At 65.7% G+C, this 109946-nt stretch carries 118 protein-coding genes, 2 tRNA genes and 1 pseudogene (1 of these 121 running past the window's edge); 66 read left to right on the forward strand and 55 right to left on the reverse strand.

Features of this window, described 5'->3' with window-relative positions; genetic code table 11:
• Positions 1 to 59 precede the first annotated feature (59 nt).
• Positions 60 to 1649, reverse strand: coding sequence for a GGDEF domain-containing protein (locus ACSSVZ_RS14360; RefSeq protein ID WP_453971078.1), 1590 nt, complete (start codon positions 1647 to 1649; stop codon positions 60 to 62).
• Positions 1650 to 2224: 575 nt separating this feature from the next.
• Here ACSSVZ_RS14360 and ACSSVZ_RS14365 point away from each other — a divergent pair.
• Complete coding sequence (locus ACSSVZ_RS14365) at positions 2225 to 2539, forward strand: hypothetical protein (RefSeq protein WP_453971080.1); 315 nt, start codon at positions 2225 to 2227, stop codon at positions 2537 to 2539.
• Here ACSSVZ_RS14365 and ACSSVZ_RS14370 read toward each other — a convergent pair.
• The 14 genes from ACSSVZ_RS14370 to ACSSVZ_RS14435 all read right to left on the reverse strand — a co-directional run bounded on the left by ACSSVZ_RS14370 (position 2536) and on the right by ACSSVZ_RS14435 (position 10848).
• On the reverse strand, positions 2536 to 4191 hold the full coding sequence (locus ACSSVZ_RS14370) for a hypothetical protein (protein WP_453971081.1): 1656 nt from the start codon (positions 4189 to 4191) through the stop codon (positions 2536 to 2538). The two genes, ACSSVZ_RS14365 and ACSSVZ_RS14370, sit on opposite strands and share 4 nt — an antisense overlap.
• Before the next feature lie 253 nt (positions 4192 to 4444).
• On the reverse strand, positions 4445 to 4831 hold the full coding sequence (locus ACSSVZ_RS14375) for a hypothetical protein (protein ID WP_453971083.1): 387 nt from the start codon (positions 4829 to 4831) through the stop codon (positions 4445 to 4447).
• The gene (locus ACSSVZ_RS14380; RefSeq protein WP_453971085.1) at positions 4828 to 4971 is read right to left on the reverse strand and encodes a hypothetical protein; all 144 of its coding nucleotides are present in this window, start codon (positions 4969 to 4971) and stop codon (positions 4828 to 4830) included. The genes ACSSVZ_RS14375 and ACSSVZ_RS14380 overlap by 4 nt, the downstream gene beginning before the upstream one ends.
• A 19-nt stretch (positions 4972 to 4990) precedes the next feature.
• Positions 4991 to 5440: a hypothetical protein gene (locus ACSSVZ_RS14385; RefSeq protein ID WP_453971087.1), complete on the reverse strand. Its 450-nt coding sequence runs from the start codon at positions 5438 to 5440 to the stop codon at positions 4991 to 4993.
• Positions 5437 to 5685, reverse strand: a complete 249-nt coding sequence (locus tag ACSSVZ_RS14390) for a hypothetical protein (RefSeq protein ID WP_453971088.1) — start codon at positions 5683 to 5685, stop codon at positions 5437 to 5439. Before ACSSVZ_RS14390 ends, ACSSVZ_RS14385 begins: the two co-directional genes overlap by 4 nt.
• A 4-nt stretch (positions 5686 to 5689) precedes the next feature.
• Positions 5690 to 6403, reverse strand: a complete 714-nt coding sequence (locus ACSSVZ_RS14395; RefSeq protein ID WP_453971090.1) for an NlpC/P60 family protein — start codon at positions 6401 to 6403, stop codon at positions 5690 to 5692.
• Between the two features lie 68 nt (positions 6404 to 6471).
• Positions 6472 to 7527 (reverse strand): phage late control D family protein, encoded by a 1056-nt coding sequence (locus ACSSVZ_RS14400; RefSeq protein WP_453971092.1) that lies wholly within the window; start codon positions 7525 to 7527, stop codon positions 6472 to 6474.
• Positions 7524 to 7730, reverse strand: coding sequence for a tail protein X (locus ACSSVZ_RS14405; RefSeq protein ID WP_453971094.1), 207 nt, complete (start codon positions 7728 to 7730; stop codon positions 7524 to 7526). Before ACSSVZ_RS14405 ends, ACSSVZ_RS14400 begins: the two co-directional genes overlap by 4 nt.
• Positions 7730 to 8098: a phage tail protein gene (locus ACSSVZ_RS14410; protein WP_453971096.1), complete on the reverse strand. Its 369-nt coding sequence runs from the start codon at positions 8096 to 8098 to the stop codon at positions 7730 to 7732. The genes ACSSVZ_RS14405 and ACSSVZ_RS14410 overlap by 1 nt, the downstream gene beginning before the upstream one ends.
• A gap of 17 nt (positions 8099 to 8115) precedes the next feature.
• Entirely contained in the window at positions 8116 to 9057 is a 942-nt protein-coding gene (locus ACSSVZ_RS14415; protein ID WP_453971097.1) for a hypothetical protein, read from the reverse strand.
• A complete protein-coding gene (locus ACSSVZ_RS14420; RefSeq protein WP_453971098.1) occupies positions 8996 to 9424 on the reverse strand; it encodes a phage terminase large subunit family protein in 429 nt (142 codons plus the stop codon). Before ACSSVZ_RS14420 ends, ACSSVZ_RS14415 begins: the two co-directional genes overlap by 62 nt.
• Positions 9425 to 9508: 84 nt before the next feature.
• On the reverse strand, positions 9509 to 10057 hold the full coding sequence (locus ACSSVZ_RS14425; RefSeq protein WP_453971099.1) for a terminase small subunit: 549 nt from the start codon (positions 10055 to 10057) through the stop codon (positions 9509 to 9511).
• 3 nt (positions 10058 to 10060) lie between these two features.
• The gene (locus ACSSVZ_RS14430; RefSeq protein ID WP_453971101.1) at positions 10061 to 10264 is read right to left on the reverse strand and encodes a hypothetical protein; all 204 of its coding nucleotides are present in this window, start codon (positions 10262 to 10264) and stop codon (positions 10061 to 10063) included.
• Entirely contained in the window at positions 10261 to 10848 is a 588-nt protein-coding gene (locus ACSSVZ_RS14435) for a deoxynucleotide monophosphate kinase (protein ID WP_453971103.1), read from the reverse strand. The genes ACSSVZ_RS14430 and ACSSVZ_RS14435 overlap by 4 nt, the downstream gene beginning before the upstream one ends.
• 1146 nt (positions 10849 to 11994) lie before the next feature.
• Between ACSSVZ_RS14435 and ACSSVZ_RS14440 the strand changes: the two genes are divergently transcribed.
• The 5 genes from ACSSVZ_RS14440 to ACSSVZ_RS14460 all read left to right on the forward strand — a co-directional run bounded on the left by ACSSVZ_RS14440 (position 11995) and on the right by ACSSVZ_RS14460 (position 15734).
• Positions 11995 to 12795 (forward strand): hypothetical protein, encoded by an 801-nt coding sequence (locus ACSSVZ_RS14440; RefSeq protein WP_453971105.1) that lies wholly within the window; start codon positions 11995 to 11997, stop codon positions 12793 to 12795.
• Between the two features lie 14 nt (positions 12796 to 12809).
• Positions 12810 to 13079, forward strand: coding sequence for a hypothetical protein (locus ACSSVZ_RS14445; protein WP_453971107.1), 270 nt, complete (start codon positions 12810 to 12812; stop codon positions 13077 to 13079).
• A 9-nt stretch (positions 13080 to 13088) separates the two neighbouring features.
• A complete protein-coding gene (locus ACSSVZ_RS14450) occupies positions 13089 to 13337 on the forward strand; it encodes a hypothetical protein (protein WP_453971109.1) in 249 nt (82 codons plus the stop codon).
• A 206-nt stretch (positions 13338 to 13543) separates the two neighbouring features.
• Positions 13544 to 14998 carry a hypothetical protein gene (locus ACSSVZ_RS14455; RefSeq protein WP_453971110.1) on the forward strand — a complete coding sequence of 485 codons (1455 nt, stop codon included), beginning with the start codon at positions 13544 to 13546 and terminating at the stop codon, positions 14996 to 14998.
• Positions 14999 to 15095: 97 nt separating this feature from the next.
• Positions 15096 to 15734 carry a hypothetical protein gene (locus ACSSVZ_RS14460; RefSeq protein ID WP_453971112.1) on the forward strand — a complete coding sequence of 213 codons (639 nt, stop codon included), beginning with the start codon at positions 15096 to 15098 and terminating at the stop codon, positions 15732 to 15734.
• Between the two features lie 1211 nt (positions 15735 to 16945).
• Here the strand turns inward: ACSSVZ_RS14460 and ACSSVZ_RS14465 are convergent.
• A complete protein-coding gene (locus ACSSVZ_RS14465; protein ID WP_453971114.1) occupies positions 16946 to 17557 on the reverse strand; it encodes a hypothetical protein in 612 nt (203 codons plus the stop codon).
• 13 nt (positions 17558 to 17570) lie between these two features.
• Positions 17571 to 17945, reverse strand: a complete 375-nt coding sequence (locus ACSSVZ_RS14470; RefSeq protein WP_453971116.1) for a hypothetical protein — start codon at positions 17943 to 17945, stop codon at positions 17571 to 17573.
• Between the two features lie 887 nt (positions 17946 to 18832).
• Between ACSSVZ_RS14470 and ACSSVZ_RS14475 the strand changes: the two genes are divergently transcribed.
• Entirely contained in the window at positions 18833 to 20101 is a 1269-nt protein-coding gene (locus ACSSVZ_RS14475; protein ID WP_453971117.1) for a reverse transcriptase domain-containing protein, read from the forward strand.
• A gap of 206 nt (positions 20102 to 20307) precedes the next feature.
• Here ACSSVZ_RS14475 and ACSSVZ_RS14480 read toward each other — a convergent pair whose 3' ends face one another.
• Together ACSSVZ_RS14480 and ACSSVZ_RS14485 are read right to left on the reverse strand one after the other, a co-directional pair.
• Complete coding sequence (locus ACSSVZ_RS14480) at positions 20308 to 20559, reverse strand: ATPase (protein WP_453971119.1); 252 nt, start codon at positions 20557 to 20559, stop codon at positions 20308 to 20310.
• 4 nt (positions 20560 to 20563) lie between these two features.
• On the reverse strand, positions 20564 to 21316 hold the full coding sequence (locus ACSSVZ_RS14485; RefSeq protein WP_453971121.1) for a hypothetical protein: 753 nt from the start codon (positions 21314 to 21316) through the stop codon (positions 20564 to 20566).
• Between the two features lie 425 nt (positions 21317 to 21741).
• On the opposite strand from ACSSVZ_RS14485, the gene ACSSVZ_RS14490 reads away from it, so the two are divergent.
• The 14 genes from ACSSVZ_RS14490 to ACSSVZ_RS14555 all read left to right on the forward strand — a co-directional run bounded on the left by ACSSVZ_RS14490 (position 21742) and on the right by ACSSVZ_RS14555 (position 27877).
• On the forward strand, positions 21742 to 22389 hold the full coding sequence (locus ACSSVZ_RS14490) for a hypothetical protein (RefSeq protein WP_453971123.1): 648 nt from the start codon (positions 21742 to 21744) through the stop codon (positions 22387 to 22389).
• Between the two features lie 11 nt (positions 22390 to 22400).
• Complete coding sequence (locus tag ACSSVZ_RS14495; RefSeq protein WP_453971125.1) at positions 22401 to 22706, forward strand: hypothetical protein; 306 nt, start codon at positions 22401 to 22403, stop codon at positions 22704 to 22706.
• A 98-nt stretch (positions 22707 to 22804) separates the two neighbouring features.
• Positions 22805 to 23146 carry a hypothetical protein gene (locus tag ACSSVZ_RS14500; RefSeq protein WP_453971127.1) on the forward strand — a complete coding sequence of 114 codons (342 nt, stop codon included), beginning with the start codon at positions 22805 to 22807 and terminating at the stop codon, positions 23144 to 23146.
• Positions 23143 to 23604: a hypothetical protein gene (locus ACSSVZ_RS14505; protein WP_453971129.1), complete on the forward strand. Its 462-nt coding sequence runs from the start codon at positions 23143 to 23145 to the stop codon at positions 23602 to 23604. The genes ACSSVZ_RS14500 and ACSSVZ_RS14505 overlap by 4 nt, the downstream gene beginning before the upstream one ends.
• A complete protein-coding gene (locus tag ACSSVZ_RS14510) occupies positions 23585 to 23860 on the forward strand; it encodes a hypothetical protein (protein WP_453971131.1) in 276 nt (91 codons plus the stop codon). The genes ACSSVZ_RS14505 and ACSSVZ_RS14510 overlap by 20 nt, the downstream gene beginning before the upstream one ends.
• The gene (locus tag ACSSVZ_RS14515) at positions 23853 to 24227 is read left to right on the forward strand and encodes a beta-sandwich lipoprotein (protein WP_453971133.1); all 375 of its coding nucleotides are present in this window, start codon (positions 23853 to 23855) and stop codon (positions 24225 to 24227) included. Before ACSSVZ_RS14510 ends, ACSSVZ_RS14515 begins: the two co-directional genes overlap by 8 nt.
• A gap of 25 nt (positions 24228 to 24252) precedes the next feature.
• Positions 24253 to 24329: transfer RNA gene (locus ACSSVZ_RS14520), tRNA-Pro, on the forward strand.
• A gap of 21 nt (positions 24330 to 24350) precedes the next feature.
• Entirely contained in the window at positions 24351 to 25514 is a 1164-nt protein-coding gene (locus tag ACSSVZ_RS14525) for an RtcB family protein (protein ID WP_453971134.1), read from the forward strand.
• 88 nt (positions 25515 to 25602) lie between these two features.
• Entirely contained in the window at positions 25603 to 26004 is a 402-nt protein-coding gene (locus tag ACSSVZ_RS14530; protein WP_453971136.1) for a hypothetical protein, read from the forward strand.
• Positions 26005 to 26338: 334 nt separating this feature from the next.
• Positions 26339 to 26494, forward strand: a complete 156-nt coding sequence (locus ACSSVZ_RS14535) for a hypothetical protein (RefSeq protein ID WP_453971138.1) — start codon at positions 26339 to 26341, stop codon at positions 26492 to 26494.
• Entirely contained in the window at positions 26491 to 26961 is a 471-nt protein-coding gene (locus ACSSVZ_RS14540) for an RNA methyltransferase (protein WP_453971140.1), read from the forward strand. Before ACSSVZ_RS14535 ends, ACSSVZ_RS14540 begins: the two co-directional genes overlap by 4 nt.
• A 179-nt stretch (positions 26962 to 27140) precedes the next feature.
• On the forward strand, positions 27141 to 27392 hold the full coding sequence (locus ACSSVZ_RS14545) for an HNH endonuclease signature motif containing protein (protein WP_453971403.1): 252 nt from the start codon (positions 27141 to 27143) through the stop codon (positions 27390 to 27392).
• Positions 27298 to 27489, forward strand: a complete 192-nt coding sequence (locus ACSSVZ_RS14550; protein ID WP_453971421.1) for a hypothetical protein — start codon at positions 27298 to 27300, stop codon at positions 27487 to 27489. Before ACSSVZ_RS14545 ends, ACSSVZ_RS14550 begins: the two co-directional genes overlap by 95 nt.
• A 199-nt stretch (positions 27490 to 27688) precedes the next feature.
• Positions 27689 to 27877 (forward strand): hypothetical protein, encoded by a 189-nt coding sequence (locus ACSSVZ_RS14555; protein ID WP_453971142.1) that lies wholly within the window; start codon positions 27689 to 27691, stop codon positions 27875 to 27877.
• Between the two features lie 45 nt (positions 27878 to 27922).
• On the opposite strand, the gene ACSSVZ_RS14560 is transcribed toward ACSSVZ_RS14555, so the two are convergent.
• The 4 genes from ACSSVZ_RS14560 to ACSSVZ_RS14575 all read right to left on the reverse strand — a co-directional run bounded on the left by ACSSVZ_RS14560 (position 27923) and on the right by ACSSVZ_RS14575 (position 30276).
• Positions 27923 to 28369, reverse strand: coding sequence for a hypothetical protein (locus tag ACSSVZ_RS14560; protein ID WP_453971144.1), 447 nt, complete (start codon positions 28367 to 28369; stop codon positions 27923 to 27925).
• Between the two features lie 75 nt (positions 28370 to 28444).
• Positions 28445 to 29038, reverse strand: a complete 594-nt coding sequence (locus tag ACSSVZ_RS14565) for a DUF669 domain-containing protein (RefSeq protein ID WP_453971145.1) — start codon at positions 29036 to 29038, stop codon at positions 28445 to 28447.
• A 58-nt stretch (positions 29039 to 29096) separates the two neighbouring features.
• Positions 29097 to 29873 (reverse strand): ATP-binding protein, encoded by a 777-nt coding sequence (locus ACSSVZ_RS14570; RefSeq protein WP_453971146.1) that lies wholly within the window; start codon positions 29871 to 29873, stop codon positions 29097 to 29099.
• Between the two features lie 4 nt (positions 29874 to 29877).
• Positions 29878 to 30276: a winged helix-turn-helix domain-containing protein gene (locus tag ACSSVZ_RS14575; protein WP_453971148.1), complete on the reverse strand. Its 399-nt coding sequence runs from the start codon at positions 30274 to 30276 to the stop codon at positions 29878 to 29880.
• Between the two features lie 287 nt (positions 30277 to 30563).
• On the opposite strand from ACSSVZ_RS14575, the pseudogene ACSSVZ_RS14580 reads away from it, so the two are divergent.
• From ACSSVZ_RS14580 to ACSSVZ_RS14615, 8 genes and pseudogenes are all read left to right on the forward strand, one after another.
• A pseudogene (locus ACSSVZ_RS14580) lies at positions 30564 to 30761 on the forward strand (helix-turn-helix domain-containing protein); the annotation flags it as partial.
• Between the two features lie 102 nt (positions 30762 to 30863).
• Positions 30864 to 31244: a hypothetical protein gene (locus ACSSVZ_RS14585; protein WP_453971423.1), complete on the forward strand. Its 381-nt coding sequence runs from the start codon at positions 30864 to 30866 to the stop codon at positions 31242 to 31244.
• A gap of 81 nt (positions 31245 to 31325) precedes the next feature.
• Entirely contained in the window at positions 31326 to 31805 is a 480-nt protein-coding gene (locus ACSSVZ_RS14590) for a nucleoside 2-deoxyribosyltransferase (protein ID WP_453971149.1), read from the forward strand.
• The gene (locus ACSSVZ_RS14595; RefSeq protein WP_453971150.1) at positions 31802 to 32050 is read left to right on the forward strand and encodes a hypothetical protein; all 249 of its coding nucleotides are present in this window, start codon (positions 31802 to 31804) and stop codon (positions 32048 to 32050) included. The genes ACSSVZ_RS14590 and ACSSVZ_RS14595 overlap by 4 nt, the downstream gene beginning before the upstream one ends.
• Positions 31981 to 33198 carry a DNA polymerase III subunit beta gene (locus tag ACSSVZ_RS14600; RefSeq protein ID WP_453971152.1) on the forward strand — a complete coding sequence of 406 codons (1218 nt, stop codon included), beginning with the start codon at positions 31981 to 31983 and terminating at the stop codon, positions 33196 to 33198. The genes ACSSVZ_RS14595 and ACSSVZ_RS14600 overlap by 70 nt, the downstream gene beginning before the upstream one ends.
• Positions 33195 to 33698, forward strand: coding sequence for a hypothetical protein (locus tag ACSSVZ_RS14605; RefSeq protein ID WP_453971154.1), 504 nt, complete (start codon positions 33195 to 33197; stop codon positions 33696 to 33698). The genes ACSSVZ_RS14600 and ACSSVZ_RS14605 overlap by 4 nt, the downstream gene beginning before the upstream one ends.
• A 194-nt stretch (positions 33699 to 33892) precedes the next feature.
• Positions 33893 to 35011: a tyrosine-type recombinase/integrase gene (locus ACSSVZ_RS14610; protein WP_453971155.1), complete on the forward strand. Its 1119-nt coding sequence runs from the start codon at positions 33893 to 33895 to the stop codon at positions 35009 to 35011.
• A 92-nt stretch (positions 35012 to 35103) separates the two neighbouring features.
• The gene (locus ACSSVZ_RS14615) at positions 35104 to 35586 is read left to right on the forward strand and encodes a DUF2493 domain-containing protein (protein WP_453971157.1); all 483 of its coding nucleotides are present in this window, start codon (positions 35104 to 35106) and stop codon (positions 35584 to 35586) included.
• A gap of 73 nt (positions 35587 to 35659) precedes the next feature.
• Here the strand turns inward: ACSSVZ_RS14615 and ACSSVZ_RS14620 are convergent.
• Positions 35660 to 35735: transfer RNA gene (locus tag ACSSVZ_RS14620), tRNA-Lys, on the reverse strand.
• Between the two features lie 215 nt (positions 35736 to 35950).
• Here ACSSVZ_RS14620 and ACSSVZ_RS14625 point away from each other — a divergent pair.
• Positions 35951 to 37054 carry an imelysin family protein gene (locus ACSSVZ_RS14625; RefSeq protein ID WP_453971158.1) on the forward strand — a complete coding sequence of 368 codons (1104 nt, stop codon included), beginning with the start codon at positions 35951 to 35953 and terminating at the stop codon, positions 37052 to 37054.
• A gap of 43 nt (positions 37055 to 37097) precedes the next feature.
• On the opposite strand, the gene ACSSVZ_RS14630 is transcribed toward ACSSVZ_RS14625, so the two are convergent.
• Genes ACSSVZ_RS14630 through ACSSVZ_RS14645 form a run of 4 tightly spaced genes read right to left on the reverse strand, consistent with a single transcriptional unit; the run spans position 37098 to position 41657 of the window.
• Positions 37098 to 37730: an ABC-type transport auxiliary lipoprotein family protein gene (locus ACSSVZ_RS14630; protein ID WP_453971159.1), complete on the reverse strand. Its 633-nt coding sequence runs from the start codon at positions 37728 to 37730 to the stop codon at positions 37098 to 37100.
• An 11-nt stretch (positions 37731 to 37741) separates the two neighbouring features.
• Entirely contained in the window at positions 37742 to 39670 is a 1929-nt protein-coding gene (locus ACSSVZ_RS14635; RefSeq protein ID WP_453971160.1) for an MlaD family protein, read from the reverse strand.
• 5 nt (positions 39671 to 39675) lie between these two features.
• Positions 39676 to 40506 carry an ABC transporter ATP-binding protein gene (locus ACSSVZ_RS14640; protein WP_453971161.1) on the reverse strand — a complete coding sequence of 277 codons (831 nt, stop codon included), beginning with the start codon at positions 40504 to 40506 and terminating at the stop codon, positions 39676 to 39678.
• Between the two features lie 2 nt (positions 40507 to 40508).
• Complete coding sequence (locus ACSSVZ_RS14645) at positions 40509 to 41657, reverse strand: MlaE family lipid ABC transporter permease subunit (RefSeq protein ID WP_453971162.1); 1149 nt, start codon at positions 41655 to 41657, stop codon at positions 40509 to 40511.
• A gap of 148 nt (positions 41658 to 41805) precedes the next feature.
• On the opposite strand from ACSSVZ_RS14645, the gene dgcN reads away from it, so the two are divergent.
• Positions 41806 to 42819, forward strand: a complete 1014-nt coding sequence (gene dgcN, locus ACSSVZ_RS14650; protein WP_453971163.1) for an N-acetyltransferase DgcN — start codon at positions 41806 to 41808, stop codon at positions 42817 to 42819.
• Positions 42816 to 43799 (forward strand): N-acetyl-D-Glu racemase DgcA, encoded by a 984-nt coding sequence (gene dgcA / locus ACSSVZ_RS14655; protein WP_453971164.1) that lies wholly within the window; start codon positions 42816 to 42818, stop codon positions 43797 to 43799. The genes dgcN and dgcA overlap by 4 nt, the downstream gene beginning before the upstream one ends.
• 112 nt (positions 43800 to 43911) lie before the next feature.
• Here the strand turns inward: dgcA and ACSSVZ_RS14660 are convergent, their stop codons facing one another.
• On the reverse strand, positions 43912 to 44922 hold the full coding sequence (locus ACSSVZ_RS14660) for a threonine ammonia-lyase (protein WP_453971165.1): 1011 nt from the start codon (positions 44920 to 44922) through the stop codon (positions 43912 to 43914).
• Entirely contained in the window at positions 44907 to 45737 is an 831-nt protein-coding gene (locus ACSSVZ_RS14665; protein ID WP_453971166.1) for a phosphodiesterase, read from the reverse strand. Before ACSSVZ_RS14665 ends, ACSSVZ_RS14660 begins: the two co-directional genes overlap by 16 nt.
• Positions 45738 to 45919: 182 nt before the next feature.
• Here ACSSVZ_RS14665 and ACSSVZ_RS14670 point away from each other — a divergent pair, with 182 nt between their 5' ends.
• The 3 genes from ACSSVZ_RS14670 (at position 45920) to ACSSVZ_RS14680 (ending at position 48805) form a co-directional block, all read left to right on the forward strand.
• Positions 45920 to 47581 (forward strand): ArnT family glycosyltransferase, encoded by a 1662-nt coding sequence (locus ACSSVZ_RS14670; protein WP_453971167.1) that lies wholly within the window; start codon positions 45920 to 45922, stop codon positions 47579 to 47581.
• 125 nt (positions 47582 to 47706) lie between these two features.
• Positions 47707 to 48477, forward strand: a complete 771-nt coding sequence (locus ACSSVZ_RS14675; protein WP_453971405.1) for a glycosyltransferase family 2 protein — start codon at positions 47707 to 47709, stop codon at positions 48475 to 48477.
• Positions 48467 to 48805, forward strand: a complete 339-nt coding sequence (locus ACSSVZ_RS14680) for a lipid-A-disaccharide synthase N-terminal domain-containing protein (RefSeq protein ID WP_453971168.1) — start codon at positions 48467 to 48469, stop codon at positions 48803 to 48805. Before ACSSVZ_RS14675 ends, ACSSVZ_RS14680 begins: the two co-directional genes overlap by 11 nt.
• Before the next feature lie 133 nt (positions 48806 to 48938).
• Here ACSSVZ_RS14680 and metC read toward each other — a convergent pair whose 3' ends face one another.
• Positions 48939 to 50117 (reverse strand): cystathionine beta-lyase, encoded by a 1179-nt coding sequence (gene metC / locus ACSSVZ_RS14685; protein ID WP_453971170.1) that lies wholly within the window; start codon positions 50115 to 50117, stop codon positions 48939 to 48941.
• A 240-nt stretch (positions 50118 to 50357) separates the two neighbouring features.
• Between metC and ACSSVZ_RS14690 the strand changes: the two genes are divergently transcribed.
• From ACSSVZ_RS14690 to ACSSVZ_RS14710, 5 genes are all read left to right on the forward strand, one after another.
• Positions 50358 to 51377, forward strand: coding sequence for an amino acid ABC transporter substrate-binding protein (locus ACSSVZ_RS14690; protein ID WP_453971171.1), 1020 nt, complete (start codon positions 50358 to 50360; stop codon positions 51375 to 51377).
• A 91-nt stretch (positions 51378 to 51468) separates the two neighbouring features.
• Entirely contained in the window at positions 51469 to 52671 is a 1203-nt protein-coding gene (locus tag ACSSVZ_RS14695; protein ID WP_453971172.1) for an amino acid ABC transporter permease, read from the forward strand.
• A gap of 10 nt (positions 52672 to 52681) precedes the next feature.
• Positions 52682 to 53980 (forward strand): amino acid ABC transporter permease, encoded by a 1299-nt coding sequence (locus tag ACSSVZ_RS14700; protein ID WP_453971173.1) that lies wholly within the window; start codon positions 52682 to 52684, stop codon positions 53978 to 53980.
• A 158-nt stretch (positions 53981 to 54138) separates the two neighbouring features.
• Entirely contained in the window at positions 54139 to 54888 is a 750-nt protein-coding gene (locus ACSSVZ_RS14705; protein WP_453971407.1) for an amino acid ABC transporter ATP-binding protein, read from the forward strand.
• Positions 54889 to 54968: 80 nt separating this feature from the next.
• Entirely contained in the window at positions 54969 to 55874 is a 906-nt protein-coding gene (locus tag ACSSVZ_RS14710) for an alpha/beta fold hydrolase (RefSeq protein WP_453971409.1), read from the forward strand.
• Positions 55875 to 55881: 7 nt separating this feature from the next.
• Here the strand turns inward: ACSSVZ_RS14710 and ACSSVZ_RS14715 are convergent, their stop codons facing one another.
• The 4 genes from ACSSVZ_RS14715 to ACSSVZ_RS14730 form a co-directional block, all read right to left on the reverse strand.
• Positions 55882 to 56514 carry an FMN-binding negative transcriptional regulator gene (locus tag ACSSVZ_RS14715; RefSeq protein ID WP_453971174.1) on the reverse strand — a complete coding sequence of 211 codons (633 nt, stop codon included), beginning with the start codon at positions 56512 to 56514 and terminating at the stop codon, positions 55882 to 55884.
• A gap of 11 nt (positions 56515 to 56525) precedes the next feature.
• On the reverse strand, positions 56526 to 57389 hold the full coding sequence (gene sseA / locus ACSSVZ_RS14720; protein WP_453971175.1) for a 3-mercaptopyruvate sulfurtransferase: 864 nt from the start codon (positions 57387 to 57389) through the stop codon (positions 56526 to 56528).
• Positions 57390 to 57836: 447 nt separating this feature from the next.
• Entirely contained in the window at positions 57837 to 58565 is a 729-nt protein-coding gene (locus ACSSVZ_RS14725; RefSeq protein WP_453971177.1) for an alanyl-tRNA editing protein, read from the reverse strand.
• 14 nt (positions 58566 to 58579) lie between these two features.
• Positions 58580 to 59620: a cysteine synthase A gene (locus tag ACSSVZ_RS14730; RefSeq protein WP_453971179.1), complete on the reverse strand. Its 1041-nt coding sequence runs from the start codon at positions 59618 to 59620 to the stop codon at positions 58580 to 58582.
• Between the two features lie 210 nt (positions 59621 to 59830).
• On the opposite strand from ACSSVZ_RS14730, the gene ACSSVZ_RS14735 reads away from it, so the two are divergent.
• Together ACSSVZ_RS14735 and ACSSVZ_RS14740 are read left to right on the forward strand one after the other, a co-directional pair.
• Entirely contained in the window at positions 59831 to 60505 is a 675-nt protein-coding gene (locus ACSSVZ_RS14735) for a ChrR family anti-sigma-E factor (RefSeq protein ID WP_453971181.1), read from the forward strand.
• Between the two features lie 71 nt (positions 60506 to 60576).
• Positions 60577 to 61383 (forward strand): SDR family NAD(P)-dependent oxidoreductase, encoded by an 807-nt coding sequence (locus ACSSVZ_RS14740; protein WP_453971183.1) that lies wholly within the window; start codon positions 60577 to 60579, stop codon positions 61381 to 61383.
• Here the strand turns inward: ACSSVZ_RS14740 and ACSSVZ_RS14745 are convergent.
• The 8 genes from ACSSVZ_RS14745 to ACSSVZ_RS14780 form a co-directional block, all read right to left on the reverse strand.
• Positions 61380 to 62735, reverse strand: a complete 1356-nt coding sequence (locus tag ACSSVZ_RS14745; RefSeq protein ID WP_453971185.1) for an MFS transporter — start codon at positions 62733 to 62735, stop codon at positions 61380 to 61382. The genes ACSSVZ_RS14740 and ACSSVZ_RS14745 overlap by 4 nt on opposite strands.
• A complete protein-coding gene (locus tag ACSSVZ_RS14750; RefSeq protein ID WP_453971187.1) occupies positions 62732 to 63970 on the reverse strand; it encodes a class I SAM-dependent methyltransferase in 1239 nt (412 codons plus the stop codon). Before ACSSVZ_RS14750 ends, ACSSVZ_RS14745 begins: the two co-directional genes overlap by 4 nt.
• 94 nt (positions 63971 to 64064) lie before the next feature.
• Positions 64065 to 64961 carry a DUF1365 domain-containing protein gene (locus ACSSVZ_RS14755; RefSeq protein WP_453971189.1) on the reverse strand — a complete coding sequence of 299 codons (897 nt, stop codon included), beginning with the start codon at positions 64959 to 64961 and terminating at the stop codon, positions 64065 to 64067.
• Entirely contained in the window at positions 64958 to 66292 is a 1335-nt protein-coding gene (locus tag ACSSVZ_RS14760; RefSeq protein WP_453971190.1) for an NAD(P)/FAD-dependent oxidoreductase, read from the reverse strand. The genes ACSSVZ_RS14755 and ACSSVZ_RS14760 overlap by 4 nt, the downstream gene beginning before the upstream one ends.
• Positions 66289 to 67755: a cryptochrome/photolyase family protein gene (locus ACSSVZ_RS14765; RefSeq protein WP_453971191.1), complete on the reverse strand. Its 1467-nt coding sequence runs from the start codon at positions 67753 to 67755 to the stop codon at positions 66289 to 66291. The genes ACSSVZ_RS14760 and ACSSVZ_RS14765 overlap by 4 nt, the downstream gene beginning before the upstream one ends.
• Positions 67756 to 68005: 250 nt before the next feature.
• Positions 68006 to 68530 carry a hypothetical protein gene (locus ACSSVZ_RS14770; protein WP_453971192.1) on the reverse strand — a complete coding sequence of 175 codons (525 nt, stop codon included), beginning with the start codon at positions 68528 to 68530 and terminating at the stop codon, positions 68006 to 68008.
• 282 nt (positions 68531 to 68812) lie between these two features.
• Complete coding sequence (locus ACSSVZ_RS14775) at positions 68813 to 69271, reverse strand: hypothetical protein (RefSeq protein WP_453971194.1); 459 nt, start codon at positions 69269 to 69271, stop codon at positions 68813 to 68815.
• 74 nt (positions 69272 to 69345) lie between these two features.
• Positions 69346 to 69873: a DUF6790 family protein gene (locus ACSSVZ_RS14780; protein WP_453971196.1), complete on the reverse strand. Its 528-nt coding sequence runs from the start codon at positions 69871 to 69873 to the stop codon at positions 69346 to 69348.
• Positions 69874 to 70150: 277 nt separating this feature from the next.
• Between ACSSVZ_RS14780 and ACSSVZ_RS14785 the strand changes: the two genes are divergently transcribed.
• A complete protein-coding gene (locus ACSSVZ_RS14785; RefSeq protein ID WP_453971197.1) occupies positions 70151 to 71635 on the forward strand; it encodes a SulP family inorganic anion transporter in 1485 nt (494 codons plus the stop codon).
• A 134-nt stretch (positions 71636 to 71769) separates the two neighbouring features.
• Complete coding sequence (locus ACSSVZ_RS14790; protein ID WP_453971199.1) at positions 71770 to 72618, forward strand: universal stress protein; 849 nt, start codon at positions 71770 to 71772, stop codon at positions 72616 to 72618.
• Positions 72619 to 72697: 79 nt separating this feature from the next.
• On the opposite strand, the gene ACSSVZ_RS14795 is transcribed toward ACSSVZ_RS14790, so the two are convergent.
• Both ACSSVZ_RS14795 and ACSSVZ_RS14800 read right to left on the reverse strand, forming a co-directional pair.
• Positions 72698 to 73603, reverse strand: a complete 906-nt coding sequence (locus ACSSVZ_RS14795) for a dienelactone hydrolase family protein (RefSeq protein ID WP_453971201.1) — start codon at positions 73601 to 73603, stop codon at positions 72698 to 72700.
• A gap of 19 nt (positions 73604 to 73622) precedes the next feature.
• The gene (locus ACSSVZ_RS14800) at positions 73623 to 75287 is read right to left on the reverse strand and encodes an alpha/beta hydrolase (protein WP_453971202.1); all 1665 of its coding nucleotides are present in this window, start codon (positions 75285 to 75287) and stop codon (positions 73623 to 73625) included.
• Positions 75288 to 75412: 125 nt separating this feature from the next.
• Between ACSSVZ_RS14800 and ACSSVZ_RS14805 the strand changes: the two genes are divergently transcribed.
• A complete protein-coding gene (locus ACSSVZ_RS14805) occupies positions 75413 to 76516 on the forward strand; it encodes an alpha/beta hydrolase (RefSeq protein ID WP_453971204.1) in 1104 nt (367 codons plus the stop codon).
• A gap of 96 nt (positions 76517 to 76612) precedes the next feature.
• On the opposite strand, the gene ACSSVZ_RS14810 is transcribed toward ACSSVZ_RS14805, so the two are convergent.
• Positions 76613 to 77296, reverse strand: a complete 684-nt coding sequence (locus ACSSVZ_RS14810) for a FadR/GntR family transcriptional regulator (protein ID WP_453971205.1) — start codon at positions 77294 to 77296, stop codon at positions 76613 to 76615.
• 209 nt (positions 77297 to 77505) lie between these two features.
• On the opposite strand from ACSSVZ_RS14810, the gene ACSSVZ_RS14815 reads away from it, so the two are divergent.
• The 11 genes from ACSSVZ_RS14815 to ACSSVZ_RS14865 all read left to right on the forward strand — a co-directional run bounded on the left by ACSSVZ_RS14815 (position 77506) and on the right by ACSSVZ_RS14865 (position 89638).
• Complete coding sequence (locus ACSSVZ_RS14815) at positions 77506 to 79134, forward strand: GMC family oxidoreductase (RefSeq protein ID WP_453971207.1); 1629 nt, start codon at positions 77506 to 77508, stop codon at positions 79132 to 79134.
• A 281-nt stretch (positions 79135 to 79415) separates the two neighbouring features.
• On the forward strand, positions 79416 to 80567 hold the full coding sequence (locus ACSSVZ_RS14820; protein WP_453971209.1) for a cupin domain-containing protein: 1152 nt from the start codon (positions 79416 to 79418) through the stop codon (positions 80565 to 80567).
• A gap of 96 nt (positions 80568 to 80663) precedes the next feature.
• Entirely contained in the window at positions 80664 to 81791 is a 1128-nt protein-coding gene (locus tag ACSSVZ_RS14825; RefSeq protein ID WP_453971210.1) for an LVIVD repeat-containing protein, read from the forward strand.
• A 9-nt stretch (positions 81792 to 81800) separates the two neighbouring features.
• Positions 81801 to 82208, forward strand: a complete 408-nt coding sequence (locus ACSSVZ_RS14830; RefSeq protein ID WP_453971212.1) for a RidA family protein — start codon at positions 81801 to 81803, stop codon at positions 82206 to 82208.
• A gap of 67 nt (positions 82209 to 82275) precedes the next feature.
• Complete coding sequence (locus ACSSVZ_RS14835; RefSeq protein WP_453971214.1) at positions 82276 to 83235, forward strand: TAXI family TRAP transporter solute-binding subunit; 960 nt, start codon at positions 82276 to 82278, stop codon at positions 83233 to 83235.
• Between the two features lie 36 nt (positions 83236 to 83271).
• Positions 83272 to 85194: a TRAP transporter permease gene (locus tag ACSSVZ_RS14840; protein WP_453971216.1), complete on the forward strand. Its 1923-nt coding sequence runs from the start codon at positions 83272 to 83274 to the stop codon at positions 85192 to 85194.
• A 4-nt stretch (positions 85195 to 85198) separates the two neighbouring features.
• The gene (locus ACSSVZ_RS14845) at positions 85199 to 85834 is read left to right on the forward strand and encodes a glutathione S-transferase family protein (protein WP_453971218.1); all 636 of its coding nucleotides are present in this window, start codon (positions 85199 to 85201) and stop codon (positions 85832 to 85834) included.
• A gap of 1 nt (position 85835) precedes the next feature.
• Positions 85836 to 86762, forward strand: coding sequence for a 5-formyl-3-hydroxy-2-methylpyridine 4-carboxylate 5-dehydrogenase (gene fhmpcd1, locus ACSSVZ_RS14850; RefSeq protein ID WP_453971220.1), 927 nt, complete (start codon positions 85836 to 85838; stop codon positions 86760 to 86762).
• Positions 86763 to 86766: 4 nt separating this feature from the next.
• Positions 86767 to 87327: a TRAP transporter small permease gene (locus ACSSVZ_RS14855; RefSeq protein WP_453971221.1), complete on the forward strand. Its 561-nt coding sequence runs from the start codon at positions 86767 to 86769 to the stop codon at positions 87325 to 87327.
• The gene (locus ACSSVZ_RS14860) at positions 87324 to 88592 is read left to right on the forward strand and encodes a TRAP transporter large permease (RefSeq protein WP_453971223.1); all 1269 of its coding nucleotides are present in this window, start codon (positions 87324 to 87326) and stop codon (positions 88590 to 88592) included. The genes ACSSVZ_RS14855 and ACSSVZ_RS14860 overlap by 4 nt, the downstream gene beginning before the upstream one ends.
• Before the next feature lie 26 nt (positions 88593 to 88618).
• Entirely contained in the window at positions 88619 to 89638 is a 1020-nt protein-coding gene (locus tag ACSSVZ_RS14865; RefSeq protein ID WP_453971225.1) for a TRAP transporter substrate-binding protein, read from the forward strand.
• A gap of 17 nt (positions 89639 to 89655) precedes the next feature.
• On the opposite strand, the gene ACSSVZ_RS14870 is transcribed toward ACSSVZ_RS14865, so the two are convergent.
• A complete protein-coding gene (locus ACSSVZ_RS14870) occupies positions 89656 to 89997 on the reverse strand; it encodes a hypothetical protein (RefSeq protein ID WP_453971227.1) in 342 nt (113 codons plus the stop codon).
• Positions 89998 to 90175: 178 nt separating this feature from the next.
• Between ACSSVZ_RS14870 and ACSSVZ_RS14875 the strand changes: the two genes are divergently transcribed.
• The 7 genes from ACSSVZ_RS14875 to pldH all read left to right on the forward strand — a co-directional run bounded on the left by ACSSVZ_RS14875 (position 90176) and on the right by pldH (position 97788).
• Positions 90176 to 91189 (forward strand): putative B6 ABC transporter substrate-binding protein, encoded by a 1014-nt coding sequence (locus ACSSVZ_RS14875; protein ID WP_453971229.1) that lies wholly within the window; start codon positions 90176 to 90178, stop codon positions 91187 to 91189.
• 73 nt (positions 91190 to 91262) lie between these two features.
• Entirely contained in the window at positions 91263 to 92843 is a 1581-nt protein-coding gene (locus ACSSVZ_RS14880) for a putative B6 ABC transporter ATP-binding protein (protein ID WP_453971231.1), read from the forward strand.
• Positions 92844 to 92845: 2 nt separating this feature from the next.
• Positions 92846 to 93934, forward strand: coding sequence for a putative B6 ABC transporter permease subunit 2 (locus ACSSVZ_RS14885; RefSeq protein ID WP_453971411.1), 1089 nt, complete (start codon positions 92846 to 92848; stop codon positions 93932 to 93934).
• 3 nt (positions 93935 to 93937) lie between these two features.
• On the forward strand, positions 93938 to 94873 hold the full coding sequence (locus ACSSVZ_RS14890; RefSeq protein WP_453971232.1) for a putative B6 ABC transporter permease subunit 1: 936 nt from the start codon (positions 93938 to 93940) through the stop codon (positions 94871 to 94873).
• Between the two features lie 58 nt (positions 94874 to 94931).
• The gene (pldA, locus tag ACSSVZ_RS14895; protein WP_453971233.1) at positions 94932 to 95738 is read left to right on the forward strand and encodes a 4-pyridoxolactonase; all 807 of its coding nucleotides are present in this window, start codon (positions 94932 to 94934) and stop codon (positions 95736 to 95738) included.
• Between the two features lie 99 nt (positions 95739 to 95837).
• Positions 95838 to 97016, forward strand: a complete 1179-nt coding sequence (gene ppaT / locus ACSSVZ_RS14900; RefSeq protein ID WP_453971234.1) for a pyridoxamine--pyruvate transaminase — start codon at positions 95838 to 95840, stop codon at positions 97014 to 97016.
• A gap of 25 nt (positions 97017 to 97041) precedes the next feature.
• Positions 97042 to 97788, forward strand: coding sequence for a pyridoxal 4-dehydrogenase, SDR-type (gene pldH, locus ACSSVZ_RS14905; RefSeq protein WP_453971236.1), 747 nt, complete (start codon positions 97042 to 97044; stop codon positions 97786 to 97788).
• Positions 97789 to 97850: 62 nt separating this feature from the next.
• Here the strand turns inward: pldH and ACSSVZ_RS14910 are convergent, their stop codons facing one another.
• The 8 genes from ACSSVZ_RS14910 to ACSSVZ_RS14945 all read right to left on the reverse strand — a co-directional run bounded on the left by ACSSVZ_RS14910 (position 97851) and on the right by ACSSVZ_RS14945 (position 105681).
• Positions 97851 to 98621, reverse strand: coding sequence for an ABC transporter ATP-binding protein (locus tag ACSSVZ_RS14910; RefSeq protein WP_453971237.1), 771 nt, complete (start codon positions 98619 to 98621; stop codon positions 97851 to 97853).
• On the reverse strand, positions 98618 to 99412 hold the full coding sequence (locus tag ACSSVZ_RS14915; RefSeq protein ID WP_453971239.1) for an ABC transporter ATP-binding protein: 795 nt from the start codon (positions 99410 to 99412) through the stop codon (positions 98618 to 98620). Before ACSSVZ_RS14915 ends, ACSSVZ_RS14910 begins: the two co-directional genes overlap by 4 nt.
• Positions 99409 to 100242: an ABC transporter permease gene (locus tag ACSSVZ_RS14920; RefSeq protein ID WP_453971241.1), complete on the reverse strand. Its 834-nt coding sequence runs from the start codon at positions 100240 to 100242 to the stop codon at positions 99409 to 99411. The genes ACSSVZ_RS14915 and ACSSVZ_RS14920 overlap by 4 nt, the downstream gene beginning before the upstream one ends.
• On the reverse strand, positions 100239 to 101228 hold the full coding sequence (locus tag ACSSVZ_RS14925) for an ABC transporter permease (protein WP_453971244.1): 990 nt from the start codon (positions 101226 to 101228) through the stop codon (positions 100239 to 100241). Before ACSSVZ_RS14925 ends, ACSSVZ_RS14920 begins: the two co-directional genes overlap by 4 nt.
• Positions 101229 to 101265: 37 nt before the next feature.
• The gene (locus ACSSVZ_RS14930) at positions 101266 to 102873 is read right to left on the reverse strand and encodes an ABC transporter substrate-binding protein (RefSeq protein ID WP_453971245.1); all 1608 of its coding nucleotides are present in this window, start codon (positions 102871 to 102873) and stop codon (positions 101266 to 101268) included.
• 468 nt (positions 102874 to 103341) lie between these two features.
• Positions 103342 to 103668, reverse strand: coding sequence for a hypothetical protein (locus ACSSVZ_RS14935; RefSeq protein WP_453971247.1), 327 nt, complete (start codon positions 103666 to 103668; stop codon positions 103342 to 103344).
• Between the two features lie 191 nt (positions 103669 to 103859).
• A complete protein-coding gene (locus tag ACSSVZ_RS14940; protein ID WP_453971248.1) occupies positions 103860 to 104123 on the reverse strand; it encodes a hypothetical protein in 264 nt (87 codons plus the stop codon).
• 340 nt (positions 104124 to 104463) lie between these two features.
• Positions 104464 to 105681 (reverse strand): alpha/beta hydrolase family protein, encoded by a 1218-nt coding sequence (locus tag ACSSVZ_RS14945; protein ID WP_453971250.1) that lies wholly within the window; start codon positions 105679 to 105681, stop codon positions 104464 to 104466.
• A 548-nt stretch (positions 105682 to 106229) separates the two neighbouring features.
• On the opposite strand from ACSSVZ_RS14945, the gene ACSSVZ_RS14950 reads away from it, so the two are divergent.
• The 3 genes from ACSSVZ_RS14950 to ACSSVZ_RS14960 all read left to right on the forward strand — a co-directional run.
• Positions 106230 to 107174, forward strand: coding sequence for a TAXI family TRAP transporter solute-binding subunit (locus tag ACSSVZ_RS14950; RefSeq protein ID WP_453971252.1), 945 nt, complete (start codon positions 106230 to 106232; stop codon positions 107172 to 107174).
• A 76-nt stretch (positions 107175 to 107250) separates the two neighbouring features.
• Entirely contained in the window at positions 107251 to 109200 is a 1950-nt protein-coding gene (locus ACSSVZ_RS14955) for a TRAP transporter permease (protein WP_453971254.1), read from the forward strand.
• Positions 109197 to 109946: the 5' portion of a ketopantoate reductase family protein gene (locus tag ACSSVZ_RS14960; RefSeq protein ID WP_453971256.1), read on the forward strand. The gene runs 267 nt beyond the window's last position; only the first 750 of its 1017 coding nucleotides appear in the window; the start codon lies at positions 109197 to 109199; its stop codon lies off the right edge, out of view. Before ACSSVZ_RS14955 ends, ACSSVZ_RS14960 begins: the two co-directional genes overlap by 4 nt.

A 109946-nucleotide genomic window follows, 5' to 3' on the forward strand; every position in this document is an offset into this window, starting at 1 on the left:
TTCAGGGGAATAGCGCTTCTTCGGCATTCTCAGCTCCAATGTTGGAGCCGAAATCTAACTCACAACAGTGGCCACTTGCCGGGGAGCAGGCCACTGGCGGCGATGCGGCGGAGGATCGCAGCGGCCGGCTCCGGGCCTGCGGAGTCGGGAAACATGATGACGAACTCGTCGCCGCCGATGCGCGCCGAGAGCGGTGCGCCGGTGCCGGGCTCGCCGGCGCGAAACCGGCCGACGACATCGTAGCTGCGCACGTTGGCATCGATGACGTCCGCGATGTCGACAAGCGCCTGGTCGCCGATGGCGTGGCCGAGCTCGTCGTTGATGGCCTTGAACCCGTCGACGTCCAGAAATGCGATCGTGACCTGCCGATCCTTGCGCTGGGCCAGGTCGATCTCCTGCGCCAGCCGCTCTTCAAGAGCGCGGCGGTTTGCCAGGCCGGTCAGGGAATCCTCGGCGGCGAGCCGCTCTAGCGTACGGCGGTAGTTGCGGCTTTCGGCGATGGCGACCGCGCCGGCGGCTGAACCGGCGAGGCACAGCGCGATGATGACGGCGATGTAGATGTGCGAGGCGCCCGTCGGCTCGTCGATTTCCTCTTCGAGGCTCGCGGCAGGCACGAACGTTCCCACATACCAGATCTGGCCGCCCTCGGAGGCAGGGGGCGCCGCGGGTGATGGGCGAAGACTCTCGATGCCGGATGCCGGGGCGGTCACGTTCTGCACCGGATCGATGACGCGGTAGGTGAACAGGCCCTCGGGGGTCTGTACCTGTCCAGAATTCGCGGTTCTTGCTGCCGCCCAGGTAGCCGGATAGCGGCTCTCCATGCGGTTGTCCTTGCCGTCGGGGAACATGAAGCCCCACGTCCGAAGCGGGTCAGCGGAAACGAGCCAGTATCCGTCTGCATTGAGAAGAACGGGCTCGCCGGTCGACAGGTTGGCGGCCTCCTCGACTGACGAGAGCATCGGGGCGGCATGATAGTTCAAGACGATGGACCCCGCCGAGGTGTTGGTTGACGTGCGGGCGGGCGTGGCAAAATGGATCGTCGGTCGATGGGGAGCGGCGATGACCCCGTCGTTGGCGGACAGGCCGAGGGGAGAGACGTAGATCTCGCCGTAATCCAGCTGTTGCGCACCGCCGACATAGGGCTGGCTGGACTGGTCCTGAAGCAATGCCTGGTCGACGACGGTTGGTGATCCGTCGTTGTGGCTGATCCGCACGGCCTCGCGGCCGGACGTTCCGATGATGCGGATCTCATCGTAGGTGTCCCTTGTCCGCAGAAAATTCATGGATCGCCCGGCGATGTCGGCAGCGGCAAGGGGGGCGTCGCCGTTGCGGGATTCCAGCGCCAGTTCATACTCATCGCGAAGAAAGAGGGCGTCCGCGCGAATGAGCGCGAGATGGTCGCGAACCTCGTTGAGCTGGGCGACGACGATTCCCTGCTCGCCGGCCTTCAGCTCGGACAGGCGGAGCGATCGTTCCCGGTCGTGAACCAGCATGATCCCTGCGCCGAGGACGAGCAGCGAGCCGGCGAGCAAGGCCGTGAACCAGACAAGGGCCGATTTGCGGAACACCGCATCGGACCGAAGGCGGCTGAGAACACCGCCTGCGGCGCGGGCCCGCACATCCTGAAAATGGCTGGGTGACGGACTCATTCAGCTGGCCAATCCACAAACCGACGCCTCGATGCGGTCAGATCTCGTGCACAATCGCACGCCCACGTCGTGGCTGCGATATCCGAACCTTGAAAGAGCCGAAATCGCCGCTGCCCCGATCTGTCGCCTATCTGGAGGCGATATGGATCAGCTGACTTGTCCAGAGCTTGCGGCACCCGAAGAATATCGGGGCGAACGCGCGCACCGCGAAGCCGGGTGCCCACCAACGGAAGCTGTTGAAAGGAGGGAGCTGACAGGTGACGACCGAAACGCACGGGCACGCCTCGATCGCCGTTGAGGCGAGAGGCGTGCCGGTGCGGTGGGACTTTTTGACGGAGGAAACCCCCATCGATCCAATGACCAGAGAACATGCACGAATGCACCTCTAAGCCATTGATTTCCCGGAATTTGGTGGGCGCACACGGACTCGAACCGTGGACCCGCTGATTAAGAGTCAGATGTCCAATCGTTAATCGCCAATGGGTTAGCAACAAAATGCTGACATTCTGGCGCTAGTTGGATCAGGCACTTACATTCGGATTGCAAAACGTCGAGATCCATTCCGGGAGGGTCAAATGCTCCGCGCCGCCATCATCGCAGCCTCAGCCTTCGTAGCCATGCCGGCGGCGGCCGTAGACCCCGTGGTCCAATTCTCTGAGCCGACCGTTGGTTGTCGCGACATCTCGACCCTCTATGACAGCATCCGCGACATCGCGGCCCAGGGCGACGCCTTTCAGGCCGAGGGGTGTCAGGGGATCACTCGAGCGGGTCGCTACGTCATTGAGATGGCGACGGCCGACAAGGTCGCGGTGTGCGTCAGGGCGCTCAACAAGGACGGCGACTGCGTCTGGGCGCGCCGGCAGCTCGTGCGCGACTGGGCGGGCCTCTAAGCCCGCCACTTCCCGTTCTGGAGCGTGACCAGGGTGCGCTTGCCGTCTGGATACTGGACGATGTGCGCGACGGCCCAGCCGGAAGGCCCCTTATTGTAGCCGTGCTGGAGCTCCATCGAGCCGGCGACGTAGACGCCGTCGAGGATCTCGGGGGAGTGCTTGTCGGCGATCGACATCTTCGCGCCGAGCCGGGCGAAGCCGGTCACCGTACCCTTCGCGCCGTTGGCGCCGCGGAACCCGTGGTGTCCGCACTCGACGCCGTCGACCGTGAAGCTCTGGCCGTCGTGGATCCAGCGGACATGGGCAACCTTCCGGCCGCGCGCTTCGCGAATGGCGTGCTCGAGGAGACTGAAAGTCGGCGGGGAGGCGAAGGTATCCAGAGCGGCGGCCACGCGCTCACGGAACTCGAGATAGGCCTTCTCGAGCACAAGCCCCGCCTTGATGTTGCGCCCGTCCATCCGGTAGCGCCCCTCGCGGACGTACCGCTCCAGGCCGAGGTCGTGGTTGGATTCGACAACGTGCTGGCGCGTGAACGGGCGCTGAGTGTCGACGAGGAAGTCGGCCGCCTGCCCGATCTCGTCCAGGACGCTGTCGCGGCCGCGGATCGCCTGCTCGTATGAGTGGGCGTTGTCGTTGGCGTGGTGGTGGCTGCGCGTCTCGTTGTCGAAGAGGTCGTGCGCGAAGGTGTCCTCGGGGTTCAGGTCGTCGAGCATGTTGCCGCCGGCGACGGTCGCGCCGGTGCGGAGGTCCAGCCCGAAGGTGGCGAGCGCGTTGGCTGGGCCGAGCTTGGCACGGTGGATATCCGCGAAGACGATCGACCGGACCCGGTGCCCAGTCGTGACCTGTCCGTCGGAAACGTGCCGGTCGAGGTCGTAGAACGATCCGTCGGATCCGGCGGTGATCTGCCGGCAGAAGACGTCGCCATCCTCATCGAACTCGACGAGCGTGGCACCGATCACGTGGTGGAAGATCGACGCGACGCCGGCCTTGCGCGCGATCACCTTCGGGTGGGTGCAGGCGCCGGTCGTCATGACCTGGTGCGGCTGGATCCGCGGGTTGGTGGAGGGCACGCTCTTGAGCTGCCGCTTGGCATGCGGGAACACCGCCCACTTGCCGCGGCTGTACGTCAGGAGGTTGGAAATCGGGTTCGCCGCCGTCGGCAGCGTGTTCATCTCGCCGCAGAACACGAACCGATCGCCGATGGCCATCTGACCGAAGCAGAGATGTCCGCCGAGCAGCTCATCATAGGAGCGCGAGGTCGGGTTGTTCTCGCTCCACCACTGCGTCTCGTAGGTCCACGGCCCGACCACAATCTGGGCACCGAGGTGGTCGGCGAACGCCTGGAGGTTGCGCCAGAACGGCTCATGCACCGGCGTGTCGTTCTGCGCGCCGGTGAAGAGGAACTTGCGGCTGCGGGAGTCCTTGACCGGCGCCACGCGCAGGGTGTCGGTGACCCAGGTCCGGGGAGTGCTCTCGCAGGTGACGTAGCCACCGGCATCCCGGCTGTAGCGACGGGTGAGGTGGGACTCCACCCGGATCGCTTCCGGATTGACCAAGGGGAAGCGGGAGCCGGTCACAAGCCGGGTGATGTCGGTGGAGAGCGCCACGGCCCGGGCGTGGGCGTGCTCAGCCGGCGTGGGCTTCTCGACCATCACCTCGTCCCCCGCGGCGGTCGACAGTGACCAATCCGGCTGAAACGACTCACGGCCGGCGGCGGCCTCACGCTCTTCGATCTTCGCCCAAGACGTAAGGGTGTTCGGGGACTCCTGGAGGACACGCGCCGCCTCGCGAACCGCTGAGCCGCGGCCGCCGCGCTGGCCCAAGGGGGCGAAGCCGGCACGCAAAGCCTCGTTCACGGCCGCCTGACGGCGGGCGCGGTTGTCATTGCTCACCATGGATCGTCCCCTAGCTACTGACGCGCTTGAGCTTCTGGCGCACCTCGACCTCTTGCCGGTCGAGGGTCTTCAAGGTGTCCTGGATCTCGCCGAGACGAAGAAGCAGGACGGCCTTCGCGGAGTCGTCGATGAGGTCGAGGCTCCGCCGGATCGTGGTCTCCTCGTTCCTCAGGAAGTTGCGCTGCGCGACGATGTCGCGAAGCTGGCCCTCGAGGACCGTCTGCCTCAGGTCGAAGAGCGATGTGGAGATGGCGCCGATGCTGTGATCGACGTACTCGACCGTCGCCGGTAGCGGGAGGCCGATGGCGACGTAGCTGGCGCCGATGACGCCGACGTAGCCGATCGCCTTCACGACGCCGCCGATCACGGTCAATGCGCTGTCGAGAGAGAGGCTCACTTCAGCTTCCGATAGTAGCCGATGACGTTATTCGCCTCGTCCATCCAGCGGCCGACTGCCACATTTGCGGCGACTAGCTCACGAGCCTCCTCCGGGGTGACGCAGGCCATCGTGCGGTTCTCGCAGGCGCGCCAGGTCACGTTGGGGAGCTCGACCGGGTCAGGGAGCGGAGGGTGAATCACCGAGAGCCCGGCCGTCGGAGTCGGGACCGCGGGAGGAGCGCTCAAGCATCCGGTTAACGCCGTCGTACAGGCGATTGAGATCAAAAAAGAAAGCGTCCGGGTCATTGGAGGCCTCGAGCGAGTTGATTTCGGACGTCACGGCCTTCCACCGTGCGCGAACGGCCTTGTTCTCCGCCTCGAGCTCCTCGAGGCGCTTGACGTTGGCCGCGTGCTGCTCGCGGAGTAGGGCAACCGTCCCCTCCGCGGCCTTGAGCGAGATCTCGGCCGAGTAGAGCTTGGCCTGGGACTCAGCGAGCTCGGTCTTCAGCCCTTCGACGAACCGGTATCCGGCGAACACCGACCCACCGACGAGGGTCAGAACCAGCGCCACGCCGATCCACTTCCACGGGATGGCCTTCTTGGCGAACCAGGCGAGAACAGCGGTCACAGTCCGGCGGCCCGCTTGCGCTTGTCCACGTCGTCCCAGACTGCGCCGAAGACGTAGGATCCGAGGGTTGCGAAGATGCCGCCGATTAGGGCGACGAGCGCCTGCTGATGCAGGGCGCTGTCTGGGTCGCCGAAGACGACCAGGTATTCGACGTTGGCTGCCATCCAGATCATGACGAGCGCCATCCACCGACGTCGCTTGGGCCAGTTGTCGAGGTAGAGGCCGCTCCGGATATCGTTATCCACTGTGCTAAGCCTCGTTGTGCGAAATGACGGCGCCCGTGCTGTCCACGAGCGGGAGAGGAAGGAGCGGCTTGCCGTAGGTCGATGGGGCGCGCGCCTCGAGCAGGCGGCCTTCGTCCAGCCAGGCGTCGCAGACCTTGTTGCTCTGGTTGCCGCCGCGGACTCGGAAGCGGCGCAGGTCGCGGTCGTACCCGATGAGGAACCCGACATGCCCGTCGGTCGACTTGGTGCGGTGCGTGCGCCAGAACACCCCGACCGTGGCGTACAGGGGCCGGGACGCCACGCCGAACTCGGTCCAGTTTCGAGCGAGGTACGGATTCAGGCCCACGCGACCGAGCAGCGGCTCGGAGGGGAGGGCGAGGCGGACGGCGGTCTCAACCGCGTCGCCGCACCAGGGGCTCTTGGATGGATCGCCCAAGGTCCGCCCATCGGACTTCAGCCATCGCATGAGGGCAAGGCGGTCCCGCACCTCATGGTAGTTCAGGTACTTCGTGATCTCGTTAAGCCATGGCTCGTCTCCGACCGAGGAAAGCTGACCTTCCGTGAAGAGCAGGCCCAAGGTGATCGGTCCGATGTACGGGCGGGCACGCAGACCGCGGTCGCGCTTGAACGCCACGATCGCTGCCTCGGTGTCCGGGCCGATCACGCCATCGACTCCCCAGCGGCCGATGTCGTATCCGAAATCGACGAGGCGCTGCTGGATCTGTCGGTTGGTGAACATGGATGCTCCTTGATGTGCATCCATTCTCGTCGTCGACGACTGTGGGGACGGGGCCGTTCCGGTGGCCTTTACTCGTCCGACACGCTCTCGAGACTGATCGACTGCTTGAAGCCGCCGGCGTCGAGGGTGCGCGACACGCTCTTGATGACGTGCAGGCCGTCAATATCGGGATCGAAGGCGACGAGATCGGCCCGCGCGCCGGCGAAGTAGGTCACCTCGCCGAGCATGCTAATGGTCGTCAGAATCTTGCCGCGCTGGAGGGCCGAGAGCTGGCCGGTGGCTGCCTGGCGGGCCTCCTCCTCGGTCTTGTAGACCTTACGGTCACGATAGACCGTGTCACCGCTGCCGACCTTCACCCACTCTCGCTCGCCGGTCTCGACGTTCTGGAACGATGCTGTCGCCCCGCCATAGTTCCCGCGCTCCGAGCCGGTCGAACGCCAGTCGGTCTGCCCTGTCTCAGTGATGGTGAAGACCGGCACATCGCCTCCGCCCGGCAGGCTGGGCGAGATCTCGTTGAGGATCAGGGTGTCATTGGCGACCTTGAAGTTGGCGCCGATCCTCTTCGCGAGGCGCGAGAGGAAGCTGATGTCGCTCTCACTGCTCTGGTCGATGTGACCGATCCGGATCGATGCGATGCTCGGGTGGACCTTCGCGTCGAGGCCGCGCCGGCCTGCGATCTTGCCGACGATGTCTCCCACGGTCATCTCGTGATAGGACGTCGACCGTGGCTCCTTCGCGCCGCTGGTTGGATCCACGGCGTGCGCCGAGACCTCCATGAGCTTCGGGCGGCCGCTCTTCGTCCACTGGCCCGTATAGTAGGCGCCCATGTAGGCGAGGCCGCCGGCACCGCCATCAGACCCGGCGTAACCGAGCCAGACCTGCATCCGGGTGCCTTCCTGCGGTGCCCCGTAACCGGACCGGTTGTCGACCGACAGGCTCGCACTGTCCTGCTTCAGGCCCTCGTTGTCTTCTGTCCGGATCGAGAGCAGAGGGCAGTCCCGACTCCCGAGTGCGCCGGCAGTGATCGCGACCCCTCCGCCGAGAAGCGGAATGCCGAACGGCTTGGGGAGGAGGTTGGCGGTGATGTCGATTCCGCCGAGCACGATGCGAGCCGCCGGTGTCACGACCAGAGCCTCCGGACGTCGAGCGGGGTCTCGGGCGGGTTATCCGGGATGTTGATCTCGAGCCCCTCGGGGAGGATAGGCCCCATGTCGGCCAGGCCCGGGTTGGCATCGAGGATCGCCTCGGTGAGGTCCCGCGTGCGCTTTCGCAGCGTCCAGGCGATCAGGTCGACGGTGTCGCCCTGCTGTGTGCGGTAGGTCTGCATTAGGCGTACCGGGCGAGATCGAGGTCGAACTCAATCTTCCTGGGCGCGCCATTGCCGAAGAAGACGCCACGCTCCTCTCCGACGCGCTCGATGACATACCGCCCCCAGAAGACACCGGTGCCGTCCACGAGGATCATGGGGACGCCAAGCCCGGCCTGGGCTCGCATCTGGGCCACCTGTCCGACGCCGCCGCGGTACTGGGGAAAGATCGTGACGTCGATGGAGATCTCCTCCTCTCCCGGCCCGACGAACTGGCGCGCAGGCGCCATGCCGATCCGATCCTGCGACGGCCAGCGCCACCGGGTGCGGCGCCTGATCTTCTGGAGGCCGCCGGCCTCGACAGAGAACCGGTAGTCGCCGAGGGCCATTAGGGTGTGTCCGATCATCAGTCGCTCAGGAGGTTTCGCTGGTCGGACTCAAGCCGGCCGAGGATGCTGTAGATCGTGCGCTCGACCTCCGCGGCCGTCGCCTTCGGATCCTGCGACCCATCAATGCTGAGGTGGAACTCGTTGTGGTCGCCGCCGCGTGCCGCACGCGCCTCGCTCGCGACCCCAGCCTGTGTGAAGCGCCGATAGAGCGCGTTGGTCTCGATGTTGCCACTCTCCGACGGGACGAAAATTTCCGGGCCACGCTCGCCAACGAGGTAGGGAAGTCCCATTCGGACCGGGCCGCCCGAGGCGCGCTTGCCGGCGAGCCCGATGGCGCCGCCCACGGCTGCGCCCGCCTTCGCGGCGCCGTCAGGGTTCGAGATCGATAGAGCGCCACCAGTCCCGCCGGTCAGCGCATCCCCGATCGCTCGACCCATCGAGAGAATGCCGTCCACAATGCCGCGAACCACGCTTCTTCCGAGCTCAGCCCAGTTGATGTTCTTGAACGCGTCCCATCCACGCTGCGCAAGCGCGGCCATTTCGGTGGCAAACTCAGTTGCAGCCGAGGCCACGTTGCCCGGGATTTCGAGGATGTAGCTGATCAGCCTTCCGACTGCTTCGATCGCGTCGGCGATTGCGTTGCCAATCGCGACGCCCCAGCCGCGCCATTCCTCCTCGGTGGCGTCGATCGGGCCGACAAGGTCAGTGACCCAGTCCCACACGTCCTGGAGGGCGTCTGTCACACCGCTGACAGCCTCCGCCGCCATCGGGAACCGTTCCGCGAGCGTGTCGGCGATCCCACCGAACATCTCGAGGATTCCCTCCCAGTTGTTGTAGATCCAGGCGCCGGCCGCGATGAGGAGGCCGGCAACAACCAGGATGCCGGTGGCTACGGCGCTACCGGCGATGAAGCCGAATGCGGCCACCACCAGCCGAAGTGGGCTCAGGACGAAGCGCATCGCCCATCTGCAACGTGGGTTGCAGGATTAGCATCGGGCCGGGGTCCAGGTGGACGTGGTAGCCCGTGACGTTGTTGATGACCTCGGTCTTCACCGTCTGGGCGGCCACCATGCAGGTGACGATCTCGATGCCCGGCTCGCTGAAGGCGTCCATGATGCCGCGGGACGGCTCGACGCGCGCGGTGGACCATTTGCCCGGTTCGGATGAGGCCTCTGCCGATAGGACGCGGTAGTCGTCCGCCCAAGCGGAGACGGTCAGCTTCGGCGGTGGCCGGAAGCTCTGGGCGACTAGCTCTGCGAGCTCACTCCGGAGGGCCTCGACATGGAGCTCGTCGAAATCGTCGAGGATCTTGACGTGGCTGCTCACGCGATGAGCAGGGCCAGGAGCAGCATCCAGCCCCATCCGGGGCTATCGGTCAGCGCCAGAAGGAAGGCGAACAGGAGGCACAGCTCAACCATCGGGGGCCTCTTCTTCTCCCGCGACGCCGGTCGGCATGGCTTCATGCGACCGGATCTCGAGCATCGCCTCGCGCACCAGCTCCTCGGTCTTGGCGACAAGGTGCGAGACCTGCACGGAGTCGCTGATCGCCATCTGGAAGTGGGGCCGTAGGCGGTTCGGGATCGAGAGGAGGCGCTGACGCGCGTTGGCGATCTCGTCGGAGATGACCTTCGCGATCATCGCGACCGGCTTAACCAGGTCCATGTCCTTGGCTAGGTTGAGCTCGGCCTGTCGCGCCTGCGCAAGCTCCTTCCGGAGCTTGGCGCGATCGATGTTGATGGGCTCGCCGTCTTCGCCGTTGGCGGCCGCCGCATCGCGCTTGCGAAGGTTGCGCTCGCGCTCGAGCAGCCAGGCGACAACCTCCTCGGTGTTGAACTCGTAGGCCTTGCCGCGCCCGCCGTGCGTGACGACGGGGACGCCGGCCTCGATCCAAGCCGAGATGGTGGGGAGCGAGTACCCCAGGATGTCGGCAAGCTCCTGCCGATTGACGACGCGGCCCATCGATCACCGGCGCTTCCAGGCGTCCCGAACCGCGGGCGCGACCTCTTGGTAGAAGTCGGCCATCTCGGCGCCGGTTTCGCCGAACCCGCCGGCGATCCGGATAGCCAGATCGGCGAGCGTGCACAGCACCAGCGCGACCAACACTAGCGGGAGTGCGAGAATGATGAGCAGCCGTCGAGCCAGGAGGTTGTCGACCTGCTTGATCATCGGTTGCGCCCCCGGAGCCGACTGACGAGGTCATCGACAGCCAGGAACAGCGAGCGCTTGTCGGCTTCATTCTGGATCACGACATCGGCGCTCACCTCGAGGCGCTCAGACTCGTGCCCGGCCTCGATGGCGTCGGCGGCGGCTCGTGCGATGCGGACCAGGATGCCGTCGCTGGATGCCCGGATCGCTTCCACCTCGTTTGCGAAACGGACATCGTCAAAGACGAACATGGGGGGAGACAAGGTTAGTCGGGCGCTGCTGAACTGGCGCTCGAGCGCACCCATCTCGCTGTCCACCCAGAAATCCTTGTCGATGCGGTCGCGGCCCCACTCGGTGCCGAGGGTCTGCATCGCATAGCGGGGCGTCTTTCCGGCCAGGTAGGGGGAGGGGATCTCTTTGAGATCGCCTTCGATCATCCGCTCGATGGTGTGCGGATCTGCGCCGCGGTATGCGAGCAGCGCCCGCATCATGCCCTTCAGCGCCGTCGCGAACTTAGCGCGCTGGAAGTGGAGCCGCTCCACGAGGTAGTCGGCCACCGTGGTCTTGCCGGAACCTGCTCGCCCAACCAGCCCAATGACGATCATCAAATCCCGCTCCCATGCTCTGATGGGAGAGACGATGCTGCGACCGAGCCGGATCCGCGGGGTCGGTCCGATGCCCCCGTCGCTTGGATGGGCGCGGCCGCTCAGACATTGATCACTTTGTCAATCAGCGAAGCGATTATCCCCAATGGTGGGGAATACCGGGAATACTCCGGAGCAAAAGCCCCTTTACGCCCCGAAATGTTTGCCAAATCCGAAGCGGCGGGCAATCCTCTGCTTGCACTCGCGATGGAGGGGTGTGCAGGCGACCTGGCCGGGTGCTGCACACCCCGTCTTACAGACCCGAGGGCTGGCTCCCTGAGAGAGGGCCTGGAGCGTCCATCGGCTCCAGGTACCTTGGCCTGCGGAAGCGAGTTTGGCTTCGGCGCAGCGTGCGCGCAAGTGGAAATTCCGGCTCACAGGGCGCTAGATTCGCCGCGCAGCGCGCAATTCTGGGCGCGCGTTCTCAGACAAAGACCCTCTCGGAGGCTGGCTTGAGAAACAAAAACCTAACTTTTGAAGCCTGCGTCTAGAAAACCTCGGCGCTCGCGCGTTACCCGCAGCCGGTGCCGCCCTGGAAGGACCCATTGAATTTGTAATACGATATTACGGTCATATTGACCGATCGTATGCGCGTATTACGCCAAATGCGCACACAATTCGCTTTTGCGCATGCGTTGCCCATGCTCGGCACTGCCGACCGCGCATTGCATCATTGCATCGCTAGTCTTTGGGGATTGGTCGCCTTGCGCTGTCGCGTTGTCTCGCGCTGTCGCGTTGTCTCGCACTTTTGCAGCGCGCTTAGAGCAATCGAGCACATCGCCAGCGATCAAAGGCGCATCGCTATAGATCGCCGCGCATAGGCGCGCAGCGGCGCTTTCGCAGACTGCAGTCTGTCTGTCTATGCCGTGGCGAGGCGCCGACCCGGTCGCATGGGATTCGGCGCGAGCCGGCAAGGCGCCGAGCCTGTTTGCTCGATAAGGGCCGACTCTGTTTGCTCAAAATTTCCTAGCGGCGCCGCGCCATTTTTCAGGGCGCCGACGGACGGACGCGGTAAATCCGCGATTCATCCGTTGACGTTTCCGCAAGCTTTCCGTATCTATCCGTCAGACGGCACGGAAATATCCGGCCGGTCAATGGGGATAGATCATGAAAACGATTGAGGAAATTTATCGGGCGCCTTCCTACGCTGGCGGCAATCCAACGGAGCGCGAGCGTTTCGTTTGGAGCTATCGCAGCCTTCGGAAGCCGCACTATCGCGGCCACGCGCGCGCGCCGAACCAATTCAGCGCCACGGAAGCCGCCGCGCTCGCGCTGGATTGGGCGGCAAGCGGACGCATCCGCTATGCCGACTCGGCCGGCGGCTGGAATCTACCTTTCAAAGCATACGGGAGCGATGCAATGCGTTGGATTGAGGCGCCGGCCGGTTGCGGCTTGCGGTTCGTTGGTGCCGCCCATGATGTGGCGCGCATCGAGCACACGGGATGGTTTCTCGATGATACCCAGGGCGAAACCGTCGCGGGCGCGGTCTATCAGATGCCGGCACGCAATGGCGTGCCAATCTTTGTGGCCGGCTATCTCGACCCTTGGAACGATGGCCCCGCGTGCCTTGATTTCGGCGGCACGTTTGACGATGAAAAAGAGGCCGCCCATGCGGCGGACGGCATCGCCGAGCGCATGGCCGAAGAGTCGCGCGAGTATGCGGCGGCAAGCCGTGGGCGTCTCGAACATGACGAATTGGCGGACGAAATCGCCACGAGTCGCACTGAAGCGCTCGCGCTGATTCGTGAGATCAAAGCCACGCGGCAGGCAATTTGCGGCTCGCCTTCCATCATTGCCGCCTTGCGGAGACGGCTGGAGTCCTTCCTTTTCGAAATCCGGGAAGCGCGCGAGCGGCGCGCGACCCTCGCCCATGATTTCGACCATTGCGCCGGCTGGCGCGACGCATAGGGGAGGGCGAGCGCATGAAAAAGGCATTTGTTACCGCTCTAGCGCTCGCGCTCGCGAGCGTGCCAGCGTTGCCGCAATCGGAGACGATCGCGGACCGACTGACGGCGCTTTATGCCGTCGGATGCGTGACGGACGGGGAATGCGTCGCCTCAACGGTGCGGCTTGGCCTAGTGGTGGATCTTGTCGAGGCGCCAACGCATGTATTGCGCGATTGGTGCCTAGATGAGGGCGACCGGCTCGCATGCGAGTATGTGGCCGCTAGGTTTGAGCTCGGCAGGGAATAGGGGAGTCCAATGGCGCTCACGTTTGACTCGCTATCCTATGCGCGGCGCCTTGAAGGTGCCGGCATTTCCCGCGACCATGCCGAAGCACACGCCGAAGCGGCGCGGGATTTCATCATGGCTGAACTTGTCACAAGGCAGGATTTGCGCGACGCGCTCGACCGTCAGTCATTGCTTTTGACGGTGCGGCTAGGCGCAATCATGGTGACGGGAATCGGTGCGCTGGCCGCGCTTGTGGCGCTCATGACGCTAGGCGCCTAGCGCCGCGCCGACGGATTGGGCGCGATTACCGCGCGCCCAAAAATACAATAATCCCCATGACTTAGCGGCTGCATTCGTGCGGCCGCTCTTTTTTTGTCCAATCCATCCGTTGAATCCGTTGACTCCATCCGTTTAGAAATCTAAATAGAAACCAACGGACGGCAACGGAAATGCCGCCGGATCACGCAAGGCAATGGGGATTGCTGATGTACGGATACGGCCACCATACGGCTCACTATCAGAACGAAGCGCACAACGCGGACGGCGGGCGCGTTCGCTCGACGTTTGAAAACGCCATGGTTGCGCACGTCTGGGCGCAACAGTCGCAAGATTTCGGCAAGTCGGGTAACGGGAACTTTTATTTCCGCGGTCAGACTATCTTTTCATATGGGGAGCATTTCCCAATCGCGAAATTCACTGGCCGCGTTGTCGATGGTCGCGAGGTGGTGCTTTTCACTTGCAACAGCTATTCGCCATCGACTAACCGGCATATTCAACTGACACAAAACGCGCTTCACGGGCTTTCCGGTGTAGTGGTCGCCTATGTTCCGGACCTGTCGCGCTGGCATGACGACGCGCGGACTCATGCGTCCGTTATCGAGGCCTTTGCGCGCCGGATCGGCGAGGGGCGCGGAAACATCGCAAGCGCTGAAGTCTATCGGCGCGCCTTCAAGGTTCGAAAGCGGCTCCCGGCCGATTGCGCCGCGTTCGTCGCGGACGAAAAGGCAAAGGCAAAGCGCGAGCGCGAGTCGGAAGCTCTTGCCGACGCGCGGCGGTTCGCCAAGCGGATCAACGCGCGGCGTCCGCTGGAATCGCTCGGCATCATGCCGGTGCCGACGCGGGACGCTGGCGACAATCCGGTGGAGCGGCGAGTCGAGACAAACGAACAAATCGCGCGGATCGCGGGCGCGCAATCGTGCGCCGGGAAGGCGCGTCATTGGTTCGGCCGGCTAGGCGGCTCCAAACGCGACAGGGCGGCAGTTTCAGCGGCTTTGAAGGCACTCAAGCCCGCGAAAGAGTCGTGGCTGGAGTATGGGCGCAAGGTTCGGGCATTCGAGCACCGCGCCGATATCGCGCGCCGCGTCGATGCGCTCGCGTGTCGGATCGCAGCCGGTTCCGAAGATACTCGGAATCACTGGAATCCGGAAATTCTGATTTCCGAAATGCAGGCACTCGGCATCATCAACGCGCCGGTTATGGCGTTCCTTTGTCGCGCCGCGTCGATCAATCACGCGCTTTCGGAAATCCCGGCAAACTGTGGCCGTCCGTCGTGGTGGTATGATCGACTGTCTCAACGCTCGCGCATCACGGCGGATGAATGGCTAGCCGGTAAGCCGGGCGCCTTCTATCAGGACGCGCCGACTCTTGTACGCCGCAAGGGCGACAGGCTGGAAACGTCACGCGGCGCGGATGCGCCATTTGAGCAAGCGGCCGCAATCTACCTGAAAGCCACCGCGTGCCGCGCGTCCGGCCGAACGTGGCGCCGCAACGGGGAGCGGATGCGCGCCGGCGCTTTCGAACTCGACTCCATCGATGCCAGCGGCGGAATCCGGATCGGATGCCACCGGATCGGGTTCGAAGAAATGGAACGGCTCGCGGTGGCCGAAATCCCGGAACGCGTCAAGGCGCGGTTCCCGGTCCCGGCTGTCGTCGCGAGCTAGTCGCCAGTGCGCCGCTTAGCGCACGGGATGGAGTCAATCCGTCCCGTGCGCCTTGCCGTGCGCTGGCGATGGTGCCGCGCCGACGCTGGAGTCGACGATGGAAAACCAATACATGCGGCGAAACCGCTGGAATGAATCGGAACTAGACGTTTCCGCGTTCGTCCGCGATTTGGCGGGGGCTATGGGCGGTAGCGTCGAGCCGGACAAATCGGACATTCCGGACGATATGCGGCACTCGGCAGCGTTCACGCTCGACGGCAACAGTCTGTCATTCTCGCGCGTCTACAATAAGCCGGACCGAGTCGAGATCCATATTTCCGCGGACGATGTGCAGGCACGCGACCGCGACCACTACACCAAAGCGCACAAGGCGGCATCCGCGACCCTGTCGACGTCGCGGCCGCTCGACAAGATCGCCGCTGATGTGTGGCGCCGCGTTATCGAGCCATCACAGGACGCGCTTGCCGGTCAACGCGAGCGGCGCGACGTGCTGGCGACAAGGCGCGCTGAAATCGTCGAGACCGTCGAGCGGTTGCGCGCCGCATTGCCGGAGTCACATGTCGACATTGAGTCGGATGGATTGTCCGCCTCTTTCCGCGCCGGTGGTCATTGCGGCTATCTCTATGCGCGAGTCGATCGCGATTGCGTCACGATCGACCGCATGCAATCGGTCCCGGTTTCCACGTTCTTGGAAATCGTCGCCTTGCTCGAGCGCGACAAGGCGCGGGGCAAATGACGGCACGCGCGAGCGGTCCACCCTGTTTCATCCCACCAATTCCAAAAGGCGACAGGCCCGACGCGCGCGAGCGCGGCGGGCCTTGGCATATTGGGCTTATGGTGACGCAAAGGCGCGCCGCGCACGTCGCCGCGATCCTCTTTCCGGACGATATGGCGGACGGCACGGATTGCCGCGCCGAAACCGGGCGCGAGGGCGAGCCGTGCCGCCATTGCCAGCAACGAAACGCCACATGGTCGGAGCGTGTCCGCGAGACACGCGCGGCCATGATCGCCGCGTTTGACAGGGGAGGCTAGGCCATGATGCCGTCATTACTGGACGCGATGCGGAACGCGCGCGGTCCGCCTTTCCCGCGCTTGGACGCCAAACCGCCATAGAGCCGCGCCAGGAGGCGCGAGCGCTCGCATGCGGCAAATCCATCGCCGGACCGCTCCGACGCGCGCCCATGGGCTTCCCTGTCGCTCGATTCGGCGATTATGGCGCCAACGCATGGCGATTGCGTCCGAGCGCGCCCATACTGGCGACGGTCGCGCTCGGTTGCATTCGTGGGCGCGCCGCAACCCATCGGCGGTATTACGATATTACCGTAATGCGGTGATACGGGATGATGCAGATTGTCCGACGATATTATCGTGCGGTGCTAGGCGGACTCGAGCCATCGCGCCGGTCTACGAATCGCAAAATCGACACACGACTCCGGGGCGCGCGCGTACATACGTGCAGGATCGGCACGAAGATGTCGATCAACCGGTCTACGAATCGCCGATCCTTGCCGTGACTCCGGGGCGCGCGCGGACGCGTAAATGCTCCTCCTCGCGGTTGATCGTGCGAGCGAGGTCGAGCATGGCCAGAGCGGCCCGAGCCGCGTACCGCTCGTTGACCTCGCACGCTATGGTCAAGCCAGGTCTGAGGAGGGGCTGACCCACCGCTATATGGATCGCCGCGCGGCCCACGGTCGGATGCTCGTCAATGCGGTCTCTCCTGCGTCTTTCGGGGTGGGCGGCTGGCCATGAGGCACCGGCGGCCGTGGCAACCAGCTCCGGGCCTTCGATGATCAGGAATGTGCGGATCACGGAAGGGGACCGACCCTCTCGGCCGACCCTCCCGGCCGACTTTCCCGGCTCAAAATTTCCGGTGAAACCGTTCGGGCACCAGCCGCCGACGAAAGGGGCCGACCCTCCTGGCCGACCTCTTCGGCTCAAAATTCCCGGTCAAGAGGTCCGGCTTGCGCGCTCCAGGGCGCGTCGGAGATGGCCGGGGAAGCGGCTGCGGACGACGCGGCGCACGGTGCCGACGAAATTCCAGATCCGGTCCATGTTCGCATGGCGGATCAGCATGGCGTGGATCTTCAACGGATAGCGCTTCTTGCCTACCCTCGAGACGATCAGCACCTTGCCACCGTCCACGATGTGGAACGGCTTTCGCTTGTTCGACTCCAGCCGGCGGATCTGACGGCGCACCACGGTGTGCTTCGGAACCGAGCCGATCGATCCGTAGCCCTTCAGGAGTAGCCCTCCGGATGCTTGGCGGCCGCGGCTGTCTCGGCTGCCGCGGACGGAGAGAGGCGAGTCGGGAGACTTGTCCTGTCCCTTGACGTGGCGCGCCATGTACTTGTCGATCGTACCGACCTGGGCTTCGAGCGTGGCGGCCTTGGCCGGCCGGATGCGGATGCCCTTCTGGATCCACGAGTTGCGCAGAACAAAGATCTGGCCCGCCTGCGCGACGAGGGCCGCCTGCGCGTCCTGCGCTGTGAAGGTTAGGGCCTTCGCGGCCTCGGTCCGTGAGCGCCCGGCGAACTTGCCCAGGCGATGGATGCCGACCATGTCGACGCGGAGTTTAAGCTCCACTGGGAAGCCTTTCGCGAACCGCGGCCTCGATGGCGTCGGCTATCGCCGAAGGGGTGGGGGCGGCAATCGTTACGACCTCGAAGCCGAGGGAGGTGAGAAGCTCATGCCTCGCCTTCTGGTTCTTCGATCGCCGCCCGTCGGGTGTCTTCAGCTCGAACGAGAGGAGCAGGCCGCCGATGATGTAGACCCGGATGTCCGGCTCCCCAGCCGTGAGGCCGGTCACCTTCGCCTGTCCTCGCTCGCTCCTGCTGCGCCTGCCGGCATTCATGTCCCCGGCGCATGTGAATGGGAGCCCGCTGGCTTCCAACTTGTGGAGCCTGGCGATGGCCTCTGCCTGATACCGCCACTCCGGGACCCGGTTCACGACGCGCGTCTTCATGCCCGGAGAGTAGAAGCGGAGTGCAGACCTAGACGGTCTGGTTGAATCCTCCTGCCGTGCGCCATCATACCGAGGGTCATTGGCGGCTTCTCGAAGCGGTCGTACCTTGGGCTCCGAACTATCCGCGTGGTAGAGACCTTCAGCGTTTTTGCCCAACATTGGTACAGACGGCGGCGGCCCCCTGCGGTCAAACGCTAGGTAGCGTTTCCGAGCTGAATTAGCTTCTCTGCGGATTAAGATCCATGTTTCGAAAAGAACACTTGGCGAACATCTGCAGCTTGTGAGATAATTTACGCCTGAGCATTCGCCTTCATGTCGGCGGCTGGATTATCCAGGGCGTTCGAGGTGGAGTGCGGCGGCGAGGCGGTGGCGAAGGTCACGGTCTCATCCGCGCAGAATGGGCGGCAACGTACCTCTGCAGTGGTCAGGCCCGACCGTTCCGATGAGATGAAGCTAGCCGTAACCCTCTCTGTTTCAGGTTCCTGTTTGGCGGCTGGACCCATTTATTTCACGGGCCGGGCGGTCCCGCCGCGCGAGCGAGCGGCGCCCTTGCCTCGAGGCCCAAAAAGGCTAAGGTCAGGTAGGAGGTGCAACTTATGCGCGCTGCAAGCAAAAACGTGCCAAGTCAGCACGGGCCGGGAGCCGTCCGCGTCGTGTGACGCGCTGGTTCATCGGGTTGGCATTCGCCTTCATGTCGGCGGCTGGATTATCCAGGGCGTTCGAGGTGGAGTGCGGCGGCGAGGCGGTGGCGAAGGTCACGGTCTCATCCGCGCAGAATGGGCGGCAACGTACCTCTGCAGTGGTCAGCGCCAGTCGGACGGGTGGGCTCACAAACAGGACCCTAAGGACTTTTGAAATCGCCATCACGCCTCATGAAATTCGTGCAAAGCAAGGCGACGCTGCACAAAGCATGGCGCGTTATTCAAGAGAATGCCCAGATGTCCACGTCGCTCGACGTGCGTGCTGAGGTTGATGAGTTCGCGGCCGACCCGCAGAAGAACATTAACGTACTGAGCGGTCAGTTGTCTGCCGGCAGCTTCCGATTTCCGGAAGCCAAGGGCATTCCGGTAGCCAAGAAGAACGCGGACGGGAGTAAAAGCGCCAAAATCCGCCCGCTCGTACTGGCCCCGCTACGTTCGCGTATCGTCCAGCGCGCGGTACTTGAGGCGCTGGGAACGGTTCCCGGACTCAAGCCGTACTTTCACAATCCCAACAGCTTCGGCGGCATCAAGAAGCAGACGAATGGGCTTGCAGCGGTCCCCGCCGCGGTTCAGGCTGTGCTCACAGCGATCGGCAATGGTGCCACCCACGTGGCATTTGCCGACATACGCGCCTTCTTCACCAAAATACCCAAACCCCACGTGACAAACATCATTGCGAAAGTCGCGGAAGATCCAACGTTCGTGGCGCTTTTTGAGGATGCCATTAGGCTCGAGTTATCGAATATGGCCGAGTTGAAGGAGAAGGCGCAGGCCTTTCCAATCGAGGCTATCGGGGTCGCTCAGGGCAATTCCTTGTCACCTCTGCTGGGCAACATTCTGCTTCACGACTTTGATCGTCGCATGAACGAAGGCGACTGCGTGTGCGTCCGGTATATCGACGACTTTATCATTCTCGCGCCTTCAGCAGCGGCCGCCAAAGCCCGCATGCGGCTGGCCATCAACATCCTCGCCGAATTCGGGATGACCCTGTCCGAGGAAAAGTCTTCGACGGCGCCCCTGAGAGTTTCCGACAAGTTCGACTGGCTTGGGATCGAATTCAACAACGGATTCATCCGCCCATCATCGAAGGCGATCTCGAAGCTGGAGTTGAACGTACAGAAGCGCTTCAACGAAAGCGCTAAGGGTATGCGGGAGACAAAGATAGGTGGGACCATTCCGCGGAAACATTCCCTCGTAGCAACCCTAAATCGGGCCGACAGCATTATTCGCGGGTGGGGTAAGCATTACCGTTTCTGCAACGATGATGCACTGTTTGGCCGAATCGATGCGAAAATGGCTGACTTGGTGGGGGCCTTCCTTGGCGAGTACCGGGACATCAAGAGGCGACGCGACCCTAAGGATGCGGCGTCCCTACTGGGGATCGAGGAACTTGCCCGACAAGAGCGCAAGCCGCTGGTCTGGCGATCCAAGAATGGATAGTCCGAGATCTCCATATGAGCGTGCTTGGGGGATAGTGTTCGCGCGAATGAACGAGATGAAGGCGCGCACTGCGGTCGAACTGCAGCGGCTACCTGAACGGCTGCTTCCCTAACCGCGTGGCTCAGAAGCAGTCAGTCCATTCCCCACTCCAATGCCGCCGTTCGGGATGCGGTCTCACGCGGGTATAAAGCGTGTGATTTTGGACCCTAGGGAGTCCTTGCCCTCCGTTTCAGGTGCCCTTCGTAGGCTTCCTCGACGGCGCGTTTCGCATCCTCTTTCGTTTCAGCAAAGCCGCTGGCGATCTGAAGGGTCCCGGCGACCGTCCAATACCATGCAAGCTGGTTATGCGCGTACCGCTGCTTGTAGACGCGGCCGAAAGCGTAGGGGTGATCCGGATCCTTAGCTAAGCCGTCGTTAGGCTCATCCGGCCAGGTTTGGCGCCAGCGCAATCGTCCCATCAGATCACCTCGCGATCATCCCATCGGTAGACACGAACGGCACGACAACGTCGGCCGACCAGTATCGGTCGCCCTGCCGTGCGCGCCTGGATACTCGGCACCGGCGATGCTGGATCCGGCCCATCGAGACCAGCGCGTCTAGCGTAGCGCGAACATCGGCGCTGGGCGACTTGGGCGTGGCGCGCGACAGCTCGCTGGCTGTCATTCCGACGTCGCCGGCGCGCTCGAGAAGACCGGCCAGGCGGTCCGATAGAGGCAGGCCGTTGGGGAGGCGAGGCCGCCGGGCCTGTGCGGGCAAGTCGGCCGCCTCCGACTCGATCGAGAGCACGGGCTCGACATCTGCCAGCCTCGGCATCGCGGAGGGGAAGGCGAGCCAGAGTGCGCGGCGCAGATTTGGGAGCGTCGTCCCCGCCGACCGGCGTCGACAGGCGTCTACCACCTCGGCCGCGACGATCCGTCGTTCGTCGGCGCGAGCAACGCGGGAAATGGACCTGTCCGTCTCCGCGACCTGAAGCCGCACCATCTCCTCGACCACATCCCGGAGGAGAGCCAGGCAGGCCTTGTCGACCGGGCTCCCCAGGCCGGTGGATCCCACGTTGGGGCGGCCTCTTCTGGGGGACCGATCGGGCGCAAACACGCGGGATCGACGGCCGCGGCGCCTCACCGAGATCGCACACTCATCGACAAGCCGGTCGATGATGGCGCCGAAGGTCCAGATGTCGAAATCCCAAAGGACCGACTCGCGAAACTCCACCAAAGGGATGCCATCCAAATTGGATGCTAATTCCAGTTGCTCAACCCTATCGCGAATGATAGCCCACCGATCGTCCGGAATCGCCGTCCCATAGTTCCGCTTTGTCCGCATAATTTCCATCCTATGGAATTAGGTTTTGTGGGTTTTTATCCATCGTTTATAGAACGGACACTATAAGTCATTTATTTTCGGATTAATAGAGATATATATGCTGTGAAGCTACACACACAGCTAAACCCTAAAAACCCCCTTCGAGGGGTGGAGGTTTTCGAGGTTTTATGGGGTTTTCTGGGGTTTCTGGGTTTCGTTTTTCTGGCCTGAGAAACCCCTCAAAACCTCCCAAATCTCCGTCGGATTTCCGACCCCTGCCTGGGATCTCTCAGGAGAATTTTAGTCGGTATCCGTAAATATCCGTTGCAATATCCATAATGATCCGCTACGAATCATCCCCGACAGCAAGGGCCGCCACCGGCCGGCGTTCACGAAGGGGAGAAGTCATGACCGCCCTGAAACTGAACAAGGATCGTCGCAAGATCCTTCGGGATTTCGCGGACAAGAGCGTGACCTACCCCGAGCAGGAATCCGTTATCGAGGGCACCTATCGGAGGGCGCTCGGCCTGGTTCGCTCGGAGATGGCCAAGCGTTATCCCGAGGCGGATATGGAGGTGCTGCGCCACTACAAATGCGCCGAGCACGTTCAGGCCGTCTTCATCGCCGACGTGGGGCGCGATCGCCACGTCACCTTCACGCTTCGCCAGGCTGACCGGCAGTCCATCACCAGGCCGCGGGTCAATTACGGGGCCGCCGAGGTGATGAGCGCCGAGACATACGAGGCGGTGGTCACTCACAACGCCGCCATCGGCGCACACCGGCGGGCTCTCGACGAGAAGCTGACGAACTACCGCCGGCTGATCCACGGCGCCCGCACGCTCGAGGAGGTCCTCGACGTCTGGCCGGCCGCGGCTGCGGTGGCGGACGAGGTCCGCGCCGCCAGTGGCGCGCTCATGCCTCTGTCGCAGGACGTCCGCGACTTCATCGCATCCGACAACGCCGGCGCACCGGTGCAGGCGGCCTAGGGGAGGGGACCTTGGAACAGGTTGACGGATACCTCTTCAGCAACGCGCTTCAGACCGAGCGCCGGGCCGGCACCTTCACCCCCAACGCCTCCCCCATCACGCTGGGGTGGGTCAATGTCGAGCTGCGACCCGGGTCGTGGCCGAAGACCTCGGGCTTGATCTGGCCGGATGCACGACAGGCTGAGCGCCGGGCGACGCCGGAGAGCAAGACGCTCCGCGTGGTCTACGACCCGATGCGCGACGCGGTCACCGCCCATCCCGATCGGCCCTCGCTCCGCCGCCTGATCGGGCGTCTCCGCCGGTGGTGGTCGTTGTGAGGCCGATCCTCCTCGATGCCCTGACCCACTTCCCGGCGTTCGTCGTGGTCGTCCTGCTGGCCGCCAGTGCTGCCGTCATTCTCCCGTGAGGTGCTGAGATGTTCTACTTTCGACGGCCCACGCCGCAGAGCGTGAAGGATGGACGCGCAGAGCTCGCGCGCTGGAGCCGATTCAAGCTCGCGCAGGATCCCCGTGCGATCCACGATTTCATCCAGGAGCCCACGCCGGCGCAGATGGATATCTGCATCGATGCGGCGAAGCGAGCTCTCGGTTTCCTGCGCCTCTCGAACGAGACGCGGATGCGGATCCTCGAGCTCTACCGCTCGGCACTCTGGGAGTACCTCGACGGCGGCCCGGTCCCGCCGCGGCTCAACGAGATCGTCGAGCGCGACAGCGAAACCTCGCAGATCGCTCAGTCCGCGATGGCGCTCGCATGGTGAACAGAGAAACCGAACGGCTTGCGAGCCTGGGCCGCCTGACGCAGTGCGCGCCCGGGCCGAGCGTCAACATCTCGATGGGCGAGTTCAAGTTTCTGCTCTCGCTCGCTGAGCGTCGGGCGATCCCGGAGGTGACCCAGGCGGCGATCGAGGCATCGGCCAGGTTCTTCCGGGAGGCAATGCCGAAGATGAATGTCGGCGCCAGCGCGCTCGACGCGAACGCAATCGACGCCTGGAACAAGGCCGAATGTGCGATCGGTCGTGCGGTCGAGGTCCGCGACGCCCCTCCAGAAGGGGACGGTCGCCCGTTCTCCGCTGACGAGGCGATCGTGAAGGCGCTCGAGATCGACGACCACTTCGGCCGGCTCGCCTTCCTTACCGCGTGGCGCGAAGGGGCCTGGCGCGAATGCCTTGAGATGGTCGAGGAGGGGGGTGACCGACATGACCGTGAAGCTCACTGATCGCGACCGCGAGGTCCTCGACGATCTCGCCCACGCTTGCCGGACTCATGAAGAAGTCAGCGGATCACCCTGGGTGAAGCCCATGGATTGCGGCGGGCACAACGGGAGCGACCATTCCTACCGCCTGTCAAAGCTTGTTCGGGCAGGGCTCGCAGAGCGAAGGCCGGGCGGCGGATACAGCAAGACCGCCTGGAAGTACCGCATCACAGACGCAGGGCTCGACGAGCTCAAGAACGGAGACGACACCAATGCGTAAGTTCCTGCTGCCTCTGGCGCTTCTCCCGCTCATCGCCGCCTGCAATGACGCGGATGTCGCTTCGCGCAATATTTCCAAGGCTGCGGATCAGTTCGAAGTCAATCGTCGGATCGTCTTCTACAACGGCATCACCGGCGAATACATGCTGACCATCGAAGGCCTCTGCTCTCTCGGCAACAATGACGGGCCGGTGAAGCTGACCGTGACGTGCAAGACGGGTGAGCGGGAGTTCAAGAAGCACTTCCTGGGCCTCTCCGACAACGTCACCTACTTCGCTGAGCAGATCGGCAGCGTCGGCGCGAGCGTCAGCCACTACCGGGTCGTGTTCAAGCCGTCGGTGATCGTCCCCGACGTCGAGCTGCGCTGAACTGAGCTCACATTCCTGAATCCCCCTGGGCGTAGCGCAGCCTGGTAGCGCGCCGGACTCGGACTCCGGAGGTCGCAGGTTCGAACCCTGCCGCCCAGACCATTTACGCGCTGGAGAAGACCAATGATCGTCTACGGACAGCATGATGAGCGGACGCTCGGCCAGATGAAGCGCTGCCTCGAGGCCGGGTCGGCCGCCGCCGGCGTTCTCTGTGCGGACGGCCACCTCGGTTATGGCCATCCGATCGGCGGAGTCGTCGGATACACCGACCACATTTCGGTGAGCGGAGTCGGATTCGACATCGCGTGCGGAAACATGGCGGTCCGTCTCGACACCCCGTACGCCGAAATCGCGGACCGGATCGACGCCATCGTCAATGACATCGCCCGGTCGGTTAGCTTCGGCGTCGGCCGCAAGAACGAAGAGCGCGTCGACCACGGGCTCTTTGATGACGAATCCGCGTGGAAAGACGCCGACGCCCTGCACCTCCGTGAGTTGGCGCAGGCGCAGCTCGGGACCGTCGGATCCGGCAACCACTACGTCGACGTCTTCGAAGATCAGGACGGCAAGGTCTGGATCGGTGTGCACTTCGGCTCTCGCGGCCTGGGTCACAAGATCACCACTGCGGCGTTGAAGCGCGCTGGCGCGTCCGACTCCATGGATGCGGATCCCGCTCTACTGCCGATCGGAAATCTGGAGACGGACGTCTATCTCGCCGGCATCGATCTGGCTGGCCGATACGCATACGCAGGGCGTCAGTGGGTCGTCGAGAAGGTCCGGTCCATCATCGGCGGCGAGGTAAGCGACCAGGTTCACAACCACCACAATTACGTCTGGTCCGAGACTCACCTCGGTCAGGCCATGTGGGTCGTGCGCAAGGGGGCCACCCCGGCCTTCCCGGGTCAGCGTGGATTCGTCGGCGGCTCGATGGGCGATATCGCCGTTGTTCTCCGCGGCGTCAACTCCGAAGAGTCCGCGGCCGCGCTCTTCTCGACCGTCCACGGTGCAGGCCGTGTCATGTCGCGCACCGATGCGCGCGGGAAGCGGGACAAGCGCACTGGCGAGTGGAAGCGCGAGCCGCGTGTCGACCGAGAGGAGTGGCGGTCCTGGCTGCGCAACGCTGGCGTCACCCTGGCGGGCGGCGACCTTGATGAGGCCCCGCAGGCCTACCGTCGGCTCCCGGACGTCCTGGAGCTGCACAAGAACACGGTCGAGATCGAGCACACTCTGCGCCCGCGCGGCGTTGTGATGGCCGGCGCAGGCGAGGTTGACCCCTACAAGGACTAGGCCTCCGCCGGCCTAGCCGGCCGCCCAAGCACCCCAGAAACCAGACCTGAAGCAACCCGCGTACGCGCGGGAACGGGAGACCTTTGCCATGCTGAACGCCGCCGAGCAGCTCATCCAGTCGTTCTACGACGGACGGCAGATGCGCGACTACAAGGCGCCGCATGCCCACCGTGGCACGCCGCCGCGCCTGAGCCCCACCGAGGAGGGGCTCCGTGGTCGCCTTAAGCGCGCCGCCCGGCGGCGGGCGGCCGATGCCTACATCGAGACCCGCGACAACCCGGACGCGGTCAATCCCCGCTACTGCAATTCCAGCCCCGAGCGACGGGCCGCGGCGCCCTGGCCGACGAAGCCTCAGCCCCAGAAGCGGCCTCGGCGCAAGCCGGTGCGCGCGGCCGAGACCTACCGCGCCGCCAAGCGCAATGCGTCGCGGGCACGGCAGGCCGCGGCTCGCGCCGCCCGGGCCGCAATCACCGCGGTCGCCGCCGAGTAGCCCAGCAACAGAGTGAAGGAGACGAGAATGAGACTCCACCTTGAGGACATGACCGGCGAAGAGGGGACGGCCTACCAGGGCCTCCAGGCAGCGCAGCGCCTCGCCCACAAGACCGCCACCGCCGCCGGGTGGTACACCGACCCGTCGACCGGGAAGCCGATTAAGCGCAATTTTGGCGAGGTGGTCGCGCTGATGCACTCGGAGCTTTCCGAAGCGCTCGAGGCCGATCGCAAGGGCCTGAAGGACGACAAGCTCCCCTGCCGCGACGGTCGCGAGGTCGAGTTTGCCGACGCCTTGAGGCGCCCCAGTGACCCGCACCCTCGTGAAAATGCGTGTGAGTCCCGAGACTTTCGACGAGATCTCGGCTCACTTTCTCGACGTCGGCTACCAGCACGTCTTCATGGCCGACGGCTCCCTGAACATGGACGAGATCGCCCTGGAGCGCGATCCGCGGCTGACACGCCGCGCGACCGAGGAGTCGAAGCGATGAGAGGCTTCACCGCGATCGGATTGGTGCGCCCGAAGAACGCAATCAACGTCGGGTCCGTCCTCCGTGCGGCGCAGTGCTATGGCGCTTCGATGGTGGCCATCCAGGGCGACCGGACCCCGGTCCGCGCCGTCACCGACACAATGAAGGCATGGAGGCATATCCCTGTCCTGCGCGGTGACGACCTGCACAACTTGATCCCCTTCGACGCGGTCCCGGTGGCTGTTGACCTGGTGGACGACGCCGTCGACCTCCCGGCCTACCAGCACCCGCAACGCGCCTTCTACGTCTTCGGGCCGGAAGACGGGACACTCGGCCGGTCGACGCTCGACTGGTGCGCCCATCGCGTCAAGGTGCCTACCCGGGCCTGCATGAATCTCGCCGCCACGGTGAACGTCGTTCTCTACGACCGCATGGCCAAAGCAGAGCGGGCGGCGAGGGGCGTTTCCTATCGCTCGCTGGCATCCTGATGTGTGCGCCAACCACCGGCCGCCGGCGCCGGGTCTGGGACAAGATCCTGGCCCGCGTCGAGGTCGATCCGGAGACCGGGTGCTGGATCTGGACCGGCCCGACCTCAGGCTCGACCGGCCGTGGCAAGGACTACCCTCGCATGTGTCTCGACGGCGGAACGGTCGCCGTTCACATCGCGATGTTCGTCCTGGTCAACGGCCCGTTGCCGCCCCGCAAGCAGGTCGATCACCGCTGCAACCGGCGCCTCTGCGTCAACCCCGATCACCTCGAGATGGTGACCCACCTCGAAAACCAACGCCGTCGGGATCGCCGACGCGCGAGCCAAGAGTCTGACCATGGAAACGATTCACAAGACGATCGCAGAGGCGGCGGCGGCTGCGCACGAGGAGGCCTCCTCGAGCTTCGCATTGCAGCTTCACCGGCCGAATGATCCTCAGTCCGACTGGCCGCGGGCCGTCGCCTGGGTGCGCTTCCCGCGGCTCGGCATTTCCATGACGATCGCGGCCCCCGCTGCGGAGCGTGTGTGATGGGGCCAAAACTTCTGACCCCGGATCAAACTCACGTGCTCTACGGAATTAACGCTTTTGCCAGACGACCCGGGCTCAGGAGCCCTCTACAACCTACAAGCGATGCCGCGCCGCCTGAGGACGGCCGAACTTTGTTCTTGTTACGTTCACCCTCTCGTGTAGGATAAGAATCCTATCGATCACACCCTGTGAGTAGAAAATGAGCTATGCCAAGGAATTAGCCGACCAAATCGAAAACAACGAAGACATCACGCTTGGCGTTACGGACAGTACCCTCGTGGTGCGAGCTCTCCGGGCGTACATCGCGATCATGATCTCGGCGAAGATCGGAGGTGCGCTAGTTGCCTTGGGGGCGCTGGCGGCTCTAGCGTTCTACGCTGCTGCGTAGTCTTCAAGACTGAGCAGATCGATACTTGAAGGCAGAGGCCGGCTTTTAGCCGGCCTCTTCTTTATCTGCCACGAACCAACGGAACGAGGGCCGGCCACCCTTCGGCCCCGTGCTCGTTACCCCGTAGACCCGGCCCGCATCCTGGAGCTGAGTAAGGATGTCCGCGATTCGGCGGTTGTCGAACTCGCCCTTGATGACGCGCTTGAGGTTGGTGTTGGTGATGCCGTCGGTCGACTCCTTGATGATGCGCAGCACCTTCAGATACTCGGCCTGGCGCTCGTTGTTCGCCAGTCGGTCGTGGATCTGGTCGATCGTGCTACGGGCGGAGTGGATCGCGACGCGGGCGGCCCAGTCCATGTAGCTCTCATGGATCACGACGTCCTCGGGGTCCATGCCGATGGCGACGATGTGCGCGAGCTTCTTCGAGAAGGTCCCGAGGATCCCATTGAGCTGATCGGCCGGCGATGTGGTCTTGGAAAAGAGGTTGAGCATTGCCTTCTCCTGCTGCTCCCGTGGTGAAGGTGAAGTGAGGGGCGTCGGCGGTTAGCCGACGCCGAGAGGTTGGCCCTACCGCTTCCAGGGCACGTTCCGGCCGCCGGCGGCAGCCGGCTTCGACGGCGGGGAGCTCGGGCGGGCCGGCGGCTTGCGCGCCGCGGATGCCTGCGCCGCGGCCGCAGCCTGGGCGGCCGCATTCGCCGGCGGGCTCGCTTCCTGCTTCTCCTCGGGCGGCGCGGCGTTTTCCTCCTCGAAGAGGAAGCGCTTGATGACGCTCTTTTCGCGATCGTTGCCGTCCCGGTCCTTGTACTTTTCGACCACCGTCTCGGCCCAGAACGGCTCGTAGTGGAGCTCCTCGGAGTCCTCGATCTCGAGCTTTCCGGTGGCGTGGCAAAGGGCAGAGAGCTCGCCCTGCCCGATCTTCTGGGCGACCGGGTTGGTGTGCGTGACGTTGATGCTTCCGGTGAGGCTCGAGCCCTGGTAATCGCCGTCGAGGAACTCGGCCCGATACTTCATGATCGTGCCGGTACTCTTCGCGTTCGCCTTCACCTCGCTTTCGACGAGCTGGAAAAGGTAAGCGCCGTCCGGGACGACGATGCCGCCACCACCGCTCCCGTCATCGGGGGCGACTTCGTTCGAGTTAAAGGTAAACCCAAGATGTCCCACGCGAGGTCTCCTTGTCGCAGGCCGGTCGTTCTGTTGTTCGGAAGGTCGACGCCAGCCGTCAGGCGGCGTCGGGGTAGATGTACTGAGCGAGCGCCTCGTAGGCCTTGCCGCGCTCGATGTTGATTTCGGGCGGCATCCCGTACCGGTTCTTGGCCATGAAGCCCGGGCGCTCCTCAAGGTAGAGCACACGCTTGCCGCCGCCTTCGGCGTGGGTGACCTTCTTGTTGAACCCGACGTCGGCCTGCTTGAGCGTCGCCCGGGTGTTCAGGAACGCGATGATGTCCGCGTAGTCCTCGAGGTACGGCAGCACATTCTTGTGCAGTGCGACCTTGTACCGGGAGTAGGGATCGGTGACGGGGCTGTCGAAGCGGACGATCTCGCAATGGGCGATGATGACGATCGTCATGCCCCGCTCATTGCGGAGCGCAGCCAGGCCGTCGAGAAGCTCGAGCCAGACCGCCTCCATGGCGACGTAGCCCTTGCCGTAGCCCGGCTCTTCGAGATCCTTCCAGCCGTTGCGGGTGCAGGTCTCTTCCTTGACGATCGTCTCGAGCGGCGTTGCGCTGTCGATGACGAGCGTCCTGAACGCGTGCTCCTCGTTCAGGAGGATGCCGATTGCCTGGACGATGTCGCCGTAGCCCTCGATGTCGTCGCAACCCCAGCCGTCCGGAGGCGGCAGGTCACTCGGCATGCTCTCGCCGGCGAGCTGAAGCCAGATCGTGTCCGGGAACTCGGCGGCGACGGTGGTCTTGCCCTTGCCTGGAGGCGCGTAGAGCACGCAGATCGGATCGGCTGCCTTCTTGATCTTCTTGACGGTGGAAAGTGAGATTGCCATCGGCTCAGGTCACCCCTTCGTGCTTGCTGGTCTCGAGCCTGGCGCGCCACTTGCTGCGGTCCACCAGCCGATACCCGAATCCGTAGTCGGTGCGGATATCCACCCCGACGTCCTTCGTCTTCTTCCGCAGCCGACTGAGGAAGACGTCCAGAATCTTCGGTTCCGGACGACTCTCCTGACTGCTATAGAGAGCAGTCATGATTCCGTCGCGGGACACCGCCTCGCTCTGGAGAAGGGACAGGAAAATCGTCCGCTCAGATCGGGTCAGCCCCCACTCGGACGGGACCGTCACGTCGGACGCAACGAGGCACTTCCGAAGGGAGCGAACTTCAGACCGAAGCTGCTCGATCTCACTGTCCGGTGGACCGGCGACCGAGCTGCAATCCATTGCGCTGTCCGTCATTTGGTGGATGCCAGCCCTTGAAAAACGGACGAAAGGCCTGATTTATCCGTCAGGCGTCTCGTTCGGAAATCGTTCAGTCGAGTGAACCCAGTTCTAACGGACCGCAACGGATATGTCAACGGATATTGCGGACGAAAAGTCGGAATTGGGTTCTGAGGCGAACGAAACTCCAGCGCCGCCGCGCGTTTTGTTGGTGGGAAGATTGCGGAGAGGGGACTAGGATGAGTCTCGAAGTGGCCGGCGTATCTAGTAATTCTCAGGATGACTCTGCCTACATGGGAAGCAAAATGCGCGGAGAAGATACCATCGAGACTTTAAGGGAGAGACTGCGCTCCATCCTCGAGGAGAAGGGGATAAGTGCAACAAGCGCGGCCAGAGATGCGGGCCTCAGCCTCAGTTATGTGAACGACATCTTGGCTGGGAAATCGTCAAGGCCTAACCGAACAAAACTTGCAGCGGTCGCTCGCGTGCTTGATTGTGATGTCGATTACCTAATGGGCAGAACGGATTCGCCAGGGTCTCGCGATCGAGCGACGTCTGGATCCGTTGGCTTGGGAGGTGCGAAACAATCAAGCGAGGAGGGAATTATGCTGGAGCGCGCAAATCAGAATTTGCCGCTGTTTGGGGTGTCGCTGCCGGACGCCGATGGATTCTTCTCCATGTCGAGCATCGGCTTTGTGCCGGCAGCCATCGGATCCGGTGGGGGCTACGCGGTGCTGGTCCCTGACGATCTGATGGAGCCCCGGTATCGCCTCGGAGAGGTGGTCTATGCCAATCCGTCCAAGCCGGTGGGCGCCGGATCCTTCGTTGTCCTCGTCCTTGACGATGACCGCGCGGCGATTCGAGAGGTCGTCAAGGTGACGAAGGACGCGATCCGCGTGCGAACTATTGCGGATGACGAAGAGGTCGACATCGAGCGGGCGCGCGTGGCGCGTATCCATCGGATCACCGCCTCCGGCGAGAGCTGATCCGCAATATCCGTAACAATCCGTTGACATTGCGGATTGAAGTCTCTATGGTCCGTTGCTGTCCACTGGGAGCAACGGACCATGCATTTTCTCACCTACCTCGCCGGCCCCATCACGGGGCTGAGCTATGAAGGCGCCACCGATTGGCGCAGCTACGCTTCCGAGCGTCTGCACAAGCAGAGCAAGGGCTGGATCTTTCCTCTCAGCCCGCTGCGCGCCAAGGACTACCTGGCTGGTGAGCGGTCGATCGCCGACCATTACGAGCAGCATGTCCTCTCGTCTCAGCGTGGCATCTACCACCGCGACCTGTTCGACTGCCGTCGGTCCGATCTCGTTCTCGCGAACCTGATCGGCGCCAAGCGCGTGTCCATCGGGACCGTGATGGAGATCGCTTGGGCCGCCGGCCAGGGTACGCCGGTTGTCTTGGCGATGGAGGACGGGAACCCCCACGAACACTCGATGCTGCGTGAAGCGGCGGGATGGCGCGTCAGCACGCTCGCCGACGCGGTCGACGTGGCGTGCTCGGTCCTGTGCCCTGGTCCGTTGAAGGTGGCGGCATGAGCGATGCGCGCGACCTCGAGGAGGCGCTGAAGGCCGGCCGGGCCGAGGAAGCTCTCCAGCTCGCCATCCAGTGGCGAACAAGCGGCAGTGCTGCGGCCGACCGCGTTGTCGGCCTGATCCGTGACGGAGACATCGGCTCCGCCCTTTCCCTGATCGATCGAGAGCTGCGCCCCAAGTGGAGCTGCCTGCACGATTGCGGGGCGGCTTACGCGCAAGCCATGAAGGAGTCCGCCGAATGCGCCTGACCATCAGCCGCAAGGATCTCTACGAGATCGTCAGCAAGGGCGCCGTCGCTGCGGAGCGCAACCCCCAAGTGCCGATCATGAGCTGCGTCCGGCTGACCGCCGGCGACGGTTGGCTGAGCGTCGCCTCGACGAACCACTATCAGATGGTCGAGGCCCGTGCGGCGTGCGGGGTCGAGGGGGAGGGCGCGGTCGCTATCCCCGCCGATTTTCTCTCCTCGGCCATCGGCCGACTGCCGGACGGCGATGTGCTGCTGGAGACCGACTCGGGGCACAATCTTCGGGTCTCCGCCGGCAAGTCGCGCTTGAAGCTCGAGACGATGCCGGCGGCCGATTGGCCCGAGCTTTCGGCGGACATGGACGCCGACTCTGCTCACTTCACCATGACCGGCGCGACCATGGCGCGGATCCTCACGGGGACCCTCGCTGCCTCCTCGCTCTCGCACATCGAGAGCGGGATCCTCCTCCATGCCCGGGACCTCAACGACCGGTCTACGCTGACGGCAGTGGGCACCAATCGGACGGTGCTGTTGCTCTGCTCAACCGATCTGCCGGAGGGTGCCGAGCACCTTCCGATCGATCAGCACAACCGGAATGCCATCGTCATCAGCACCGAGGTCGCCGGGCGCGCCATTAAGCTCTTCCGAGGTGAGGAGGCGGTCGACGTCTCGGCCGACCGGAGCGTCATCACCATCCAGTCGGACAAGGTCCGGATGTCCTCCCGGCTGCTCGACATCACCTTCCCGGACTATGACCGGCTGCTGCGGCCGCTCGACGAGAACATTGCGACGGTCGACCACCGTGAGACGACCCAGGCGCTTGGGCTCGTCGAGGTGTTCACCGATGATGAGAAGGGCAGCGCGATGTCGATCGCGGGCTCCGAAGACGGCCTGCTTCTGACCGCCGGCGACGGGAACCAGGTGGCCCACCAAACCGTGGCGGCGGAGGTCGACGGCGAGATTGCCGAGTTTGGCATCTCGAGCCGCCTGCTCAAGGTCGCTCTGGGCGCCTTCAAGGCGGAGACGCTTTGGCTGTCGTTCAAGGATGCAGGCGCGGCGGCGGTGCTCGCGTCGCCGGTGGACCATGACACGGTCGCCTACATCGCCCCGATGGCCCTCAAGCAGCACCGGCCCGGAAAGGCGCACGCATGAGCCACCGCGACCCCAAGCCCCGCACCCAGCCGTCGAAGATCTCGATCCCGCAGCATGTCGGGCCGCACGTGCGGCTCGTCTTCTCGGAGATGAAGCGGCAGAACATCACCTACGATGACGCCGAGTACGGATCCGGCGTCCTGCGCACCACGATCAAGGCCTGGCGCAAGCGGTCCCGCCCGGGCCTGGAGTCCATCGAGGCGGTCCTCGGCTACCTGGGCTGGGATTTCGTGCCCCTGCCGCGTGAGGAGACCCTGCCTCAGGAGGTCCGCGACCGGCTCAAGCCGGTCGCCGAGGAGCTTGAGATGTCGATGGAGCAGGCCGTGGGCGCGCTCCTCGCAATCCTCGTCGGGATCCGGACCCGTTTCGAGGGCGCAGACTGCAGTCTGCCGGATGGGAACGTGGTGCGGATCCCTCCGCGCCCGCGGGCGCGGAAGCGCAAGGTGCCGGCCGTCGCGGGGCAGACCCTTCTCTTCGAGGCCTCGGCCGATGCTGCCTGACCAGCCGCGGCTCATGTCTCGCGTCGAGGCGGCGGGCTACTGCGGTATTTCTTCGTCGGCGTTTTCTCAGTGGGTCGCCGCCGGGCGACTTCCCGGCCCGGTGATCGGGACGCGCCGTTGGGACCGGAAGGCCATCGACCGGGCTCTCGATCAGCTATCCGGCTTGTCAACGGAAGGTACGGATGACATATCCATTGCAGACCGCTGGTTCCAGGAGCGTGGATATGAGGGTCAATCTCGAGGGGGTGGCGTCCGCAACGGCCAAGCTGGCCGACGGAACTAAACGGACCTACTACTACGCATGGCGGGGCGGCCCGCGTCTTCCGGGCAAGCCGGGGACCCCGGAGTTTATGGCCGCTCTGCACAAGGCGCGTCAGGAGCGTCACGCCGCGCCGAGCGGCACCCTGGCCGAAGTGATCGACTATTTCCAGCGCTCTGCGGCCTTCACCGGCCTCTCCCAGAGCTCCCGGCGCGACTACCTCCGCTACATGCGCGAGATCCGCGAGGAGTTTGGAACCATGCCGATCGCCGCGCTCAGCCAGCGCAGGGCGAGGTCGGTCTTCAAGGGATGGCGCGACGGACTGATTCCGCAAGGAAAGCGCAGGGCGGACTATGCGTGGACCGTCCTTGCCCGCATCCTATCCGTTGGTCTCGATGACGGATTGATCGACACAAATCCGTGCGAACGCGGCGGCCGCGTCTACAAGGCAGAGCGGCAGGATCGCGTATGGAGCTTCGAGGACGAGGAGACCTTCCTCGCGAACGCGCCAGGACACATGAAGCTACCGCTGCGGCTGGCGCTCTGGACGGGGCAGCGGCAGGGCGACCTCCTCTCGCTGTCGTGGACCCAATACGACGGTCGTTTCCTGCGCTTCCGGCAAAGCAAGACGAAGAAGCGCGTGGTGATCCCGGTCGGCGGACCGTTGCGCGCGGATCTCGAAGAGGAAAGGGGGCGCCAGCGCTCGATCGAGGGCGCGACCGTCAAGGGACACGTGCTGCTCAACAGCCGGAACTTGCCGTGGACGAACGACGGCTTCCGCGGCTCGTGGCGGAAGGCCTGCCGCCGCGCCGCCGTAACCGAGGACCTCACCTTCCACGACCTGCGCGGCTCGGCGGTGACCCGCCTCTTCCACGCCGGTGGTGAGGTGGCCGAGATTGCCTCATTCACCGGCCACTCGCTGAAGGATGCCGAGGCGATCCTCGACGCGCACTATTTCAGCCGCGACCTGAAGTTCGCCGAGAGCGCCGCGGCCAAATACGAGAAGTGGAGGGCGGCGCGCGATGTCCAAGCGCAGGAAGCGGCTGAGGCGTAACCCGGTCGCGAGAGCGGTTCGGCGGCTGAGGCCGAGAGTCGTTGAGAGCCGCCGGCGCTACAGCCGGAAGGGCAGGGCGGCGGCGCTTCAGGATGGGTAGCCGCGTCCTCGCCTTCGGCGGTCGCGACTTCGACGACAAGCTCTTGGTCGACTGGGCGCTCGACTGGATCCATAGCGAGGACCAGGTCTCCGAGCTCGTCCACGGCGGGGCTGGCGGCGCCGACAGTCTGGCCGGCGCCTGGGCGCGCCGCCACGGCGTGCTCGAGCGTGCGTGTCAGGCGGATTGGGGCGACGTCGACCGCCCAGGCGCCGTGGTGCGCCGGAACCGCGCCGGCCGCCTCTACGACGCCGCAGCGGGCTTCCACAGGAATCAGACGATGCTCGAGGCCTGGCTGCCCGACCTCGCGGTCGGCTTCCCCGGCGGGCGGGGCACAGCCGACATGGCGCAGCGCTGCGAATCGGTGGGTGTCAACGTATGGTGGCCGAGCTGGCGCGACCTAGATCCCGCCGTTCTAGGGCCGATCTTCGACCGGTTCCCCGACGCTCAGGTCGTCTCGATCAGACCCAAACCGTGAACGTATCTTGCAAAATGCCTGCAAAACGAAAGGTCTGAGTCCCCCCGGAGTACCGCTAACCCCTTGGGGGTAGTGGTGGGCGCACACGGACTCGAACCGTGGACCCGCTGATTAAGAGTCAGCTGCTCTACCAACTGAGCTATGCGCCCGGGAAGGCCTTCGTATAGGGTGCCGAGCTCGATGGCGCAAGGGGAACAAACGCATGATCGTTTTTCCACAAGGACGACATTGCGGCGCGCAGGATCGGCCGAGCAAGAGAAGGCTCGGAAACCACAGCTTCTCCAAGCGGGAGAAAATCGTCTAGAAATGGGTCGATTCCTCGCGGGCGAGAGTTGGGCGAACTGTGACGCGTTCAAGAACCTGGATGGCATTTGGACGATGGGCGAGGGCGACCGCGGTCGTCCTGCTGACGGCGACGGTCGTTCCAGTCCCCGGATTGGCCGCTGAGTCGGAGTTCAACAGGCCGATCGAAGCGGTGCTGTCCGGGGTGGTCGAAGGCTACATCAGGCCCGGCTATGGGGCCCTTGCGGACGCCGCAAACGCTCTGCAGACCGCCACCGTCCGCTATTGTGCCAATCCGTCGGACACGACGCGCAGCGCGGTCGACGAGAGCTTCCAGCGCACGGTGCAGGCCCTGGGCGCGGTCGCCTTCCTCGATTTTGGTCCGGCCGACGTCAACCGACGGCTCGAACGGCTCAAGACGCCGGTGCCGGCCACTCCCTCGACTGATTCGAAGACCGAGCCGACGCCGATCACCGGACAGGACGGATCGCAGTCCGGTCCGGAGGACGTGGGCGCGCTCGCGCAGGAATCACCGCAGATACAAGGGCTGCCAGCGTTCGAGCGGCTGCTGGTTGCGACGCCGGCCGAGCCGGGAAGCGACCGGTTTGCCGAATCATGCCGGTTTGCCGGGCTGGTCGCCGCCAACGTGAAAGCGATTTCGACAGCCCTCGATTCGGAGTGGGCAAAGGATGGTGGCTACGGCGATTGGCTTGCGACGCCGGCCGCCGACAATCCAGCCTACCGGCGGGCAGACGCAGCCCTGGCGAAGATCCTGGATACCTTCGTGCGCGGGGCGGCTGCGGCGGAGGACCGCCTCGCCACGGCGCTCGTCGAGGATGCGGACAAGGCGGCGGTGGTGTCTGGCCCCTTCGACCGTCAGCCGCTGGTGCTTCTCTACCTGCAGGCGGAGATCCGCGGCCTCTCGCAATTCTTCCAGGCGACGGACCTCGTCAACGCAACCGACGCGCCGGCCAGCGACGCGGCGGCACGGGTTGCGGCATCGATCGGGGCGGCCGGGAAAATGATCGCCTCGATCGATGTCGAGGATGACGACGATCTGTCGAGTGCGGACGTCGAGGCGATCGCCGCAGCCAAATCGGACCTGGAGAGCGCGCGACTGGCCGCGACGGATCTGGTCGCGCGCCTCAAGATCGTGCCCGACCGGGCAGACCGTCAGGCGAAATAGCAGGCGGGAGGAGAACGGCGAGGGCGCCGGACGGTGCCCGTCGTCAGCCGATGGTCGCAAGCGTCCAGCGCACGATCTCGTCGACCACCGCCTTGTTCGCGGTATCGAGCCCGTTGACGGCCGTCCCGACGGAATCGCCGGAGATCGGCTGTTCGCTGCGGAAGATCCGGCTCGATCGCACGCGGCCGGTTCGGTCGTCGAGAATTTTGACGGAAACTTCCACCACCGCCGATTGGCTTCCAGCCGTCTCCGCCTGGAATGCCCGGATTTCGGTCACGATCTGATAGTTGATCAGCAGGCTCTGACCGGGGAGTCCGACCGCCTTCACACGCCCGGTGTTCTCGAACGCGTTCGACAATATTGCCTGGAAGACGTTCGGAAGACGGTCCGCCCACTGCACATCGGGATAGTAGGAGAGGGTGGAAGGACCGGGCCGTACGGCGATGAGGTTGGTGTTCAGTGCCTCAAGAGCCATCGGTGTCGCGATCAGGATCTGGGCGCTGGAGTTGCCTCGGAGGTTGGCGATTTCCTCGGGCGCAGACAGCGTGTAGATCGCCTTGACCGTACTTTCGCCTCCCAACGACGCGCAGGCGGTGAGCCCAGCCGCCAGAAGGGGCACGAGCAGGACGCGCCGCATGGCACGCGAACTCAGGCGGGCGGACGGAAACTCAGCCATCTTGCTCAATCCTAGCGTCTTTGCGGCTGGTAGCGGGGACCGTTCGGGCCGCCGAAGATGACGCGGCTCGGGTCGCGATCAAGGTTGGAGAAGGCGCGCTCGATCTCCAGAAGCGTCTGTCGGGCCTGGGTCATGACGCCGCGGAAATCGTCCACACCGGTCGTCGAGAACCGCTCGAGGCCGGAAGAGATGGTACCGGCCCGGCTCTCGAACGCCTGCGCGACCACCTTGATCGCACGGGCCGCTTCGGTTGCTTCCTTGATCAGGCCCTGACCGTCGCCTTCAACCATGTTTCCGACATTGTCGACGATCGAATTCACCCGGGTCGAGGCCGCGTTCAGCTTGTCGGTGATGTCCCGGGCATTGTTCGCGACCTGGTCGATCGTCTCCTTCTGTGCATCGAGCCTGTCGGCGAAGGCGCGCGCGCTTGCGGCCGTCTCCTTGGCGTTGACGATGATCGCGGTGATGTCCTCGGAGCGCCCCGCGATGGCCTGGGTGACTTCGCGCACGTTGGCGACGATGGTCCGGATGTCCGCCGTGTCGATGGCCGCGAGCAGGCTGTCGAGGCGGTCGACGCTCGGCTGGAGGCTGGCCACGAACGTATCGGCCCGCTCGGTGATGCTGCGGGTCGAGGCGATGATCGCCTGGATGTCACCGTTCTGGTCGGCGAACGACTGGGTCACCGTGCGGACGTTGTCCGCGCTCACCGTGGCGTCCGCGATGAACCGGTCGATATCCTGGCTGCGCCCTCCGAGGACGGTGGAGACGGACCGCAACTGATTGACGATCGTTTCGATGGCTTCCGGGTTCACCGCGGCAACCACTCGGCCGATCTGATCCGCGGCGGGCTGCAGGCTCCCGGCGATCGCATCGGCCCGGTCGGTGGCGCTGCGGGTGGAGGCGATGATGGCCTCGATATCGGCGGTCTGCCCATTGATGGACTGGGAGAGCGAGCGGATGTTTTCGGCGCTGGTCTTCGCGTCCGCGATGAAGCTGTCGATGTCCTCGCTACGCTGGCCGACGGCAGTCGCCACATTGTTGACCTGCTCGAGGATCGACCGGATGGTCGCGGGATCGACCGCGGTGATCAGCTTGTCGACATCGCTCAGCGAGGTGTTCAGGCCGGCAGCGAACTGCTGCAAATCGGTGGCGGCCGCAGTCACGCTGTCGACGACCTGCCTCATGTTCCCGCTGAACTCGCCGAGGCGATCGGTGAACTCGACGACGTTGGCGGTGATGCGCTGAACGTCTTCCGGCTTCACTTCCGCGACGAGGCTGTCGGCGCGGGACACAAGCGATTCGACGTGGGGAGCGACCTTCGCGATCGCAGCCCCGGCGTCGCTGATATCCGTCAGCAGCCGGTCGATATTGTCGGAGTTGTCGGCAAGTGCGTTCGAGAACGTCTCCACGTTGGATACGGTCCGGGAGATCTTGTCCTTGTTGTCCTGAATGAGCTGGTCGATCTGACCGATCGTCGAATCGGTCTTCACCAGGATGTCGCGGGCGCCCTGGAGCAGATCTTGGATCGCCGAACGCTGGGCGGTGATTTCCGGGATCGCATCTCCGACGAAAATCGAAGGGGAGGTCGCGTCGCCGCCCGAAAGGGACACGTAGGAGACACCGGTCAGCCCCTGGACCCCGAGTTCGGCCTTGGTGTCCTTCTTGATCGGCGCGTTCCGATCGACCTGAGCGCGTGCGAGAACCGTCGGAGAATCGGCGCTCACGAACCCCAGCTGGCTGACTTCGCCGATGCGGATGCCGTTGAACACGACGGGACTGCCGACGGCGAGGCCGGTCACCGGATCGTGGAAGAGGATCTCGATCGGCGTTCGCTGGGTCGTGTTGCCGGCTGAATAGAGCCAGTAGACGAAGCCGAGCGCGCCGGTCAGCACCAGCAGCACGAACAGTCCGACAGCGACGTAGTTGGCCCGTGTTTCCATTCAGCTCAGCCTGCGAGCTTCCGTCCACGGACGCCGTGGAAATAGGACCTCACCCAGGGATGATCGGACTTCAACATGTCGTCGATCGTTCCCGTTAACAGCACGCGCTTCTCCCCCAGCACTGCGATGCGGTCGCACACGGTGTAGAGGCTGTCGAGATCATGAGTGACCATGTAGACCGTCAGTCCCAATGTGTCGCGCAAATTCCCGATGAGCGCGTCGAAATCTCCGGCACCGATCGGGTCGAGCCCCGATGTCGGCTCGTCGAGGAAGACGAGCTGGGGATCAAGGGCCAGTGCGCGGGCGAGGCTGGCACGCTTGATCATGCCTCCTGAAAGCTCCGAAGGGAACTTTTCCGCCGATTCGCGCGGCAGTCCAACCAGCTCGAGCTTAAGGAGCGCCAGTTCGTCCATCAGCCGCTGGCTGAGATCGAGGTGCTCGCGCATCGGCACCTGGATGTTCTGCTTGACCGTCAGGGACGAGAAGAGGGCGCCCATCTGAAACAGCACACCCCAGCGCTGCTCGACGCTCGACAGCTCGTGCGCCGACAGCTTGTCGAGATCCTTGCCGAACACCTCGATCGTTCCGGCCCGTTTCGGCATCAGCCGCAGGATCGTGCGCATCAGGACCGACTTGCCGGTGCCCGACCCGCCGACGAACCCCAGGATTTCACCGCGATAGACGTCGAGATCGAGGTCCTTGAGAATCAGGGCGTCGCCAAACCCGACGGTGACGGCGCGCGCCTTCAGGATGATGTCGTGGCCGTTCGCGCCTCCGCGCGTGGCGGCGTCTTGCGGGGTTGCTGTCTGGTCAGTTTCGGGGGTCTGTCCAACCATTCCTAGATCCCCATGGCCGAGAAGAAGATTGCAAACAGACCGTCGACGACGATGACCATGAAAATGGCCTTCACCACGGAATTGGTCGTCTGCTGGCCGAGGGACTCGGCGCTGCCGCCAACCTTCAGCCCTTCGACGCAGGCGATCAGGCCGACGATCAGGGCCATGAACGGTGCTTTGGCCAGGCCGATCATGAGCTCTTCCGTGCTGACGGCCTCGTGGAGGCGCTGCAGGAACGTTTCGGGCGGAATTGCCATGTAGACCCAGGACACGAGCGCGGCGCCTGCGAGCGCGGCGATATCGGCCACGAACGTCAACAGCGGCAGGGCCAGCATCAGCGCGATCAGCCGCGGAATGACCAGGATCTCGACAGGCTCGAGGCCGAGGACCTTCAGGGCGTCGATCTCTTCGCGCATCTTCATCGAGCCGATTTCGGCCGTGTACGCGCTTCCCGACCGGCCCGCGACCATGATCGCGGTCAGCAGCACGCCCATCTCGCGCAGAACCAGCACCCCCACCAGATCGACGACGAAGGTCTCCGCACCAAACTGCCGCAGGTAGAAGCCGCCCTGCTGGGCAATGATCAGGCCGATCAGGAACGACATCAGTGCCACGATCGGGACGGCGCCGCGGCAGGCGCGATCGAAGTTCGCCAGGATCGAGATGCCACGCAATCGCGAGGGATTGAACAGCGCTGCCGTCAGGCCGATTCCGAAGGCTCCCAGGATGCTGATGACCGCGACGGCGTCCTTGAAGATCGTTTCGGCCTGGCGGCCGATCCCCTCGAGCGTGTTGAGGATCGAGAAGCGGCTGCGGCGTGGCTGCCACTGGCGGGGGACGTGGTTCTCGATTTCGGTGAACAGCGGCGCGAATCGCTCGTCGACGTTCACCAGCTCGACCCGTGCGCCGCGGAACTCCAGCCCCGCGCGCAGCCGGTGAATGAGCCAGGCGCCCGCCGTGTCCAGTTCGCTGACACCGCCGAGGTCGATGGACACCGACTGGGCGGCCTCAAGCGTGACGCCTTCGATGAGGTCTTCCGCGTGGCGGGCATGATAAAGGGTCCATGGACCGGCCACGACCACGTCCGGCATGTCCGTATTGCCGTTTTCGACACGAAGCCGTGCTGTCTCCGGTACGGACTGAACGTTCATCACTCGCCTTTGCTGGTCAGCCGACCGTCGGACGGAAACGCGGGGCGTTCCGACCTCTGGCAAACCCTCTGCGAAGTGTTAGTGTTTCGCACACGTTGCGTCGAGAGGCGCAAGCACACAGTGTCTCCTCCCAAACCCGGTTCGCTTCATGGAACTCGAAAACCCGTATCTCTTGTTTCTGGGAGATGTCCCGGACGCGTTGGCCGCCAAGACGGGCCTCGGCATCGTCGATTGGCGACGTGAGTGGTGCGTCGGTCAGTGGCGGCTCCCCGGCTGCCAGGCCGATGCGGGTCTGCCGGAAATGGACGCGGCCGCCGCCGCCCGTGCCGGGGCCAAGACGATGGTGGTCGGCGCCGTCAACGCCGGGGGCGTTCTGCCGGAGCACTGGGTGTCGTCGATCGTCGCGGCGCTTGATGCCGGCATGGACGTGGCCACCGGACTTCACCAGAAATTGTCCGACGTGCCGGAGATTCGCGACGCCGCCGCGCGCAACGGTCGCCGTCTCGTCGATGTCCGTCACTCGACCGAACGCTTCGCGACCGGCAAGGGCACCAAACGTCCGGGCCGTCGTCTGCTCACGGTCGGAACGGACTGCTCGGTCGGCAAGAAGTACACCTCGCTTGCGCTCGAGCGGGGAATGCGGGAGGCGGGCTTCGATGCCGACTTCCGGGCCACCGGCCAGACCGGCGTGTTCATCTCCGGACGTGGCGCGGCAATCGATGCGGTGGTCGCGGATTTCATTTCCGGCGCCGCCGAATGGATCGCCCCGGCCGCCGATCCAGAGCATTGGGATCTGATCGAAGGGCAGGGATCGCTGTTCCACCCGTCGTTCGCCGGCGTGTCGCTCGGTCTGCTGCACGGCGCGCAGCCCGATGCCTTCGTCGTCTGCCATGAACCGACCCGTACGAAGATGCGCGGCGTTCAGCACCCTCTGCCCTCGATTCGCGACGTCATCGATCTGACGGTGCGCTGCGGCAGCCTGACCAATCCGGAGATCCGGTGCGTCGGCATCGCGATCAACACCGCGGCGCTGAGCGAAGCGGAGGCACGTTCAGTGCTCGACGCCACCGCCGCCGAATACAATCTCCCCGCCACCGACCCCGTCCGGTTCGGCGTTGCCGACATCGTCGAAGAGATAAAGGCGAGTTTTCCGACGTCATGACCCGATCCCTGGAAGTCAAGGTCGAGACGTTCCCGATCGCCGGTGAATTCCGGATCTCGCGCGAAAGCCGGACCGAAGCGACGGTCGTCGTCGCCGAGATCACCGACGGCGAGCATCGCGGTCGCGGCGAGGCCGTTCCCTATTCCCGCTACGCGGAAAGCGTGGCCGGCGTCGTCGCCGACATCGAGGCGATGGCGGAGCGTGTCGCGGCTGGTCTCGACCGGGAGACGCTTCGCAACTTGATGCCGGCAGGGGCCGCCCGCAACGCCATCGACTGCGCCCTGTTCGATATCGAAGCCAAGGTTACCGGCATCCGCGCCTTCGAGGCGGCGGGGCTCGCGTCGCTTCAGCCGCTGACGACGGCCTACACCCTCAGCCTCGGCGATCCGGAGTCGATGCGCGCTGCGGCGGAAGCAGCTGCGGATCGGCCGTTGCTGAAGGTGAAGCTCGGTGGTCCGGGTGATGTGGCCCGCATCAAGGCGGTGCGCGCCGGCGCGCCGAACGCACGGCTGATCGTCGACGCAAACGAGGCGTGGAGCCGGGATACCTATTTCGATGCGATGACGGCGTGCGCGGACGTCGGTGTGGAACTCGTGGAGCAGCCGCTGCCGGCCGATCGCGATGGGCTTCTTGCGACCGTGCGCCGTCCGGTGCCGGTGTGTGCGGACGAGAGTGTCCACGTCATGTCGGAACTCGAGGGCCTGACGGCGCGCTACGACGCCGTGAACATCAAGCTCGACAAGTCGGGTGGCCTGACGGAGGCCCTCGCCATGGTCCAGGAAGCCGAGCGGCTCGGGCTTACGGTGATGGTCGGGTGCATGCTCGCGACCTCGCTGGCGATGGCACCGGCTGTGCTCTATGCCCAGAAGGCGGCGTTCGTCGACCTCGACGGGCCGCTGCTCCTCGCGCGCGACCGCGACCCCGGCTTGCGCTTCGAGGGATCGCTGCTCTATCCGCCCGAGCCGGAGCTCTGGGGCTGAAGGATCGACCGGTGGGCCCCCGTAAATCTGAGCGAAAAGGTGCCCTCAACTCATTGAAACCGAAGCATTTCCGATCAGAATTCTGATCGGAAATGTCGCGTGGTGGCAGAGGTCAACTCACCCCGAGTGCGCGTGCCAGCATGGCAGGATCGATGTTGCCGCCGGACACGACCACCACGGCGATGCGCCCCTGAAGGTCGACCTTGCGGGCGAGTACTGAGGCAAGGGCGGCCGCGCCGCCGGGCTCCACGATCAGCTTCAGCTCGTTTGCCGCCGTGGCGACCGCGGCGAGCATTTCATCGTCGCTCACCGCCGTCCCGTAAGCATAGCGTCCGTGGTTCATCGCGAACGACCGCCGGCCGGGCGTCTGCGTCAAGATGGCATCGGCCAGCGAGCCCGACATCCGGTCATTGGCGACGTGGGTACCGGCGGCGAACGACCGGGCATGGTCGTCGAATCCCTCGGGCTCGGCCGTCACCAGCGCGACGCCGGGCATGGCGTCGCTGACAGCGAGCCCGATGCCTGCGGCCAACCCCCCGCCGCCGGCCGGGACGATCACCACATCGGGGCGAATGCCGGCGCTGATGCAGTCTTCGGCGATTTCCAGCCCGACCGTTCCCTGACCGGCGATCACCCCGGCATCGTCGTAGGGGTGGACCAGCGTGGCGCCGAGCTCGTCGGCCAAAGCGTTGGTGACCTCGTCCCGGTCCTCGGTCGCCCGGTCGTAGTCGACGATCCTCGCGCCGGATCGTAGCGTGCGGCTGCGCTTGATCGCTGGTGCATCGAACGGCATCACGATGGTCGCGGGCATGCCGAGCAGGCGGGCCGCTTCGGCCACGCCCTGCGCGTGGTTGCCCGATGAGCAGGCGACGACGCCGGCGGTGCGTGCCTCCGGCGCGATCAGCGAGAGCCGATTGTAGGCGCCGCGGAACTTGAACGAGCCGGTGCGCTGCAGCGGTTCGGCCTTCACCAACACCCGTCCGCCGGCGATCTCGTCGAGCACATGCGCGTGCACGATCGGCGTGCGGACCGCGACCCCCAGGAGCCGCGCTGCCGCGGCCCGAACGTCATCCATGGTCGGGATGTCGTGTTCCGCCGCGATGTCGGTCAGTAGCCCGGCCATGTGACACCTTTGTCCGGATTGAAGGGGTAGGGACCGGGATAGGATTCCACGTAGGCCATGTGGGAGACCAGACTGGATCCGAGCCAAGTGTGCAGCCCGTAAGCCGGCGGTTCCAGCACGATCTGCGCGCGCGCCTTGGGCTCGAGGTTCAGCTCCACCTGGTGGGAGACCCCCGGGACGATCATCACCGACGTGCCGGCAAAGGCGGACACGATGAGGCGGTGGACGTGACCGGCGAGTATCCGCTCGACGTTGCCGTGGCTTCCGACGATCTCGGCGAGGGCGGCCCCATCGCGCAGGTCGTAGGTGTCCATGTGCGCGAGACCGGTTCGGATCGGCGGATGATGCATGGCGATGACGGTGGGCCGATCGCCTGCTTCGGCAAGGCGGGCATCGAGCCAGGTCAGCTGGCCGGCGCCCAGCTCTCCATACGGCTTGCCCTGGACAGAGGTGTCGAGCACCACCAGCCGCAGAGGTCCGATGTCGGCCGTGTACGAGAAGTGATCGGCTGGCGTGTCGCCAACGCCCGGCCAGTCGGCGAAGGCGGTCCGCATGGTCTGGGCGCTGTCGTGGTTGCCGGGCATGACGTAGACCGGCACGGGCAGGGCGCTCAGGAGCTCTTTGGCCACCTCGTACTCTCGCGGATCGCCGGTATCGGCGACGTCGCCGGTGACCACCACAGCGTCCGGGGCAGGCGAAATCGCGCGCACCGCTTTCACGGCACGGGCCGTGAGCATGTTCGACTCGGCAATGCGCAGGGCGGGAGCGCCACGCGGGCGAAGATGCAGATCCGTAAGCTGTACGAACGTGGTCAAGGCTGCCCCCTTCAGTCGCGTTGACGTTCTCGATGCTGGACGGCTATCACGCGGGGACGGATCGGGCGAGATCCCGGAGTGCGCCAAAACGCGGCGCCCGACGCCCGCTCCCTCACGAAGGAACCACCGTCATTTCCGCGTCAGCCCCTTCGCCCCGACCGACGAGCCGGACCCATGCGCAGTTGACGGGCGGTTTCGCCGGTTTCGTCGGCGCCCACTTCAGACTGTGCACAGTGCTTCTCGTGCTGCTTGCAGCGCTCACCTATATCCCCGGTCTCGCCGCAGTTCCGCCCATCGATCGCGACGAGCCACGCTACGTCCAGGCCTCGAAGCAGATGGTCGAGCGCGGCGATTATGTCGACATCCGGCTGCAGGACGAGCCGCGCTACAAGAAGCCGATCGGCATCTATTGGCTCCAGGCCGCGGCCGTGGAGGTATCGGGATACGGCGCCGACGCACCGCTCTGGGTCTACAGGCTTCCCTCGCTGCTCGGCGCGGTGCTGACCGTCCTCGGTACGGTGATCGCCGCCCGCGCCTTCATGGGGCCGCTGCCGGCCCTCGTCGCGGGGTTCATCACGCTGGCGATCGTCGTACTCAACGTTGAGGCCCACCTCGCCAAGACGGATGCGATGCTGACTGCGACCGTGGTGTTCGCGCAGGCGGCCCTGGCGCGCATTTGGCTGGCGGAACGCAAGTCGTCCTTCTTCGGCTGGCCGCTCGTCTTCTGGGTGGCAATCGCCGCCAGCATCCTGATCAAGGGGCCGATCGGCCTGATGGTCTGCGGGCTGACCATTCTGTGGCTGACGGTCGCCAACGCCCACAGGTGGCGCTGGCTCGCCCGGCTGCACATCCTGCCCGGACTGCTCCTCACCATCGCGATGGTGCTGCCCTGGTTTGTCGCGATCAACATGGCGACCGACGGCGCTTTCTTTCAGGAAGCCGTGATGAACGATTTCCTCGGCAAGGCGGGCAGCGGGCAGGAGGGCCATTGGGCGCCGCCGCTGACCCATCTCCTGATGTCCGTGGGCGTGGCGTGGCCGGCCATGGCGCTGGCTGTCGTCGGCGCGGGCGCCATGTGGGCCGAGCGCCGCTCGCAGGTGATGCGCTTTCTGATGGCCTGGGCGATCCCGTCATGGATCGTCTTCGAGATCGTCGCGACGAAGCTGCCGCACTACACCCTGCCGCTACTGCCTGCGCTCGCGATCGCGGCGAGTTTCGTGCTCGTCGGCAGCGATCGCCCGCTTCCGGTGCGCTGGCTCAGGTGGCTCGGCGCGATCGAACTGGCGGGCCTTCCCATCGCCCTCTTGCCGACAGTAGTCGTGCTGCCGCTTGTGCTCGGCGACAGGATCTCCTTCGTCGCGGTCGTGCTCACGCTCGTCGCCATCGCCGCGGCGCTGTTGGCAGCACGGCTGCTGGTGCAGGACCGGGACCGCCTGCAAGCCGTCTGTCTCGCCGTCGGAGCCTCCATCCTCCTCAACGTCGCCGCCTGGGGCCTTGTGCTCCCGCGTCTCGACTCGCTCTGGCTCAGCCCGAGGATCGCGGCCGTGGCACGGGACGTGGCCGGTTGCCCGGACCCCGTTCTCGTCTCGGTCGGCTTCCGCGAGATGAGCCTCGTCTTCCTGGCCGGCACGGACACGGTGATCGCTTCGCCGCAGCAGGCGGCGGATGCCATCGCCCGGACACCATGCGCGGTGCTCGCCGTCGACGCGCAGGAACAGGCCGAGACGCTGGCCGCCATCGAGGCAAAAGGGGTCATGCTGGAGGAGGCGGCGACCGAAACCGGCCGCAACATAGGCAACGGCGATGTCCTCGAGATGACGCTCTTTCGTCGCTCGGAGCCTTGATTGAGCCTCCGAAGGCGGATAGCAGGCTCTCCCATATGCACGGAGATCCGGCGTCGTCCGGCCGCTCCGATCAATCGTGATCAGCAATTCGACCGAGCCCGACCCGAACCTTGTCCGTTTCAGCAATCCCTTCGACTGATCCCGCGTCCTTGCCAGGCGCCAGCCCCGATGTGTCGGTCGTCATCCCGGCGAAGGACGAAGCCGGCAACCTGCCGGGGCTCGTCTCGGAGATCGGGGCCGCGCTGAGCGGGCGCCCGTTCGAGGTGCTGGTCGTCGACGACGGCTCGACGGACGAGACCGATCGGGTTCTCGCGGACATGGCGGCCACATCCTCGCCCTGGCTCAGGCACATCCGCCACGCGGAATCCTGCGGCCAGAGCGCCAGCATCCGCACCGGAGTGCGCTATGCCCGCGGCCGCGTCATCGTGACCATTGACGGGGACGGCCAGAACGATCCGCGCTTCATCCCGGAAATGCTGGCCTCGATGGAAGCTGGCGGCGACGGCGTTGCGATGGTCGCCGGCGAACGCCAGGGCCGCAAGGCATCATGGGCCAAGCGCTATGCGTCGCGTGGGGCGAACGGGCTGCGGCGCACGTTGCTCAACGACGGAACGCGCGACACCGGGTGCGGCCTCAAGGCGATCCGTCGTGAGGTGTTCCTCGAACTTCCCTATTTTGACGGCTGGCATCGCTACCTGCCCGCGCTGGTGAAGCGGGAAGGGGGCGGCGTGCGCTATGTCGATGTCGTCGATCGGGAACGGCGGTTCGGCGCTTCGCACTATGGTCTTTGGGACCGCGCGGCCGTCGGCATCCTCGATCTGTTCGGAGTTTGGTGGCTCATGCGGCGGCGGCGTCGCATCCAGAGCCCAGAAGAGAGGCGTTCCGATGGGCTCTGACGGCACACTCGCCGCGGTCGCGGACTGGTTTCACCACGTCTTCATCTCTCAGATGGACCTGTGGCTCATTCTGGGCTTCGCCGCCCAGGCAATGTTCTCGATGCGCTTTCTGGTCCAGTGGATCGCCAGCGAAAAGGCACGACGCTCGGTGGTGCCGGTCACCTTCTGGTTCTTCTCGCTTGGCGGCGGCGCGATGCTGCTGGCCTATGCCGTTCATCAGAAGGACCCTGTCTTCATCGCCGGTCAGGCCGCGGGTCTCGTCATCTATGTGCGCAATCTCTGGCTCATCATGCGCGAGCACCGGGCGGCGCTGGTGAAGACGGACTGACCAGATCCCGGTCAAAGCCCGATAGACGTCGCATTCGGCGTAAAAAATCCAGGAACGAAGCGCCCGTCGTTCCTGGATTTTCATTTTATATCAGGTAGTTGGTGCAGATTTCTGCTTGGTGGTGGCGGGCGGGCTAGTCCTGTGCCAGCCGGCCGAAGCCTTCCTCCAGGTCGGCGATCAGATCGGCCGGGTCCTCCAGGCCGATGTGCAGCCGCACCAGCGGCCCGTCTGCCTCCCACGGCGTCACCGTGCGCATCGCGCTCGGATCGGGACAGGTGATCAGGCTCTCGAAGCCGCCCCATGACGCCCCGATGCCGAAATAGCGCAGCCCGTCGACGAAGGCGGACAGCTGCGACTTCGAGCACGGCTTGAGCACCATGGCGAACAGCCCGCACGCGCCCGTGAAGTCCCGCTTCCAGATCGCGTGGCCCGGATCGCTTTCGAGGGCGGGATGCAAGACCCGCTCGACCTCCGGCCGGTTCTCGAGCCATCGGGCGACGGTGACGCCGCTCTCGAAATGGCGTGCAAGGCGCAGCGGCAGGGTCCGCATACCGCGCAGCGTGTTGGAGACGTCGTCCGGCCCGACGTTCACGCCGAGGAACAGGCGCATCTCCTTGAGTGCGGGGTAGGCCGCCTCGCTCGCCGCAACGGTGCCGAGCAGCAGATCGGAGTGGCCGCCGAAGTACTTCGTGGCGGCCTGGATCGACAGGTCGACGCCGTGCTCGATCGGCCGGAAATAGACCGGCGTCGCCCACGTGTTGTCCATTGCCACGGTGAGGCCGCGCTGCTTGGCGGCCGAGGCGATCGCCGGAATGTCCTGCATCTCGAAGGTCAGCGACCCCGGAGCCTCGAGAAACACCGTCGTGGTGTTGTCGCGAAAGTGGTCGGCGATCCCGGCACCGAGCTGCGGGTCGAAATACGTGGTCTCGACGCCGAACCTGGCCAGCACCTTGTCGCAGAAACGGCGGGTGGGACCGTACACGTTGTCGGCGACGAGAACGTGGTCGCCGGCCTTGGTGCAGGACATCAGTGCCACGGTGCATGCTTCCAGGCCGGAACTCGTCAGGATTGTACCTGCCGCGCCTTCGATGTCGGTCACTGTCTGCTCCAGCGCGTCCATCGTCGGCGTGCCCTGGCGGCCGTAGAGATAGCGGCGGCTCCGGTCCTGGGCTGCCTGGAGGTTCGGCGCGAGGACTGTGGAGCCGTGGAAGACGGGCGGGTTGACGAAGCCGTGATTGTCGTGGGGCGAGGGGCCGGCGTGGGCAAGCCGGGTCGCGATATCCTCGGAACCTGCTGGTTTTGTTTTGTTCATGGCGCCATTTTCAGCAAAATTGGAACGAAGCTTGCGTGTGGGATCAACTGATCGGCGGTTTCCCGCTCCCGTGCAACCCCTTGACCGGTCCCTCGGAATAGCCTGTGATGACAATCTCTGGAGGTGCAGGGGGGCGAGCCGGGATCGAGCTATCCGATCAGGGCGGATCCGCCGCGGCAGTCTCCGGTTGCAAAAACGTTCACCATTCCAGTCTAACTCTAGAAATGAGCAGGCATCCTCATGAACAAGACCGTGCTCCCGATCGCCATTGCCGCCGCCATCGGGCTGGGCGTGGCCGCTGCCAACGCAGCGACGCTCGAAGATGTGAAATCCAAGGGGTTCGTCCAGTGCGGCTCCAACGCGAGCGGACTTGCCGGCTTCGCGACCACCAACGACTCCGGTGAGTGGAATGGCTTCGACGTCGACTATTGCCGCGCCTACGCAGCGGCGATCTTCGGCGATCCGACGAAGGTCAAGTTCACCCCCCTGACGGCCAAGGAGCGCTTCACCGCGCTGCAGTCCGGTTCGGTCGACGTGCTGGTTCGCAACACCACCTGGACGATGTCCCGCGATACCCAGCTCGGTCTGAACTTCACCGGCGTCAGCTATTACGACGGCCAGGGCTTCATGGTCCGCAAGTCGCTCGGCATCACTTCGGCCCTCGAGCTCTCCGGCGCATCGGTGTGCGTGCAGACCGGCACCACGACCGAGCTCAACCTGTCCGACTATTTCCGCACCAACGACATGGACATCAACGCGGTGGTGTTCGAGTCCGCGAACGAGGCCATCCAGGCCTACGACGCGGGTCGCTGCGACGCGTTCACGACCGATGCCTCCGGCCTCTATGCCGAGCGGCTGAAGCTCACCAATCCTGACGACAGCATGATCCTTCCCGAGGTGATCTCGAAGGAGCCGCTCGGCCCGGTGGTCCGTCAGGGTGACGACGAGTGGTTCAACCTCATCAAGTGGGTCGGCTACGCGCTCGTCAATGCGGAGGAGCTCGGTGTGACCCAGGCGAACGTCGAAGAGATGAAGGGCTCCGACAATCCGGAGATCAAGCGTCTTCTCGGCACCGAAGGTGCCTATGGCGAGGCGATCGGCCTCGACAATGATTGGGCGGTGAAGGCGATCAAGGGCGTGGGCAACTACGGCGAGATCTTCGATCGCAACATCGGTCCGTCGACGCCGCTCGCCATCGAACGCGGCATCAATGCGCTGTGGACTGACGGTGGTCTCCAGTACGGCATTCCTGTCCGCTGATCGCACATGATCGGGTCGTGGCCGGCCGTTCGGCCGGCTGCGATCCGATGACTGTGTCCCAAACAACAACCTCACCTTCCGAGGGGCACTGATGGCGGTTCAGGATCACGGTGCGGGACCATTGCGCGCCGAGCGCTCGCGCGGCTCATTTATCTACGACCCGAAGGTTCGCGGCACGGTCTATCAGGCCGTCGTCCTGGTGGTGGTGCTGTTCCTTGTCTACGAGGCGGCGTCCAATGTGCTCGCCAACCTTCAGCGCCAGCACATCGCGTCCGGATTTGGCTTTCTGTCTCAGACGGCCGGCTTCGAGATCTCGCAGACGCTCATTCCCTATTCGGCGACGTCGTCCTACGGGCGCGCTTTCCTCGTCGGACTTCTCAATACGCTGCTGGTGGCGGTCATCGGCATCGTCATGGCGACGATCTTCGGGTTCGTTGCGGGCATCATGCGGCTGTCGAAGAACTGGCTGATCCGCCAGATCGCCACCGCCTATGTCGAAGTGATGCGCAACGTGCCGCTGCTACTGCAGCTGTTCTTCTGGTACTTCGCGGTGCTGAAGCAGCTGCCGGGCCCGCGGGATTCCATCGAGCTCGGGTTTGGCGCCGCGCTGAACATCCGCGGCCTCTATGTTCCCACGCCCGTTCTCGGGCCGGGAAGCTCGGCGGTGATCGCGGCGCTCGTCTTCGGCCTCGTCGCATCGTTCGTGGTGGCGAGGTGGGCCCGGAAGCGCCAGATGGCCACCGGCGAGCGCTTCCCGGTTCCGGTTGCCGTCCTCGGCCTCGTCATCGGCCTGCCGGTGGTGGCCTTCTTCCTTGCGGGTCGGCCCATCACGCTGGAGACGCCCGCGCTTCAGGGTTTCAACCTGCGCGGGGGCGTCCAGGTCATCCCTGAACTCGTCGCGCTGGTGCTCGGGCTCGCGATCTACACCGGCGCCTTCATCGCCGAGATCGTGCGGGCCGGCATCATCTCGGTCAGCAAGGGACAGACCGAAGCCGCCCACGCCCTCGGACTGAAGTCGGGCATGACGCTGTGGCTGGTGGTCATTCCGCAGGCCATGCGGGTGATCATTCCGCCGCTGACCAGCCAGTACCTGAACCTGACCAAGAACTCCTCGCTGGCCGTGGCGATCGGCTATCCCGACCTCGTCTCGGTGTTCGCCGGAACGGTCCTCAACCAGACGGGTCAGGCCGTCGAGGTCATCTCGCTGACGATGCTCGTCTATCTGGCGATCTCGCTGCTGACGTCGGGGTTCATGAACTGGTTCAACGCGCATGTGGCGCTGGTGGAACGGTAGGGGCACGGGCATGGACATCGCATACGTCAGGTCCGAACCTGCCCCGGCGCTGCCGGCTCCCGGCAGCACAAGCGGCGTGGTCGGATGGGTCCGCACGAACCTGTTCTCCGGTCTCGCCAATACGGCGATGACGCTGATCGCCCTCTACCTTCTGTGGATCACCATCCCGCCGCTGATCAACTTCCTGTTCATCGATGCGGTGTGGACCGGAAGCGACCGGGAGGCCTGCGTCGGCCCGAACGTCGGGGCATGCTGGGCCTTCGTCAAAGCCCGGTTCCCCCAGTACATCTATGGACGCTATCCGATCGATGAGCGGTGGCGCGTCGACATCGTGTTCTTCCTGCTGGCCATCAGCATGATCCCGATGGCGATCCCGAAGGCGCCGTTCAAGGCTCTGAACGCAGTGTTCCTGCTGGTCATCTTCCCGGTCGTCTCGCTCGTCCTGCTGTCGGGTGGCGAGTTCGAGATCGGCGTCAGCTGGTGGCTTTCGCTGCTGGTGCTGCTTCTGATCGTCGAGGCGGTGGTGTTCCTGCCGGCGTTCCTCGGGGCGACCCCTTACAGGGAGTGCCGTCGTCCGGCCACGCTGGTGCTCGTACCATTTGCGGTCTTCGCCGTCGTGCTGGTGGTCATGGGCATCGATTTCGGGCTGCGAGAGGTGGAGACTGCGCTGTGGGGCGGCCTTCTGGTCACGCTGGTGCTCGCATTGTGCGGCATCGCGGCGTCGCTCCCCATCGGCATCATGTTGGCGCTCGGACGGCGCTCGAAGATGCCGATCGTCAGGCTGCTCTCGGTGATGTTCATCGAGTTCTGGCGCGGCGTTCCGCTGATCACCATCCTGTTCATGTCCAGTGTGATGCTGCCGCTGTTCCTGCCGGACGACGTCTCGTTCGACAAGCTGCTGCGGGCCATCATCGGTGTGGCCATGTTTGCCTCGGCCTACATGGCGGAGGTGGTGCGTGGCGGTCTGCAGGCGATGCCGAAAGGACAGTACGAGGGTGCCGATGCGCTGGGGCTCGGTCACTGGCAGAAGATGCGGCTGATCATCCTTCCCCAGGCGCTGAAGCACGTCATTCCGGGTATCGTGAACACCTTCATCGGTCTGTTCAAGGACACCTCGCTGGTCCTGATCGTCGGCCTCTTCGACCTTCTCGGGATGGTCAAGCTGAGTCTCGTCGATCCGAAGTGGTCTTCTCCGGTGACGCCGGCGACCGGCTACATATTTGCCGCTTTCATCTTCTGGGTCTTCTGTTTTGGAATGTCGCGCTACTCGATGTTCATCGAGAGGCGGCTCGATCGTACGGCGCACTGACGGCGTCATAGAGGATGGCGCCGCGCTGTGCCGGCGTCCTCCATGGGTTCGACGGACGCGGCCGGGGTGCAATCTCCTCGGGCGGTGCAAGTGAAAGGTGTTAGGCCATGACCGAGGTCTCAGAACTCCAGACCGCGCCCCGTGCCCCGGTGGGCGACATGACGGTCTCCGACGAAACCATGATCAGCATGGTCGGCGTCAACAAATGGTTCGGCGAATTCCATGTGCTGAAGGACATCAACCTGACCGTGAAGAAGGGCGAGCGGATCGTCATCTGCGGGCCGTCGGGCTCCGGAAAGTCCACGCTGATCCGCTGCATCAACCGGCTGGAAGAGCACCAGTCGGGCACCATCATGATCGACCAGACCGAGCTCACCAGCGATCTCAAGAAGATCGATGAGATCCGCCGCGAGGTCGGCATGGTGTTTCAGCACTTCAATCTCTTCCCGCACCTGACAATCCTGGAGAACTGCACGCTTGCGCCGATCTGGGTGCGCAAGATGCCCAAGAAGGAAGCGGAAGAGGTGGCAATGACCTACCTCGAGCGCGTGAAGATCCCGGAACAGGCTAAAAAGTACCCGGGCCAGTTGTCGGGTGGCCAGCAGCAGCGCGTGGCGATCGCCCGGGCGCTGTGCATGAATCCCAACGTCATGCTCTTCGACGAACCGACCTCGGCGCTCGATCCGGAGATGATCAAGGAAGTGCTCGACGTGATGATCGATCTTGCGCAGTCCGGCATGACGATGATCTGCGTCACCCACGAAATGGGCTTCGCCCGCCAGGTCGCGAACCGCGTGATCTTCATGGATGCCGGCATGATCGTCGAGCAGAACGCGCCCGAGCCGTTCTTCACCAACCCGCAGCACGAGCGGACGAAACTGTTCCTGAGCCAGATCCTGCACCACTGAGTTCGGCCGACCGACCGGTCGCGGCCGCTCTCAGATCGGCCATAGTGGTTCGTCGGACCGTCGGTTTGGTGCCTGTGGCGGTGGGCTGGATTGGGCCCGGGCGCCGCCGGGGAGGCAAAGTTGGGCTCCTTCTTTCCTGGCTTCGAGCTGGAGGTCGTCGAGACGGGCCAGGGACCGATCCGGCTGCGTCGTGGCGGAAACGGCCCGCCGCACTGCTCCTCCACGGCCACCCTCGGACACACACCACCTGGTGGAAGGTCGCCCCCGAACTTTCGCAATCCCGCACCGTGGTCTGCCCCGACATGCCGGGCTTCGGGAAGAGCTATCAACCCGTGAGTATCGAAGGCTCGAGCGGACGCGCAAAGGCGGCGGCGCTCGCGGAGTGCATGGACACGCTGGGATACCGGCACTTTGCCGTGGCTGGTCACGACCGCGGATCCTACCGGGCATTTCGCTTGGCGATGGATTTCCCCGATCGCGTCTCCGCCCTGGCCGTGATGGATGGGGTGCCGATCTTTGAGGCTCTCGAGCGCGCAGACTGGCGATTCGCGAGGGCTTGGTTTCATTGGTTCTTCTTTGCCCAGTCCGAAAAGGCCGAGGCGGCGGTCACCTCCAGTCCGGACCTCTGGTATCCCTGCGACTGGGAGGCCATGGGCGCGGAAAATGCCGCAGATTTCCTTGCCGCCACCCGAGATCCGATTGTCGTCCGGGGAATGCTCGCCGACTACCGAGCTGGACTGGACGTCGACTATGGTCACGATCGGACGGATCGAGAGGCCGGGCGCAGGCTTGCGTGTCCGCTCACCGTGCTGTGGTCGGTGCGCGACGACATGGAGGCACTCTACGGTGACCCGACCGACCCCTGGACGGCCTGGGTGTCGCAGAAGATATCCGGACAGCCCCATCCGGAGCGGCCACCACATGGCGGAGGAGGCCCCCTTGGAGGTCGCCGCCGCGCTGAGACGTTTCTTCGACGGTGTGATTGACCGCTAGCTAGCGGGTTGTCGTCGGAATGAGTGGTGCGACGTCGCGATCGGCGCCGCTTGGGCTCTCCGCCAGGCCTTTGGCGACGCCGGTCCGGTCGGCCTCTGAGCGGTTCTGGCTCATCTTCCGCTTGCCCTCGATCCGGGTGATCGGGATCCGCACGCCGACGATGAGACGGAGCTGATTTTCGATGAAGTCCTCCGGCGCGTCGTCGACCTGCCAGGGTTCCCGGCGTGCCGCCTCGTGGCGAACGGTAAGGCGGGTCACCACCGCCCTCAAGCGCCCTGCATCATCGAAGAATTCCGCCGGCCCGTAGGCGTGGACGGCCACGTAGTTCCAGGTCGGCACGACCTTTCCATGCTCGCGCTTGGCGGCATACCAGGACGGGCTGATGTAGGCGTCCGGCCCGGTGAAGATCACCAGGGCTTCTCCCGCCGCCGCCGATTTCCACTGGGGGTTGGCCCGGGCCACATGGCCATAAAGGGTGCCGAACGGCCCCTCCGTCTCATCCAGCATCAACGGCAGCGGGGTCGCCACGATCCCGTCCTCGCCCACCGTCACCAGCGTCGACAGGCCCGCCTCGCGCATGATCGCGCGGAGGACGGCCGGGTCGTCTTCACGGAAGGCGGGCGGTGTGTACATGCGCGAGCGCGCTATCTCCGCGCGTTTCCGGTGGCGAGGGGGAGGTCCGGGTTGGCGCCCCATTCCGCCCAGGATCCGTCATAGACCGAGACCGACGTGTGTCCGATGGAGCGAAGCGCCAGGCTGAGGACCGCGGCGGAGACGCCGGAACCGCAGGTGGTGATCACCGGGCGGTCGAGTTCGACGCCTGCATCCGCAAATGCACCCATCAGCGCATCGACCGACTTGAGCGACCCGTCCGGGCCGATGAGGTTCGTGTAGGGCAGGTTGAGCGCGCCCGGCATATGACCGGAGCGCAGATCCTTGCGGGGCTCCGGCGCGGTGCCGGCGAACCGCTCGGCCGAGCGGGCATCCACGATCAGGGAGCTGCCGCTGTTCAGGGCATCCTCGACGTCGGCCTGGGTCGCTACGAGGGAATTGTTCAGGCGGGCCGTGAAATGGCGCGGGGGCCGCTTGACGACGCCTTCCTCGACGGGGCGGCCTTCCGACAGCCAGCGCGGCAGTCCGCCATCGAGAACGAACACGCGTTCGGCTCCCATCGCGCGGAACATCCACCAGACGCGGGGAGCGGAATAGATGCCGACCGTGTCGTAGACGACGATCGTCTGGCCATCTCCGATGCCCAGGCGTCGCGCCGCGCTGGCGAAGGCTTCAGGACGCGGCAGCATGTGGGGCAGGGGGGACGCGTGATCGGCGACTTCATCGATGTCGACGAACACCGCGCCGGGAATGTGCGCTTCGCGATATTCCGTGGCCGCCTTGCGCTCGGTTGACGGCAGATGCCAGGAGCCATCGACGATGAGCACGTCGGGGGCGTCGATATGCTCGGCGAGCCATGCGGTTGAGACCAGGTAGTCGAAACGGTGGTCTTGCACTTGGGCGGATCCTCGAGTGAGTCAGAGTGCATTCCGTCGGCCCCGCCGTCGGCCCATGCGGGCCTTGGGACGGAGAGGACACGATGGGTCGGGCGTTTGCCGCATTATCCGACCGTGTGGTGGCACGGGAGACCGTGCCGAAGGCAATCCCAGCGCCGGACATCTGGCGAAGGGACCAAATCTGCCGGTTTCGACAGCGTGTCGTCCGGCGAGGGCGTTGCCGGGCCTGCATCTCGTCGATCGGAGGCAGGCATCGAATCGATTGAAGCGGCCGGCAGTCAGGCACTTGCGCGGCCGTGTCGATTTTCGACCGCATCTGTCTAACGGGTAGTCGGTCCAGATCACCAGTTCGGGCCTGAATGACCCGAGGTCGTCAAACGTGCTTGGTTCGAACAGCTCAGAGCGGGATACCGCGGACAACCGGTGGCCGCCCTTCCGCCTCCGGCTCTAGATGTCAGCCCACTGCAGCCGGACGCGTCGGTTCAGCTTTCCCTTCTTTTCGATCTTCGAGACGACGACCGTGCCGATTTCCCCCGTCATCAGGACGTGCGTGCCTCCGCACGGCTGCAGATCGACATCTTCTCCGATCCGCACCAGCCGCACCCGGCCGGATCCCATCGGTGGCTTGACGCTCATCGTCTTTACCAGACCGGGATTGGCCTCCAGCTCCATGTCGGTAATCCACTCGGTGGTAACGGCATGGTCACCGGCGATGACCCGGTTCAGCGCCTCGGTGATCTCGTCCTTGTCGAGTGCGCCGTCGGGAATGTCGAAATCGAGTCGCCCCTGTTCGGCGCCGATCTGCCCTCCAGTGACCGGATAGGGAAGCACCGCCGTCAGCAGATGCAGCGCCGTATGCATGCGCATGTGCTTGTAGCGCCGCTCCCAGTCAAGATGCGCGACCACCGTGTCGCCGGGGGCGGGCCGCGCCGCGTCGTCGGCGAGAAGGTGCACGATGCTCGAGCGATCGTCGCCCTGGACCGTGTTGACAACCGCAGCCATTGCGCCGGTGCCGAACTCGATCCTGCCGATGTCTCCGGGTTGGCCGCCGCCGGAGGCGTAGAAGACGGTCCGATCAAGCACGATGCCGCCGGCGTCGGTGACCGCGGTGACGACCGCCTCGCAGGAGGGCAGGTAGGCGTCGTCACGAAACAGGGGCTTGGTCACCAGTTCCATCGGCTTCGCCCAGCCTATTCCGGCGTCTCGAAGGGGACCGCGATCGACGGTGTCTGCTCCATCCACTCGGGCACCGGAAGATCCTTCGATCGAAGGAACTCGGGATTGAACAGCTTCGACGCGTAGCGGTTGCCATAATCGCAGAGGATGGTCACGATCGTATGGCCGGGTCCGAGGTGCCGGGCAAGCCGGATCGCGCCGGCAACGTTGATGCCCGAGGATCCGCCGAGACAGAGCCCCTCGTGCCTGAGCAGGTCGAAAACGATCGGAAGCGCCTCTCCATCCGGAATCTGGAACGCGATGTCGACCGGTGCGCCCTCGAGATTCCGGGTGATGCGCCCCTGGCCGATCCCCTCGGTGATCGAAGAGCCTTCCGACTTCAGCTCGCCGTGGGTGTAGAAGTTGTAGAGCGCGGCTCCCATCGGATCGGCAAGGCCGATGGTGATCTCCGGATTGCGCTCCTTCAGGGCCATGCCGATACCGGCGAGCGTTCCACCGGACCCGACCGAACAGATGAACCCGTCCACTTCGCCATCCGTCTGCTCCCAGATCTCCGGCCCGGTGGTCAGGATGTGTGCCTCGCGATTGGACACGTTGTCGAACTGGTTCGCCCAGATGGCACCGCTTGGTTCGCTCTCGGCGAGCTTGGCGGCCAGGCGGCCCGACAGCTTCACGTAGTTGTTCGGGTTGCGATAGGGGAAGGCGGGAACCTCGATCAGTTCCGCTCCCGCAAGCCGCAGCATCTGCTTCTTTTCGTCGGACTGGGTCTCGGGTATGACGATGACGGTGCGAAACCCGAGGGCTGCGCCCACGAGCGCCAGCCCGATGCCGGTGTTCCCGGCTGTGCCCTCGACGATGGTGCCGCCGGGCTTGAGCTCGCCGCGTTCCATGGCGTCGCGGACGATATAATAGGCGGCGCGGTCCTTGACGGACTGCCCGGGATTCATGAACTCTGCCTTACCCAAGATTTCGCAGCCCGTCTCTTCCGAGGCGCGGTTGAGACGGATCAGGGGCGTGTTGCCGATGGCGTCGAGCACGGATGCGAGTACGGCCATGACCTTGCCTTGCTTGGGTTGGAGCGGCCAAGCTATCGACACCGCCAAGTCACATCAACCGTCAATGGCCCGCGAATGGTCGGGAGAAATGCAGCGGTGCTATGCGATTTCGTCATGATTGGCTGATCCGGGACCCGATCCGCACCGTACTATGGGCAAAGTCCAGATCCCCCGATCCCGATACGGTTGTATCCTGCAGTGACTGAACGCATGACCTATAGCTCCCAGGCCCTTGATGGGCTCATTGCCGGATACGTGTCCGGGAGTCTGCCCTTGCCGGTGCAGGTTCTGGTCGAGGCGCATCTCGAGCTGAGCCCCCGCAATCATCGGTGGGTGGGAGATCTCGAGGCCGTCGCCGGGACCTTCCTCGACGGGATTGAACCCGTCGACGTACCAGGGCGCGATCACAAGCTTGATCGGATCTTTGCCACGGCTCCCGATGCTGAGCCCGAGTCCGACCCGGGCTTGTCCGCATTCCCGATGGGCTCGAACCGGAGAGATCACAGCGGGCTGCCGGCCTCGATCCTGCGTTATGCCGGACGGCCGCTGGCCGACGTGCCGTGGAAGACCCGGCTGCCCGGCATCCGCGAATGGCGGATCGGCAGCGACGACGGGTTCGTGACCAGTCTGTTCTGTCTCCGGGCAGGGCACGGTCTGCCTCCGCACACCCATCGCGGGACCGAAATGACCCTGGTGCTGCACGGCGGGTTCACCGACACCACCGGTCACTACGGCGTCGGCGACGTTTCGATCGCCGACGATCTGATTGACCACCGCCCGCTTGCCGACGACGACGGTGATTGCATCGGCTTTGTCGTCAGCAATGCTTCGCTCCGCCTCACCGGTCGCCTCGGGCGCCTGCTGGCCCCGTTCCTGCCGGGCTGACCGACAGTTCCGGCACCGACGGTCTGCAACTGGCTGCTGGTGCCGGCTTCCGTGCTTCTCAGGGTTTGTGCATGTCGAAAAAGCCATATGTGGCGCGCCCGGAAGACGGGGTCGTCTGGATCACCGGCGCAAGCTCCGGGATAGGAGCGGCCGTGGCGCAGCGTCTGGCGGCTGCCGGCTTCTCGGTGGCCGTGACGGCGCGGCGCGAGGAGGCGTTGGCAGAAGTCGCCGCGGGCGCCTCCGGACCGGGCCGGATCGCTGTGTTTCCCGGCGACGTGACCGACGGCGCGGCGATGGAAGCGATCGTCGGGCGGATCGAGGCGGAACTCGGTCCGATCGCGCTGGCGATCCTGAATGCCGGCGTCTATTTGCCGGTGATGGGAGATGCGCTCGACCGGGAGACCTTCGACAAGACCTTCGATGTCAACATCCGGGGTACGGTGAACTGCCTCATTCCGGTCGCGCGCCCCATGCAGTCCCGCAGCAGGGGGCAGATCGCCATCGTGGCGTCTGTCGCCGGCTATTTCGGGCTGCCCACTGCCGCGTCCTACGGGGCCAGCAAGGCGGCGCTCATCAATCTCGCCGAAGCGCTCAAGTTCGACTTCGACAACCAAGGCATCACCATCCAGGTGATCGCGCCAGGCTTCGTCGACACCCCGGCAACCGCCGGTAACCCGTTCCCGATGCCCTATCTGATGCCGGTGGGCAAGGCGGCGCGGCGGCTCGTGGAGGGCTTGCAGACAGGTCGGTTCGAGGTGACGTTCCCGCGGCGCTTCACCTATGCGCTGAAGGTCGTCCGGATCCTCCCCTACTGGGCTTTCTTTCGCGTGATCGGGCGGGCGACAGGGTGGGACAAGCCTAAACCGAAGAGCGACTAGCTGGCCGTTCCTCCCGACGGCAGGGCTGCCTCCGCGTCGATCCGCGCGCGCACTCGGGCCTGCTCGGCGGCATCCATCGGAAAGCGCCACATCAGGGCGACGGCCAGGAGCTTCAACACGATCGGAACCCAGGCGTAGAGCACGGCGAGAGCGAACAGGCCGTCGCCGTCAGGCCCGGCGTCAGTGCGGAAGCCTGCCGCTGCCAGCAGTGGAAACGCGACCCCGACCGCGGCGGCGAGCGCCAGCTTCGTCGCCAGCCCCCACAGCGCGAAATAGAGGCCGGTCCGCTGGCTGCCGGACGATGCCGTGTCGACGTCGACCACATCGGCCTGAATCGCGGCGGGCAGCACCAGGTCTGCGCCCACGGCGAGCCCAGTCAGCACGCAGATCGCCGCGAATGCCAGCACGTCGCCGGGGCCGAGCGCCGGGACCGCAGCGAACACGACACACGCCGCGATCATCGCGAGCGACCAGGCCCGATGCTTGCCGACGCTGCGCGACAGGCGCAGCCAGATCGGAATGCCGGCGATCCCGCACAGGAAATAGAGAAACAGCAACGGCCCCTGCAGGTGCGGCGCATCGATCACCCGGGCGACGAAGAACAGGAAGAGCGTGGCGGGAAGGCCGTTGGCGAGCCCGTTGACGGCGAACGCGACCACCAGCCTCACGAACGGCCGGTTGCGGCTGATATGACCGAGGCCCTCCAGAAGCGACACGTTGCGGGTCGAACGGTCGTGCGGCTCAGGCACGAAGGCCACCGCGACGAAGGCCGTCGTCGGCAGGAGCACGAGCACGCCGACCGCGATCCAGGAGAGCGCCAGCCCCTGGTCGCCCTTGGCCAGCACCGCCGGGACGCCGGCTGCCACCAGCGTTCCGGCCACGATGAGCCCCTCACGGGCCGCGGCAATCCGGCTTCGGCCGTGATAGTCGGTGGAAAGCTCTGCGCCCCAGGCGTTGAAGGGAACCAGTGCCGCCGTGCTGGTCAGCGAGACGATCACTCCCCAGCCGAGGAGGTAGGCAATGCCAGCCTCGGCCGGTGGCACGAACAGAAAGTAACATGCGACCGCGGTTGCCGGGGCGGAGGCCGCAAGCCATAGCCGCCTCCGGCCGAAGGGTGGCCGCCATCGGTCGGCGAGCACACCGACCACCGGATCCGACACCGCATCGGCGACACGGATGGCGAGAAAGGCCGCGCCCACAGCCGACAGCGGCAGGCCCAGTCCATCTGCGTAGAAGGTCGGGAGCAGGATGAAGAGCGGGAACTGCAGTGTCGCGAGCGGCAGGGCCGGCAAGGCGTACAGGAGCAGCTGTCGCCACGCCGGAGCCGCCGGATGCGCGGCGTTGGCGCTCACGGACGAGCAAACACGAAGTGTTTCACGTCGATGGCACCGGCGCGAAAGCCTGCCTCGCAATAGTGCAGGTAGAACTCCCACATCCGCCTGAAGCGGTCGTCGAAGCCGCTGGGCGCGAGCCGCGGCCATGCCGATCGGAACCGGTCCCGCCATTCGGCGAGGGTGCGGGCATAGTCGCCGCCGAACCCGGCTTCGTGGGTCGCCATCAGGCCGACCTCGCCGGCGAGCGCGCCGACGCGGCTGGGAGACGGCAGCATGCCGCCCGGGAAAATGTAGCGCTGGATGAAGTCCGGCGCGCGGCGGTACGCGTCGAAGTGCTCGTCCTCGACGGTGATGATCTGCAAGCCCGCCCGGCCGCCCGAGCGCAGCCGATCGCGCAGCATCTGGAAATAGCCGGGCCAGAAGCGTTCGCCCACCGCTTCGAACATCTCGATCGAGACGATCCGGTCGTAGCTGCCCTCGAGGTCGCGATAGTCGACGAGATCGACGGTCACGCGGTCATTCAGTCCGGCGTCGCTGATCCGCCTGCAGGCATAGTCGTGCTGCGCCCGGCTAATGGTCACCGCGGTAACGCGGCAGCCGATCTCCCTGGCGGCGTACTCGGCAAACCCGCCCCACCCGCAGCCGATCTCCAACACGTGATCGCCCGGGCCGATATCGGTTCGTTCGGCGATCTCGCGGTACTTGTCCCGCTGGGCGGCCTCGAGATTGTTGGCTCCGCCGCCGAAGTATGCCGAGGAATAGGTCATCGAGGGGTCGAGCCAGGCGGCGTAGAAGGAATTGCCGAGGTCGTAGTGCGCGGCGATGTTGCGCTTCGAACCGGCGCGCGAATTCCGATTGAGGAAGTGTCGGAACGAGAGGAGCGCACGGGCGATCGGGTTGCCGGTCAGCGCATCCATCATCACCTGCCGGTTGGCGGCGAAAAGCTCCAGGAACGCCGTCGGGTCCGGGCTCGACCATTCGCCGGCGATATAGGCCTCGCCGACGCCGATGTCGCCGGCCTGAAGCAGCCTGCGCGCGAAGCGCCAGTCGTGGATGGCGAAGTCTGCGGTGGGGCCCTGTTCGGGCGCGGTGATGCGGAAGCTCCGGCCATCGGGGATGGTCACGGTGAGCGACCCCTTCTGGAGCTTCAGGCCGACGGCGAAGCCGCGTCGCGCAAAGGCAGGGAGCCCGCGCAACTCCGCGGGAGCGTTGGTGGCGGTGAGCAGGACGGGATGGGGGGAGGCGATCGTCATACCGAGACAACCTTCCAGCTGAGACAGTATGGGCCGGACAGGGTCCGGACGGCGAGGGTCGATGGTCGGTCTTGCCGACGGATAAGCGGTGAATCTAGAGCGGTGGAGGCAGATTGGCAGCAAGTTCCTTGCCGGCTGGTCGGATGCTGCGCCTACCGCCCCCACCTGTCACCGTTCGAGAGGCCGCCTTCGGCGGAGGATCGGCCTTTGGCTTCGGCACCAGCGGCACGCGTTTCCACCAGAGGCGCAAGGCCTCGAAATGGATCGCTGCGATCACCTTGAAAGACATCAGCGGGACGGTGACGAAGGCGCGCGCCAGATTGGCCCGGGTCGCGGGGCGCAGCCGTCCGGCGAACGTTGCCGCCAGCGTCGGACCCTCGGCATCGGTTTCCAGGATTCGGATGCGGACGGCTTCGCCGGGAGGCAGCACGCGGAAGAGATAGGTCTCCTCCATGCCCATGAACGGCGAGACGTGGAACACTTTTGCGGCCTGCTGCTCGATACCGGCTGCGCTCGCCTCGCCGGTGCGCACTGGCGCGACGTAGGTGTGGCGGCCTCCGAACGTGTTGCGCACCTCGTAGAGAAGGGCGCTCAGGTCACCGTCGGCAGCGTAGGCGAAGTAGACGGTGATCGGGTCGAAGACGTAGCCGAACACGCGCGGATAGCAGAGCATCAGGACCCGGTCCGGTCGGGCGATGCCGGCTTCCTCGAGAAGCCGGTCGACGTGGGGTCGCAACGGCGACCCGTCGCCGGCCCCGTGGTCGCGCGCATGGATGGAGAGCGGTGCGAACCGGTCGAACGCGAACCACGGCTCCAGACCGGTCCCGTCGGCCATCCGGTCGAGGTCCACCAGCATCGAATAGACCCGGTAGGCGAACCGATGGCCGACCGGCTTGAGACGCGCGTGCATCACGTCGCCCACATACAGCGCAATCGGGGCGGCCGGCGCATCGCCGTTCGCGGACCAGGTCGTTGGGATACGCGGTTTCACTCTGCGGCCTCCAGCTGGATGGTCGCGGAGGCGTTGGCACGCCACGGAACCGTTCCGCCAAGCGCCTCGGCCACTGCGAGTCCCGAGGTCAGCCCGTCCTCGTGGAAACCATATCCGGTCCATGCGCCGCAGAACCAGCTCCGGTTGCTTCCCTGGATGGCCGGCAACGCGGACTGGGACGTCAGCGCCATGCGGTCGAATTGGGGATGGCTGTAGCTGTAGGTGCCGAACGTGAGTGCCGGATCCGGCTCGAAGGGCGGGTTCAGCGTCACGAAGATCGGCCGGGCGGGATCGATGTTCTGCAGCCGGTTCATCCAGTAGCTGAGCGCAACGCCCTCATCGGGATGGTCGGTCGGCCAGCTCAGGTAGTTCCACGACGACCAGACCTGCTTGCGACGGGGCATCAGGCGCCGGTCGCGGTGCAGGTAGACCGTGTTTGGCCGGTAGTCGATGCCACCCAGGACCGATCGTTCGGCCGCGCTCGGATTTGCGAGAAGGGCCAGCGCCTGATCCGTGTGGCAGGCCAGCACGACCCGATCGAACACATCGCGATGACCGGCGGCGTCGATCACGGTGACCCCCGCCACCGATCGTTCGATGCGTGCGACGGGCGTGGCGACCCGCAGGGCGCCTTGCCGCACGATCTTGTTGAGCATCCGGTTCACGTAGACCCGGCTGCCGCCGCTGACGGTGCGCCAGAGCGGCCGGTCGCGATCGATCAGGCGGTGGTTGTCGAAGAAGGCCAGCAGCGCACGCGCCGGGAACTCGAGCATCCGCTCGGCCGGCATCGACCAGATTGCGGCCCCCATCGGGACGAGGTAGTCCTCGGCAAAGGACGGGCGGAAGCCGCGGTCGGCCAGATAGCGGCCCAGCGTCACCGTCGCGCAGATGCCGCGTGCAAGATCGCCGCGCGCGGTCGCATTGAAGCGCACGATATCGCGCAGCATTCCAAGAAAGCGCGGCGAAACCAGATTGCGCTTGCAGGCGAACAGACCTGCCAGGGAGTGACCGGACCACTCGTGTGCCCCACCGCGCATCGACGCAGCGAAGCTCATGTCGCTCTCCTCGGTCGGCACGCCAAGGTGGTCGAACAGGCTGACCAGGTTCGGATAGTTCAGCTCGTTGTAGACGATGAAGCCGGTGTCGACGGAGAGGGGGACCCCGTCATAATCGACATCCACCGTCGCGGAGTGCCCCCCGGCACGCGGTTCTGCCTCGTAGAGGACGACGTCGTGTCGGTCGCACAGCGACCAGGCGGCTGCGTTGCCCGCGATGCCGGAGCCGATCACCGCGATGCGCGATGCAGGATACTGGGGTGTGTGCGCGTTCAAGCCGCCTGTTCCTTGATCTTCTGATATGCCTCGAGCGCGCGCTTGCGGGCGGCGGCGTGGTCGACGATGCGCTCGGGGTAGGTGGTGCCGAGGGATATGCCGGCTTCCGAGAGGACCGTGTCGGGCGCCAGCCAGGGTTCATGAATGTGCTTGGCTGGCAGCTTCGCGAGTTCCGGCACGAACGCGCGCACGTAATCACCTTCCGGATCGAATTTCTTGCCCTGCAGCACCGGATTGAAGACGCGGAAGTAGGGCGCGGCATCGGCGCCGGATCCGGACACCCATTGCCAGCTGGCCGGGTTGTTGGCCGCATCGGCATCGACCAGCGTGTCCCAGAACCACGCTTCGCCGTCGCGCCAGTCGACCAGCAGGTCCTTCGTCAGGAACGAGGCGACGACCATCCGGACCCGATTGTGCATCCACCCGGTCCGCCAGAGCTGGCGCATTCCCGCATCGACGATCGGGTAGCCCGTTGCGCCTTGCTCCCACGCCGCGAGTCTGTCGTCGGCCTGGCGCCAGGGAAAGGCGTCGAACTTGTCCTGCACGTTTGCCTGCTCGAGCCGCGGCAGGTGGTAGAGGAGGTGATAGGAAAACTCCCGCCACAGCACCTCGCTCAGGAATTTCTCGGCCGACTGCCGATCGGCGGAGCTGGGCGCTTCGTCCGCGACCTGCGACAGCGTCGTCCACACGGTGCGGGGCGAGATCTCTCCGAAGCGCAGATGGGGGGAGAGGCGCGACGTCGCCTCGATCGCCGCGAAGTCGCGCTTGGTCTTGTAGAGGCCGAGCCGTTCGTCGACGAAATTCCGCAGCGTTGCGCGCGCGGAAGCCTCTCCGGGTGTCCAGGTCTGGCGCAATTCGCCGGCCCAGTCGGGCTTGGTGGGGCGAAGGTCGAGAGACGAGAGAGGCAGGCTCACAGGCCAGTGCGCCGGGCAGGCAATGCCATCGGGCGCGGGAAGCGGGGTCGCGGGGTCAAGCCTTTGGCGCGCCGCCCGGGCGAACGGTGAGTAGACCCGGTAGAACGAGCCTTCGCCCGTCTTGACCTCCCAGGGCTCGATCAGCAACGAACCGTTGAAGCTGCGTGCCCGCAGCCCATCCGCCTCGAACGATGCCTTGATCTCGGCGTCCAGCACTCGGGCGTCCGGATGATAACGGCGGTTCCAGCAGACTTCTTCCGCCCCCGTCGCGTCGACGATCGACCGGAGCGCCGGGATCGTCTCGCCCTCACAAAGGACCAACTGCGAGCCAAGCTTGCGGAGTGAGGAGTCCAGCGCCTCGAGGGATCCGTGCAGCCACCATTTCGACGCGCCACCGAGCGGACGAGGGCTGGTTCGCCCGGTCTCCAGCACATAGACGGGGATGACGGGGCGGCCGGTTTCCACCGCGGCACACATCGCCGGATTGTCCGCAAGGCGCAGGTCGTCGCGAAACCAGACGATGGTTGGGGCAGAAGCGGTTCGGCTCATTCAAGGTCCTGGGATCGACTGGCAGATCGCACTTTTCATTAAGCAATACGAACGATCGGCTGGTCTGGATCACGGCAGGACAAACGACCGAGCCCTCTGAACCGGAATACGAGGAGTGCCTTTCGCCAGGCGCGCGCGCCATGGAGAGGCACAAAAAAGGCGGTGCCAAATGCACCGCCGGACCTTTCTCGAGTCACTCTGGAGTGGACACGTGACTGCCGTCAGAGCCCTGGACGGACGAGCTTTTGCGTCAGATCCAGTTCAAGGCCTTGTCGACGGCTGAACGGGCCCGCTGATGAACGATCTCGCCGAACTTTGCCATCTTCAGAATGCTGTCATTCTGTTCGGAGGCCCGCGGCTGGTAGGCCTCAAAGGTCACGGCCTGTCCGGTTTCCTTGTCGCTCTTCAGGGACACGTTGGCCGGCATGCCACCGGAAATCCGATCGTTGGTCTTGGCGATCGGGTCGCCATCCACGGAGGGGCGGGCCGTCACGGAGGGACCATCCTTGATAAGAACCGTTTCGGACGGGCGAATACGGGTATCGCCGATCTTCTGGCCGGCCTCGTTGAGAAGCGCCACGACAAACGACTCGTTGCCCGCATGTGAGATGGAGCCGATCCGAACGGTGGGGCTCACCGGGCCGAAATCCTCAGAAACCGTAGCCGGTTCCAGCCGGTCCGACCGAAGGGTTTCGGCGATCGCGAGCGGCGCAGTAAACAGCACGGCGCCGGTGAGAACCGCGAGGACAACCACGTTTTCGTTGTTACGCTTCATCGTAGGGCACTCCAAGCTCTCGACCGCAAATACGTCAAGGATGCTTCCTCTTGCGGCTGTCAACGCGCCTGTTTCCAATCCGTTCCTTCTCAGATGGGTCGGTTTGGGAGGTCTGCCAACGAAAATCGCGAAAACGTGAGAGGCGCGATCAGGCCGGAATGCCCGGAATGCGTGGGTTTTCCCGGGTTCGCACCAACGCCGGCGAAACCAGTGGAATTTTACGAAAATTGTTGTCGCAGCCCGAGCGATGATCGGTTCTGGCGGCGCGGACCCGATCGAGGGTTAATAAGGCCGGTCGGGCCCGTGCTCGTAGAGAACGACCTTCTCGGTCTTGCCGGGTCCATCTTCCGCGACGGACTTCCGGCGCCTTCCGCGCGCGCGGGCCTTTTCGGCAGCCACCGTCAGCACGATTCCGACGGCCGCGAGCATCAATCCGGGAACGGAAACCGTCGCCTGGCTTGCATTCACCCCTGCAGTCTCGCCCCACCAATGCGTGATCAGATCATTGAAGATCATCGTCACGCCGGCGAAGATGCAGGCCACACCGATGGCAATGAGTACGCGCATGCAGACCCCGCGATCCGGTTCACGCCGGTAAACGGATTTGCCGCCGGCCCGATGCGCGGCGAGCTCTCCTCGCAAATGCAGGACAAGAAAATCGCTCTCTAAAGCGACAGAATACTGAACAGGGTCAACATTTGCACGAAATGTTGGTGCGACAAAGTTGCCTTTCAGTTCCAACAGATGCCGATTCTGTTACCGTTGGTGAAGGCCAGACCGGCTCACTTGCTGGACACGCGCCTTGCGTGCCGGGCTCAGCCCGATCTTGCTCGCAGATCACGCTCCTCTGCGGAGCCTCGCTGCAGCCAAAGAAAGATGAACCCGAGCGCTGGCACCAGGATGTCGGACCAGAAGATGATGCCGGCGTTGCCCGGTGCGAAGTTGTGCGCATGGATCATCTGGTAAATGTGCCCTCCGGCCGCGCCCCATAGGAACATGGCCGGCCCGACGATCGCCGCGATCCGTAGCCCTCGATTTCCGAAGAATGCCAGCAGACCCACCACGGCGAAACCGAGGGAGGCAAAGCCGACCTCTGCCTGGAAGGGGCTTTGGCTCCATCCTATGAAGCGCGCCGCCATCTCGCCGAAGAACACGTGCATCACGAAATTATAAAATAAGGACAGGAAGATCGAGAACAGCAGAAAGTAGGCGAACAGCTTCTCCACGACGAGCGCGCGGGTAACGTGCGGCGCTCTTGCAATCGCAACGGCGGAGGCGACGAGACCGGCGATGAACAGGCTAAGCGTGAAGTTCGAGAGGACGAATGTGATAGCTGCCTGCATCCACCTGATCTCCCTGGGGCCTGTCGCGACGATAGACTGAGCATATCGGCATTGGGAACTGCATTCGGGGGTCCCGGCGTCTTTTCACATGCGGATCCGGACAGGCGAAACCAGCCGTGATATTGCAATGCAGCATGGACCTGCCTAGAAAGGGCGGACCAATCTCCGGCCTTGTGCCCCGATCACTCTGGGTGGCGTCGGCGAAATCCCTCGATTTGGCGACTTCCTCCCGGCGCTCTGCGGCCGCGGGCGGGGATGTCCTGTGCCTGGACGGATCATGCAGTCACTACACGCCTATCGCTACCAATGGTTCGGCAACATCCGCGGCGACATCCTTGCCGGGCTCGTTGTCGCGCTGGCGCTGATCCCGGAGGCGATCGCCTTCTCGATCATTGCGGGCGTCGATCCCCGCGTCGGGCTCTACGCGTCGTTCTCGATCGCGGTGATCACGGCGATTGTCGGGGGGCGGCCGGGCATGATCTCGGCCGCGACCGCTGCCACCGCGGTGCTGATGGTCACCCTCGTGCGCGATCACGGTCTTCAGTATCTCTTCGCAACGACGATTCTGGCGGGAGTCCTCCAGGTCGGTGCGGGGCTTCTACGGCTCGGCAGCCTGATGCGCTTCGTCTCGCGCTCGGTGATGACGGGCTTCGTCAATGCGCTGGCCATCCTGATCTTCATGGCACAGCTGCCGGAATTGATCGGCGTGCCGTCGCTCACCTACGTGATGGTCGCCGCCGGGTTGGCGATCATCTACCTGTTTCCCCGCATCACCACCGCAATTCCGTCGCCGCTGATCTGCATCCTCGTCCTCACGGCCATCTCGATCGGTTTCGGCTTCGACCTGCGGACTGTCGGCGACATGGGCGAACTGCCCTCGACGCTGCCGATCTTCCTGCTTCCCGACGTGCCGCTTACCCTGGAAACGCTGCTGATCATTCTGCCGTACGCGGCGGCGATTGCGGCCGTCGGGCTGCTGGAATCCCTGATGACAGCGGCGATCGTGGACGAACTCACCGACACGCCGAGCGACAAGAACGTCGAATGCGTGGGACAAGGGGTCGCCAACTTCTGCACCGGATTTATCGGCGGCATGGCCGGTTGCGCGATGATCGGCCAGTCGATGATCAACGTGAAGTCCGGCGGCCGGGGCCGGCTGTCCACGTTCATCGCCGGCGTCTTCCTGATCTTTCTGATCGTCGTGCTCGGCGACTGGGTGAAGCAGATCCCGATGGCGGCGCTGGTGGCCGTGATGATCATGGTGTCGATCGGCACCTTTTCCTGGTCGTCCATCAAGTCGCTGCGCTCGCATCCGCGCTCGTCCTCGATCGTCATGCTGTCGACGGTCGTGTTCGTGGTGCTCACCCACAACCTCGCCATCGGCGTTCTGGTCGGCGTTCTCCTGTCGGGGATTTTCTTTGCCTGGAAGATCGCCCAGTTCCTTCGGGTCACCTCGACGCTGTCCGGGGACGGCACGCATCGCACCTATGTTGTCGAAGGCCAGGTCTTCTTCGCCTCTGCCGATGCGTTCGCCGCGGCGTTCGACTTCAAGGAGGTGCTGGAGAAGGTCACCATCGACGTGAGCCACGCGCACATCTGGGACATTTCGAGTGTGGCTGCGCTCGACATGATCGTGCTGAAATTCCGCCGCGACGGTGCGGACGTGGAGATCGTTGGTCTCAACGCGGCGAGCGAGACGATCGTCGACAGGCTCGCCGTCCATGACAAGCCCGGAGCTATGGAAAGCCTGATGGGGCACTGAAGCCCGTTCCATCCGCGGAATCCGGTTGGCCGATGAGCAACGACAACTTTTAAGTACCTTGAGCCGTAACGTCCTGGCGGGTCGCTTCGATGTTCAGCGACGTGGGCGGCTCCAAAGACATGGGAGGTCAGGCGATGACGAAGCTGGTGGCGCTTGTCGACGGCTCGATCTACGCGCAAAGCGTTTGCGAGCACACCGCCTGGGCCGCCGGGCGAACCGGCGCTGCGGTCGATATCCTGCATGTGCTCGGCCGGAGGGAAAGCGGCGGCACCCGGAATTTGTCGGGCTCGATTTCGCTTGGCGCCCGCACGGCGCTGCTGGAGGAACTGAGCGCGCTGGATGAGCAGCGCGCGAAGCTCGCCCAGGCGCGCGGTCGGGCGATCCTCGACGACGCCAGGGAGATCGTCGAGGCGGCGGGCGTCACCGTCGCCACCAAGCTCCGCATCGGTGACATCGTGGAGACGGTGGCCGAAAGCGAAGCCGACGCCGACATGGTGATCATCGGCAAGCGGGGCGAGGCGGCCGACTTCGCCAAGGCGCATCTGGGCTCGAACCTCGAGCGGATCGTGCGGTCGAGCGCCAAGCCGGTGTTGGTCGCTTCGCGGGCTTTCGCCCCGATCGAGCGTGTTCTGATCGCCTACGATGGCGGCGTCTCAAGCATGAAGGCGGTTGATCACATCGCCCGCAGCCCGCTGTTCGCGGGCCTCGAATGCCGGCTGCTGATGGTCGGGCACGATACCTCGATCACCCAGCGACAGATCGGCAACGCCCGCGCCGTCCTGGAAGGTGCGGGCTATCGGGTCAAGGCGGAGATCGTCTCCGGTCAGCCCGACACGGTGATCGCCGACGTTGTGCGCGACGAGACTATCGGCCTGCTGGTGATGGGGGCCTATGGCCACTCGCGCATCCGCAGTCTGGTGATCGGCTCGACGACGACCGAGATGGTGCGTTCCTGCAAGGTCCCGGTGCTGCTGTTCCGCTAGCCGCCTTGTCGGTGCCAAGGTTTTGATTGTGGTGCGCTTTCTGATCGGCCCTGTGATTCCACGCGATCTGGAAAGGCACTCAGCGGCGTTCCGCAGCGGCGGCGTCTAGGAAGGCGAGCGCCTCGTCGATCGCCCGGCGTGTCGCGGCTTCGTCGAAGACGAGGCTGCTGAAGCCGGCCCGTTCCTGCTGGTCGAAGGCATGGGTGACTCCGGCAAAACCGACCACGGCGACGGCCCGGCCTTCCGCCTCCAGGGTGAAGGCGACCGCCCGGCACTCTGCTGCAGGTGCGATCGTATCGTCGTCGGCGAGCATGAACAGGACGGGTGCTGGATTTTTCCAGCCAGCGTCCACCGCGCGATTGGTGGGACCGCACCAAGGATAGAGAAGGACGACGGCGGCGACGCCGGAGAGGGGCGGGTCCGCCGGATCCCCGGGCATGCGGGTCAAATTGAGAGGCAAGCGATTCTCGGCATCGAGGGAGAGCAGGTCCATGATCGACCAGCCGCCGTGCGACATGCCGATCAGTGCGATGCGGTTCGGGTCGACGAACGGCATCGCGCGCACGTCGGCAAGCGATACCAGAACGTCGCCGGCCCGCTCGCCGCCGGCCATCAGCTGGCCCAGGCAGACCAGACGCCAAGCCTCGTAGTCATCGTAGCCGCGGGGTCGATGACTGTCGACGATCACGGCCGCCCATCCGTCGGCAACCAATGCGCCGGCCCACCGCTCCATGTTGTCGTGCGGACCATCGCAGCCGGAGTAGAGAAGGGCAGTCGGAAACGGCCCGGGACCGTCCGGTCGGTGGATCCGGTAGAACGGGCTCAGCTTTGCCGACAGTGACGCCGGGTCGAGACGCTGCACGATCCATCCGCGGTGATGGGCCACGGTGTTGAGCCCGACGACGAGGACGAACAGACCGGCGAGCACGGGCCCAGCAATCAGCAGGATGCGCGTCGCGCGCCGCCGGCGGCTCTTTGCTGTCATGCCGAAACGCCTCCGGGCTCTACCGGGCTAACCGCGCCTTCAGGCGGTCCACTTCCTCGGGCGCGACGGTTGCCGCGGTGACGGTGATCCAAGCGTCGATATAGCTCGCTGCCGAGTACTGGTGACCGTGACCAAGTGGCACGTTGTTCGACAGCGCCATGTCCGCCGCCACCTGTAGCGCCGTGATCACCGGAACCCACCACATCAGAGGTGTCACGTCTGGCCCGCGGGGCGCTCGCATCCAGTCGGGCTCGCGCCAAAGCATGTCCGTTGAGAAGAACACGATCGCGTCGCTCGCATGCTGCAGATAGACGATGCGGAGCGGTCCCCACGGGCGGTCAGGTTCGGGAATTTCCGGTTTGATCATGAACCGGATCAGCGACCCGTCCTCGAACGTCGGCAGCCACTCGGGCGACCCATCGTTGCGCTCGGCGGTCGCCCACGTGTGGATCGGGCTCGGGAACGGCGGTCCGCTCCAAAGCGCGCCCTGGATCGGGTCTCCGATGATCTCATGCAGGCGGAGCGACTGCTCGGAGCTGAGTGCGCCGAGGCTGAGGCCCTGGAGATACAACTTCGGGCGCCCCTCCGGGGGAAGGTCGGTCCAGTGGTCGTAGACCGCCCGCAGCAGCGCGCGGCCGGCTTCGGCGCCGTAGCCGGGCTCGAAGATCAGCGAGAACGGACTCTGCATGTAGGAGTACTGGAGGGCGACGGTGGCGACGTCGCCGCGATGCAGATATTCGAGGGTCTCGCTCGCGGCCGCGTCCATGAAGCCGGTGCCCGTCGGCACGGCGACCGAGAGGACGGCGCGATCGAAGCCGCCGACCCGGATGAGTTCCCGCAGCGCCAGGTCGGCACGCTCGTCCGCCGTGTCCGCGGCGTTGAGCCCGACATACACCCTGAGCGGTTGCACGGCCTGATCCTCCCAGAACGCTGCGATGTCCTCCTGCATGGGAAGGCCGTCGACAAACCGCCGACCCTCCCGGCCGAGGTCGCCCCAGCTCACGAGCGAGGCGGCACTGCCGGTCTTCCAGGGTGCGATCGGCATCGCCGTGTCCGGTTCGATCAGTTCGTCGAGTTCGGCGTAGGACGCATCCAGCACGGTGAGGGCGTAGCGCACCAGCACGCCGTCGATCAGCATGCCGAACAGCGCCAGCGCGGCGACGATCGCCGTCAGGATAGCCACCCGTTCGGGAACGAACGGACGGGCCCACGCCAATGCGAGCCTTGCAATCAGCCTGAACAGCCACGCGATGAAGAAGAGGATCGCCGCCGTCGTCACGGCGAGCGCCAGGACCTTTGCCGGGTGCGAGGACTCCAGGGCCGGCATGCCCATCAGGACGCGAATCGAGTCCTGCCAGGGAGCCACTCGGGAGAGGGCGTAGGCGGCAACCAGCGCACCGGCCAGCACGAGGATCCAGGCGAACACCCGTCCACCGTGCGTGCGAAACCCCAGCCAGAGCCACAGGGCGACGAGACTGACGGCGATGCCGTATCCGATCGCGAACGAAGCCCCGCCCAGGAGCCCCTGCATGAGGGCATTCCGCGGGATGAGCGACGGTGTCAGCGCGGCGGCGAACAGAAGGAAGCCCAGGCACAGACCGCTTGGCGAAACCAGTTGGCGAACCCACCGGCCACTGTCGTCTGCGTTTCTGCCCGCTGAGGCATCGCGTGGGGCAGTGCGCATCGCTTCGTCCTTCCTCGATCTGTCTGGACCCATTAGACCTATCCGAACGAGGCTGGGGGGACGGTCCGCCTGTCTGGTCGCTGACGATGTCGTAGCGCGTTTCGCGCACCGGGGGGAATGATCAGATGAGCGCCTTGATGGAGTGGTTTGGTCCGGTGACCGTCATGCAGCGTGCGGTGATCGGCATCGCCGCCGCTTTGATCGTGCTCGTCGTTCTGGTGGGCGTGACCGCGCTGCTGATCGGGCTGCGCCGGGCTATCCTCGCCTGGGTTGTTCTTCTTGTGCTGGTGCTGGCGACGCTCGCCTTCATGCCGGTCAGCACCGACGGGCTGACATCGTCGCCGGACCCCACCACCGACTACGCCGGCGCGGTCGCGCGCTTCGACGCGGACCGCGCCAAGACGACCGAGCCGCTGAATCCGCTCTGCGAACCGAAATTGCTCGGGCACGGAGAGCGGACAGCCAAGGTCGTGGTTCTCGTCCACGGCGTGTCCAGCTGTCCGCAGGCCTATGTGGACTTTGCACCGATCCTCTTCGACAAGGGCTACAACGTCCTGGTGCTCCGGATGCCGCAGAACGGCTATGCCGACCGGGCCACGGACGCCCTGCGCTTCATGACGGCGCGGCAGCTCGCGGAGTTCGGCGACGACGCCGTGGACATGGCGACGGGCCTCGGGGACGAGGTGATCTTCGTCGGAATTTCCGCCGGCGGCACCATCGCCGGGTGGGTCGCCCAGAACCGCTCGGACGTCGATCGGGCGGTGTTGCTGGCGCCGTTCTTCGGCCTGCACGGCTTCGGTCCCGACGTGAACCGCATGCTGATGCGGGCGATGCTCCTGCTTCCCAACGTCTCCATCTGGAAGGATCCGGTGATGCGGGAGAACGCCGACAACGTCATGCCGCATGCCTACAAGCGCCAGTCGACCACCGCGACCGGCGAGATCATGCGTCTGGGCTATGCCACCTGGCGCCAGGCCACCGAGAAGAAGGCGGCCGCATCGGAGATCGTGGTGGTGACCAACGAGGCAGACACGGCCGTCTCGAACAGCACGACCGACGCTGTCGCCGCGGCCTGGACGGATCAGGGCGTGCCGCTGACGCCCTACGTCTTCGATGCGACGTACGGGCTCGGTCACGAACTCATCGATCCACTGGAGCCGGGTGCGAACCCCGAGCTCACCTATCCGATCATTCTGGATTTCATCGAGACCGGCAAACACGCCGACTGAGCCTCTCCCGGCAGGGCGGGGGCAGTCGAACCGGAGCGGGAGGTGCCGCCGCCGCACCACGCGCACGCGGCCCTCGCTGCCGGGCCGGAACGGCCCTTACGCGGCAATCGCGTCGAGGCGCGCGTTGATCTGGCGCAGCACGCTGCGCAGGTGCTCGCGCATGGCCTGCTCGGCAGCCTCCGGGTCGCGCGCGGCAATCGCTTCCGCGATGCGCCGATGTTCGGCGTCGCGCTCGGCCATGCGCTTCGGGCATGGCGCCTTGCCCCCGGTGGGCACGCGAAGCCGCGCATCGACGCCGACCTGTCTCAGCACCTTGTAGAGCTCGCCCGCCAGCTGATTTCGCGACGCATTGGCGATCGCCAGATGAAAGGCGAGATCGGTTTCGCCGTACAGCGCGCCGGCCGGTGTCGCCGATTTCTCGATGATGTTGGCGATCTCCGCCGGCGACGCACGCATGGAGGCGAGGCGGGCGAGGCCCGGCTCGAGCACGATGCGCAGCTCGATCACCTCGAGCGGGTTGGTCATCCGGACGAGTTCTTCGTTGATGCGCGGAGTGGCCCTCGGCGCCCGCCGTGGGCGCGGCGGCTTGAGGTCGCCGGCCTTGCGCAGTTCGTCGAGCGCTTTGCGCACTTGGTGGCGCTTAACGTCGAACAGCTGCGCTATATCGCGCTCTGACGGGATGCGTTCGCCCCTGCGCTGCATGTCCCGAAGCGCATCGACGATGCCGGTCAGGCCCGTGCCGGACGGAGTTTCGCGCGGCGGCGTGTCGGTGGACGGCATCGTCTCTCGGCCTCTTCAACTGCTCGTTCTTGACGCCGGCGCACCCGTCGGAGAGCGGAGCCGGCGGCGTGCGCGGCGAGTCGCGCCGCTTGCCTCTCAACCAATTTATCTGGTTGAGCCTTGGTTGACAATCCGCGCGGGCCGGTGGTTGACTTGTGCCGGAGCGAGGCGAGCCGCCGACCGGTTTGCCGCACGGGGTGAGTAGAGTAATGCCGGATAACCAGTCCTTTGACTATGTCGTCGTGGGTGCCGGTTCGGCTGGCTGTGTGCTCGCTGCGCGGCTGACGGAGGATCCCGCCTGTCGGGTCCTGCTGCTGGAAGCCGGCGACTGGGACCGGGATCCGATGATCCATGTGCCGCTTGGCTGGGGGAAGATCCTCACCGAGCGGCGCCACGACTGGATGTATTTCTGCGAACCGGAGGACAACGTCGGCGGCCGCCGCGTGGAGTGCGCCCGCGGCAAGGTCGTCGGCGGATCGTCATCGACCAATGCGATGGCCTTCGTGCGCGGAAACCGGGGTGACTACGACCGCTGGGCGGCGGGTGGCCTGCCCGATTGGTCCTACGACAACCTGTTGCCCTACTTCAGGAAAATGGAAACGTGGGAGGGCGGTGAGAGCCACTTCCGGGGTGGCTCCGGACCGCTCAACACCCAGTTCTGCCGCTACTCCGATCCGCTCATCGACGCCTTCGGCGAGGCAACCCGTCAGGCGGGTTTTCCGCAGACCGAGGACTACAACGGCGAGCGGCAGGAGGGCTTCGGTCGCCTGCAGATGACCATCCGCAACGGGCGGCGCAATTCGGCCGCCGCAGCCTATCTGCGGCCCGCCCTGAAGCGCGGAAATCTCACCGTCCGCACCGGCGCGCTGGTCGAACGGATCCTGCTGGAGGGCAGGCGCGCGACCGGCGTCGTCTATCGCGGCGACGGCCAGACCACCACGGCGCTGGCGCGGAGCGAGGTGATCCTCTCCGGCGGGGTGATCAACTCGCCGCAACTGTTGATGCTGTCCGGCATCGGACCCGCCGCGGCCCTGGCCACCCACGGCATCGAGCCGGTTGTTGATCTGCCCCAGGTCGGCAGGAACCTGCAGGACCACGTCTCGGTGATCCTGATGTACCGCCGGCGTGGGCAGGGACCGTTCCACCGCATGATGCGGGCCGACCGCATCGGCCTCGATTTCATGCGCACTTATCTGACCGGCAAGGGGTTCGCCGGCGACGTTCCGGGCGGTGTGGTCGGCTTCCTCAGGAGCGACGAGAGCCGCTCGCATCCGGACGTCCAGTTCCTGTTCACCGCGGCGCCGCTCGCCGCATGGCCCTACATGCGGCCGTTCAAGGAGCCGTTTGCCGACGGCTTCGCGACGCGGATCGTGGCGGTGCAGCCCGAGAGCCGGGGCGAGGTGACGCTGGCCTCGCCGGATCCGGCCGTGGCGCCGCTGATCCACCAGAATTTCCTGTCGTCGCCGCGCGACTGGGCGTCGCTCCGCGCCGGCGTGCGGGTGGCCCGCCAGCTCGCCGCCCAGCCGGCGATGGCGCCGTTCGTCGAGGCCGAGTTCTTCCCCGGTCCGGCCTGCGAGAGCGACGAGCAGATCGACGAGCACATCCGCCAGACGTCCATCACCGTGCATCACCCGGCCGGCACCTGCCGGATGGGCACCGACGCCGACAGCGTGGTCGACCAGAGCCTGCAGGTGCGCGGCATCGAGGCGCTGCGGGTGGTCGACGCCTCCGTCATGCCCGACCTGCCGAACGGCAACATCAATGCCGCCGTGCTGGCGATCGCGGAGAAGGGCGCAGACCTGATCCGGTCCGCGGCCGATTCCCGGAAGGTCGCGTAGGGTTGGAGGACGCTCCAGCTGATGCGCTTTGGTTGGTCTTTGGTCGCGTGCCGCCTTGCTGGGCGGCCTCAGCGTGATGCCTGGCGTCTGAAAATTCAATAAGTCATTGTTTTATATGTAATTATCTCGCGACATGCGATGGCGTCGGATCGCGCTGTTGTGCCGAAACTTTATGCGGAAAGATGACAGATTCATCTCAACCACCGTATTGACCGTCTCAACCATAGTGGTACGGTTGAGCTGGTCAGGATAAATCGAGTTCCATTTCGAGGACGCGCATCATGTCAGCCGTATCCGCACAGGCCGAACTTCTCTCCAACAAGAAGGCCGCTCTGGACGGTCTGTACGACGACATCCACAAGGGGAGCATGTTCCCCTTCTGGGCGACGACCGAAGGCGTCGACCACGACGAGGTGAAGCAGCTGATGGCCACCGCCAAGGCGGTGCCGTACGTCTGGAAGTACACAGACATCGAGCCGCTGCTGCAGCGCGCCGCCCAGCTGGTCTCCATGGACGACAGCGAGCGCCGCTCGCTCATCCTGGTGAACCCGGGCCTGTCGCCGAAGCGCGCGTCCGTGTCGACCATGTACACCGCCTACCGGCTCAACGATCCGGACGAGATCATGCCGCCCCACAAGCACTCGCCGAGCGCCATCCGCTTCGGCCTGACCGGCGAGGGCAACTTCACCGGCGTGGAGGGTGAGGACATCACCTTCGGGCCGGGCGACATGGTGCTCACCCCGAACGATGCGTGGCACAACCACGGCACGGTCGGTGGCGAGCAGGCGGTCAACCTCTCGGTCCTCGACCTGCCGCTGGTCGAGACGCTTCACGCCGTCCACTTCGACCACCGCTACACCGAGATGGTCGACGGCAAGGAGGTCGAGAAGAAAGTCCAGACCGCGCGCTACCCGTCTGACTATTCCCAGAGCATTTATGGGGCCGGCGGCATGCAGCCGCGCTTCGTCGATCACAAGCGCGGTGGCGGGCTCTCGTCGCCCATGTGGGTCTATCGCTGGGAGGCGATGCAGGCGGTCCTCGACGCCCACAAGGACTGGGACGGCGATCCGCACGAGGGCATCGTCATCGACTACACCGATCCGACCACCGGCGGACCGGTCTTCCACACGATCAATTTCTACGTGCAGATGCTGCGTCCCGGCGAGAAGACGCTGCCCCAGCGGGAGACCGCGAGCCTGCTGCTCGCCCCGTTCCGCGGCAAGGGCCACTCGATCATCGACGGCGAGCGCTACGACTGGGACCAGTTCGACACCCTTGCCGTGCCCGGCGGGTGCTGGGTTGAGCACGTCAACGCCTCGTCGAGCGAGCCGGTGATCTTCTTCGGCGCCACCGACGCCCCGACCCAGCGCAAGCTGTCGCTCTACAAGCGTTGGGGCCGCAACCAGGCGGGCGATCTCCTGCGCCTCGGCTGACGGCCGCCAGGGTCCAGTTCCATTGGGCTCCGCATCGCGCGTGCGGGGCCGTTCCACGGCGGGTGTCCGATCACCCGGGCAGGAAGGTTGCGTCCTTTGGTTTCCGCATCGAACACGAAGCACGTTGCACACGTCGACTGCGCCGGCGGCGGCCAGGTGTGGGTCGACGGCGACATTCTCTACATCGGCCACATGCGGCCGCCGAGCGGCACGACGCTCGTCGACATCTCCGACCCCCGCAACCCGCGCAAAATCACCACGATCCCGGTTCCGCCCGGCTGGCATTCGCACAAGGTGCGGGCCCAGAACGGCCTGATGATCATCAACCACGAGCGCTTCGGCCAGGAGGGGCCGGCCGAGTTCGGCGGCGGTCTCGCCATCTACGACACCACCGATCCGGCCAATCCGCGCCAGATCTCGAAGTGGTTGACCGGCGGCAAGGGCGTGCACCGCTACGACTTCGACGGTCGCTACGCCTACATCTCGCCGACGGCCGAGGGGTTCGTCGGCAACATCGTCATGATCCTGGACCTGATCGATCCGGAGAACCCGGTCGAGGTGGGTCGCTGGTGGATCCCTGGCCAGAACGTCGGAGGCGGCGAGGTCTACCCGTGGGACAACTACGTGTCGCCGCGCTGCCACCATCCGCTGCGGATGGGCGACCGGCTCTACGTCAGCTACTGGCACCACGGCATGTTCATCCTCGACATTTCCGACATGTCGCGGCCGCGGGCCATCGCCCACGTCAACACCAGCCCGTCGTTCCCGCACCCGACCCACACCTGCCTGCCGATCCCGCAGCCCCTGATGGGGCGCAAGATCATGGTGGTGGCGGACGAGGACGTCGCCAAGCTGCGGCCGCACGCGCCATCGTTTGCATGGATCTACGACATCACCGACGAAACCAATCCGCTCTCGATCTCGACCTTCCAGGTCCCGGGCATCGACCCGGACGGGGCGCCGCAGCCGCCGATGACCGGCTGCCACCAGCCGTCCGAGCGGTTCTCCGGTTCGGTGATCCCGTTCGCCTGGTTCGCGCAAGGCCTGCGCCTGGTGGACATCGCCGATCCGTTCCACCCGAAGGAGGTCGGCCACTTCCTGCCGGACGCGCCGGAGGGAGCGGACCGTGCCTCTTCCAACGACGTGACCATCGACGACCGCGGCCTGATCTACCTGATCGACCGGGTGCGGGGCGTCGACATCATCGAAACGACCGCATTCTGAGGAACTCCGATGTCCGATACCGCCCGCAAGTCCGACGCCCACTACGCCATCGGCAAGAAGAATCCGAACCTGCCGTTCCATCCGGGCGTGCGCGCCGGCGACTTCATCTTCATCTCCGGCCAGGTCTCCAAGGATGCTGACGGCAACATGCTGTGCGGCACCATCGAGGAGGAGACGGCCGGCACGATCCAGTCGATCGAGCGGATCCTGGCGGAGGAGGGCGCAACGCTTGAGGACGTCGTCCGGGTGACCACCTACCTCGACGACCCGCGGGATTTCGGCCGCTACAACAAGGTCTTCACCCAGCATTTCAAGGACGCCGTCCTGGCGCGGACCACCATCGAGGCGCGCGCGGTGATCTCCACCCGCATCGAGATGGACGCGATCGCCTACAAGCCGCTGCCGACAAAGGGGTAGCGGCTACAGCCTGGCGCGCGCCGGGGAGGGCGCGCGTTTCCGACTTCTTCATTGAGGGGACTGAACGATGTCGAAGATTGCACTCGCCCGAACCTTCGTCGCGACCGTGCTGGTGGCGGGTCTCGCCACCGCCGCCCACGCCCAGTCGGGAAAGCTTCGCTTCGGCGCCGGCCAGCAGGGGTCGCAAAACTACGGCGTCAACGCGGCGCTCGCCCAGGCGATCGGCGACAACACCGACCTGGACGTGACGGTGCAGGCGTTCGGCGGTCCGACGGCCTATCTGCCGCTGGTCAACGAGGGACGTCTCGACATCGCCGCCGTGGTCACGCCGGACTTCGGCGACGCGGTGCGCGGCACCGGCCCGTTCGAGGGCAATCCCCAGAAGAACCTGCGCTTCGTCGCGGCGCTGTTTCCGAGCCCGGTCGGGCTGATGGTGGCGGCCGATTCCGGCATCGAGACGATCGCCGACCTCAAGGGCAAGCGCGTCGCCTGGGGCATGCCCGCCCAGGCGAGCCTGCAGCCCTACATCGTCGGATCGCTGGCGAACGGGGGCCTTACCCCTGACGATGTGGTGCAGGTTCCGGTGGCCAGCGTCGGCAATGGCGTCCAGGCGCTGACATCCGGCACCGTCGACGCGACCCTGTTCGCGCTGCGGGCCGGAAAGGTGGTCGAAGCCGATTCCGCCCTCGGCGGCATCCGCTGGCTGCCCTACGACGGCTCCAAGGAAGCGGTGGAGCGGATGCAGGCGGTGGCGCCAGAGGCCTACCTCGTCGACGTGGCTGCCGACGGCAAGGTCGTAGGCGTGCCCAGCCCGATCCAGACCATGGCCTACGACTACGTGCTGGCCGTGAATGCCGATGTGCCCGATGCCACCGTGGAGGCGGTCTCGACGATGCTGCGCGACAAGGGGCCGGACGTCGCCAAGGCCAACAAGCTGCTGGGAGCCATCTCGGCTGAAAACCTGGCGCGGAACTATCCGAGCCTGCCGCGTGCGCCTGCCGCCGCAGCTGTCTTCGGCTCCAAATAGCCCGGCGCGGCTAGGTCGAGGCGGGAACCGTTTCCGATGACCCAGGCGGGTGATGCGAGACTGGACGACCCGACCGAGAGGGCCGGTGGCCCGATCACGATCGTGGCCGGCGCGGTGCTCGTCCTGCTGGCGCTCGCCTGGGTGCTCGACCTGCACATCCGGCTCGGCATGACGGTCTACGACGAGCAGCCCCTGGCGCTCGCCGCAGGCCTGTCGATGCTGATTGCCGCCGACGTGCTGTCCCGGTCGTCCAAGCCGTGGCTGCGCTGGCCGCTGCTGGGGCTGGGGGCCTTACTGTTTGCTATCATGGTCGTGATTGCAGTCCGTTACCCGACGCTCACGGTCACCGCGATGATGCGGCCCACCTGGCTCGTCGCGGCGTCGACGGTGCTTCTGGCGGGCCTGCTGTTTCTCGTCTGGCGGACGATCGGGCTGGTGCTCGCCCTCATCGTCATCGCCTTCGTGGCCGCGGCGCTGTTCGGCGACCGCCTCGGCATTCCCACCATGGGCTTCGACTTCCTGTCCATCTATCTGCTGATGGATCCGAATGCGCTGCTCGGCCTGCCGCTGCACGTCGCAGTGCAGATCGTCGTGCCGTACGTCCTCTTCGGCGAGTTGCTGCGCCATTCCGGTGGCGGCGAGTTCCTCACCAAGCTCTGTCTCGCCGCGTTCGGCGGCTACCGCGGCGGCAGCGCCAAGGCGGCCGTCGGCGCCTCGGCGACCTTCGGCACCATTTCCGGCAACGCCGTCTCCAACGTGGTTGGCACCGGCATCGTGACGATCCCGCTCATCAAGCGCAGCGGCATGACGGGCGCGTTTGCGGGCGCCGTCGAGGCCGCCGCATCGACCGGCGGCCAGCTTCTGCCGCCGGTGATGGGAGCGGCTGCCTTCGTCATGGCCGATTTCCTGCAGGTCCCGTACTGGCACATCGTCGTCGCTGCGGCCCTGCCAGCGATCCTCTATTTCGCGGCGATCTTCCTGCAGATCGACCGCATCGCGGCGCGCGACGGGCTGCACGGGATGCCCGTCGCCGATCGGCCGGATCTGCGCACCGTCGCTCGGCACGGCGCCCATTTCCTGCTGCCCTTCGTTGCCCTGTTCGTCACCTTGTTCATGAACCAGACGCGTCCCGAGTTTGCGGCGCTGGTGGCGGTGGCCACCCTCGTGGTCGTGGGCGCGATCCTGCCGTTCGAGGGAAACCGCATCGGTCCGCGCGCGATCATCGCCAGCGTCGTCGATACCGGCCGCGCCGCCGCGCCGCTGCTGGTGCTGACCGCGGCAGCGGGCCTCATCATCGGCCTCGTCAGCCTCACCGGCCTCGGCTTCTCCGTTGCGGCCGACGCCATCGCGGCCAGCGGCGGCAACAAGATGCTGCTGCTCGTCCTGGTGGCGCTTGTCGCCATCGTGTTCGGGATGGGGATGCCCACGGTCGCCGTCTACGTGGTGCTGGCGACGGTGCTGGCCCCGGCGCTCGAGCAGGCCGGGCTACAGCCGATCCAGGCGCATCTCTTCATCCTCTATTACGGCATGCTGTCGATGCTGACGCCGCCGGTTGCGCTGGCCTCGATCACTGCTGCGCGGCTTGCCGACGCCGATCCCTGGCGCACCAGCTTCGAGGGCATCAGGCTCGCCTGGGTCGCCTACATCATTCCGTTCCTCTTCGCCTTTTCCCCCGAGCTGCTGCTCGGCGGGACGCAGTGGGGCGCGGCCCTGTCTGCCGCCACGGCCTTCCTCGGCATCGCCGCCGTCTCGGTCGCGTTTGCCGGCTACGGCCGGGCGCGCCTCGGTGCAGGCGCGCGCATCGTCGTGGGCCTGTGCGGGCTCGCGCTCCTTTTCCCCCCGTCGCTGGGGCTTTGGGCGATCGCTGCCAACGTGATTGGCGCGGTCGTCTTCCTCCTCAGCCTCACCCGCTCCCCGTCGGCTTCTGCGGCGGGCAGTTCCCTCGAAAAAACGGTCTGAACCAATGGAAACCATCAAGCTTCTCGGCCGCCAGACGTCCGGCAACGTCCAGAAGGTCATCTGGATGCTCGAAGAACTCGGCGCCGCCTATGTCCGCGAGGACTACGGCCGCCAGTTCAACAACACCCAGACCGCCGACTACCTGGCGCTCAACCCGAACGCCAAGGTGCCGACGCTCATCGACGGCGACACCTCGATCTGGGAATCGAACACCATCCTGCGTTACCTGGCAGCGACGCGCGGCGCCGCTCTGACCGGGGCCACGCCGGCAGACTGCACGGAAGTCGAGCGCTGGATGGACTGGGTGCTCGCCTCGGTGAACGCGCCCTACCTGACGCTGTTCAAGGAGACCAAGCTGCCGGCCGAGGAGCGCACCGGCGCCTTTGCCGCGGCCGCCAAGGAAATGGACGGCCTGCTCGCCATCGCCGACGCGCACCTTGCCGGCAAGGCGTTCTTTGCGCTCGGCAAGCTGACCATCGCCGACATCGCGCTGGCGCCGGTGCTGAAGCGGTGCATGGGCTTCGACATCGAGCGCAAGGCGACACCGAACCTCGACAAGTGGCTGGCAGGCCTGGTGGCGCGCGAGGGCTTCCAGGTCGCCCTCGGCGAGCGTCAGAGCACGATCGCGGCGGCCGCGTAGCATGAAGCGCATCGCCCTCATCGGTCTGGGGACGATGGGTCCGGGCATCGCCGCGCGGTTGTCGCGCGGCGGACTGGACGTCGTTGCCTGCGACGCCTCTCCGGCGGCGGTCGCACGCGCGCAGGCGGCGGTGACCGTCGCCGAATCCGTGCTCGACCGCCTCGGCATCGAGGTCCCGGCCGAGGGCGCCGGCGAGATCCGCTTTGTGGCCTCCATCGCCGAAGCCGTCGAGGGCGCGGAACTCGTCATCGAGAACGTGCCCGAGGACAGCGCCATCAAGGCCTCCGTCTATGCCGAGATCGATGGACTGGTCGGACCCGACGTGATCGTCGCATCCGACACCTCGGGCATTCCGATCACCACCCTCCAGGCGCACATCTCCCATCCGGCGCGCTTCGTCGGCATGCACTGGTCGAACCCGCCGCACATCATCCCGATGATCGAGGTGATCGCCGGCGAGCAGACCGCGCCGGAGACGGTCGCCACCATCCGCGCTCTCATCCGTTCACTCGGCCTGCTGCCGGTGGTGGTGAAGAAGGACGTTCCGGGCTTCGTCGAGAACCGGGTGCTCTACGCGCTGCTGCGCGAGGTCGTCGACCTGGTCGAGCGCGGGGTCATCGAACCCGAAGACGCCGACATCTGCGTGTCCTGGGGCATCGGATACAAGCTCGCGGTCGTCGGGCCGATGGCGCTTCTCGATATGGCCGGCCTCGACATCTACCGCTCCGTCTCCTCGTTCCTCAACGCCGATCTGTGCGACCGGGCGGACATTGCGCCCCTGGTCGAGGCGAAGACGGGCGAGGGCAAGCTGGGCCTGAAATCGGGCGAGGGCATCTATGCCTACACGCCCGAGAAGATCGCCGCGCTCCAGGCCGAACGCGCCGGCAAGCTGATCGCCGTCCGCCGCATTCTCGAGGGGAGGGGCTGAGGCGATGCCGGTGCCCGCCGCCGAGAGCGAGCGTGGGGTGGATGGGCGGCCGCTGGCCGCCGGCGGCCGCGCCATCGGCTCCGCGCTGGAGACGCTGCTCGGCCTCGTCCTGATCGCCGTCGTGCTCATCAACGTGGCCAATGCCGCCGGACGCTACCTGTTTCGCACGTCGCTGACCGGCACCGACGAGGTCATGGTGTTTTCCATGGTCTTCGTCGTCGTCATCGGCGCCGTGCTGGCGCTGGCCCGCCGCACCCACATCGCGATCGATCTGCTGCCCACCTACGCGCATCCTCGCTTCAGACGGGTGATCTTCATCATCCACGACGCCGTCACGCTGGCTACCGCCACCTACGCCGGTCTTGCTTCCTGGAGCTATGTTAGCCGGCTTACCAAGATCGGAACGACCAGCATGACGCTCGGTGTGCCGATGACGATCCCGCACGGGATCCTGCTGTTCGGCTTCGGGGCGATGGCCGTCATCTCGTTCGTCTACCTGCTGCGCGACGGGTTCCTGCTCCTCACCGGTGCGGATGCGCCGGGCAAGGCGGAGCGTGTCCGATGATCCTGACGCTTGCCGTCCTTCCCGTCGTGCTGCTGGCGATCGGCCTGCCGGTGTTCCTGGTGTTTCTCGCCGCCGCCGCGGCCACCCTCGCGTTCGTGCTGCCGCTGCCGCCGCTGGTGCTCCAGCAGGTGATCTTCGGCGGCCTCGACAACTATGCCCTCCTGGCGGTGCCGTTCTTCGTGTTTGCCGGCGAACTGATGGGCAAGAGCGGCATCGCCCGCCGTCTGATCGACTGGGTGCTGGCGCTGACGGGCCGGGTGCCCGGCAGTCTGGGCGTGGCGACCATCGGCGCTTCGGCGATGCTGGGTGCGATCTCGGGCTCCAGCGTTGCGGCCGTCGCGGCGCTGGGCAAGACGCTCTATCCCAAGCTGATCGCGTCGGGCTACGGCCGCGAACGTTCCGGCGGCCTGCTCGCGGCGTCCGGCGCGATCGACATCGTCATCCCGCCGTCCATCGCGCTGATCCTCTATGGCCTGGCGGCCGAACAGTCGATCCCGAAGCTGTTCATGGCCGGCATCCTGCCGGGCCTGCTGATCGCCGCCGCCATGGCGAGCTACATCGTGATCGTCGCGATCCGGGCCGGCATTCCCCGCACCGGCGGCTTCGACGTCGCCACCGTCGTGCGCACGACGAAGGCGGCCGCCTGGGGTGTGCTGATGCCGGTGGTGGTGCTCGGCGGCATTTACGGCGGCTGGTTCTCGCCGACGGAAGCCGGCGGCGTCGCCGCCTTCTACGCCATGCTGGTGGCGCGGTTCGTCTACCGGTCGATGAGCTGGGGCGACATCGTTCGCGCCGCATCGGAATCGGCGATCCTCTCGGCGAAGATCCTGATCATCGTGGCCACCGCCGGCGTCATCACCTGGCTGCTCACCACCCAGGGGGTGCCCCAGGCGATCATCGCATCGATCCAGGCGCTCGACATGTCCGGCGCGCAGTTCCTGCTGTGCGTGAACGCCCTGCTGCTGCTCATCGGCTGCGTGCTCGATCCGACCTCGGCGATCCTCGTGCTGGCACCGTTGCTGGTCCCCATCGCCGTGTCGCTCGGCATCGATCCGATCCACTTCGGTGTGGTGATGAGCGTCAACCTCGCCATCGGAATGTTCACCCCGCCGTTCGGGCTGAACCTGTTCGTGGCGCAATCCGTGACCGGGGTTCCTGCCCACCAGCTCTACCGGGGCGTCTGGCCGTTCGTCGCCGTCCAGGTCGCCGCGCTTCTCGTCATCACCTACGTGCCGGCCATCTCGCTGGCACTCGGTGGTCGCTAACAAACAAGCCAGAGGGACTTCGATCCATGTTGAAGACAAAAGCCGGAACGGCACTCCTGGGCGGTGCCTTCGCACTGTTCGCTCTTTCCGCAACCGTGATGCCGGCCGCCGCCCAGACGACGATGAAGCTCGCCTCGGCGACCATCAACGACGTTCAGCACGAGTGGCAGAAGGTGTTCGTCGAGGAACTGGCCGCGCGGGTGGGTGACAAGGTGAAGACCGAGATCTATCCGGCGAGCCAGCTGGGTCCGATCCCGCGCATGTCGGAGGGCGTTCTGCTCGGCACCATCGAGGCGTTCACGACGCCGACCTCGTTCATGACCAACGTCGATCCGCGCTTCCAGGCGTTCGATGTGCCGGGCCTCTTCAAGACGCCTCAGGACGTCGACGCCGCGATCCACGACCCGGAGTACCGGGATCACATGGAGACGATGTTCCTGGACAAGGGACTGCGCGTCATCGGGGCGATCTACAACAGCCCGACCGTGGTCTTCACCATGAAGCCGGTCACCGATCTCGATGCCTTTCAGGGGCTGAAGATCCGCACCTTCGCCTCGCCCATGCAGGTGAAGCCGATGGAGCAGCTCGGGGCGATCCCGCTGCCGCTGGCGCTCTCCGAAGTGGTGCCGCAGCTGCAGAGCGGCGGTCTCGACGGCCTTCTGGTCGGCATGCCGATCCTCACCGCCTTCAAGTACTACGACGTCGGCAAGAACATCACCGACCTGCGCTTCGCGGAGATCGTCTCGGTCACGGTGGTCAACGAGGACTGGTTCCAGTCGCAGCCGGAGGACGTGCAGAAGGCGATCGTCGAGGCCGGCCGCGCGGCCGAGGAGAAGGTGTTCCCCTGGGGCGTTGAGAACGTCGAGAAGACCTACAGGATCTGGACCGAGAACGGCGGCGTCATCAATGAGCTTCCCGCCGATCAGCAGGCCAAGATGAACGCCGAGTTTGCCAAGCTTGCCGACGAGCTGGTCAAGGCCGATCCGGCGGTCGAGAAGGAGTACGACACGCTCAAGGCGCTGGTCGCCAAGAAGTCCGGCAAGTAGCGGCGCGCCATGCGGGCCTACTCGCAGACGACCCGATCTTCCGACGCGGCGCAGGCGATGCGCCGCGGTCCGGCCGCGTCCGGATGGAGCGGCAGGGCGTCCCGGGTCTCGTATGCGCGGCCCGCGATCCCGCACCAGAGCCTCTCGACCGGCATGTTGTCCTCCGACGGGTTCAGGAGGGCAAACGTGCCGGTCCGGGGGGCGAACCAGAGGTCGATGACCGCGGTCGATCCGGCGGCGATCGTCGCGACGGGTTCGGAATACCAGTGCGCCAGTTCTGCGGTGCAGGAGAGTTCGCTGTCTCCCGTATTCGCGATCTCCAGCAGCGTCTTCTCAAGATTTCCGGTTCCGCGGTCCACGTCGATTTCGTGCAACTCGACCGCGTAGCCGGCATGAGGAAACAAGAGAATTGCACATGACATAGCAACTAAAGATGGATTCACTGGGTAGCCTGCGAGTTTCTGCGTTGCGTTAAAAGAGCTTCCACAGAAAGCCAATCAAGTCCAGAGCGGAGTGGGGAATATGAAAAAGCAACTGATGACTGCAGCAGGTGTGATGGTCTTCGCGAGTGCGTTGACGGCACAGGTCTTTGCGGCGGAGGTGGACAAGATCGCCATCCTGACGCCGGAAGAGGGCACCGACTTCGGCTGGAACCAGCAGGGCATCGACGCTGCGCAGGCCGCTGCCGACGCGGCTGGTGTCGAGCTCATCGTCGCCCAGGGGCTCGGCTACGGCGACGTGCGGCCGACCCTGCGCGAGCTGGCCGAAGACGGCGCGGACCTGATGATCGCGCACGCCAGCGGCTACAACACTGCCGCCGCGGAAATCGCCGAGGAGACCAAGGTACCGGTTGCCATCGTCGACTCGCCGAGCTTGAGCAAGGCCGGCCTCATTGGCGACTACACCCTGTCCGGCCACCAGGGCGCCTACCTTGCGGGCGTGCTGGCGGCCAAGCAGAGCCGCTCCAAGACCATCGGCATCGTGGTGTCCGGCGAGCCGCCGGCCTGGAACGCCCAGTCGGCCGCCTTCGCCCAGGGCGTCAAGGCGACGGATCCCGACGCGAAGTTGATCTATGCCGTGATCGGTCCCGCCGCCTACAGCGACGCGGCCGGCGGCAAGCGCGTCACCGAGAGCGTGATCGCGGCCGGTGCCGACATCATCTTCGGCCAGGGCAACGGTTCCAGCTTCGGCATGCTCCAGGCGGTCGAAACCACCAAGGCGGCTGACGGCGGCAAGGTGCTGTTCATCGACGTCATCGGCGACAAGTCGTCCATCGACAAGGGCTACCTGCTGTCGTCGGTGATCTGGGACATGACGCCCGTCGTGACCGCGATGATCGACGACCTGAAGGCCGGCACCTACGGCACCAAGAACTACGCGATCGGCGTCAAGGACGGTTCCGTGCGCCTTCTGAAGACGCCGCAGGCCGACCCCGACGCCTGGGCCGCGATGGAAGCCGTTCAGGCGGACATCGTGTCGGGCAAGCTCGCCGTCGACCCGGTGTGGGAGGCGACGGATGTGCGCGCCCTGATGACCGACGTCGCGCAGTAGCGCGCGTCGGTCGGGAGGGAGGGGCGGTTGCCGTCCCTCCTTCATCCGCGATTTTCAAGGAACGGATGTGCGCGTGTCCGCATCGGCTCAACCAGCTGCAGATCCGGTCTCGGATGACCGCTCGATCGTCTCGCTCAGGGGCGTGACGAAGCGGTTTCCGGGCATCGTCGCCAATGATTCCATCGATCTCGACCTGTGGCCGGGCGAGGTGCACGTGCTGCTCGGCGAGAACGGCGCCGGCAAGTCGACGCTGATCGCGCTTTTGTCGGGGCTCCTGCATCCCGACGAGGGGGAGATCCGGATCGACGGCGCGACGCGGTCGATCGGATCGCCCCGGGAGGCCCTGGGGCTCGGAATCGGGACGGTCTTCCAGCACGCCATGCTGGTCCCGACCCTCACGGTCGCGGAGAACCTGCTGCTCGGCGCGCCCTGGTGGCAGCGGCCCCGCAAGCAACGGCTTGCGGAGCGGGTCAACGATCTGGCGACCCAGCTCGGCATGCGCATCCATCTCGATGCGCTCGCCCGCGACCTGTCGCTGGGCGAGCAGCAGATGGTGGAGATCCTTCGCGCGCTGCTCAGGGGCAGCCGGGTCCTGATCCTCGACGAATCCACCTCGATGCTGACGCCGTCCGGCATCGACGAACTGGGCGCGCTCATGCGCCGCCTGGTGGCGCGCGGCCTGTCGGTCGTCTTCATCACCCACAAGCTGCGCGAGGCGACCGCGTTCGGCGACCGCATCTCGGTTCTGAAGCTCGGCCGCAAGGTCGGTGAACTGGGGCCGGAGCGGGTTCAGGGCCGGGACGAGGACAGCCTCATCGCCGAGATCGTGGAGATGATGTTCGGCATCCGCAGCGACGATCCCGAGGCCGAACGCCGGGCGCGCAGCCTGATCGCCGACGACGTGGCGCCGCTGCTGTCGGTGCGCGGCCTGTCGCTGCCGGCGGGCGCCAACACGCCGGCGCTGTCCGGCATCTCCTTCGACGTGCGGCCGGGCGAGGTGTTCGGGATCGCCGGCATCGACGGCAACGGCCAGAAGCAGTTGGCCGAGGTCCTGTCCGGTCAGCGCCGGGATGGTTCCGGCGAGATCCTGTTCGACGGACAGCCGATCGCCGGGCTGGCCGTGTCGGCACGACGCCGGCTCGGGCTGCGCTACCTGACCGACGACCGGCTGGGCGAGGGGACCGTCGGGTCGTTTCCCGTCGCCATCAACTTCTTCGTCAAGCAGATCGGCGAGCCGCCGTTCTGGAAGGGCCCGATCGAGCAGACCGCCCGCATCGAGGGCCACGCCGACCGGCTGATCAAGGACTATGACGTCCGCACCCCGAGCCGGAACACCGCTATCGGCCAGCTTTCCGGCGGCAACGTGCAGAAGGTGGTGCTGGCGCGCGAGCTCGCCGAAGGGGCGCGCCTCGTCGTCTACAACAAGCCGACCTACGGCCTCGATCTCGCCAACACGCTGGCGATCCGGCAGCGCATCCTGGAGGCCGCGCGCCAGGGCAAGGGGGTGGTGGTGATCTCGACCGACCTGGAGGAGCTGCTCAGTCTGTGCGACCGCATCGCTGTCATGGAACGAGGGCGGATCGCCGGCATCGTGGACTACGGCGACGAGGCCCGCACCGAGGTCGGGCGGCTGATGATCGGGCTCGACGCATGACCATGGGCAGCCTCTCCGCGGATCAGGACACCGATGCACCGGCCGGCGGGCCGCACTGGATCCGCCCGCTCGGCAAGCGGCTCCTGATGACCATCGGACCGGTCGTGATGGCGCTCGCGCTGGCGGGTCTCCTGCTGCTGGCGCTCGGCGTCGATCCGCTGCGCTACTACACCTACGTCGTCCAGCGCGGGCTGCTGTCGCCGACCGGCGTACAGCAGACGCTGACGCGGATGGCGCCGCTGCTGATGCTGGCTGCCGGGATGATCGTCGCCTTCCGCGCCGGCATCTGGAATCTCGGCGGCGACGGCCAGTTCCTGCTCGGCGCGGTCGCAGCCGCCGCGACCGCGCCGTTCCTGATTGAGGTGATGCCCTCCTGGGCCACCTTGCTCGTGGCGATGGTGATCGCGACGGCGGTCGCGGTCGTCTGGTCACTGGTTCCGGCGCTGCTCAAGGCCTACCAGGGCGTCAACGAGATCATCACCACCTTGATGATGACCTTCCTCGGCGCCTCGCTCGCCAACGTGCTGGTCAAGCTGATCTTCCTCGACCCGGCGACCACCGTGCCGCAGACCCGCACGCTGCCCGTCGCCGACCGGATCCCGCGCCTGTTCGACACGACCATTTCCGGTGGTCTGGTCGCTGGGCTGGTGGCGATCGTCGCCGTGCACCTGATGATGACGCGCACCTCCTTTGGCCTGAAGCTTCGGATCGTCGGGGCGAACCCGCGCGCCGCAATCCATGCCGGCCTCGACGTACCGGCCCTTACGGTGGCCGTGTTCGCGCTCTCGGCCGGGCTGTGCGGCATGGGCGGCGCGCTCGACGTGCTGGGCGTGCAGGGCAACGTTCGCGCCAACTGGAATCCCGGCTACGCGCTGACGGTCATCCCGATGGTGTTCCTGGCGCGCTTCAACGGCTTCGCGGCGATCGCCTTCGTGGGGCTGCTGTCGGTGCTCTCGATTGGTGGCGAGAGCGCCGCCCGGCGCATGGGCGTGCCCAACGACTTCACCCTGGTGCTGGTCGCCATCGTGCTGATCGTGCTGGCGATCGCCGAGTACATCGACCATCGCCTCAAGTCGCGAGCGGGGAGCTAGGACATGGCGGACCTGTTCTCCAGCGTCTTCCTGGGGGCGCTCCTGTTCGGGGCGGTGACCGCCGCCGTGCCGCTGCTGCTCGCCGGCCTCGGCGAGCAGATGTCGGAGAAGGCGGGCGTCCTCAACATCGGCATCGAAGGCATGATGATCTTCGGCGCCTACACCGGCTTCCTCGGGGCTTGGCTGTCGGAGTCCATGTGGCTCGGCTTTCTCGCGGGTATGGCCGGGGGCATGGCGGTGGCGCTCATCATGGTGATCCTCTGCGTCCGGTTCGGCCTCAACCAGATCGTCATCGGCATCGGCCTGACGCTCGGGTTCGAGGGGCTGACGGCGCTGCTGCACCATTTCCAGTTCTCGCGCACCTATCCGCGCCTGCCGGCGGCGCATCCGGTCGTCATCCCGGTGCTGTCCGATCTGCCAGTGCTCGGCCCCGCTTTCTTCCGCCACCACCTGATCGTCTATCTCGCCGTGGCGCTGGTGGCGGTGCTGGCGTTCGTCTACCGGCGTACCCAGCTCGGCCTCAATCTGCAGGCGGCGGGCGACAAGCCGGCGGCCCTCGACGTGACCGGCGTCAACGTGACGGGGACCCGCGCCTTCGCGGTGATGGTCACGGGCGCGCTCGCCGGCCTCGGCGGCGCCTATCTCGCCAACGTCGGCGCCGGCCTGTTCGTGCCCTTCATCACCAACGGCGCGGGTTTCCTGGGCATCGTGCTGGCGATGCTGTCGCGCGGCCGGCCGCTCTGGGTGCTCGTCGGCGCCTTCGTCTTCGGCCTGTGCCTGGCGCTGACGACCGCGCTGCAGGTGGCAGGCGTGAACATTCCGACCGACGTGATCCAGATGATCCCGTTCCTCGCCGTCATGGTCATGCTCGTCGCCTTCGGCCGGCGGTCGAGCCTGCCTGCGGCCCTTGGACTGCCCTACGAGCGCGGCGTGCGCTGATGGTTTGACCCTGCAATCCGCCGCCTTCGGGCGGGCCCACTGTGAATGGAGGGCACCCATGTCAGATACCAAGGTTTACCTGCTCGACGGCGGCTCGCTGGTGCTCGACGGATTTCACGTCTTCTGGAACAAGGGCCCGGGCGGGGAGGTCCGCTTTCCGGTCTATTCGATCCTGGTCGAGCACGCGGAGGGCCGGTTCCTCATCGACACCGGCTACGACTACGACCACGTCATGAAGGTGCTGCCCTTCGAGAAGCCGATGCAGACGGCCGATCAGACGATCCCCGGCGCGCTCAAGCTCATCGGTCTGGAGCCGAAGGACATCGACGTGGTCTTCAACTCCCACTTCCACTTCGATCATTGCGGCGGCAACAAGCATCTGCCCGACGCCAAGAAGATCTGCCACGTCTCGGAGGTGCCCCAGGCCTGCAACCCGCAGCCCTTCGAGCGGCTTGGCTACTCCGACGTCAGCTTCTCCGCCGAGGCGGCCGAGGCGCGCGGCATGACCGACCAGCTCGCGGCCGGCACCACCGCCCAGAACTCCACCTTCGAGGGCATCGAGGGCGACGTGGAACTCGCCAAGGGCGTGAAGCTGTTCTTCACGCCGGGCCATTCCATCGGCCACTACAGCCTGATGGTGACCCTCGCCAACCGGCGACCGATCCTGTTCACCATCGACGCGGCCTACACCCAGCAGAGCCTGGAAACGCTGTGCCAGGCATCGTTCCACATCGACCCGGTGGCCGGCGTCGCCTCCATGCGCCGGGTGCAGCAGCTTGCCGAAGAGCACGACGCCGAGCTGTTCTTTTCCCACGACATGGAGAACTTCAAGACCTATCGCAGCGGCACGCTATTCTACGAATAGGACCGGGTTCGAACGTCGTCTGCGCCGCGTTTGGCGGTCGGAATCCGACCCGGCCAGTCGTCGATCAGGCAAGTCCCGCCATCGGGCAATGAGGATGAGATGCGCTATTCCAACGAACGGCCGCCGGTGATCACCCTGACGTCGGGTCCGGTTAACGCCTACCCGGAAGTCCTGCAGGGGCTCGGACGGCCGGTGCTCTACGACTACGATCCCGCCTTCCAGGCCTTCTACGAGCGCGTCGTCGACAAGGCGCAGACGGCCATGCGCCTGTCGAACCGTCCGGTGATCCAGCAGGGCGAGCCTGTGCTGGGGCTCGAGGCCGCTGCCGCCTCGCTGATCACGCCGGACGACACCGTCCTCAATCTCGCCTCCGGCGTCTACGGCAAGGGCTTCGGCTTCTGGGCGCTGCGCTATTCGCCGAACCTCCTGGAGATCGAGGTTCCCTACAACGAGGCGATCAGCCCCGACGCCGTCGCCGAGATGTTCCGCAAGCATCCGGAGATCACCGTCGTCTCCGCCTGCCACCACGACACGCCGTCGGGCACCATCAACCCGATCGACAAGATCGGCGCGATCGTGGCGGAAAACGGCGCCTATCTGATCGTCGACGCGGTCTCCTCGTTCGGAGGCATGGACGTGCATCCGGAGGCGTGTCACGCGGACCTCTTCGTCTCCGGTCCCAACAAGTGCCTCGGCGGGTCGCCGGGCCTCACCATGCTCGGCGTCAGCGAGCGCGCCTGGGAAAAGATGAAGGCCAACAAGGCCGCGCCGCGCGCCTCGATGCTCTCGATCGTCGACTGGGAGAACGCCTGGTCGAAGGACAAGCCGTTTCCGTTCACACCCTCGGTCGCCGAGATCAACGGCCTTGACGCGGCCCTCGATCTCTACCTCTCCGAAGGGCCGGAAGCCGTCTGGGCCCGCCACGCGCTGACGGCCCGGGCGACCCGCGCGGGGTTGAAGGCCATGGGTCTCACCATCTGGACGGCGAGCGACGACATCGCGTCGCCGACCACCACGGCGGTGCGCACGCCCGACGGCATCGACGAGGCGGCGCTGCGCCATGCGGCACGCGAGCGCTACGGCGTGGTGTTCTCCGCCGGCCGCGGGGCGACCCTCGGCAAGCTGACCCGCATCGGTCACATGGGTCCGACGGCCCAGCCGATCTACGCGATCGCGGCGCTCACCGCCTATGCCGGCGCGCTCGGTGCGCTCGGGCACAAGGTGAGCGTCGGAGACGGGATCGATGCCGCGCTGGCCGTCATCGACGGCGCGGCCTGAGTTTCATGACGCAAGGGAGCAGGACATGAGCGACAGATTGGCGGGCAAGACGGCGCTGGTCACCGGCGCGGCCCAGGGCATCGGCAGGGCGATCGCCGCGCGGCTGGCGGCCGACGGCGCGACGGTGATCATCAGCGACCTCAACGAGGCTGGCGGCGTGGCGGCCGCCGAGGCGATCGGGCATGGCGCGAAGGCCATTTCCGCCGACGTCTCCAGTCCGACCTCGGTGACGGCGCTGTTCGAGGCGATCGACGCGGAGATGGGCTGCGTCGATATCCTCGTGAACAACGCCAGCATCGTGCCGTTCATCGCCTGGGACGATGTCGACCTTGACCACTGGCAGCAGATCATCGGGACGAACCTCACCGGGACCTTCCTGGTAAGCCGGGCCGCCACCGACCAGATGCGGGCCAAGGGCAAGCCCGGCCGGGTCATATCGATTGCCTCGAACGCCTTCTTTGCCGGCACGCCGAACATGGCCGCCTACATCGCGGCGAAGGGCGGCGTCATCGGCTTCATGCGGGCGTTGGCGACCGAACTCGGCGCGTACGGGATCACCGCCAACTCCGTCACGCCAGGCCTTACCGAGAGCGACGGCGTGAAGACCAGCCCGCACATGGCGGCGTTCGACTTCGTCGAGATGCTGCAGGCGGTGAAGGGGCGGGGACAGCCCGAGCACATCGCCGACGTGGTGGCGTTCCTCGCCTCCGACGACGCGCGCTGGATCTCCGGCCAGACCATCAACGTCGACGCCGGCATGGTCCGCTACTGACCGTTTGTTCCGGAGCCGGTCTCGCTGCCAGCTCCGGGATCTCCATCCGATTGGGAGTGGACCTACATCAGCCGCGGCGTCGCCGCCACGAGGGCCTTCGCCGTGTCCGACTGCGGGTTCGCGACGACATCGGCCACCGGTCCGGTCTCGACGATCCGCCCGGCATCCATGACCGCGACCCGGTGGGAAATCACCCGCACCACGGCGAGATCGTGTCCGACGAAGATGTACGCGAGACCCTCGTGCGCCTGCAGCTCGGCAAGCAGCGTGAGGATCGTCCCGCGCACCGACACGTCGAGGGCGGACACCGCCTCGTCCAGCACGATCAGCCGGGGATTGGTGGCGAGCGCCCGGGCGATCGCCACGCGCTGGCGCTGGCCGCCCGAGACCTCGTGGATGTGGCGGCGCGCGAAGTCGGTGGGAAGCCCGACGCGCTCCAGCAATTCGGCGATCCGGCGCGGGCGCGCGGCCCGCGCGACGATCCCGTGGATGCGCAACGGATCGCTGAGCGCCCCGCCGATGGTGGCGCGCGGGTTGAACGCCGCCAGCGGATCCTGAAACACCATCTGCGCGGTGGCACGCCGTCTCCGGAGTGCGCTCTGGGGCAGCGCCAGCCAGTCCTCTCCGGCGAGCGTCACCGTTCCTGTATCCGGCTCGGTCAGCCGCATCAGCACGCGCGCCAGCGTGGACTTGCCGCTGCCCGACGGCCCGACTAGGCCCAGCGTTTCGCCCTGGCGCAGGTCGAACGACACATTCTCCAGCGCCGTCACCCGGCGACCGCGACTCTGGTAGACCTTGCCGAGATCGCGGACGGACAGGACGACATCGCTCATCGCGTCAGCTCTCCGACGAGGCGGGGCGAGGCAAAGTCGATGTGTGCGGCGATGAGGTCGCGCGTGTAGGCGGCCTGGGGCTCGTGGATCACCCGCGCCGTCTCGCCGACCTCCACCAGCTCGGCCGAGCGGAACACGGCGAGGCGATCCGACAGGCCGGCGGCGAGCGCGATGTCGTGGGTGACGAACAGCAGCGTCATCGCCTCTTCGCGCACCAGCGTGTCCAGCAGCGCGGCGATTTCCGCCTGGACCACCGTGTCCAGCGCACTGGTCGCCTCGTCGGCGATCAGGAGGGCGGGACGCGCCGCGATGGCGCCGGCAATCGCGATGCGCTGCCGCTGGCCGCCGGAGAACTGGTGCGGATAGGCATCCAGCGCCTGCTCGGGGTGTGGGATCCGCACCCGGGCGAGCAGCTCGCGTGCCCGCTCCCGGGCCGCCGTCCGCTTGAGGCCCAGATGGCGGCGCGCACCCTCGGCCACCTGCTCGCCGATCTTCAGCACCGGGTTGAGGCTCGATCCGGGATCCTGAAACACCACACCGATGTCGCGGCCGGCGCGGGGCGGGTGGCCGAGTCCCGGCCAGGCGATGGTTCCGCCCAGGTTTGCCGCGTCGGGAAGCAGCCCCGCGAGCGCCAGCGAAAAGGTACTCTTGCCGGATCCGCTTTCGCCGATGACGGCGAGCTTCTCGCCGGCCCGCAGGTCGAGATCGACGCCGCGCAGCGCGTGCACCGTCTGGCCGTCCGACCGGTAGGAGACCGACAGGTCCCGAATGCTGGCGAGCAGATCGCTCATGCGCGCCTCCGGCGGAACGCAAGGCTGTCCACCAGGCCTTCGCCGAACAGGTAGACGCCGAGCACGGTGGCCACCAGGCCAAGGCCGGGGATGATGGAGAGATAGGCGGCGCTGCGCAGCATGTTGCGCCCCTCCGCGATCATCGAACCCCATGTGACGCTGTTGGGATCGCCAAGCCCGAGGAACGACAGGGCCGCCTCGATCAGCACCGCGCTGGCGACGATGACCGACACGAGCGCGAGCACCGGGGGCAGGGCGTTCGGCAGGATCTCCTTGAAGGCGATCTCGGCCGGCCGCATGCCGATGACGCGGGCGGCGGCGATGTAGTCGCGCTCGCGGATCGACAGCACCTCGGCGCGTGCCAGCCGTGCCGGCCCCGGCCAGGCGCCCAGCGCGATCGCCGCGACGATGACGGCCAGCGACGGCCCGGTGACGCTGACGAAGGCCAGCGCCAGCAGGAAGCCCGGCACGATCTGGAAGGCATCGACCACCCGCATCATCGCCTCGTCGACGAGACCGCCGAAGAAGCCGGCAACGGTGCCCACCAGCGAGCCGACGACGATCGCCGCCACCGCGGCGGAGATGCCGACCAGCAGCGAGGTGCGTGCGCCATGCATCAGCTCGGCCGCGAGGTCCCGGCCGAGCTGATCGGTGCCGAGAGGAAAGCGAGGGTCGGCGAACGGCGCCAGCAGCGGCCGTCCGGCAATCGCCAGAGGGTCGCCGGGAAACACCAGCGGCGCGCACAGGGCAATGGCCGCGATGAGCAGCAGCACGACCAGTCCCAGCATGCCTTCGGGCGAACGGAGGAAACGCCGCAGAAACGTCCTCATGCGGAGGCCTCGCCGCTGCCGACGCGCGGGTCGAGCCAGGCGTAGGCGATGTCGACCAGAAGGTTCACGAGGATCACCAGCACCGCGCTGACGACGATGATCCCCATGAGCAGCGGCGTGTCGCGCGCAGCCACCGCTTCCTGGGCGAGGCGACCGAAGCCGGGGATCGCGAACACGCTTTCAATCACGACGCTGCCGCCGAGCATGGTTGCCGCCTGAAGTCCGAGGACGGTGACAAGCGGCAGCAGCGCGTTGCGGGCGACGTGGCGCAGCACGATCCGCCGCCGCGCCAGTCCCTTGGAGCGGGCGGCCAATACGAACTCCTGCCGCCAGACCTCGGCCATGCCGGCTCGCATCATCCTGAGAAACAGCGCCAGATAGAGCACGCCGAGCGCCGAGACCGGCAGCACCAGATGCCAGGCGATGTCGAGCGCCCGGTCGATGCCGGTCTTGCCCGACGCGATCGTCTCGATGCCCGAGGTCGGAAACCATCGGAGCTGCACCGCGAAGACGAGGCTGAGGACGAGGCCCAGCCAGAAGCTCGGGACCGCGTAGAGCGCCAGCGACCCTGCCGAGAGACCACGGTCCAGCGCACTGCCGGGCCGGGCGCCGGCGACGATGCCCAGCGCCGAGCCGAGGGTGAAGGCCAGCGCGGTGGCGCTGCCCATCAGCCACAGCGTGTTCGGCAGCCGCTCGAGGATGACGTCGAGGATCGGCCGGTTGAAGGCGACCGAATGCCCAAGGTTGAATTGGGCGAGCGACGACACGTAGAGAAGCAGCCGCGCGAACGTCGACTGGTCGAGCCCGTAGCTCGTCCGCAGTTGCTCCGCCAGCCCGGCGTCGCCGCCGCCAAGCGACACCAGGTAGGCGTCGACGGCATCGCCGGAGGCCAGCTCCATCATCAGGAACGTACCGACGACGACGATCAGCAGCACCGGGATGCTGCTGATCGCACGCCGCCGGATCAGCCGCAGCGTGCGTCGCATGCCGGCCGCCGTCTTGCCGCTTCCGTCACCGCGATGCTCAGGACTTCAGCCCCGTGTCGGCCCAGTTCGACACCACCCAGCGCGGGTTGTTGGCGACGTTGACCAGATCGGTCGAGGCGACCGACGTGAAGCTCCACTCCGCCACGTTGATCAGCGGCAGGTCCTCCACCACCAGCACCTGGAACTGGTCGTAGAGCTTGATGCGCTTCTCCGCATCCACCGTAACCAGCGCCTCCTCGATGATCGCGTCGATCTTCGGGTTGGCGTAGCCGCCCTGGTTGGAGAAGAACACGCCGTCGGGCAGGCCGGACTTCACCAGGTTCGTGGTCGAGATCGCCGGGTCGCTGCGGAACACCGCGGCCCCCACCGCCAGGTCGAACGTGTGGTCCTTGTAGACCGCGTTCAGGTGGGCGGGCGCGTCGTTGTTGACGATCTCCACGTCGACGCCGACGGCGGCCAGCGCCTGACGCAGATACTGGCCGAAATTCCGCGTTTCGGAGAAGAACGGCGCCGGCAGGAGCCGCAGCGAGAAGCGGGTGCCGCCGTCCTTCTTCGGGTAGCCGGCTTCGTCCAGCAGCGCATTGGCCTTGGCCACGTCGAAGGCGTAGTCCGGCACGTCGGCGTTGTAGAACTCCTTGGAATTTTGCGGGACCGGCCCGGTGGCCGCCTCCGCGTAGCCCAGGAACACCGTGTCGACGACGAACGCCTTGTCGATGGCGTGGGCGATCGCCTGACGCACCTTCAGGTTCGACAGGATCTCGTTGCGATGGTTGATCTCGACGATCAACTGGTAGGTAAGGTCCTCGTAGCCCTTGGTGACCACCTCCAGTCCGGGCACCTTGGAGATCCGGTCCAGCTCGGCCAGCGGCACCTGCGAGAAGGCCGCCAGCTGGACCTCGCCGGCCTCCAGCGCCGACGCCGCCCCCGCCCGGTCGGGCAGGATACGGAAGATGATCTCGTCGAGCTTGGGCTCGCCGTCTCCCCAGTAGGTTTCGTTGCGGGCCAGGCGGTAATACTCGCCCGGCTTGTATTCGGCGAAGGTGAACGGCCCGGTGCCGATGGGGCTGGTGTTGGCCGGGTTGGCGGAAATGTCGGTGCCCTCGTAGACGTGCCTGGGCAGCACGGCGGTGACCACCGGAAGCGCATTGCGCATCAGCTGCAGCGGCATCGGCTTGGAGAAGTGGAAGATCGCGGTGCTGTCGTCCGGCGTCTCCACGCTTTCCAGGTTGGCCAGCACCGAGCGGCCGATGTTCTGCAGCGGCTTCCAGACTTCCATCGCCGAGAAGGCGACGTCGGCGGAGGTGAACGGCTTGCCGTCGTGCCAGGTCACGCCCTCGCGCAGCTTGAAGGTGACGGTGGAGCCGTCCTCGGAGCCTTCCCAGCTGGTGGCAAGCCGCGGGGCCAGCCCGCCGTCCTCGAAGGAGGCCTCGGCCAGTGGTTCCACGACCTTGCTGGCGATGAAATAGACGCCGTTGGAGGCGACCATGGCAGGGTTCAGATTGCGGGGTTCGGAATCGGCGGCGACAACGAGCCGGCCACCGGTGGGCGCATCGGCGGCGAAGCCGAACCGCGGCATGGCCAGCGCGCCCGCCAGGGCGGTCGTGGCCTGCAGGAGTGTACGACGGGACATCATCGAAAACGACATTCGACAGCTCCTATGAAGGGCGGATGATCACCGCCCGGAATGCCGGGCCGCCCCCTGCGGCCGGCAGTACCTTGGCTCTGTGCCTTCGCTCGGCGCGTGGAGATGGTTCGAGGACGCCGAAGGCTGAACCGGAAGGCTAGTCCTGTTTGGCGCCGTCGGCATCTGATTATTCGGCGTTTTTCAGGGTCGACGTTCACGCCCCGGCGTCTCGGCTGGCCGGCCGAGCGGCGGCCGTGGTGCGGGCGCGAAACCAGTCAGGATGGCCCTCGTGTTTCGGCCGCACTCCGACGGGACGCTCTGCAGTCAAAGCAAGCGCCGGGCCATCGCAGAGATGATCGGTTGCGGCAAATGGACGAAGATGGTCGGACGGAGCTGCGTCGAGATCGCGCCGGCACCGGGCCCGAGGGGCTCAGGCGCTCGGTCTATGGGCACGGGCCAGATCGGCAATGTCGGCCCGAGCCCATTCGGTCAACAGCCGATCTCGGCGCGGATGGCGTCGACCTCTTTCTTGGAATGGCAGACGTTTTCACAGGGAATGCCGTCATTGTCGCGGTCGGCTCCCGCATAGCCGTCACACCACATCTGAACGGCTTCGCGGCAGCTCGAGACAGACTTGCAGGTTCTGCGGGCGGCGATCAGGCTGACGGGAGAACGGCCCCCGTCGAGAGGCAAGGCCGCTCGCACACTGGCGCCCGGACGCTCGGCGAGGCCGACTTGCCGGGACGCGTCCGACTTTCCGGTCCCGGGCGCGACGATTGCCGCCACCATCAGGCCGGCGACCATCAACTTGCGCATGTTCCTATTTCCCTTTTCACCACAAGGGCGAAAAGGACCGCGCAATGCAAGCAGTGAGCGATCGTCTGCCGGCCGCAAGCCGGGCAGGGAACGACCGTCACCGAGTGCGCGGGGAGGCGGTCCGCAAGGGGCCGCGCACCGTATTCAGGCCATTCGGGCGCGGTCGCGCAGGCGGCTCGGCCGCCTGCGCCTCACCTCCACCCGGCCCGGCGCTTGCCGGGGCCACGGCTCCAGACAAGGTCCGGCTCGGCCCGCTGCACGTGGCGATGCCGTCGCAGCGCGGTCTTGCGCACCGGCCGAACGGCCTTCAGCGCGGCGCGCGGTCGCGTCACCGTCTGCCCGTCCGCCAGGACGAGCGAGGCGTCGCGGGCATCGATTGCTGTGATCCGGCCGGTGCGAAGGGCGCCATCGACAGTGACGCTGGCGACATCGCCGACCCTTTGAAGTGCTCTCATCGGAAATCCCTCCTCTTGTTGGCTGCTGGCTTGGCCGTTTCAGCGTGCCAAGCAGGACAGGAGACGACACCTGCTCGAGGACGCGTTGGCCGTCCTCGCAGCCACTTCCGCCGGCCGCCTGTTCCGCGTGCCGGGGCCTGCCCCCGCGTGGACGTGGGGCGATGTTCGCCTCCTCCGCCTCGTTTAGGGTAACAGGCTCCAACCCCGATCTGGTTCCACCAGGATCGAGAAAAAAGGGGGTGGCACGCTTGATGTCGCGCATCGTGCCCCCGTTGCGGCACTCGCTCAATGGTTCGCGTTCCGACGTCCATCCGGCTGCGGTGTGGGGCGGGACCGTCGGCTACAGCGAGTCGAACCAGGTTTTCCACTGAGGAACCGCTTTGGCGAAGGTCCCGCGATGCGTCGTCGCCCCGGTGGAAACGGCGTCGACGGTGGGGTTACCGTTTCCCATCGCTCGCTGGTAGGTCATCGCCAGCCGGCCCAAACCTGTGCTGATCGCCTCGTCGGTCTCGCCATAGTAGGTGCGCACCGGAGATCTGATCACCCAACGATAAGCCTCGGTCTGCGCGAGCAGCCGGCCGTAGGCCGATGCCGCAAAGAACTGCGGATCGAAATATTGCGGCTTGATCAGCTTGTGGAGATCCGTCGGTATCTCGGACGGGTCGAACGGCTCGCGCTGATACGCCTTGAGCGCAAGCTCATAGTACTCGTCTTCGATAACGGACCGCGCGAGGCCCGGCACACCATAATAATTTTCGAAGGAGAACGCCGACAATATGAAGAGGCTGTTCACCCAGGATGCATCGTTTGGCCTCGGGAAATTGAGGAAGCCGTTCAGCGCCACGAACACGTCCACCGGTGCGCTGGCTGTCGCGGCGGCGGAGACCGTCACCTGAGCGGATTCGAGCTTCTCCAGGAATGCCATCGTGACGAAGCCGCCCTGCGACCAGCCCGTGAGGAGCAGATTGGTGCTGCGGATGTTCATATGGTCGAGCACGGCTCCGCTCGCCATCAGCATATCGTAGCTGGCCTGCTGATGGCTTGCCTTCACCATGTAGCCTTCAGGCTCGTTCGAGGTGCCCATGCCGAAATAGTCGGCGCCGAGGACGACGTAGCCTTGTCCGGCGAACTGCGCGATCATCAGCTTCGTTTCCGGCGATTGATCCGGATAGGACGGCACCTCCTGCTTCCAGTAAACGGTGCCATGCTGATACGAGACCGTCGGAAAAGCCGTGCCGCCGGTGGCGGGAACCGCAATGAGACCGGTTGCCGTGATCGGCGCGTTGCCGCGTTCCGGGATCACGGAGGAGTAGGTCACGCGATAGAGATCGACGGCGTTCACCGCGGGCGTATAGGAGACCGGGATTCCGGAGAAATCGGGCGTTTCCGTCTGGAGGATCTGGTTGAGCCGCGCGGCGTCCCAGTGTGCGAGGAACTGATACTGGACATCGGACGCGATCCGAAACGGCTCTTCGTCCGCCGCCCGGGCGGGTGGGGTGATCCAAGCCAGTTGTGCGGCAATCACGGTCGTTGCCAGGGCCTTGATCAAGATCGGCATCAGGTTCCTCCGGTTGGGCAGTCCCACGCATATCGCTGCATCGCCGGCTGATCCGGCCGATCGGCCACCCACGTTGTCGCCGCGATCTGCCTTACCGCAACGGCCGGCCAGTTGTGAGTCCGAACGCTGACTTTGATTGCCCAACGGGGAATGCCGCTTGTTCCGGACCCTCTTTGGACCCATCGCCGCGACGGCAGCGGCTGGGTGCCGGCGGCCCAGCGATGCGGACAGGCCCGGCAGATTTCCCGGCACAGCCTAGGTGTTTCGTCGCTCCAATCCGCGGTTCGGTGGGCGCTTGCGTTGGCCTGGTGATTGCTCTTTTATGTTTATGAATTCGATTCAGGAGGGTTAAATGATCGGGTGCGGCCCGGGAAAGCACACGACAGCTCAGGCCGCCACCTGATCCGCCCCTGAAGCCCCGGTGCGCACGCGAGCCACCTGTCGCGCGCCCGCCGATGTCGCCGCCAGGCGACACGGGGCCGATACACCAAGAGACGAGCGCGGCTGAACCGCGCCGCCACGAGGAAACGGAAGAGGAGAGGAAAACGATGAGGCTTCCACAGCTACTAGCAGGGGCGTTCTGCGCGCTCTTTCTCGGTTCGGCTGCCCATGCCCAGCAGCTCGGCATCGGAACCATGGGGCAGGGCAACCTCGGCTATTCGATGGGATCGGCGATCGCCAGCGTGCTCGCCAATCACGACGTCGAGGCGATCGTCCAGCCGTCCGGCGGCACGAGCACCTATCTGCCTCTGATCGATGCCGGCGAACTCGATCTCGGCATCGCCAACGTCATCGAATCGGGAGAAGCCGCCGCCGGAGAGGCCGGCTTCAAAGGGCATCAGCTCGGCAATCTGAGGGCGGTGTCCGTGCTCTTCCCGTTCCGGGTGGGCGTCTTCGTCCGCGCCGACAGCGACATCAAGTCGATCGCCGATCTGAAGGGCAAGCGCCTCGCCTACGGCTACACCAATCAGGTGACGCTGAAGAACATTCTCGACGCGATCCTTGCGTCGGAGAACATCACCGAGGCCGATTTCACGCCCGTGATGGTGCCCACCGTGGTGCGCGGCATGGACGACGTCGCCTCGGGGCGGGCCGATGCCGGGTTCTTCGCCGTCGGCGGTGGCAAGGTCGCGGAGGTCGACGCCTCGGTCGGCGGCCTGCGCATGCTGCCCCTCTCGACGGCGCCGGAAGCGGAAGCCCGCATCCAGGAGAAGATCCCCGCAGCCTACGTCACCGAGGTTCAGCCCGCCGCGGATCTCGCCGGGGTGAACGAGCCGACGCCGGCCCTGGCCTACGACTACGTCCTTCTCGCCGGCACCCACGTGCCCAACGAGCAGATCGCGGAGGTCGTGCGCGTGCTCCACGACAATCCGGATGAACTGGCGAAGGCGTTCGCACGCTTCGATGCGTTCGATCCCGACCAGATGAAGAAGGACCTGCCCATCGAGTATCACGATGGCGCGAAGCAGGCCTATCAGGAGCTCGGCCAGTAGGCCGACCGCTTCATCGGACGTATGCCGGCCGCAGACCGGGGTTTGCGGCCGGTTTCCCGTTCATCAGGACCTGACCATGACCGACGCCAGCAAGTCTGCCGAGGCGCGAGAGACGCGCGGCCAGCGGCGTGGCCCGCTCGCCGATGCGCTCGCGACGGGCATGACGCTGACGGCCGTGCTGTATGCGCTCGACTTGCCGCAGCGGCTCGGTTTCGCGCCGTTCACCGAGCAGTATGTCGCGGTCATCCTGTCCTTCGTGCTGCCGCTCGCCTACCTGTCGCAGCCGCGCTTTCCGGGACGTCTCGTCTGGATCGACCGGGCGGCGGCGCTGGCGGGTTTCCTGGCCTGCTGGTACATCGCTGCCCGCTATCCCGTCTTCGTCAACGAACTCGTCTACAAGCCGCTCGACGGGGTGATCGTCGCGACCCTCATCGTGGTGCTGATGGTCGAGGCGGTGCGCCGCGTGACTGGGATGGGGCTGACGATCATCGTCGTTGCCTTCATTCTCTACGCGATGATCGGCCATCTCGTGCCGATCGGCATGTCGCGCCAGATCCTGCCCGATCGGCTGGTGATCTATCTGGCGATGGACACCAACGCGATGATCGGCCTGCCGCTGCTGGTGGCGACGACGGTCGTCTATGCCTTCATCTTCATGGGAACGGTGCTCGCCCGCTGCGGCGGTGGCGAATTTTTCAACGATCTGGCCCTCGCGCTGGTCGGCCGCACCCGCGGCGGCTCGGCCAAGATCGCGGTGGTCTCCTCATTCATGTTCGGCAGCGTCTCCGGCAGCGCGGTGGCAAATGTCGTCGCCTCCGGCGTGGTCACGATCCCGCTGATGAAGCGGGCGGGCTACCGCCCCCACATGGCGGCGGCGATCGAATCGCTCGCCTCCACCGGCGGCCAGCTCGCACCGCCGATCATGGGCGCAGCCGCGTTCCTGATGGCGGAGTTCCTGCGGATTCCCTATTCCACGGTCGTTCTGGCAGCGGTGATCCCGACGGCGCTCTACTATCTGGCGCTGTTCTTCTACATCGACCTGGAGGCGGCCGAGCGCGGCCATCATCTGCCCGACGACGTGAAGATCCCGAGCGCGCTGGCGGTGCTGCGCGACGGCTGGCATTTCGTCGTGCCCTTTGCGGTGCTCATCTACACGCTGTTCTGGCTCAACTGGCGGCCCGAGCTCGCCGCGCTCGCCGGCGCCGGCGCGTTGCTGCTCCTCTCCACACTGCTCTCCTACCGGGGCCGAAGGGCCGGCTTTCTCGATATCGTCCCGATCCTCCGCGACACCGGTTATGCGGTGCTCGAGGTGCTGGTCATCTCGGCCGCGGCCGGCTTCGTGATCGGCGTCCTCAATATCTCCGGGCTCGCCTTCTCGCTCACGCTGATGCTGGTCCAGATGGCGGGCGGCAGTCTTCTGCTGCTGCTTGCGGTGGCGGCCGTCGTCAGCATCGTTCTCGGCATGGGCATGCCGACCGTCGGCGTCTATGTTCTGCTCGCGAGCCTGATCGGTCCGGCCCTCGTTGAAGCGGGCATCAACCCGATCGCGGCGCACATGTTCCTGCTCTACTACGGCATGCTGTCGATGATCACGCCGCCGGTGGCGCTCGCAAGTTTCACGGCGGCCTCGCTCGCCGGCGCGGACGCCTGGAAGACGGGCTGGCAGGCGATCCGGATGGGCTGGATCGCCTATCTGGTGCCGTTCATGATCGTGTTCGAGCCGGGCCTGGTGATGCAGGCCTCGCTGCCGATCATCGTTTGGCACACCGTCGCTTCGCTGGCCGGCGTCGGCTTCGTCACCGCGGCGATGCGGGGCTTCTTCGTGCGCCGGCTCGGTCTCCTCGAACGGGCGGTCCTGGCGGTCAGCGGGCTGGTCGCGGTGCTGCCGGTTCACACGGTCATCGGAGTCCCCTACGTGAGCAACGTCCTCGCGCTGCTGGTCGGCCTCGCCATCGTCGGCTGGGCCTATTTCTCCGGGCGGAGCGGGGGGCGACCTGCTTCGGGCTCCGAGCAGGCAACCTCATGACCGGCGCTCCTGCCGACAGTCCGGCCGAAGCGGGAGCACTGCCCGACATGCGGATCCTGGTCGTGGGCTGCGGGGCGATGGGTGGTCTGTTCGCCGGCTATCTGTCCCGGGTCGCTCACGTCGTCGGGCTGGATACCAACAGGGAGCACCTCGCTGCGATCCGGGGCGAGGGGTTGAAGATCGCGCGGGGCGGGGACGAATGGACGGCCCGGTTCGACGTGACCGACGATCCGGGCTCGCTCGCCGGCGACCGCTTCGATGTGGTTCTCTTCATGGTGAAGTCCGGGGCGACGGCGCCGGCCGTCCGGTCGCTTGCGCCTGCGCTGCGGAGCCGGCCGGTCTTGCTCACGCTGCAGAACGGCATGGGCAACGCCGAGGTGCTGACGGAGCTTGCGCCCGACCTGCCGGTCGGTCGCGGCGTCACCATGGAAGCGGGACGGTATCTCGGGCCGGGGCGGATCGAGCACCTGATTCACGGACAGCCGACGTGGATCGGTCCGGTGCGGGGCGCGGCGGGCGCGTTTCGCCCGTTTGCCGAGGCGCTGACCGCCGCGGGCCTGACCGCCGAGATCATCGACGACCCGATGGGCGCGGTGTGGTCGAAATTCCTGTTCAATGCGGTGATGAACCCGGTGGGCGCTCTGGTCGGAGGATACAACCCGGCGCGCTACGAGGTGGCGGACGTGCGGGCGCTGATCGACGACATGGCGGGCGAGGGAACCGTCGTGATCGAGGCGCTGGGCGGC

This window comes from Amorphus sp. MBR-141 (assembly GCF_053628695.1).

What these genes read in the sequence shown, in the direction of transcription:
- ACSSVZ_RS14360 (WP_453971078.1), bottom strand. Translation starts at nt 1,649, where the DNA reads ATGAGTCCGTCACCCAGCCATTTTCAGGATGTGCGGGCCCGCGCCGCA.
- ACSSVZ_RS14365 (WP_453971080.1), top strand. Translation starts at nt 2,225, where the DNA reads ATGCTCCGCGCCGCCATCATCGCAGCCTCAGCCTTCGTAGCCATGCCG.
- ACSSVZ_RS14370 (WP_453971081.1), bottom strand. Translation starts at nt 4,191, where the DNA reads ATGGTCGAGAAGCCCACGCCGGCTGAGCACGCCCACGCCCGGGCCGTG.
- ACSSVZ_RS14395 (WP_453971090.1), bottom strand. Translation starts at nt 6,403, where the DNA reads ATGTTCACCAACCGACAGATCCAGCAGCGCCTCGTCGATTTCGGATAC.
- ACSSVZ_RS14405 (WP_453971094.1), bottom strand. Translation starts at nt 7,730, where the DNA reads ATGCAGACCTACCGCACACAGCAGGGCGACACCGTCGACCTGATCGCC.
- ACSSVZ_RS14410 (WP_453971096.1), bottom strand. Translation starts at nt 8,098, where the DNA reads ATGGCCCTCGGCGACTACCGGTTCTCTGTCGAGGCCGGCGGCCTCCAG.
- ACSSVZ_RS14415 (WP_453971097.1), bottom strand. Translation starts at nt 9,057, where the DNA reads ATGCGCTTCGTCCTGAGCCCACTTCGGCTGGTGGTGGCCGCATTCGGC.
- ACSSVZ_RS14425 (WP_453971099.1), bottom strand. Translation starts at nt 10,057, where the DNA reads ATGGGCCGCGTCGTCAATCGGCAGGAGCTTGCCGACATCCTGGGGTAC.
- ACSSVZ_RS14430 (WP_453971101.1), bottom strand. Translation starts at nt 10,264, where the DNA reads ATGATCAAGCAGGTCGACAACCTCCTGGCTCGACGGCTGCTCATCATT.
- ACSSVZ_RS14435 (WP_453971103.1), bottom strand. Translation starts at nt 10,848, where the DNA reads ATGATCGTCATTGGGCTGGTTGGGCGAGCAGGTTCCGGCAAGACCACG.
- ACSSVZ_RS14440 (WP_453971105.1), top strand. Translation starts at nt 11,995, where the DNA reads ATGAAAACGATTGAGGAAATTTATCGGGCGCCTTCCTACGCTGGCGGC.
- ACSSVZ_RS14445 (WP_453971107.1), top strand. Translation starts at nt 12,810, where the DNA reads ATGAAAAAGGCATTTGTTACCGCTCTAGCGCTCGCGCTCGCGAGCGTG.
- ACSSVZ_RS14450 (WP_453971109.1), top strand. Translation starts at nt 13,089, where the DNA reads ATGGCGCTCACGTTTGACTCGCTATCCTATGCGCGGCGCCTTGAAGGT.
- ACSSVZ_RS14455 (WP_453971110.1), top strand. Translation starts at nt 13,544, where the DNA reads ATGTACGGATACGGCCACCATACGGCTCACTATCAGAACGAAGCGCAC.
- ACSSVZ_RS14460 (WP_453971112.1), top strand. Translation starts at nt 15,096, where the DNA reads ATGGAAAACCAATACATGCGGCGAAACCGCTGGAATGAATCGGAACTA.
- ACSSVZ_RS14465 (WP_453971114.1), bottom strand. Translation starts at nt 17,557, where the DNA reads ATGGTCGGCATCCATCGCCTGGGCAAGTTCGCCGGGCGCTCACGGACC.
- ACSSVZ_RS14475 (WP_453971117.1), top strand. Translation starts at nt 18,833, where the DNA reads ATGAAATTCGTGCAAAGCAAGGCGACGCTGCACAAAGCATGGCGCGTT.
- ACSSVZ_RS14480 (WP_453971119.1), bottom strand. Translation starts at nt 20,559, where the DNA reads ATGGGACGATTGCGCTGGCGCCAAACCTGGCCGGATGAGCCTAACGAC.
- ACSSVZ_RS14490 (WP_453971123.1), top strand. Translation starts at nt 21,742, where the DNA reads ATGATCCGCTACGAATCATCCCCGACAGCAAGGGCCGCCACCGGCCGG.
- ACSSVZ_RS14500 (WP_453971127.1), top strand. Translation starts at nt 22,805, where the DNA reads ATGTTCTACTTTCGACGGCCCACGCCGCAGAGCGTGAAGGATGGACGC.
- ACSSVZ_RS14510 (WP_453971131.1), top strand. Translation starts at nt 23,585, where the DNA reads ATGACCGTGAAGCTCACTGATCGCGACCGCGAGGTCCTCGACGATCTC.
- ACSSVZ_RS14515 (WP_453971133.1), top strand. Translation starts at nt 23,853, where the DNA reads ATGCGTAAGTTCCTGCTGCCTCTGGCGCTTCTCCCGCTCATCGCCGCC.
- ACSSVZ_RS14525 (WP_453971134.1), top strand. Translation starts at nt 24,351, where the DNA reads ATGATCGTCTACGGACAGCATGATGAGCGGACGCTCGGCCAGATGAAG.
- ACSSVZ_RS14530 (WP_453971136.1), top strand. Translation starts at nt 25,603, where the DNA reads ATGCTGAACGCCGCCGAGCAGCTCATCCAGTCGTTCTACGACGGACGG.
- ACSSVZ_RS14540 (WP_453971140.1), top strand. Translation starts at nt 26,491, where the DNA reads ATGAGAGGCTTCACCGCGATCGGATTGGTGCGCCCGAAGAACGCAATC.
- ACSSVZ_RS14545 (WP_453971403.1), top strand. Translation starts at nt 27,141, where the DNA reads ATGTTCGTCCTGGTCAACGGCCCGTTGCCGCCCCGCAAGCAGGTCGAT.
- ACSSVZ_RS14550 (WP_453971421.1), top strand. Translation starts at nt 27,298, where the DNA reads ATGGAAACGATTCACAAGACGATCGCAGAGGCGGCGGCGGCTGCGCAC.
- ACSSVZ_RS14555 (WP_453971142.1), top strand. Translation starts at nt 27,689, where the DNA reads ATGAGCTATGCCAAGGAATTAGCCGACCAAATCGAAAACAACGAAGAC.
- ACSSVZ_RS14560 (WP_453971144.1), bottom strand. Translation starts at nt 28,369, where the DNA reads ATGCTCAACCTCTTTTCCAAGACCACATCGCCGGCCGATCAGCTCAAT.
- ACSSVZ_RS14570 (WP_453971146.1), bottom strand. Translation starts at nt 29,873, where the DNA reads ATGGCAATCTCACTTTCCACCGTCAAGAAGATCAAGAAGGCAGCCGAT.
- ACSSVZ_RS14575 (WP_453971148.1), bottom strand. Translation starts at nt 30,276, where the DNA reads ATGACGGACAGCGCAATGGATTGCAGCTCGGTCGCCGGTCCACCGGAC.
- ACSSVZ_RS14585 (WP_453971423.1), top strand. Translation starts at nt 30,864, where the DNA reads ATGCTGGAGCGCGCAAATCAGAATTTGCCGCTGTTTGGGGTGTCGCTG.
- ACSSVZ_RS14590 (WP_453971149.1), top strand. Translation starts at nt 31,326, where the DNA reads ATGCATTTTCTCACCTACCTCGCCGGCCCCATCACGGGGCTGAGCTAT.
- ACSSVZ_RS14595 (WP_453971150.1), top strand. Translation starts at nt 31,802, where the DNA reads ATGAGCGATGCGCGCGACCTCGAGGAGGCGCTGAAGGCCGGCCGGGCC.
- ACSSVZ_RS14605 (WP_453971154.1), top strand. Translation starts at nt 33,195, where the DNA reads ATGAGCCACCGCGACCCCAAGCCCCGCACCCAGCCGTCGAAGATCTCG.
- ACSSVZ_RS14615 (WP_453971157.1), top strand. Translation starts at nt 35,104, where the DNA reads ATGGGTAGCCGCGTCCTCGCCTTCGGCGGTCGCGACTTCGACGACAAG.
- ACSSVZ_RS14625 (WP_453971158.1), top strand. Translation starts at nt 35,951, where the DNA reads ATGGCATTTGGACGATGGGCGAGGGCGACCGCGGTCGTCCTGCTGACG.
- ACSSVZ_RS14630 (WP_453971159.1), bottom strand. Translation starts at nt 37,730, where the DNA reads ATGGCTGAGTTTCCGTCCGCCCGCCTGAGTTCGCGTGCCATGCGGCGC.
- ACSSVZ_RS14635 (WP_453971160.1), bottom strand. Translation starts at nt 39,670, where the DNA reads ATGGAAACACGGGCCAACTACGTCGCTGTCGGACTGTTCGTGCTGCTG.
- ACSSVZ_RS14640 (WP_453971161.1), bottom strand. Translation starts at nt 40,506, where the DNA reads ATGGTTGGACAGACCCCCGAAACTGACCAGACAGCAACCCCGCAAGAC.
- ACSSVZ_RS14645 (WP_453971162.1), bottom strand. Translation starts at nt 41,657, where the DNA reads ATGAACGTTCAGTCCGTACCGGAGACAGCACGGCTTCGTGTCGAAAAC.
- dgcN (WP_453971163.1), top strand. Translation starts at nt 41,806, where the DNA reads ATGGAACTCGAAAACCCGTATCTCTTGTTTCTGGGAGATGTCCCGGAC.
- dgcA (WP_453971164.1), top strand. Translation starts at nt 42,816, where the DNA reads ATGACCCGATCCCTGGAAGTCAAGGTCGAGACGTTCCCGATCGCCGGT.
- ACSSVZ_RS14660 (WP_453971165.1), bottom strand. Translation starts at nt 44,922, where the DNA reads ATGGCCGGGCTACTGACCGACATCGCGGCGGAACACGACATCCCGACC.
- ACSSVZ_RS14680 (WP_453971168.1), top strand. Translation starts at nt 48,467, where the DNA reads ATGGGCTCTGACGGCACACTCGCCGCGGTCGCGGACTGGTTTCACCAC.
- metC (WP_453971170.1), bottom strand. Translation starts at nt 50,117, where the DNA reads ATGAACAAAACAAAACCAGCAGGTTCCGAGGATATCGCGACCCGGCTT.
- ACSSVZ_RS14690 (WP_453971171.1), top strand. Translation starts at nt 50,358, where the DNA reads ATGAACAAGACCGTGCTCCCGATCGCCATTGCCGCCGCCATCGGGCTG.
- ACSSVZ_RS14695 (WP_453971172.1), top strand. Translation starts at nt 51,469, where the DNA reads ATGGCGGTTCAGGATCACGGTGCGGGACCATTGCGCGCCGAGCGCTCG.
- ACSSVZ_RS14700 (WP_453971173.1), top strand. Translation starts at nt 52,682, where the DNA reads ATGGACATCGCATACGTCAGGTCCGAACCTGCCCCGGCGCTGCCGGCT.
- ACSSVZ_RS14705 (WP_453971407.1), top strand. Translation starts at nt 54,139, where the DNA reads ATGACGGTCTCCGACGAAACCATGATCAGCATGGTCGGCGTCAACAAA.
- ACSSVZ_RS14715 (WP_453971174.1), bottom strand. Translation starts at nt 56,514, where the DNA reads ATGTACACACCGCCCGCCTTCCGTGAAGACGACCCGGCCGTCCTCCGC.
- ACSSVZ_RS14725 (WP_453971177.1), bottom strand. Translation starts at nt 58,565, where the DNA reads ATGGAACTGGTGACCAAGCCCCTGTTTCGTGACGACGCCTACCTGCCC.
- ACSSVZ_RS14730 (WP_453971179.1), bottom strand. Translation starts at nt 59,620, where the DNA reads ATGGCCGTACTCGCATCCGTGCTCGACGCCATCGGCAACACGCCCCTG.
- ACSSVZ_RS14735 (WP_453971181.1), top strand. Translation starts at nt 59,831, where the DNA reads ATGACCTATAGCTCCCAGGCCCTTGATGGGCTCATTGCCGGATACGTG.
- ACSSVZ_RS14740 (WP_453971183.1), top strand. Translation starts at nt 60,577, where the DNA reads ATGTCGAAAAAGCCATATGTGGCGCGCCCGGAAGACGGGGTCGTCTGG.
- ACSSVZ_RS14750 (WP_453971187.1), bottom strand. Translation starts at nt 63,970, where the DNA reads ATGACGATCGCCTCCCCCCATCCCGTCCTGCTCACCGCCACCAACGCT.
- ACSSVZ_RS14765 (WP_453971191.1), bottom strand. Translation starts at nt 67,755, where the DNA reads ATGAGCCGAACCGCTTCTGCCCCAACCATCGTCTGGTTTCGCGACGAC.
- ACSSVZ_RS14770 (WP_453971192.1), bottom strand. Translation starts at nt 68,530, where the DNA reads ATGAAGCGTAACAACGAAAACGTGGTTGTCCTCGCGGTTCTCACCGGC.
- ACSSVZ_RS14780 (WP_453971196.1), bottom strand. Translation starts at nt 69,873, where the DNA reads ATGCAGGCAGCTATCACATTCGTCCTCTCGAACTTCACGCTTAGCCTG.
- ACSSVZ_RS14785 (WP_453971197.1), top strand. Translation starts at nt 70,151, where the DNA reads ATGCAGTCACTACACGCCTATCGCTACCAATGGTTCGGCAACATCCGC.
- ACSSVZ_RS14790 (WP_453971199.1), top strand. Translation starts at nt 71,770, where the DNA reads ATGACGAAGCTGGTGGCGCTTGTCGACGGCTCGATCTACGCGCAAAGC.
- ACSSVZ_RS14795 (WP_453971201.1), bottom strand. Translation starts at nt 73,603, where the DNA reads ATGACAGCAAAGAGCCGCCGGCGGCGCGCGACGCGCATCCTGCTGATT.
- ACSSVZ_RS14800 (WP_453971202.1), bottom strand. Translation starts at nt 75,287, where the DNA reads ATGCGCACTGCCCCACGCGATGCCTCAGCGGGCAGAAACGCAGACGAC.
- ACSSVZ_RS14805 (WP_453971204.1), top strand. Translation starts at nt 75,413, where the DNA reads ATGAGCGCCTTGATGGAGTGGTTTGGTCCGGTGACCGTCATGCAGCGT.
- ACSSVZ_RS14810 (WP_453971205.1), bottom strand. Translation starts at nt 77,296, where the DNA reads ATGCCGTCCACCGACACGCCGCCGCGCGAAACTCCGTCCGGCACGGGC.
- ACSSVZ_RS14815 (WP_453971207.1), top strand. Translation starts at nt 77,506, where the DNA reads ATGCCGGATAACCAGTCCTTTGACTATGTCGTCGTGGGTGCCGGTTCG.
- ACSSVZ_RS14820 (WP_453971209.1), top strand. Translation starts at nt 79,416, where the DNA reads ATGTCAGCCGTATCCGCACAGGCCGAACTTCTCTCCAACAAGAAGGCC.
- ACSSVZ_RS14830 (WP_453971212.1), top strand. Translation starts at nt 81,801, where the DNA reads ATGTCCGATACCGCCCGCAAGTCCGACGCCCACTACGCCATCGGCAAG.
- ACSSVZ_RS14835 (WP_453971214.1), top strand. Translation starts at nt 82,276, where the DNA reads ATGTCGAAGATTGCACTCGCCCGAACCTTCGTCGCGACCGTGCTGGTG.
- ACSSVZ_RS14840 (WP_453971216.1), top strand. Translation starts at nt 83,272, where the DNA reads ATGACCCAGGCGGGTGATGCGAGACTGGACGACCCGACCGAGAGGGCC.
- ACSSVZ_RS14845 (WP_453971218.1), top strand. Translation starts at nt 85,199, where the DNA reads ATGGAAACCATCAAGCTTCTCGGCCGCCAGACGTCCGGCAACGTCCAG.
- fhmpcd1 (WP_453971220.1), top strand. Translation starts at nt 85,836, where the DNA reads ATGAAGCGCATCGCCCTCATCGGTCTGGGGACGATGGGTCCGGGCATC.
- ACSSVZ_RS14855 (WP_453971221.1), top strand. Translation starts at nt 86,767, where the DNA reads ATGCCGGTGCCCGCCGCCGAGAGCGAGCGTGGGGTGGATGGGCGGCCG.
- ACSSVZ_RS14860 (WP_453971223.1), top strand. Translation starts at nt 87,324, where the DNA reads ATGATCCTGACGCTTGCCGTCCTTCCCGTCGTGCTGCTGGCGATCGGC.
- ACSSVZ_RS14865 (WP_453971225.1), top strand. Translation starts at nt 88,619, where the DNA reads ATGTTGAAGACAAAAGCCGGAACGGCACTCCTGGGCGGTGCCTTCGCA.
- ACSSVZ_RS14875 (WP_453971229.1), top strand. Translation starts at nt 90,176, where the DNA reads ATGACTGCAGCAGGTGTGATGGTCTTCGCGAGTGCGTTGACGGCACAG.
- ACSSVZ_RS14885 (WP_453971411.1), top strand. Translation starts at nt 92,846, where the DNA reads ATGGGCAGCCTCTCCGCGGATCAGGACACCGATGCACCGGCCGGCGGG.
- ACSSVZ_RS14890 (WP_453971232.1), top strand. Translation starts at nt 93,938, where the DNA reads ATGGCGGACCTGTTCTCCAGCGTCTTCCTGGGGGCGCTCCTGTTCGGG.
- pldA (WP_453971233.1), top strand. Translation starts at nt 94,932, where the DNA reads ATGTCAGATACCAAGGTTTACCTGCTCGACGGCGGCTCGCTGGTGCTC.
- ppaT (WP_453971234.1), top strand. Translation starts at nt 95,838, where the DNA reads ATGCGCTATTCCAACGAACGGCCGCCGGTGATCACCCTGACGTCGGGT.
- pldH (WP_453971236.1), top strand. Translation starts at nt 97,042, where the DNA reads ATGAGCGACAGATTGGCGGGCAAGACGGCGCTGGTCACCGGCGCGGCC.
- ACSSVZ_RS14910 (WP_453971237.1), bottom strand. Translation starts at nt 98,621, where the DNA reads ATGAGCGATGTCGTCCTGTCCGTCCGCGATCTCGGCAAGGTCTACCAG.
- ACSSVZ_RS14915 (WP_453971239.1), bottom strand. Translation starts at nt 99,412, where the DNA reads ATGAGCGATCTGCTCGCCAGCATTCGGGACCTGTCGGTCTCCTACCGG.
- ACSSVZ_RS14920 (WP_453971241.1), bottom strand. Translation starts at nt 100,242, where the DNA reads ATGAGGACGTTTCTGCGGCGTTTCCTCCGTTCGCCCGAAGGCATGCTG.
- ACSSVZ_RS14925 (WP_453971244.1), bottom strand. Translation starts at nt 101,228, where the DNA reads ATGCGACGCACGCTGCGGCTGATCCGGCGGCGTGCGATCAGCAGCATC.
- ACSSVZ_RS14930 (WP_453971245.1), bottom strand. Translation starts at nt 102,873, where the DNA reads ATGTCGTTTTCGATGATGTCCCGTCGTACACTCCTGCAGGCCACGACC.
- ACSSVZ_RS14935 (WP_453971247.1), bottom strand. Translation starts at nt 103,668, where the DNA reads ATGCGCAAGTTGATGGTCGCCGGCCTGATGGTGGCGGCAATCGTCGCG.
- ACSSVZ_RS14940 (WP_453971248.1), bottom strand. Translation starts at nt 104,123, where the DNA reads ATGAGAGCACTTCAAAGGGTCGGCGATGTCGCCAGCGTCACTGTCGAT.
- ACSSVZ_RS14945 (WP_453971250.1), bottom strand. Translation starts at nt 105,681, where the DNA reads ATGCCGATCTTGATCAAGGCCCTGGCAACGACCGTGATTGCCGCACAA.
- ACSSVZ_RS14950 (WP_453971252.1), top strand. Translation starts at nt 106,230, where the DNA reads ATGAGGCTTCCACAGCTACTAGCAGGGGCGTTCTGCGCGCTCTTTCTC.
- ACSSVZ_RS14955 (WP_453971254.1), top strand. Translation starts at nt 107,251, where the DNA reads ATGACCGACGCCAGCAAGTCTGCCGAGGCGCGAGAGACGCGCGGCCAG.